The sequence below is a fragment of the Thiomicrorhabdus indica genome (genome assembly GCF_004293625.1).
Lineage (GTDB): Bacteria > Pseudomonadota > Gammaproteobacteria > Thiomicrospirales > Thiomicrospiraceae > Thiomicrorhabdus > Thiomicrorhabdus indica.
On the sequence record NZ_CP033040.1, the window covers coordinates 1268775 to 1384117 of the forward strand.

91 protein-coding genes, 3 tRNA genes, 1 other RNA gene and 1 pseudogene (2 of these 96 cut by a window edge) are annotated in these 115343 nt (G+C 40.8%); 65 read left to right on the plus strand and 31 right to left on the minus strand.

The window, feature by feature from the left end:
- The 4 genes in view from D9T12_RS05350 to D9T12_RS05365 are tightly spaced (at most 13 nt apart) and all read left to right on the plus strand, a layout consistent with a single transcriptional unit that may run on beyond the window.
- Positions 1 to 794: the 3' portion of an ABC transporter substrate-binding protein gene (locus D9T12_RS05350; protein ID WP_130537210.1), read on the plus strand. Its footprint begins 289 nt before the window's first position; only the last 794 of its 1083 coding nucleotides appear in the window; the start codon falls outside the window, past its left edge; it ends in the stop codon at positions 792 to 794.
- Entirely contained in the window at positions 791 to 1822 is a 1032-nt protein-coding gene (locus tag D9T12_RS05355; RefSeq protein WP_130537211.1) for an LLM class flavin-dependent oxidoreductase, read from the plus strand. The genes D9T12_RS05350 and D9T12_RS05355 overlap by 4 nt, the downstream gene beginning before the upstream one ends.
- Positions 1823 to 1833: 11 nt before the next feature.
- Positions 1834 to 2859 carry a FecCD family ABC transporter permease gene (locus D9T12_RS05360; protein ID WP_130537212.1) on the plus strand — a complete coding sequence of 342 codons (1026 nt, stop codon included), beginning with the start codon at positions 1834 to 1836 and terminating at the stop codon, positions 2857 to 2859.
- Positions 2860 to 2872: 13 nt separating this feature from the next.
- Complete coding sequence (locus tag D9T12_RS05365) at positions 2873 to 3631, plus strand: ABC transporter ATP-binding protein (protein ID WP_165395040.1); 759 nt, start codon at positions 2873 to 2875, stop codon at positions 3629 to 3631.
- Positions 3632 to 3833: 202 nt separating this feature from the next.
- Here D9T12_RS05365 and D9T12_RS05370 read toward each other — a convergent pair whose 3' ends face one another.
- From D9T12_RS05370 to smpB, 4 genes are all read right to left on the minus strand, one after another.
- On the minus strand, positions 3834 to 6533 hold the full coding sequence (locus D9T12_RS05370) for an ExeM/NucH family extracellular endonuclease (RefSeq protein ID WP_130537214.1): 2700 nt from the start codon (positions 6531 to 6533) through the stop codon (positions 3834 to 3836).
- A gap of 362 nt (positions 6534 to 6895) precedes the next feature.
- Positions 6896 to 7255: a transfer-messenger RNA gene (gene ssrA, locus D9T12_RS05375) on the minus strand.
- A 252-nt stretch (positions 7256 to 7507) separates the two neighbouring features.
- Positions 7508 to 8491 (minus strand): sensor domain-containing diguanylate cyclase, encoded by a 984-nt coding sequence (locus D9T12_RS05380; RefSeq protein WP_130537215.1) that lies wholly within the window; start codon positions 8489 to 8491, stop codon positions 7508 to 7510.
- Positions 8488 to 8967 (minus strand): SsrA-binding protein SmpB, encoded by a 480-nt coding sequence (smpB, locus tag D9T12_RS05385; protein WP_130537216.1) that lies wholly within the window; start codon positions 8965 to 8967, stop codon positions 8488 to 8490. Before smpB ends, D9T12_RS05380 begins: the two co-directional genes overlap by 4 nt.
- 329 nt (positions 8968 to 9296) lie before the next feature.
- On the opposite strand from smpB, the gene D9T12_RS05390 reads away from it, so the two are divergent.
- Complete coding sequence (locus D9T12_RS05390; RefSeq protein ID WP_130537217.1) at positions 9297 to 9725, plus strand: type II toxin-antitoxin system RatA family toxin; 429 nt, start codon at positions 9297 to 9299, stop codon at positions 9723 to 9725.
- Between the two features lie 21 nt (positions 9726 to 9746).
- A complete protein-coding gene (locus D9T12_RS05395) occupies positions 9747 to 10025 on the plus strand; it encodes an RnfH family protein (protein WP_130537218.1) in 279 nt (92 codons plus the stop codon).
- A gap of 145 nt (positions 10026 to 10170) precedes the next feature.
- Here D9T12_RS05395 and D9T12_RS05400 read toward each other — a convergent pair whose 3' ends face one another.
- A complete protein-coding gene (locus D9T12_RS05400) occupies positions 10171 to 10563 on the minus strand; it encodes an outer membrane protein assembly factor BamE (RefSeq protein ID WP_165395041.1) in 393 nt (130 codons plus the stop codon).
- Positions 10564 to 10784: 221 nt separating this feature from the next.
- Between D9T12_RS05400 and fur the strand changes: the two genes are divergently transcribed.
- Positions 10785 to 11189 carry a ferric iron uptake transcriptional regulator gene (gene fur / locus D9T12_RS05405; protein ID WP_130537220.1) on the plus strand — a complete coding sequence of 135 codons (405 nt, stop codon included), beginning with the start codon at positions 10785 to 10787 and terminating at the stop codon, positions 11187 to 11189.
- A gap of 85 nt (positions 11190 to 11274) precedes the next feature.
- Here fur and recN read toward each other — a convergent pair whose 3' ends face one another.
- Together recN and D9T12_RS05415 are read right to left on the minus strand one after the other, a co-directional pair.
- Positions 11275 to 12939, minus strand: coding sequence for a DNA repair protein RecN (gene recN / locus D9T12_RS05410; RefSeq protein ID WP_130537221.1), 1665 nt, complete (start codon positions 12937 to 12939; stop codon positions 11275 to 11277).
- A gap of 63 nt (positions 12940 to 13002) precedes the next feature.
- Positions 13003 to 13881, minus strand: coding sequence for an NAD(+) kinase (locus tag D9T12_RS05415; protein ID WP_130537222.1), 879 nt, complete (start codon positions 13879 to 13881; stop codon positions 13003 to 13005).
- 315 nt (positions 13882 to 14196) lie between these two features.
- On the opposite strand from D9T12_RS05415, the gene grpE reads away from it, so the two are divergent.
- The 12 genes from grpE (at position 14197) to D9T12_RS05475 (ending at position 27989) form a co-directional block, all read left to right on the plus strand.
- Positions 14197 to 14775, plus strand: a complete 579-nt coding sequence (gene grpE / locus D9T12_RS05420; protein WP_130537223.1) for a nucleotide exchange factor GrpE — start codon at positions 14197 to 14199, stop codon at positions 14773 to 14775.
- Positions 14776 to 14904: 129 nt separating this feature from the next.
- Complete coding sequence (gene dnaK, locus D9T12_RS05425) at positions 14905 to 16824, plus strand: molecular chaperone DnaK (protein WP_130537224.1); 1920 nt, start codon at positions 14905 to 14907, stop codon at positions 16822 to 16824.
- A gap of 338 nt (positions 16825 to 17162) precedes the next feature.
- Positions 17163 to 18335 carry a molecular chaperone DnaJ gene (gene dnaJ / locus D9T12_RS05430; protein WP_130537225.1) on the plus strand — a complete coding sequence of 391 codons (1173 nt, stop codon included), beginning with the start codon at positions 17163 to 17165 and terminating at the stop codon, positions 18333 to 18335.
- 12 nt (positions 18336 to 18347) lie between these two features.
- Positions 18348 to 19148, plus strand: a complete 801-nt coding sequence (gene dapB / locus D9T12_RS05435; protein WP_130537226.1) for a 4-hydroxy-tetrahydrodipicolinate reductase — start codon at positions 18348 to 18350, stop codon at positions 19146 to 19148.
- A gap of 170 nt (positions 19149 to 19318) precedes the next feature.
- Complete coding sequence (locus D9T12_RS05440) at positions 19319 to 19879, plus strand: C40 family peptidase (protein WP_130537227.1); 561 nt, start codon at positions 19319 to 19321, stop codon at positions 19877 to 19879.
- Between the two features lie 319 nt (positions 19880 to 20198).
- Entirely contained in the window at positions 20199 to 21332 is a 1134-nt protein-coding gene (carA, locus tag D9T12_RS05445; protein WP_130537228.1) for a glutamine-hydrolyzing carbamoyl-phosphate synthase small subunit, read from the plus strand.
- A gap of 24 nt (positions 21333 to 21356) precedes the next feature.
- The gene (gene carB, locus D9T12_RS05450; protein ID WP_130537229.1) at positions 21357 to 24572 is read left to right on the plus strand and encodes a carbamoyl-phosphate synthase large subunit; all 3216 of its coding nucleotides are present in this window, start codon (positions 21357 to 21359) and stop codon (positions 24570 to 24572) included.
- A 106-nt stretch (positions 24573 to 24678) separates the two neighbouring features.
- Positions 24679 to 25155, plus strand: a complete 477-nt coding sequence (gene greA, locus D9T12_RS05455) for a transcription elongation factor GreA (protein ID WP_130537230.1) — start codon at positions 24679 to 24681, stop codon at positions 25153 to 25155.
- A 169-nt stretch (positions 25156 to 25324) separates the two neighbouring features.
- Positions 25325 to 25678 (plus strand): hypothetical protein, encoded by a 354-nt coding sequence (locus tag D9T12_RS05460; RefSeq protein WP_130537231.1) that lies wholly within the window; start codon positions 25325 to 25327, stop codon positions 25676 to 25678.
- Between the two features lie 111 nt (positions 25679 to 25789).
- Complete coding sequence (locus D9T12_RS05465; protein ID WP_240693246.1) at positions 25790 to 26605, plus strand: ferritin-like domain-containing protein; 816 nt, start codon at positions 25790 to 25792, stop codon at positions 26603 to 26605.
- A 43-nt stretch (positions 26606 to 26648) separates the two neighbouring features.
- On the plus strand, positions 26649 to 27596 hold the full coding sequence (locus D9T12_RS05470) for an ROK family protein (protein ID WP_130537232.1): 948 nt from the start codon (positions 26649 to 26651) through the stop codon (positions 27594 to 27596).
- Positions 27597 to 27653: 57 nt separating this feature from the next.
- Positions 27654 to 27989 (plus strand): thioredoxin family protein, encoded by a 336-nt coding sequence (locus D9T12_RS05475; RefSeq protein ID WP_130537233.1) that lies wholly within the window; start codon positions 27654 to 27656, stop codon positions 27987 to 27989.
- Between the two features lie 42 nt (positions 27990 to 28031).
- Here the strand turns inward: D9T12_RS05475 and D9T12_RS05480 are convergent, their stop codons facing one another.
- The 3 genes from D9T12_RS05480 to D9T12_RS05490 all read right to left on the minus strand — a co-directional run bounded on the left by D9T12_RS05480 (position 28032) and on the right by D9T12_RS05490 (position 31001).
- A complete protein-coding gene (locus D9T12_RS05480) occupies positions 28032 to 28880 on the minus strand; it encodes an SDR family NAD(P)-dependent oxidoreductase (protein ID WP_130537234.1) in 849 nt (282 codons plus the stop codon).
- Positions 28881 to 29006: 126 nt separating this feature from the next.
- Positions 29007 to 29381: a thioredoxin gene (gene trxA / locus D9T12_RS05485; RefSeq protein ID WP_130537235.1), complete on the minus strand. Its 375-nt coding sequence runs from the start codon at positions 29379 to 29381 to the stop codon at positions 29007 to 29009.
- A gap of 228 nt (positions 29382 to 29609) precedes the next feature.
- A complete protein-coding gene (locus tag D9T12_RS05490; protein ID WP_130537236.1) occupies positions 29610 to 31001 on the minus strand; it encodes a class II fumarate hydratase in 1392 nt (463 codons plus the stop codon).
- Between the two features lie 322 nt (positions 31002 to 31323).
- Between D9T12_RS05490 and D9T12_RS05495 the strand changes: the two genes are divergently transcribed.
- Positions 31324 to 33864, plus strand: a complete 2541-nt coding sequence (locus D9T12_RS05495) for an ATP-binding protein (protein ID WP_165395042.1) — start codon at positions 31324 to 31326, stop codon at positions 33862 to 33864.
- Positions 33865 to 33951: 87 nt separating this feature from the next.
- Positions 33952 to 34599 (plus strand): response regulator, encoded by a 648-nt coding sequence (locus D9T12_RS05500; RefSeq protein WP_130537238.1) that lies wholly within the window; start codon positions 33952 to 33954, stop codon positions 34597 to 34599.
- A gap of 131 nt (positions 34600 to 34730) precedes the next feature.
- On the opposite strand, the gene D9T12_RS05505 is transcribed toward D9T12_RS05500, so the two are convergent.
- Positions 34731 to 35414, minus strand: a complete 684-nt coding sequence (locus tag D9T12_RS05505) for a DUF5610 domain-containing protein (RefSeq protein ID WP_130537239.1) — start codon at positions 35412 to 35414, stop codon at positions 34731 to 34733.
- Between the two features lie 187 nt (positions 35415 to 35601).
- On the opposite strand from D9T12_RS05505, the gene prfB reads away from it, so the two are divergent.
- The 3 genes from prfB (at position 35602) to D9T12_RS05520 (ending at position 41686) form a co-directional block, all read left to right on the plus strand.
- A protein-coding gene (prfB, locus tag D9T12_RS05510) for a peptide chain release factor 2 (protein ID WP_165395043.1) occupies positions 35602 to 36697 on the plus strand; the annotation gives its coding sequence in 2 pieces (ribosomal slippage) (positions 35602 to 35673 and positions 35675 to 36697; 1095 coding nt in all).
- Positions 36698 to 36981: 284 nt separating this feature from the next.
- Complete coding sequence (lysS, locus tag D9T12_RS05515) at positions 36982 to 38493, plus strand: lysine--tRNA ligase (RefSeq protein ID WP_130537241.1); 1512 nt, start codon at positions 36982 to 36984, stop codon at positions 38491 to 38493.
- Positions 38494 to 38779: 286 nt separating this feature from the next.
- Positions 38780 to 41686 carry a methyl-accepting chemotaxis protein gene (locus D9T12_RS05520; RefSeq protein ID WP_130537242.1) on the plus strand — a complete coding sequence of 969 codons (2907 nt, stop codon included), beginning with the start codon at positions 38780 to 38782 and terminating at the stop codon, positions 41684 to 41686.
- 118 nt (positions 41687 to 41804) lie between these two features.
- Here D9T12_RS05520 and ygfZ read toward each other — a convergent pair whose 3' ends face one another.
- Positions 41805 to 42890: a CAF17-like 4Fe-4S cluster assembly/insertion protein YgfZ gene (gene ygfZ, locus D9T12_RS05525; RefSeq protein WP_130537243.1), complete on the minus strand. Its 1086-nt coding sequence runs from the start codon at positions 42888 to 42890 to the stop codon at positions 41805 to 41807.
- A gap of 356 nt (positions 42891 to 43246) precedes the next feature.
- On the opposite strand from ygfZ, the gene D9T12_RS05530 reads away from it, so the two are divergent.
- Complete coding sequence (locus D9T12_RS05530; RefSeq protein ID WP_130537244.1) at positions 43247 to 43768, plus strand: chemotaxis protein CheW; 522 nt, start codon at positions 43247 to 43249, stop codon at positions 43766 to 43768.
- Between the two features lie 88 nt (positions 43769 to 43856).
- Here D9T12_RS05530 and nadB read toward each other — a convergent pair whose 3' ends face one another.
- Positions 43857 to 45488 (minus strand): L-aspartate oxidase, encoded by a 1632-nt coding sequence (nadB, locus tag D9T12_RS05535; RefSeq protein WP_130538540.1) that lies wholly within the window; start codon positions 45486 to 45488, stop codon positions 43857 to 43859.
- A 422-nt stretch (positions 45489 to 45910) separates the two neighbouring features.
- Between nadB and D9T12_RS05540 the strand changes: the two genes are divergently transcribed.
- From D9T12_RS05540 to D9T12_RS05595, 12 genes are all read left to right on the plus strand, one after another.
- Entirely contained in the window at positions 45911 to 46372 is a 462-nt protein-coding gene (locus D9T12_RS05540; RefSeq protein WP_130537245.1) for a SoxR reducing system RseC family protein, read from the plus strand.
- Between the two features lie 89 nt (positions 46373 to 46461).
- The gene (locus tag D9T12_RS05545) at positions 46462 to 47889 is read left to right on the plus strand and encodes a DegQ family serine endoprotease (RefSeq protein ID WP_130537246.1); all 1428 of its coding nucleotides are present in this window, start codon (positions 46462 to 46464) and stop codon (positions 47887 to 47889) included.
- 251 nt (positions 47890 to 48140) lie between these two features.
- Complete coding sequence (gene lepA / locus D9T12_RS05550) at positions 48141 to 49943, plus strand: translation elongation factor 4 (RefSeq protein ID WP_130537247.1); 1803 nt, start codon at positions 48141 to 48143, stop codon at positions 49941 to 49943.
- Positions 49943 to 50713: a signal peptidase I gene (gene lepB / locus D9T12_RS05555; RefSeq protein ID WP_130537248.1), complete on the plus strand. Its 771-nt coding sequence runs from the start codon at positions 49943 to 49945 to the stop codon at positions 50711 to 50713. Before lepA ends, lepB begins: the two co-directional genes overlap by 1 nt.
- Positions 50713 to 51432, plus strand: coding sequence for a ribonuclease III (rnc, locus tag D9T12_RS05560; RefSeq protein ID WP_240693247.1), 720 nt, complete (start codon positions 50713 to 50715; stop codon positions 51430 to 51432). Before lepB ends, rnc begins: the two co-directional genes overlap by 1 nt.
- 60 nt (positions 51433 to 51492) lie before the next feature.
- Positions 51493 to 52434 carry a GTPase Era gene (era, locus tag D9T12_RS05565; protein ID WP_130537249.1) on the plus strand — a complete coding sequence of 314 codons (942 nt, stop codon included), beginning with the start codon at positions 51493 to 51495 and terminating at the stop codon, positions 52432 to 52434.
- Positions 52435 to 52496: 62 nt separating this feature from the next.
- The gene (gene recO / locus D9T12_RS05570; RefSeq protein WP_130537250.1) at positions 52497 to 53198 is read left to right on the plus strand and encodes a DNA repair protein RecO; all 702 of its coding nucleotides are present in this window, start codon (positions 52497 to 52499) and stop codon (positions 53196 to 53198) included.
- A 109-nt stretch (positions 53199 to 53307) separates the two neighbouring features.
- On the plus strand, positions 53308 to 54057 hold the full coding sequence (pdxJ, locus tag D9T12_RS05575; RefSeq protein WP_130537251.1) for a pyridoxine 5'-phosphate synthase: 750 nt from the start codon (positions 53308 to 53310) through the stop codon (positions 54055 to 54057).
- A gap of 35 nt (positions 54058 to 54092) precedes the next feature.
- On the plus strand, positions 54093 to 54476 hold the full coding sequence (gene acpS / locus D9T12_RS05580; RefSeq protein WP_130537252.1) for a holo-ACP synthase: 384 nt from the start codon (positions 54093 to 54095) through the stop codon (positions 54474 to 54476).
- A 38-nt stretch (positions 54477 to 54514) separates the two neighbouring features.
- Positions 54515 to 54901, plus strand: a complete 387-nt coding sequence (locus D9T12_RS05585) for a hypothetical protein (protein ID WP_130537253.1) — start codon at positions 54515 to 54517, stop codon at positions 54899 to 54901.
- 168 nt (positions 54902 to 55069) lie between these two features.
- Complete coding sequence (locus tag D9T12_RS05590) at positions 55070 to 57286, plus strand: NADP-dependent isocitrate dehydrogenase (protein WP_130537254.1); 2217 nt, start codon at positions 55070 to 55072, stop codon at positions 57284 to 57286.
- 86 nt (positions 57287 to 57372) lie between these two features.
- Positions 57373 to 57720, plus strand: coding sequence for a hypothetical protein (locus tag D9T12_RS05595; protein ID WP_130537255.1), 348 nt, complete (start codon positions 57373 to 57375; stop codon positions 57718 to 57720).
- 20 nt (positions 57721 to 57740) lie between these two features.
- Here the strand turns inward: D9T12_RS05595 and D9T12_RS05600 are convergent, their stop codons facing one another.
- From D9T12_RS05600 to D9T12_RS05615, 4 genes are all read right to left on the minus strand, one after another.
- Positions 57741 to 59855 (minus strand): bifunctional diguanylate cyclase/phosphodiesterase, encoded by a 2115-nt coding sequence (locus tag D9T12_RS05600; protein WP_130537256.1) that lies wholly within the window; start codon positions 59853 to 59855, stop codon positions 57741 to 57743.
- A gap of 2 nt (positions 59856 to 59857) precedes the next feature.
- Complete coding sequence (locus D9T12_RS05605) at positions 59858 to 60751, minus strand: phosphate/phosphite/phosphonate ABC transporter substrate-binding protein (protein ID WP_130537257.1); 894 nt, start codon at positions 60749 to 60751, stop codon at positions 59858 to 59860.
- 147 nt (positions 60752 to 60898) lie between these two features.
- Positions 60899 to 61615 (minus strand): YebC/PmpR family DNA-binding transcriptional regulator, encoded by a 717-nt coding sequence (locus D9T12_RS05610; RefSeq protein WP_130537258.1) that lies wholly within the window; start codon positions 61613 to 61615, stop codon positions 60899 to 60901.
- A 61-nt stretch (positions 61616 to 61676) separates the two neighbouring features.
- Positions 61677 to 62243 carry a PhnA domain-containing protein gene (locus tag D9T12_RS05615; protein ID WP_130537259.1) on the minus strand — a complete coding sequence of 189 codons (567 nt, stop codon included), beginning with the start codon at positions 62241 to 62243 and terminating at the stop codon, positions 61677 to 61679.
- A 150-nt stretch (positions 62244 to 62393) separates the two neighbouring features.
- Between D9T12_RS05615 and D9T12_RS12535 the strand changes: the two genes are divergently transcribed.
- The 3 genes from D9T12_RS12535 (at position 62394) to clpA (ending at position 66103) form a co-directional block, all read left to right on the plus strand.
- Positions 62394 to 63425, plus strand: coding sequence for a DnaJ domain-containing protein (locus D9T12_RS12535; protein ID WP_420824242.1), 1032 nt, complete (start codon positions 62394 to 62396; stop codon positions 63423 to 63425).
- A 114-nt stretch (positions 63426 to 63539) separates the two neighbouring features.
- The gene (gene clpS, locus D9T12_RS05625) at positions 63540 to 63857 is read left to right on the plus strand and encodes an ATP-dependent Clp protease adapter ClpS (protein ID WP_130537261.1); all 318 of its coding nucleotides are present in this window, start codon (positions 63540 to 63542) and stop codon (positions 63855 to 63857) included.
- The gene (clpA, locus tag D9T12_RS05630) at positions 63857 to 66103 is read left to right on the plus strand and encodes an ATP-dependent Clp protease ATP-binding subunit ClpA (RefSeq protein WP_130537262.1); all 2247 of its coding nucleotides are present in this window, start codon (positions 63857 to 63859) and stop codon (positions 66101 to 66103) included. Before clpS ends, clpA begins: the two co-directional genes overlap by 1 nt.
- Before the next feature lie 147 nt (positions 66104 to 66250).
- On the opposite strand, the gene infA is transcribed toward clpA, so the two are convergent.
- Both infA and aat read right to left on the minus strand, forming a co-directional pair.
- Complete coding sequence (gene infA, locus D9T12_RS05635) at positions 66251 to 66469, minus strand: translation initiation factor IF-1 (RefSeq protein ID WP_130537263.1); 219 nt, start codon at positions 66467 to 66469, stop codon at positions 66251 to 66253.
- Positions 66470 to 66611: 142 nt separating this feature from the next.
- Positions 66612 to 67391, minus strand: a complete 780-nt coding sequence (aat, locus tag D9T12_RS05640) for a leucyl/phenylalanyl-tRNA--protein transferase (RefSeq protein WP_130537264.1) — start codon at positions 67389 to 67391, stop codon at positions 66612 to 66614.
- A 248-nt stretch (positions 67392 to 67639) separates the two neighbouring features.
- On the opposite strand from aat, the gene dnaE reads away from it, so the two are divergent.
- From dnaE to D9T12_RS05735, 19 genes and pseudogenes are all read left to right on the plus strand, one after another.
- Positions 67640 to 71128, plus strand: a complete 3489-nt coding sequence (gene dnaE / locus D9T12_RS05645; RefSeq protein WP_130537265.1) for a DNA polymerase III subunit alpha — start codon at positions 67640 to 67642, stop codon at positions 71126 to 71128.
- Positions 71129 to 71519: 391 nt separating this feature from the next.
- Positions 71520 to 73472, plus strand: coding sequence for an acetate--CoA ligase (gene acs, locus D9T12_RS05650; protein ID WP_130537266.1), 1953 nt, complete (start codon positions 71520 to 71522; stop codon positions 73470 to 73472).
- A gap of 303 nt (positions 73473 to 73775) precedes the next feature.
- Complete coding sequence (locus D9T12_RS05655; protein ID WP_130537267.1) at positions 73776 to 73994, plus strand: DUF485 domain-containing protein; 219 nt, start codon at positions 73776 to 73778, stop codon at positions 73992 to 73994.
- The gene (locus D9T12_RS05660; RefSeq protein ID WP_130537268.1) at positions 73994 to 75604 is read left to right on the plus strand and encodes a sodium/solute symporter; all 1611 of its coding nucleotides are present in this window, start codon (positions 73994 to 73996) and stop codon (positions 75602 to 75604) included. The genes D9T12_RS05655 and D9T12_RS05660 overlap by 1 nt, the downstream gene beginning before the upstream one ends.
- A 129-nt stretch (positions 75605 to 75733) precedes the next feature.
- Positions 75734 to 77584: a DUF294 nucleotidyltransferase-like domain-containing protein gene (locus D9T12_RS05665; protein WP_130537269.1), complete on the plus strand. Its 1851-nt coding sequence runs from the start codon at positions 75734 to 75736 to the stop codon at positions 77582 to 77584.
- The gene (locus tag D9T12_RS05670) at positions 77584 to 78255 is read left to right on the plus strand and encodes a 3'-5' exonuclease (RefSeq protein ID WP_130537270.1); all 672 of its coding nucleotides are present in this window, start codon (positions 77584 to 77586) and stop codon (positions 78253 to 78255) included. Before D9T12_RS05665 ends, D9T12_RS05670 begins: the two co-directional genes overlap by 1 nt.
- 194 nt (positions 78256 to 78449) lie before the next feature.
- A complete protein-coding gene (gene rimP / locus D9T12_RS05675) occupies positions 78450 to 78902 on the plus strand; it encodes a ribosome maturation factor RimP (RefSeq protein ID WP_130537271.1) in 453 nt (150 codons plus the stop codon).
- A gap of 25 nt (positions 78903 to 78927) precedes the next feature.
- A complete protein-coding gene (gene nusA / locus D9T12_RS05680; protein WP_130537272.1) occupies positions 78928 to 80418 on the plus strand; it encodes a transcription termination factor NusA in 1491 nt (496 codons plus the stop codon).
- 17 nt (positions 80419 to 80435) lie between these two features.
- Positions 80436 to 82904, plus strand: a complete 2469-nt coding sequence (gene infB / locus D9T12_RS05685) for a translation initiation factor IF-2 (protein ID WP_130537273.1) — start codon at positions 80436 to 80438, stop codon at positions 82902 to 82904.
- Between the two features lie 202 nt (positions 82905 to 83106).
- Positions 83107 to 83472 (plus strand): 30S ribosome-binding factor RbfA, encoded by a 366-nt coding sequence (gene rbfA, locus D9T12_RS05690; RefSeq protein WP_130537274.1) that lies wholly within the window; start codon positions 83107 to 83109, stop codon positions 83470 to 83472.
- A 160-nt stretch (positions 83473 to 83632) separates the two neighbouring features.
- Entirely contained in the window at positions 83633 to 84574 is a 942-nt protein-coding gene (truB, locus tag D9T12_RS05695) for a tRNA pseudouridine(55) synthase TruB (protein ID WP_130537275.1), read from the plus strand.
- Positions 84575 to 85441, plus strand: coding sequence for a class I SAM-dependent methyltransferase (locus tag D9T12_RS05700; protein ID WP_130537276.1), 867 nt, complete (start codon positions 84575 to 84577; stop codon positions 85439 to 85441).
- Positions 85442 to 85456: 15 nt separating this feature from the next.
- A complete protein-coding gene (locus D9T12_RS05705; protein WP_130537277.1) occupies positions 85457 to 85945 on the plus strand; it encodes a Crp/Fnr family transcriptional regulator in 489 nt (162 codons plus the stop codon).
- 222 nt (positions 85946 to 86167) lie between these two features.
- The gene (locus D9T12_RS05710) at positions 86168 to 89221 is read left to right on the plus strand and encodes a bifunctional diguanylate cyclase/phosphodiesterase (RefSeq protein WP_130537278.1); all 3054 of its coding nucleotides are present in this window, start codon (positions 86168 to 86170) and stop codon (positions 89219 to 89221) included.
- A 168-nt stretch (positions 89222 to 89389) separates the two neighbouring features.
- Positions 89390 to 89656 carry a 30S ribosomal protein S15 gene (gene rpsO, locus D9T12_RS05715; protein ID WP_130537279.1) on the plus strand — a complete coding sequence of 89 codons (267 nt, stop codon included), beginning with the start codon at positions 89390 to 89392 and terminating at the stop codon, positions 89654 to 89656.
- A 261-nt stretch (positions 89657 to 89917) separates the two neighbouring features.
- The gene (locus tag D9T12_RS05720) at positions 89918 to 90505 is read left to right on the plus strand and encodes a hypothetical protein (RefSeq protein ID WP_240693248.1); all 588 of its coding nucleotides are present in this window, start codon (positions 89918 to 89920) and stop codon (positions 90503 to 90505) included.
- Between the two features lie 340 nt (positions 90506 to 90845).
- Positions 90846 to 92936 carry a polyribonucleotide nucleotidyltransferase gene (gene pnp, locus D9T12_RS05725; protein WP_130537280.1) on the plus strand — a complete coding sequence of 697 codons (2091 nt, stop codon included), beginning with the start codon at positions 90846 to 90848 and terminating at the stop codon, positions 92934 to 92936.
- Positions 92937 to 93159: 223 nt separating this feature from the next.
- Positions 93160 to 96078, plus strand: coding sequence for an insulinase family protein (locus D9T12_RS05730; protein WP_130537281.1), 2919 nt, complete (start codon positions 93160 to 93162; stop codon positions 96076 to 96078).
- Between the two features lie 268 nt (positions 96079 to 96346).
- Positions 96347 to 97043: pseudogene (locus D9T12_RS05735) on the plus strand (EAL domain-containing protein).
- A 72-nt stretch (positions 97044 to 97115) separates the two neighbouring features.
- On the opposite strand, the gene D9T12_RS05740 reads toward D9T12_RS05735, so the two are convergent.
- From D9T12_RS05740 to D9T12_RS05750, 3 genes are all read right to left on the minus strand, one after another.
- Positions 97116 to 97979, minus strand: a complete 864-nt coding sequence (locus tag D9T12_RS05740; RefSeq protein WP_130537282.1) for a tetratricopeptide repeat protein — start codon at positions 97977 to 97979, stop codon at positions 97116 to 97118.
- 31 nt (positions 97980 to 98010) lie between these two features.
- Positions 98011 to 99180 carry a cupin domain-containing protein gene (locus tag D9T12_RS05745; RefSeq protein ID WP_130537283.1) on the minus strand — a complete coding sequence of 390 codons (1170 nt, stop codon included), beginning with the start codon at positions 99178 to 99180 and terminating at the stop codon, positions 98011 to 98013.
- A gap of 143 nt (positions 99181 to 99323) precedes the next feature.
- Positions 99324 to 99710, minus strand: coding sequence for a DUF6858 family protein (locus D9T12_RS05750; protein ID WP_130537284.1), 387 nt, complete (start codon positions 99708 to 99710; stop codon positions 99324 to 99326).
- Between the two features lie 236 nt (positions 99711 to 99946).
- On the opposite strand from D9T12_RS05750, the gene D9T12_RS05755 reads away from it, so the two are divergent.
- Positions 99947 to 101347: an HD-GYP domain-containing protein gene (locus D9T12_RS05755; protein ID WP_206199140.1), complete on the plus strand. Its 1401-nt coding sequence runs from the start codon at positions 99947 to 99949 to the stop codon at positions 101345 to 101347.
- 136 nt (positions 101348 to 101483) lie between these two features.
- Here D9T12_RS05755 and purB read toward each other — a convergent pair whose 3' ends face one another.
- Positions 101484 to 102884 (minus strand): adenylosuccinate lyase, encoded by a 1401-nt coding sequence (purB, locus tag D9T12_RS05760; RefSeq protein ID WP_130537285.1) that lies wholly within the window; start codon positions 102882 to 102884, stop codon positions 101484 to 101486.
- Between the two features lie 234 nt (positions 102885 to 103118).
- Here purB and D9T12_RS05765 point away from each other — a divergent pair, with 234 nt between their 5' ends.
- The gene (locus D9T12_RS05765; RefSeq protein ID WP_130537286.1) at positions 103119 to 105917 is read left to right on the plus strand and encodes a bifunctional aconitate hydratase 2/2-methylisocitrate dehydratase; all 2799 of its coding nucleotides are present in this window, start codon (positions 103119 to 103121) and stop codon (positions 105915 to 105917) included.
- Between the two features lie 145 nt (positions 105918 to 106062).
- Here D9T12_RS05765 and D9T12_RS05770 read toward each other — a convergent pair whose 3' ends face one another.
- Positions 106063 to 107016, minus strand: a complete 954-nt coding sequence (locus tag D9T12_RS05770) for a S49 family peptidase (protein ID WP_130537287.1) — start codon at positions 107014 to 107016, stop codon at positions 106063 to 106065.
- Between the two features lie 62 nt (positions 107017 to 107078).
- On the opposite strand from D9T12_RS05770, the gene uvrC reads away from it, so the two are divergent.
- Positions 107079 to 108995, plus strand: a complete 1917-nt coding sequence (gene uvrC, locus D9T12_RS05775) for an excinuclease ABC subunit UvrC (RefSeq protein ID WP_130537288.1) — start codon at positions 107079 to 107081, stop codon at positions 108993 to 108995.
- A gap of 214 nt (positions 108996 to 109209) precedes the next feature.
- Here the strand turns inward: uvrC and D9T12_RS05780 are convergent.
- The 7 genes from D9T12_RS05780 to D9T12_RS05810 form a co-directional block, all read right to left on the minus strand.
- A tRNA-Leu gene (locus D9T12_RS05780) sits at positions 109210 to 109296 on the minus strand.
- A 60-nt stretch (positions 109297 to 109356) separates the two neighbouring features.
- Positions 109357 to 109430, minus strand: a tRNA-Cys gene (locus D9T12_RS05785).
- Positions 109431 to 109437: 7 nt separating this feature from the next.
- Positions 109438 to 109513: transfer RNA gene (locus D9T12_RS05790), tRNA-Gly, on the minus strand.
- Positions 109514 to 109655: 142 nt separating this feature from the next.
- Positions 109656 to 110228, minus strand: coding sequence for a CDP-diacylglycerol--glycerol-3-phosphate 3-phosphatidyltransferase (gene pgsA, locus D9T12_RS05795; RefSeq protein WP_130537289.1), 573 nt, complete (start codon positions 110226 to 110228; stop codon positions 109656 to 109658).
- A gap of 107 nt (positions 110229 to 110335) precedes the next feature.
- A complete protein-coding gene (locus D9T12_RS05800; protein ID WP_130537290.1) occupies positions 110336 to 110596 on the minus strand; it encodes a FeoC-like transcriptional regulator in 261 nt (86 codons plus the stop codon).
- Positions 110593 to 112932 (minus strand): Fe(2+) transporter permease subunit FeoB, encoded by a 2340-nt coding sequence (gene feoB / locus D9T12_RS05805; RefSeq protein ID WP_130537291.1) that lies wholly within the window; start codon positions 112930 to 112932, stop codon positions 110593 to 110595. Before feoB ends, D9T12_RS05800 begins: the two co-directional genes overlap by 4 nt.
- Positions 112929 to 113159, minus strand: a complete 231-nt coding sequence (locus D9T12_RS05810) for a FeoA family protein (RefSeq protein WP_130537292.1) — start codon at positions 113157 to 113159, stop codon at positions 112929 to 112931. The genes feoB and D9T12_RS05810 overlap by 4 nt, the downstream gene beginning before the upstream one ends.
- Before the next feature lie 213 nt (positions 113160 to 113372).
- Here D9T12_RS05810 and D9T12_RS05815 point away from each other — a divergent pair, with 213 nt between their 5' ends.
- The 3 genes from D9T12_RS05815 to D9T12_RS05825 form a co-directional block, all read left to right on the plus strand.
- The gene (locus D9T12_RS05815) at positions 113373 to 113630 is read left to right on the plus strand and encodes a hypothetical protein (protein WP_130537293.1); all 258 of its coding nucleotides are present in this window, start codon (positions 113373 to 113375) and stop codon (positions 113628 to 113630) included.
- A gap of 109 nt (positions 113631 to 113739) precedes the next feature.
- Positions 113740 to 115116 (plus strand): 30S ribosomal protein S12 methylthiotransferase RimO, encoded by a 1377-nt coding sequence (gene rimO, locus D9T12_RS05820; RefSeq protein ID WP_130537294.1) that lies wholly within the window; start codon positions 113740 to 113742, stop codon positions 115114 to 115116.
- A gap of 66 nt (positions 115117 to 115182) precedes the next feature.
- A protein-coding gene (locus tag D9T12_RS05825; protein WP_130537295.1) for a DNA-deoxyinosine glycosylase crosses the window boundary here: on the plus strand, positions 115183 to 115343 show its beginning. It continues 355 nt past the right edge of the window; only the first 161 of its 516 coding nucleotides appear in the window; its start codon is at positions 115183 to 115185; the stop codon falls past the right edge of the window.

Here is a 115343-nt window from a genome sequence, read left to right on the forward strand (position 1 = left end):
GTTGGTTTGGACAAGGTCGAACGCCAAATATGGAAGTGTTGTTAGCCAATCATCCTGATTTGATTGTGATGTCTGGTGCAATGGTCAATCCAAAACGGCAGGAAATGCTTCAAAAACTGGGAGTACCGGTGTGTGATCTTAAGCTTGATACGTTGAATGATTACCCGAGTGATTTTCGTGACTTAGGTAATTGGTTAGGAAAGGCTGAGCGTGGTGAGCTTCTCGCCACAAAAATGGAGGCCCTTATTGCTCAACAAATGCAACTGAAAGAAGTGTTGGCTAAACGCAAGGTTTCACTTAAAACCGTGTATTACGCCCAAGACCCAAATGGTTTAGCGACAGAGTGTCGTGGCTCAATTCATGCGGAAACGATTCCTTGGGCTGGCGCTGTTAACCCTCATGTTTGTCCTGCCGATCAAGGAAAGTATTCACGTTATGGCAAGGTCGCAATCAATATTGAAACCTTACTTAAATACAATCCCGATGCGATTGTGACTCAGGAAAAGGCTTTTTATGAGAAGTTGGCGTCCTTGCCAAGCTGGCAAGCTTTAAAAGCGGTAAAGAACAATCAAGTTTTTTTTGCTCCGCAAACGCCATTTCGTTGGCTAGATCGTCCCCCATCTTTTATGCGGATTTTAGCTGCACAGTGGTTAATGCAAAAACTTTATCCTAATGTGCCTGAAATCGCTGCTTTAGACACGGTTAAAACGACGCAAGAATTTTTTCAGGACTTTTTTCAAGTTATTTTGAGCAAACAGCAAGCTGAACAGATTTTACAAGGAGGCACGCTATGACCACCAATCCGAAACTGGGTGCCATGTTGCATATCACGCCAGAACTAGGGCAAACACCAACGCAAACATATCAAAGTTTTACTCATCTGGTTAAAGAGCTTGATCAAATGGGCTTTGATAATGCTTGGGTCACGGAACATCATTTTAATGACATGAGCCTGACGCCTTCGCCTTTACATCTTATGGGGCATTTTTTAGCGAAAACCGAGCAGATTAGTATTGGATCAGCGGCACTTTTAGTAGGATTTCATAATCCTATTGAAGTGGCCGAAAGTTTGGCTGTTTTAGACGCTCTTTACCCTGAAAGGGTGTTTTGTGGATTTGCGAAAGGCGGTCCATTTGAATCACAAAACAGTGCCTTTAAAGCCGATAAAGATTTAAGCCGTGCACGTATGATTGAGGCTGTACCTGCAATGTTGGAGCTGTGGCAAGATCAGACTGAGTCAACGCATCATGGTGAGCATTATCAATGGAATAATGTCAATTTACAGCCTAATTGTGGGTTGCAAAACTCACGTTTATTTATTGCCTCAGGCGATGAACAGACAATTGAAATGGCGGTTAAAAATAACCTCGGTTTAATGGCGGCTCAATTCTGGGATATGGCCAAAATACATCAACAAATTTCGCATTATCAAAAAGTGGCACAAACGGTTTTTAAGCAGCCGAAAAAACCGAACATGATGGCGGCTCGCGGTCTGTTTGTTCACCAAAATTCAGCGGTGGCTAAACAAAGTGCATTGGAGCATATCCGTAGCTTTCGAGAACAAAAAGCGAAACATTGGGGCAAGACGCCAGGACCTATGGCAAATCTTGATCCAGAAGAAATGTTGTCCAGAATGCTTTGCGGAACCCCTGAAGAAGTGGCTGAAAAAGTGTACAGCCTTTTACAAAACGGCGTGACGCATTTGGCCTTAAACCCATTGACTCAAAACCATTCAGTGCGTTGTGATCAATTGCATTGGTTCTATGAGGAGGTTTGGGGGCAGTTTTTAAATAAAGATACCAAACAGAGACAATCCGCTTAATGTTTCGTTTCATGACAAATAGCTTATCGCTTTCTCCAAGCATTGTATTGGTGTTGCTGAGTTTCTTATTGGGCGCGAGTGCTCTTTTTTCATTAAGTCTCGGGCGTTTTGATTTTGCCCCTTTAGGTAGTATGCAAGAGCTGTTTATTCACTGGGGATGGCTTGAAGGTGAAACTAATCCAATGATGACCAGCATTTTATTGGATGTGCGCCTGCCCAGAATTCTGGCTGCTATTCTAATTGGGGCCGCTTTAGCCATCAGTGGTGCCGCTTTCCAAGCACTTTTTATGAACCCTTTAGTTTCTCCAGGAATTTTAGGGGTGTTATCAGGTGCTGCGTTTGGAGCTTCCTTAGGAATTTTGTTATCCGATGAAATTTGGGTTATGCAGCTGTTGACGTTTGTTTTTGGGCTTTTAGCTGTTGCGATTGCGTTGTTGTTGGCTAAGGGCGAACTCAAACAAAATATGATCATTTTAGTCTTGGGTGGAATGATAACCGGCGCTTTGTTTGGTGCTTTTTTATCAATCATTAAATATGTTGCTGATCCATACAGCAAACTGCCAGCGATTACCTATTGGCTAATGGGATCGCTTGCCAATGTGAATGGTGAACTGTTGTATTGGTTAGCGCCGTTTGTGCTGACCGGAATTGCCATCTTAACTATGCAAGGGCATGTCTTAAATGCATTGAGTTTAGGTGATGATGAGGCTAAAACACTGGGTATTTCGGTAGAGAAAAAAAGAATGCTGGTGATTGTGGTTGCCACATTTTTAAGTGCGGTGACGGTCACGCTTGGTGGAATGATTGGTTGGGTCGGGTTGGTGATTCCTCATATTGTTCGTCTGTTGTTTGGGGCTGATAACCGTTTGCTCCTACCTGCTTCGGCGCTATTAGGTGCAATTTATTTATTGTGGGTAGATAACCTTGCTCGCATGGTCACCAGTATTGAAATTCCAATTGGTATTCTTACCGCATTAATCGGTTTGCCGGTATTCGCTTGGGCACTTAAAAATGCCAAAAAAGGTTGGCATTCATAATTTGGGAAAAAATATGAACAAGACAGGTTTGCTAATGACGCAAGGCCTTGCTGCAAAGCATCAAAACACCATGATTTTTAGAGAGGTTGACTTACAGATTTTTTCTGGAGAGGTGATTGCTCTTTTGGGGCAGAATGGTTGTGGTAAAACGACATTATTACGCACGCTTTTGGGACTGCATCCAAAAGCAGCCGGCGAAGTTTATTTCGATCATATCTCAAGTTCTAAAGTTTCAACAAAAGAGCGAGCAAAGAGGGTCAGTTACGTTCCTCAGGTGCATAAAATGGCATTTGGTTTTCCGGTGATAGATATGGTGCTTATGGCAACTTATGGAGAGAGGGCTCCGTGGCTAAAAGCGAATGCTGAACATTTTGATATGGCTTGGGAAGCGCTGAAATGGATGGGAATTGCCGATTTAGCTCATCGGCCTTATACCGAACTTTCCGGTGGGCAAAGACAAATGGTACTAATTGCTCGTGCATTTGCACAAAATACCCCAATGATTTTCATGGATGAACCCACAAATGGCTTGGACTTTGGAAATCAGATCAAGCTTCTTGAAAAAATACATGCACTCAAAGCCTCTGGTAAAACGGTGTTATTTACTACGCATCATCCTGAGCATGCAATTCATACCGCTTGTCGTGCTTTGACAATGAAAAACGGCTCAATTCTTAGTCAAGGATGTCCGAAAGAAACTTTAGATAAGTCTATGATTCAGAACTTATATCAATTGAATGAACAACAACTCAAAAATCATCACTACGCATAAAACTAGATGTTCTGTGACTGAAAATCGGTATTCTTGGTTACCGTCTATTGAATTGTTAAAGCTTTAGTTGTGCGAATAGTTATTTCCTCTCGCCACACAGTAAAAAGCCGCAGTCGTAGCTGCGGCTTTTAAACAGTGAGAGCCAAAACTGATTTTTTACCATAGGTTCTACTATGGGTTTTAGCCGCTTACCGGTTTTATTTTAATGACGATTTGCCCATGGTACAAATTTTGAGAACCAAGAATCAGAACCGGGTTTTTCATTGACTTCAATAGATGTGACGCTGCTTTGGTCATCGAAGATTAAAACAGAGTGTTCAATACCATTAATGTCAAAAGCATAAGGTTCAGTCTTCTTGCGCGTTTCCAATGTTACTTCACAGATACCTTGATCATTGGTTGTACAAGACGCTTGAACTGCATCACGGCGCATTGACCATGAACCTTGAACATTCGCATTTTCAACGACTTCACCCAGATCATTTTCAATTTGGAATGTGACAGTAATGAGGCGTTTGCTAAAGCCAGGGCCTATCCATTCAACATCCGTTTCCATATTGGAAACGATAATATTTTTGGCAGAAGGTTCTAGATCTAAACCGATGATTACTGGATCATGGTCGGACGCACGATATGGATCTGAGTTATAAAAAGTAATGTCTTGATTGTCTGACTTATACTCTAAGTTGTAATCTAGAGCGCGAGGTTCGTCAGCATTGATATGCCATTCTGTGACACCGCTTACTTGAGACGTTAAGCTTTCAGAAGATAAGGCATGATCTAAATATCCAGCTTGTCCGTAAAAGACATAGGAGTAGTTCATGTCTGATGTTGACATGCTGTCAATCAAATCCTTATAACCAGCGCCTTTAATTGCTGAGATAGGGTCTTCTTTCGCATAAGCGTTTAAATCACCAATAATTAAAGTATCAGAATCACCACTTTGTGTTGGATCTGTCGATAACCAATCAGCCAATGCTTGAGCAGCTTTAGTACGAGTTTGGTTACAGTTTCCTTGTCCATCATTCATGTCTGGATCACCAAGGTTATCACAGCTTGAACCTTTCGATTTTAGGTGATTGACTGAAACTGTTACGATCCCATTAGTTGCTTTTTCTACAAATGTTTGGGCAAGTGCAGGACGGTTTTTATCATCAATAAATTCAGGGTTAACACTGCTATCCAAAATTGCAGATTTCCCACTCAATTCAACTTTATCAGTTCTATAGATAAAGCCTACCGCAATTTCATCTGTACCAATTTTAGAGACACCAGGATTTACGAAATCATAAACTTCGTCCATCATTTCGGCATTCAAAGCTTTTACAAGGCTTGCAATGGCACTGAACTCTCCGTAGCCATCATTTTCAATCTCCATTAGACCGATGATATCCACATCCATAGCAAGGATTGCTTTGACGATTTTTTCTTGTTGGCGTTCAAACTCTTCAAAATTGTCTGCGCCTCGGCTCGTAGGGAAGCCACCGCCTTGTCCATCACCGTTGAAGTAATTTAAGACATTGAAGCTGGCAATTTTTAAAGAGCCACCAATTGATTCTGGCTGGAGTGTTCGTAGATTCTGACTTTCAGTTTGAGGTGTCACAGTAGGTTGGATTTGATAATTTCCATAGCTGTAATTTACAACACCTTGAAGGCTTGTCACCATATCGCCGGAACGAAGTGTGTTGTAAGCAGATAATTCAGGAGATGGATAAATCACAGGGTCTGGGTTTTGACGACTATTGTTATCATCAACCAAAATACGATTTAAATCATTTGCTTGCTGCATAGCAAGTGCATCATTTCCAGGGCTGACAACATTGGTTGGTACTTGCAGACGACCACCAGAGGAAAGCCAGAATTGACCGTAACGTGCAAGGTCATAGTTTTCAGTAACAGTTAGATCCTGTGCAAAGCTGACCAGCATCCCTTCATATCTTTCCATGAAGTCAGTCGAAGCAAATGGTAAGGTAACCTCTGTAGGTGTTACCTCGTTTCCACCGTCAACAATGCTGATACTTTCTATATTTTTAAGTTGTGTCAGATCATAGTATTCAGCGACTTGAGCAGTCAGTTGAACTCTATCACCTATCTCCGGTAGTTCAGACAGGTTCGGTGCATACACAAAAATACCTTCTGAAGACAACTCCGAATCGTCGTAATCAAAAGCTTCTTCCTGAATATTAAAACCGTTCAGGTCATCCAAACGTGCTGTAACGATAGCTTCTACACTGACAGTCTGGCCACTTAGCGGAGAGTTGCTTCCTTCACCTTGAATCTCGTGAATTTTAACGAGTTGAGTAGGAGAAGGAGGGGGTTCATTATCGCCATCATTACTTGATCCAAAATTCCCTAGATCTGCAACAGTATCCTGGGCATAACCCGTCCACAGAAAAGGAGGATCAAACGCATCAAATGGATTTGTGTCAGCAATCAGTTGAGCACGTTGTAAGGTATTATCCTTGGTACTGGTATCACCTGTACCCCATTCAGAACCAGGATCAAAACCAACTTGACCAATGGAATCGATAACAATGCCATTGTTTGTTAAAACAATGGCATCATCACCATTAAAGTTAATTGAACTGGTTTCTAAATCTGTTTGAGCAAGAATGTCTGAGCTTGAACCTGGATTTGCCAAGACGAAAACGGCACCATTAGCCAAGCTACCGTTTAGGTCAATGCTGTAGCTCGGTGAATGACTTCCATTATGGTAAGCCTCGACTTTATAAGTCGACAAATCAATATCGATTCCTGTGTCGTTATAAATTTCGATAGCCTTGTTAAAGCTGCTACCTTCAATATATTCACTGAAAAGTAAATCTGGTACTGCCGAAGCAGTCGTGGATATTGCAGACAGACATAAGGTTGCCAACAATGTTTTCTTAAAATTCGGGTACATGAGGAGGGTCTCTCTTTATAGATAAAAACGTCAAACGTATCCCAACGTTTGAGCCGTAATAACTTAAAGAAGTAACGTGAAACCCTTATGAACCAAATATTAAGTGTGATTTAAATTTATATTAAACGAAGCAATTTAGTGGCTTATTTACGAATTCGTGGGAAGCTGAAGAGAGGTAGGCTGCTGTAGTGATTTCATTAAAAATGAAGCATAACGGCAACAGTCGTAGAATAAATACTCAAAAACATGTTGAAAAGTTCGCATATTTAACTGAATGAAACAGGTGAAAAATCTTAAAACCTGTTAAATATATTGTTTTTTGGCATAAAAAAACCGGTATGAAACCGGTTTAATTATGAAAGTGGTGGAGCTGGGGGGAGTCGAACCCCCGTCCGCAAAGCCGCCATCTAAAACTCTACATGTTTATTTGGTCTATTGGTTTAACCGAAATGCTGCCCGACCAGCAGGGATCACATCAGGCGAGTTTGTTAGCTTTAGTGACAACGTACCCAAACACGCACGCGCCACGATTCTGTGTAAATGATACAGCGTTAGGGGCCACAGACAGCTGAACCCTAGGCTGCACCAGCGGGATTAAGCCGCTAGAGCGTAGTTATCGTCGTTTGCAACTATAACAAAATTGAAATAAAGATTTACGTGCATCATTCAGGCACGACATGCATCTTAAACTTTGTACTCCCCGTCGAAACCAGTACAGCCCCAGATAGGTGATCCAATTGTTTTATTTCACAACTGTCAAAATTAAGAGAGTCGGATTATAAAGGATTTACCGGCCGGTTGGTATATATATAAGGGTAATTCTTAAGAATTCAATGTTTAAACTTCGGTTAGCTTTTCACTTTTTTCATTATTGACGTTTTGGAAGGGGGTGCTAAATCTTTGAGAATTTTAAAACAAGCTTAAGAACAAAGGTGAGTGAGACTAGTCGTTATTGATAATTAAAGAGAATGGCTTCAGTAAATTGAAATAATGGAGTTTTTCCCTTGTTTTTTTGCCGAGTACATCGCTTTATCTGCGCGTACGATTATGGAGTGCACAGTATCGTGTTTTTTGAATAGAGTCACGCCGATGCTTGAGGCTAATCTCGCAAAATCATTCGATTGTTTGGATGCGAGTTCTTTTTTTAAAGCTTGGGCCAGTGTCATCATTGCTTCAGGTGTGCTGTTGGGGATAATCAACAAAAATTCATCCCCTCCCCAGCGGCCGACGATGTCTGTTTTTCGAATAGATGCCTTTAAAATACTGGCGAATTCAATTAAAGCTCGATCGCCGATATGATGTCCGTTGGAATCGTTGATTTCTTTAAAGTTATCGATATCCATTAAGATCAAACCAAAACTATTGCCGTAACGTCTCGCTAATTCAAGCTGGTTTTCAAGTTCTTCATCTAGTTTGTAACGGTTGAAAACTTTGGTGAGCTTGTCGTATTTAGAAATTTTCTCCATTTCTTGAAGGGCAGTTGTGAGCTCTCTGGCTCTTTGTTCTATTTGTTGCTCAAGTTTTTCATTATAAGTGACAAGCTGCTGTTCAATACGTTTAAGCTTGGTTACATCTCGGGAAATACCAAAAATTCGCTCTTCTCCGGTATCAGAATCAATTACAGGTATAATTTTGGTTAGCCAGAACTGTGGTATGCCTGTTGAGTCAATAATATGAGACTCTTCGTAGTCTATCGGGATGTTTTTATCCAGACAGTCAGTGTATCGTGCAACAATGGCGTTATAAGCATCCGACGGCATGAGCTTTTTTAACGAGCAGCCTGTAGCTTGTTCTTCAGAAAAGTTAAAGAGATTGACCAAGGATGGATTCGTGCGTTCCGTAATAAAATCACCATCTTGTGTTTTTCGCACGACAAACAAATTATCTTCCGAATGATCCCACACGGCTCTGAAAAGTTTGAGTTCACCTTGGTCAATTATGGATTGCTTGTTGTTCATCGAGTCATTTTCATAATGCGTTGTTTATCACGATTCCAATCACGTTCTTTTTCAGTCGCACGTTTGTCGTGCATTTTTTTACCTTTTGCCAAACCAATTTTAAGTTTTACTCGACCTTTTGACCAATAAAGATTAAGTGGAATAACTGAGTAGCCTTTTTGATCGACTTGACCCATTAAGCGATCAATTTCCTTTCGGTGCATCAGTAACTTTCTCAGACGCAGTGAATCAGTTTTCGTGTGGGTTGATGTCTGAATAAGAGGAGTAATTAATGCCCCAAACAGCCAAGCTTCGTTATTCTTTAGCAGAATATAACTTTCATTGATTTGAACTTTCCCTTGGCGAAGACTTTTAACTTCCCAGCCCTCTAGTGCTAAACCAGCTTCAATTTCCTCTTCAATAAAATAATCGAATCGCGCTTTTTTGTTTTGTGCAATGTTATTAGCGGGCACTTTCTTTTTCGATTTTTTTGCCATTTTGGCCTCATAAAACTAATGGATTGGACAGTATTTTGTCGTTCTTGCCGGTTATTATAACGGCTGATACTCGCGTTTCGAGTTCGAATATTGAGTAAGCTCAGTTTGCAAGGCAATGAATGGCTCAAAATTGTCACAATTCTCCTGAACTTTGTCCAGAATCTTTCGATTATCTCGCTGTTCCCTGTAATTTTTGTTGTGACCAGCAAAGTTTTGACTAAGTTTTCAACTTATCTGTTAATCGTGCTTTTCCCCTTTGGGTGTAAAGCTCTCTGAGAGAATCTGTATAATGTGCCGCGAACCGTTTGAAATGGATTTTTGTTAATTTTATGAAAAAAATTACTCGTTCGGCATTATTGCCTTATTCCGCCAAGCAGATGTATGACCTAGTGAATGCAGTTGAGCGTTACCCAGATTTTTTGCCTTGGTGCGGGGGAGCCAACATTAGTGAATCGACAGAGAATTTTATGCGAGCGTCAGTGACGATTGCTAAAGCTGGCATTTCTCAGACTTTTACGACAGAAAATCACTTAACGCCCAACCAGCGTATTGAAATGACTTTGTTGGATGGACCTTTTAAAAGTCTGCACGGCGAGTGGCATTTTAAAGCCTTGGATGAAAATGCTTGCAAAATTTTATTTGAAGTCGAATTCGAGATGAAAAGCGGTTTGTTGAATATGGCGATTGGTCCCATTTTTGAACAAATTTCCAGTACCTTTGTGGATTCGTTTGTTGAACGTGCTAAGCATGTCTATTAATTAAAAAAACTAGGGTGAATCATGCAAATTGAAATCGCTTACGCGCTCTATGAAGAGCAGTTTTTAGATGTTGAAGATGTCAATGAGCCCTGCACGGTTGAACAGGCATTGGCGCAATCAAAAATGTTACAGCGCTTTCCTGATCTGAATACGGAAAAAGTTGGTATTTTTGGAAAAATGGTGAAGCATGATTACGTTTTAAGGGAAGGGGATCGAATTGAGATTTACCGACCTTTGAAAGCCGACCCGAAAGATCGTCGTCGAGAAAAGGTGGCAAAAGAGCGCCAGAGTCAAAGCTAAAAAGAGTTAATAGCTATAATCGCTAGTTATTAATTAGATGTTTAAACGATTGTTTACCGGCCGGTAGCTTTCTGTGCAATCTCTACCGGCCGGTCAAGAATTCAAGGCGAGTGAATCGATTTGTGATTAGGTTTTTTCGATTAATTTAGAAAATTCCTAAGAATTTATCTTCTTTTTTGTATTGAATCTCAATTGATTTTTTCTGCCAGCTTGTTAGCATTCCGTCATCACCAAATGTAATAACTAAGTGTTGGTCAACTTCCGATAGGTTGTCATTATCACCTGTAGTAAAAAACACATATTCCCAATGATTTGGATTAAAAGGATTTTCACCAAGCGGTGGCCCTATGAGTTGTCGAACTTGTCCTTTAGTTAGGCCTTCTTGCAATAAATCAACGCTTTCTTGAGTCAAAATGTTGCCTTGTGCAATCCCTGATTTATAAGGTTCAAGGTAAGAGCACCCAGTTTGTAAAACAGCTAAAGTTGAAAGGGAAAGGCTAATCGTGAGCGTTTTAATCAAACGTGAAGTCGATGACATAATGCGGTTCTTCTCTTGTCTGGTTTGGCAGGTTGTAATGATGAATTTCATTCAATTTGAATGAAATTTTCAGGTATTATACACGGTAAATTTTTTTTCAATAGCCGCCATTAAATTTTATGGAAGGATGTTGAAACTTTCGATCGATATTCAGCTTTCTTTGCTATGCCTGCATTACACGCCGGTATTCAGAGTTGATAAAAATAAAAATTGAGGTTTCCATGAGTGGAGCGGAACTTAAAAAAGTTGGTTTAAAGGTCACTTTGCCAAGACTTAAAATTCTTGAGATTCTTGAGCAAGCGGGCGAAGATCATCATCTCTCTGCAGAGGATGTTTACAAAATTCTGTTGGAGCAGGGGGAAGAAGTCGGACTTGCAACGGTTTATCGTGTTTTAACGCAATTCGAACAAGCGGGCATTGTTCGTCGTTTGAATTTTGAAAACAATATTTCAATTTTTGAGTTAGACACGGGTGACAATCATGACCATATTGTCTGTATGAAGAGTGGCCATGTTCGAGAATTTGTTGATCCAGTGATTGAAGAGCGTATTGTTGAGATCTCGAAAGAATTAGGCTATGAACTTTCGAGTCATAACCTCGTGATTTATGGAACTTACAAAGAGTAATTGTAAGTTTACGAGTTCAGTAACGTTTTAACCGGCCGGCCACAAACATAATGTGACCGGCCGGTTTTGTTTTGAGGTTCTGAAATTAAAGATGTGCTTGTTCAAGCATTTCGGAAGCATGTTGTAGGGTATTTTGAGTGACTTTCATGCCACCGAGCATACGAGCAATTTCTTCAACACGTTGCTGTGTTTGCAAGTTACTCACTTGGGTAAAGGTCAAATCATTTTCGGTGTATTTTTGAATTTGTAGATGTTGATGCCCGTGACTTGCGACTTGAGGCAAGTGAGTGATCGACAAAATTTGTTTATGTTTGCCTAGTGTTTGTAACTTTTTACCAACCATTTCAGCTACTGCGCCACCAATACCAACATCCACCTCGTCAAAAATCAATGTTGGCAGTTGCGTCACTTCAGCCGTTGCAACCTGAATGGCTAGGCTAATTCGTGACAATTCACCGCCAGATGCTACTTTTGACAATGCTTGAAGTGGCAGACCTTTATTAGCTGATACTAGAAACTCTACTTTGTCAACGCCTTCAGCAGACGCTTGAGTTTTTGGTGTTAGGTGAATTTGGAACTCACCGTTTGGCATTCCAAGTTCTTGCATGCCTTGAGTGATGGTTTTGGCAAGTTTTTTGGCTGAAGCTTTACGACTTTTACTGAGAGCTTCAGCCGCTTTTTGATAGTTTTTTTCGTTTTCTTCAACACGTTGTTCTAAGCTGGCCATTGACGTTTTAGGGTTGGTGATTTCATCAATACTTTGTTCAATTTCCTGCCATTTAAGATGGAGTGAATTCGGTTCGATTTGATACTTTTTTGCCAATGAGAAAAATTCTGATAATCGAACATCAACTCTTTCAAGTTCTTGTGGGTCAAGTTCTACTTGATTGGCTTGATTTTCAAGCTCAGATGCTGCTTCCTGAATATCAATCAATGAACTGTTAAGTTGTTCAAGCGTAGGTTGCAGTTTAGGGCGAACGGCCACGACATTTTCTAGCGCATGAATGGCCATTTGCAATTGATCACTTGTGCTACCTTCAGCATCCAATAATTGTGAGGCTTGATAGCAAGCATTTTGAATTTCATTGGCATGCGACAAAGTTTGCTGTTGTTCAGACAGAGTCTCATACTCATCAGCTGCTGGAGAAAGGTCGGCAAACTCTTTAGATTGAAATTGCAGAAGTTCCAAACGATGTTGACGTTCAGCTTGTTGGTTTTGTAATGCTTGTAGGTCTTTTAACGCCTGTTGCCATTCTTGAAATGTTTTACGTGTTTTAGAAACCAGTTTGGGGTGGTTTGCAAATGCGTCTAGGAGCTCAGGCTGTTTTTTTGCATGAACGAGGCTTTGATGTTCATGTTGGCCATGAATATCAATCAGTTGATTGCCAAGTTCTTTGAGCAGTGTGGCTGGGACTGGAATGCTGTTGATGTATGCTTTTGAACCACCTTTAGCATTGACGGTTCGACGCAAAAGACAGTGTTTTTCTTCGGTCTCTAATTCGTTCTGTTGCAACCAGTTTTCGATGTGAGGCAGGGAGCTTAAATCGAACGTTGCAGTGACATCGGCGCGACTTTTTCCATGGCGAACTAGGCTCGTATCTGAGCGTTCGCCTAAGCTGAGCCCTAATGCATCCAGAAGAATGGATTTACCCGCACCTGTTTCACCGGTCAAGCAGCTAAACCCTTGATGAAAGTTCAATCTAAGTTGTTCAATCAGAGCAAGGTTTTGAATAGAAAGTTCCAAAAGCATAGTAATGCCTCAAATAGTCCAGTTTGGAGAAAGAAAGGTTTGCATCATGTCTTTTATTCAAAATTAAGACAGTTTGTCACCCCAGCGTAGTTTGGCTCGTAACAGTTCAAAGTGATCGTGACCTTTAGGGTGTAACAATTTAATAAAATGCTTGTGGCGTGTTATGCAAGTTTGGTGATTTACGCCAATATGATGGGTGATTTGACCATCACAAATAATTTGCGCCAATCCATTGCAGTTTTCGTGAGGTTTAATCATGACTTTACTGTTTCCTGGAATGACATAAGGACGCGTGCTCATGGTGTGTGGATTGATTGAAACCAAACTCATTACATCCAAACGAGGATCTAAAATGGGACCACCTGCGGAGAGTGCATAAGCAGTTGAGCCTGTAGGGGTTGAGACAATCATGCCGTCGGAACGTTGTGAATTTAAAAAGCGCTCATCAACAAAGGTTTCAAATTCAATCATGCGAGGGGAGTCGGTTTTATGAATCACCACGTCGTTGAGAGCTAAGCCTTCAAATTCAATTTGGCCGTCTTTTTCGATGGTAACTTTAATCAGGTTTCGTTCTTCAAATTGGAAGTTATCCGCCATGACCTCATCAACGGTATTGAGCATTTCTTTTGGTGAAATATCGGTCAAAAATCCGAGACGGCCAAGGTTTACACCTAAAATTGGAATGTTTTGGTCAACAATCGAACGTGCAACATCCAAAAATGTACCATCACCACCGACGACTATCGCAATGTCAATGCATTCAGCCAAGCTATCTCGTTCAATGACTTCAACCCCATAGCGTTGATGGGGAAATTCAGCACAGGAAGCCGAATCTAAAAAAACTGTCTTTTTTTGTTGAATTAAATGTTGCAGCAAGGTGTCGATGGTTTCCCAACACTGAATACCATTGTATTTTCCAAAAATTCCGATGCGTTCAAACATAGTTTTTTCCTGATAATCACCAAATTAAAGCCAATACAGCTTGAACCAAAAATGGGTGAAACTTGAAAGCCGTTACAAAAATAATTTACCTCATTGTACGCCCAAATTATTCTTGGTCTAGTGTTTTATAACAGAAATATTTAAAACCTTACCCGAGAACAGAAATACCGGCCGGTAAGAAATGGCATGCTGTCCATGTATTCAAATAAAATAAAAAATATTAGGTTTTACACTTGAAAAAACTTTGCATGACTATAGTTATTAGCCAACTTCAAAATTTATGTCATAAATCTCAAAAATTTAAAGGAATGCATCGTGGCGGAGAAACAAAACAACGAAACCATTCAGAACGAAGAGTTGAATGAAGCGACACAACAAAATGAAGCGTCTCAGAATGAAGAAACTTTGCAAGACGCGCAAGATGCGGTTTCAGATGATATTGAAGCAATGTTAAAGGATGCCCAATCGGAAGCAGCCAAACATAAGGATTTGGCGTTACGTCTTCAAGCTGATATGGAAAACCTTCGTCGTCGTACACGTTTGGATTTAGAAGAGGCCCACAAGTTTGCACTGAAGAAATTTGTTGATGCACTGATTCCGGCAATGGATTCAATGGAAATGGGAATGGAAGCAGCCTCGAAAGAAGAAGCTACTAAAGAAAATATTCGTGAAGGTGTTGAAATGACATTTAAGCAAATGCTGGATGTCTTAGGTGAATTCAGTGTCGAGCGCTTAGATCCAAAAGGTGAAAAGTTCAATCCACAAGAGCATGAGGCGATGACGATGATTCCATCGCCAGAGCACGAATCGCAAACGGTAGTTGATGTTATTCAAAAGGGCTACAAGCTTAATGAACGTTTGGTGCGTCCTGCTCGTGTCATTGTTGCGCAATAATTTGAAAAAAAAGCATCCTGAGGGTTGAAAATTTATTCCTCACCCCTACATATGAATTAACAAATTATTAACCGTATTTAAATTTAAGAAATTAACTGCCTAAGGGCAGAAAAGAATGGGAGAAATTTCATGGGAAAAATTATCGGTATTGACTTGGGGACAACGAACTCTTGTGTTTCAGTCATGGAAGGTAAAGAGGTAAAAGTTATTCCAAACGCTGAAGGTGCGCGTACTACGCCATCGATTGTTGCTTACACGGATGACGAAATTTTGGTAGGTGATTCTGCAAAACGTCAGGCGGTGACAAATCCAGAGAACACGTTGTTTGCAATCAAACGTTTGATTGGTCGTCGTGCTGACGACAAGGTGGTTGCAAAAGATAAGGATATGGTTCCTTACGAAATCATTGCGGCCGATAACGGTGACGCTTGGGTTTCTGTGAAAGATAAAAAACTTTCACCACAAGAAGTTTCTGCGCGTACGCTAATGAAAATGAAAAAAACCGCTGAAGATTATCTAGGTCATGAAGTGACTGAGGCGGTAATCACGGTTCCTGCTTACTTTAACGATGCACAGCGTCAAGCAACCAAAGATGCCGGTAAAATCGCTGGTCTTGAAGTTAAGCGTATTATCAATGAGCCAACTGCCGCTGCACTTGCATATGGTATGGATAAAGTCAAAGATGATAGCAAAATTGCAGTTTACGATTTAGGTGGTGGTACTTTTGATATCTCTATTATTGAAGTAGCTGACTTAGACGGTGAAAAACAAGTAGAAGTACTGTCGACTAACGGTGATACATTCCTTGGTGGTGAAGATTTCGATAATGTGATTGTTGAGTACATCGCTGATGAGTTCAAAAAAGACCAAAACGTTGATCTAAAACTAGACAAACTAGCGTTGCAACGTGTGCGTGAAGCGGCTGAAAAAGCGAAAATCGAATTGTCTTCACGTGAGCAAACGGACATCAATTTGCCATACGTAACTGCGGATGCGACAGGTCCTAAGCACTTGAATATGAAAATTACGCGTGCCAAGTTTGAATCGCTAATTGACGATCTAGTTGCACGTTCAATCGAGCCTTGCCGTATTGCACTGAAAGATGCAGGTCTTTCTGCATCTGAAATTGATGACGTTATCCTAGTGGGTGGTTCAACACGTGTACCAATGGTTCAAGCGAAAGTAAAAGAGTTCTTCGGTAAAGAGCCTCGTAAAGACGTAAACCCTGATGAAGCGGTAGCAATGGGTGCAGCGATTCAAGGTGGTGTTCTTTCTGGTGATGTCAATGACGTTCTTCTTCTAGACGTTACGCCTCTATCTCTGGGTATTGAGACAATGGGTGGAGTGATGACCAAGCTGATTGAGAAAAATACCACGATTCCGACTCGTAAGTCGCAAGTGTTCTCTACAGCGGAAGACAATCAGTCTGCGGTAACGATCCACGTGCTTCAGGGTGAACGTGAAATTTCCACTGGCAACAAGTCTCTAGGACAATTCAACCTAGATGAAATTCCTGCGGCACCACGTGGTGTTCCACAAATCGAAGTAACTTTTGATATCGATGCTAACGGTATCTTGAATGTTTCTGCGAAAGATAAGAACACTGGTAAAGAGCAACACATCACTATCCAAGCGTCTTCAGGTTTGTCAGATGATGAAATTGAAGCGATGGTAAAAGATGCGGAAGCGCATGCTGAAGAAGATAAGAAAATGAAAGAGTTGGTTGAAGCTCGTAACCAAGCGGATGCGATGGTTCACGCAACCAATAAAATGATTAAAGATGGTGGTGACTCCATTACGGCTGAAGAAAAAGCACCGGTCGAAGAAGCAATCAAAGCGGTTGAAGATGCCATTAAAGGGGATGACAAAGCTGCCATTGAAGCATCTGTTCAGAAGCTAGCGGAAGCGAGCCAGGGTATTGCTCAAAAAGCGCAAGCACAACAGCAAGCCGGTGGTGCCGATGACGCAGCTCAAAAACAAGGCTCAAAAAACAATGACGATGATGACATTGTAGATGCTGAGTTTGAAGAAGTTGACGACAAAAAGTAATTTGATAACTTTCTAGCACCTTGCTGATTTGTGATTTCATTGTTGGTCAATGGTCAGCTACTAAATGTAGCCTCACATTGACCGCCTAGAAATCTCTCAATAATCAAGGCACTTTAAAGCATCAAATGACACAATTTAGCTTGTCACTTTGAATTTATACACATGGCACGAAGGTGTGATTTTTCAACTTCAGTTTGGAATTTTCGCGAACTTCGTGCTTTTGTGTTTAAATACCGCGCATTCAATTTAACCCTTTAAGTTAATAAACCTAAGCTGTTGCACAGTTTATATAATGGTTTAGGTTTATTAATTTCTATAAAAAACGAAACCATAAAACTATGTCGAAAAGAGATTATTACGAAGTTCTCGGTGTTTCAAAATCCGCTTCAGAAGGTGAAATTAAAAAAGCTTATCGTAAGTTGGCCATGAAATATCACCCGGATCGAAATCCTGATAACACAGAAGCCGAAGATAAATTTAAAGAAGCGTCTGAAGCCTATGAAGTACTATCAGATGCGCAGAAACGTGCAGCCTATGACCAGTTTGGTCACGCAGGTCTTGAGGGAGGCGGCGGTGGTCGCGGTGGATTCTCAGGTGGCGGATTTGGTGGCTTCGGAGACATCTTTGAAGATCTATTCGGCGGCGGTGGTGGATTTGGCGGTGGACGTCGTGGTCCACAACCCGGAAGTGATCTCCAATATGAGTTGAACATTACTTTAGAAGAAGCCGTTGCTGGCACAACCGTAGATATTCGCATTCCTACCAAAGAGGTGTGTGATGCCTGTGATGGAACTGGGGCGCAATCTTCAAGTGATATTGAAACTTGTGATACCTGTGGCGGTGTTGGTCAGGTTCGTATGCAACAAGGTTTCTTTGCTGTCAATACAACCTGCCCAACCTGTCATGGAACGGGTAAGAAAATCAAAAATCCTTGTAAGAAGTGTCATGGCGAAGGTTATGTGCATGACAACAAAACCCTATCCGTCAAGATACCGGCCGGTGTCGATACTGGCGATCGTATCCGTCTTCAGGGAGAAGGTGAAGCGGGTGAGCCCGGAGCACCAAAAGGTGACTTGTATGTTCGCGTACATGTTAAAGAGCATAAAGTTTTCCAGCGCGATGGAAATACCTTGTATTGTGAAGTCCCTTTAAGTTTTGCCAAAGCCGCACTGGGTGGTGAAATTGATGTGCCAACGCTTGGTGGTAAAGCAAGTTTGAAAATACCGGCCGGTACTCAGTCTGGGCAAAGATTTAAGTTGTCGGGTAAAGGTGTGAAGTCAGTTCGTTCGTCACAAACAGGCGATATGGTCGTTCGAGTTCATATTGAAACCCCTGTGAAATTAACCGGGCGTCAAAAAGAGCTGTTGGAAGAGTTTGAAGAAAGTTTGCAAGGCAAACACCATAAGCAACACTCGCCAAAAGAACATGGTTGGTTCGACTCAGTAAAATCTTTTTTCACAGGCGATGATGATAAAGATAGTAAAGATACTAAAGATGGTCCTTGGAATTAACGGAGTTAGTAAATGCGAGTTGCAATAATTGGTGCCTCTGGGCGCATGGGTAAAGCTTTAATTGACGCCGTTAATCAACGTGATGAGTTACAAGTCGCAGCGGCCATTGAACGTCCAGATAGTTCCCTGGTTGGTGCGGATGCCGGTGAGGTTGCAGGTATCGGAAAAATCGGTGTCACTGTGGTGGGTGCGATTGAAGAAGTGGTGAATGATTTTGATGTGTTGATTGATTTTACTACGCCTTCTACGACAATTCATAATTTAGATGTGTGCGTTGCCAATGGTAAAAAAATCATTATTGGAACCACAGGGTTTGATGATGCAGGTTTGGCGGCAATTGATAAAGCAGCAGAAAAGATTGCGGTGATTTTTGCAGCGAATTTTTCAGTGGGTGTGAACTTGTGTTTAAAACTTCTTGCGCAAGCCGCGGAAGTGTTAGACGAAGGCTATGACATTGAAGTGATTGAAGGACATCATCGCCATAAGGTGGATGCGCCGTCTGGTACAGCCTTGAGAATGGGGCAGGTAGTTGCCGACACTCTAGGTCGTGATTTAAAAGAGTGCGCGGTTTATGGTCGTGAGGGAATCACGGGAGAGCGTGACCCCAACACGATCGGCTTTGCGACAGTTCGTGCGGGTGATATTGTCGGAGATCACACTGTTCTCTTTGCAACCGAGGGTGAACGCGTCGAAATTACTCATAAAGCTTCTAGTCGTATGACGTTTGCTAAAGGTGCAGCGCGTTGTTGCAGTTGGATTACCGACAAACAACAAGGTTTATTTGATATGCAAGATGTTCTGAATTTGCGATAGATTTCTTAAATCACTTTATGAAGAAATAAACGCCTCCTTTTGGAGGTGTTTTTGTTTTAACTAGATTGAATTGATACCGGCCGGTAAGCTTCTGTTAAGTTTCAGTCCTCACTTGGCACGATGTTTGTTATTTACTCAGCAAGTTTGTCTATTTGTGCAGGTAAGTGTCAATGAATTGTCGGTTAAAAGCAGTAGTGATTTCGATCGGAGTAATTTTAGGTGCTCAATTAACAGGGTGCTCGGTTTCACCCAAAGACCCTAGAAGCCCTTATTACACAACACAAATCGGCAAGGATATTAAGCAAACATATTCTTCAAAATACGTATCTAAACGTCAATCACCGATTAGTAGCCTGGATGGGAGTTTAGAGTCTCGTTTATGGAAGCATTTTGAACATTGGCGTGGTACACCTTATGCATATGGTGGGACTGGCCGTAACGGGATTGATTGCTCTGCCTTTGTTAAGATAACGATGCAAAGTGTTGCAAACATCCCTTTACCTAGAACCACGCGAACACAAATTCATGTTGGCAATCCGATTTCTCGAAACCAGTTAAAACCAGGTGATGTCGTGTTTTTTCAAACAGGAGCAAACCAAATGCATAATGGCATCTACATGGGGCAGGGGAAATTCATGCATGCTTCAAGTAGTGTCGGTGTGACGGTTTCTGAATTGAATAACCCGTATTGGAATCCAAGATATTTAAAATCGATTCGTGTTTTGTCTTAGCTAAACTAATGAGCAATTGACGAAGTATTTAGTTTTAAAAATAAACAGCGTCAACGCCTGATTCAACAGAAAACTCTCATAGACATAAAACCGCAAATCAAGTAAAATCCGCCTAACAAAAATTTTGCGACAGAATTCGGTAGAGTTGCACTAATGGAGTATCAGGCGCTAATGGCATTTGATCATTAAAATTCTTAAAAACGGAGTGAGCTCTGATGGGGGCTGGCTCCGTTTTTTTATATGCGGATTTTATGAATGCTAAGTTTGAATTTCATTGTTGACGACAGAACGGATTCTTCTAATTGGGGTGGTAAATTAGATGACACAGGCGTTGCTTGCATTAGCCGATGGAACTCTCTTCTGGGGGACATCACTTGGAGCAGAAGGCGAAACTGTTGGGGAAGTAGTATTCAATACTTCGTTAACAGGCTATCAAGAAATCTTGACAGATCCTTCATATTACAAACAGATTGTAACTTTAACCTATCCGCATATCGGAAATGTTGGGGTTAATGATGAAGATGAAGAGTCATCAGCTATTATGGCGCAAGGCTTGATTGTTAAAGATTGCCCACCACGCATGAGTAACTTCCGTGCACAGAAAACTTTACCCGACTACCTGAAAGAACAGAATGTTGTTGCGATTGCTGATATCGACACTCGTAAACTGACGCGAATTTTGCGCGACAAGGGTGCGCAGGCCGGTGTGATTATTGCGGGTGAAAATATTGATTCAGAGCAAGCTGTTGCAAAAGCTCAAGCCTTTTCAGGTTTAAAAGGTCTGGATCTCGCCAAAGAAGTCACAACTGCTGAAACGTACACTTGGACAGAAGGTTCATGGCAGTTGGGTGTTGGGCATTCGGATAAAGCGGATGACGCTCAATTTCATGTTGTGGCTTATGATTATGGTGTTAAACGTAATATTTTACGTATGCTTGCTGATCGTGGTTGTAAGTTGACTGTCGTGCCAGCAAAAACACCGGCCGGTGAAGTTTTAGCAATGAATCCTGATGGTGTTTTCCTGTCCAATGGCCCAGGAGACCCAGAACCTTGTGATTATGCAATTGATGCAATTTCTGAAGTGTTAAAAACTGATATTCCTGTATTCGGTATTTGTTTAGGGCATCAATTATTGGCGCTGGCTTCGGGTGCGAAAACCATAAAAATGAAATTTGGTCATCACGGTGGTAACCACCCAGTTCAAGATTTGGACAGTTCTCAAGTGATGATTACCGCACAGAATCACGGTTTTGCAGTGGATGAGGCATCACTTCCAGACAACCTTAAAGCAACTCATAAATCATTGTTTGATGGGACGCTGCAAGGCATTTCTCGCACAGATTGTTCAGCGTTTAGTTTTCAGGGGCACCCTGAAGCTAGCCCTGGTCCGCATGATGTTGCGCCTTTATTTGATCAGTTTATTGAAAACATGCAACAAGCAAAAAACGCTTAATACGAAATAATAGGAAAGAAATCGATGCCAAAGAGAAGTGATTTACAAAGCATTATGATTATTGGTGCTGGACCTATTATTATCGGTCAAGCCTGCGAATTTGATTACTCGGGTGTTCAAGCCTGTAAAGCGCTGAAGGAAGAGGGTTATCGTGTTATTTTGGTGAACTCCAACCCAGCAACCATCATGACCGATCCAGATCTTGCGGATGCAACATACATTGAGCCAATTGAATGGCAAACCGTTGCTCGCATTATTGAAGAAGAAAAGCCTGATGCAATTTTGCCAACCATGGGTGGGCAAACCGCACTTAACTGTGCGCTTGAGTTGCATGAGAAGGGGGTGTTGCAAAAGCATGGTGTTGAACTGATTGGTGCAGATGCTGATGCCATTGATAAAGCAGAAAACCGTGATCGTTTCCGTCAAGCTATGGTAAAAATCGGTTTGGATATGCCGGTTTCTGATGTTGCACATAACATGGAAGAAGCTTGGGCGATTCAAGAAAAGGTGGGTTATCCAACGATTATTCGTCCATCTTTTACTCTTGGAGGCTCTGGTGGCGGTATTGCCTATAATAAAGCTGAATTTGAAGAGATTTGTAAGTTCGGTTTAGACCTTTCTCCAACCAAGGAACTGTTGATTGAAGAATCGATTGTCGGTTGGAAAGAATATGAAATGGAAGTTATCCGCGATAAAAAAGATAACGCCATTATCATCTGTTCGATTGAAAACTTAGACCCGATGGGTGTGCATACAGGGGATTCGATTACCGTAGCACCCGCGCAAACTTTGACCGATAAAGAATATCAAATTATGCGTAATGCCTCTTTGGCAGTCTTACGTGAAATCGGTGTTGAAACCGGTGGTTCAAACGTTCAGTTTTCAGTGAATCCTGATACTGGCCGAATGATTATTATCGAGATGAATCCACGTGTTTCTCGTTCATCGGCGTTAGCTTCCAAAGCAACGGGCTTCCCTATCGCCAAGGTTGCGGCAAAGCTTGCAGTGGGTTATACCCTAGATGAGTTGCAAAACGATATTACTGGTGGGGCGACTCCGGCTTCTTTTGAACCAACAATTGATTACGTTGTCACGAAGATTCCTCGTTTCACATTTGAGAAATTCCCTCAGGCACAACAACGTCTATCGACTCAAATGAAGTCGGTGGGTGAAGTTATGGCAATGGGGCGTAACTTCCAGGAGTCTTTGCAAAAAGCGCTTCGTGGTTTGGAAACTGATAAAGCCGGCTTTGATGAAATCCTCGATTTGGTGACAATGGATGAGCGAGAAGTTCGCGATACTCTGCGCCAAGAATTGCGTAACCCAGGCCCTGAGCGTATCTGGTATGTCGCAGATGCTTTCCGTGCAGGTTGGACACTTGAAGAAGTATTTGAAGCTTCAAAAATTGATCCATGGTTCCTAGCTCAAATTGAAGAGTTGATGGATCTTGAAGATGATTTAAAGCAACGCGGGTTAGATGCGTTGAATGAAACCTATTTGCGTGGACTTAAACGTAAAGGTTTCTCTGATGCACGCATTGCAAGCTTATTAGACACAGATGCGGCATTTATTCGTAAATTTCGTCATACGCTTAATATTCGTCCTGTGTTTAAACGTGTCGACACTTGTGCGGCCGAATTTGAAACTTCTACAGCTTATTTGTATTCGTCTTATGATGAAGAGTGTGAAGCGAAGCCGACAGATCGCGATAAGATCATTGTGTTAGGCGGTGGACCGAACCGTATCGGTCAGGGTATTGAGTTTGACTACTGTTGTGTTCACGCAGCAATGGCAATGCGTGAAGATGGTTATGAAGCCATTATGGTTAACTGTAACCCTGAAACGGTTTCGACAGATTACGACACATCTGATCGTCTATATTTTGAACCATTGACGCTTGAAGATGTACTTGAAATTGTTGAAGTTGAACAGCCAAAAGGGGTGATTGTTCAATATGGTGGTCAAACACCATTGAAATTAGCTGAAGATTTGGAAGAAGCGGGTGTGCCAATTATCGGTACATCTCCAGAGTCAATTGATTTAGCTGAAGACCGTGAGCGCTTCCAACAAATCTTAAACGAAGAAGGTTTGTTGCAACCACCTAACCGCACAGCAACTTCGACAGAGCAAGCCGTTATCTTAGCGAATGAAATCGGTTATCCATTGGTTGTTCGTCCATCTTATGTATTGGGTGGTCGTGGGATGGAAATCGTCTATGATGAAACCAATCTTCGTCGTTATATGACTGAAGCTGTTAAGGTTTCTAATGACTCACCTGTTTTGTTAGATCGCTTCTTGGATGATGCGGTTGAGCTAGATGTTGATGCAGTTTGTGACGGTGAAAATGTTGTAATTGGCGGTATTATGGAGCACATTGAGCAGGCAGGGATTCACTCAGGTGACTCAGCTTGTTCTATTCCTCCATATAGTATTTCGGATGAAATTCAGGACGAGATTCGTGTTCAGGTTGCCAAGATGGCGAAAGCGCTGGGCGTTGTCGGTTTAATGAATACCCAGTTTGCTGTTAAAGGCAATGATATCTATGTACTTGAGGTGAACCCGCGTGCATCTCGTACAGTACCTTTTGTCTCAAAAGCAATTGGACAACCTTTAGCGAAAATTGCTGCTCGATGTATGGTCGGACAGAAATTGAACGATCAAGGCTTTACAACTGAGATCAAACCGACACATTATTCGGTAAAAGAAGCAGTTTTCCCATTTATTAAGTTCTTGGGGGTTGACCCGATTCTTGGGCCGGAAATGAAGTCTACCGGTGAAGTTATGGGTATTGGTGAAAGCTTTGCACAGGCGTATTCTAAAGCGCAATTGGCTGCTGGTACCGTATTACCTCGTTCTGGAACCGCATTTTTAAGTGTGCGTAAAGCAGATCGTGAGCGTGTGTTAGATTTAGCGAAACAGCTAATTTCTCGTGATTTTAAAATCTTGGCAACACGTGGTACTGCTTCAGCCTTAACTGAAGCAGGGATTGCTTGCGAAACGGTGAATAAGGTCACGGAAGGTCGTCCAAACATTGTGGATTCAATTGTGAATGAAGAAGTAGATTTGATTGTTAATACTTCTGATGGTTCAACGAGTATCCAAGACTCATCGAGTATTCGTCGTGAAGCGTTAATGCACAAAACATGTTATACGACGACCATTGCAGGAGCTTTTGCAACGGTTGCGGCAATGGAATTCCTCGATGATCAGCCTGTGAATCGTTTACAAAATATTGTTTAAACTTTAAAAACTTAAGGTCATCCAGTAAATAGTTGGCCTTTCTACTAACGCTGGCGCTTTAGGGTGTCAGCGTTTTTGTTTTCAAAAGAGAAAAAAGGAAAGCAAAATGAATAAACACCCAATGACAAAAGAAGGTGCAGACGCGCTACAAGAAGAATTAAATCATTTAAAAAAAGTTGAGCGTCCACGTATTACTGATGCTATCGCAGAAGCTCGTGAGCATGGAGATTTGAAAGAAAATGCAGAGTATCACGCTGCGCGAGAACAACAGGGTTTGACAGAAGCCCGTATTAAACAGATTGAAGGTCTGTTATCGAATGCTCAAGTAATTGATGTCACCAAATTGCCTCAAACAGGTAAAGTTGTATTTGGTGTTACTGTTCAGTTATTGAATTTAGATACGGACGAAGAAGTTACTTATAAGATTGTGGGTAACGAAGAAGCGGATCTAAAACATAATAAAGTTTCTGTAAACTCTCCAATTGCGCGTGCGCTAATCGGTAAAGAAGCCGGGGAAGAGGTTGTAGTGCAAGCACCGAGTGGTAATATTGACTATGAAATCCTTGAGGTGGAATACCTGTAATTTTCGGGTAATTCGTTTCACTTTGTCACAGCTATTAAATTTCATGTAATTTGCATTAAAAAGCTTTATAAGTATTTGCTTATTTTCTCAGGTTTGTCAGTTGCAATTTTTGAAAAAACCGTTCAGAATGACCAACGTTTAAGCGAAACCTAAACCTCGGAGTTTATGAATGAAACACTTAACTTTAAAAGCATTGTTTGTTTCTGCAGTAGCAGCAATGTCTTTGAATGTACAAGCCGCTGATGTTTATTCACAGTGCTTGGCAGATGCAGAAAAAGTGATCACGACTGCTAAGGCAGAAGGTGGTCCAGCAGCTCGTGATATCGAGCAAGCAACAACTGTTGAACAGTGTTTTGCTGAGCTAAACGCGATCGAAGCGAAATATGGTGACAAAACTAAAGGTGTTAACCCATCTTCAGTAATGACTCCAGAAGATCGTAAAAAGTGGGCACAGTTATTCGAAGCAATTGATGCTAAGAAATTTACTGGTACTCGCTACAACATGGCTGCTTACTACCGTTAATTAGCCTTGTATCGCTTTTTTATCAGTCTCAAGTTAGGCGGGGTCTGATAGCAAAGTTTTCGGAAAACCGGCTTTATTGCCGGTTTTTTGTGTTTAAATTCCGAGAAAATTATGTCTGAAATTCAACACCACTCCAACCTTTTTCAACGGGTTTATGATTGTTTGATGCAATCAGATGTCGATCAAAAAATGCAACAACTTCAGTCGATTATTATTGATTGGACAGAGAGTAAACTTTCCCTCGATGTAAAGCCTGAAATTATTCAACGTGTTCCCGATCCTGGGCGACCTATAAAACCCGATTTGGTTCCACCACGAGAACTACCAAAACGTGGTTTGGGTTCCAAGGAAGGACATGCGGGGCTCATGCATGCCATTGCGCATATCGAATTCAATGCCGTGAACTTGGCTTTGGATGCTATTTATCGTTTCCAAGAGATGCCTCCTCAGTATTACGGCGATTGGTTAGGGGTTGCGACAGAGGAGTCTTATCACTTCCAAATGGTGCGCGAGCATTTAGAAAGTTTAGGTTTTGAGTATGGTGATTTTCCAGCACATGATGGTTTATGGATGACCACACATCAAACCGATCATGATCCATTGGTACGAATGGCCTTAGTGCCAAGAACACTTGAAGCGCGAGGATTGGATGTGACACCACCGATGATTCAAAAACTGCGGGCAATTGGCGACAAACGAGGGGTGGAAATTTTAAAGATTCTCTTACGTGATGAAATCGGTCATGTTGAAGTCGGCACGCGTTGGTTCCGCCACTTATGTGATCAGAGAAACTTGAATCCATTTAATAGCTTCCAGAAAATCATCGAAGAATATTTTCATGGCGATTTACGTGGTCCGTTTAACTATGAAGCGCGCGAACAAGCTGGGTTTAGTACTGAGGAAATTGCTTGGTTAAAAACCTTGTAAATAATTATTTACCGGCCGGTGGGAAATTAAAAAGATATCCGTTATGAACTATCGACTTGGAATTGATTTGGGTGGCACCAAAATTGAAATCATAGTGTTAGATGAGCAAGGTCAATCCGTTTTTAATCAACGTATTGCAACGCCAAAAGGGGATTATCAAGCCACATTAGATGCCATTGTTGCATTAGTCGAATTAGCTGAAAACTTCCTAAAAAAGCATGTTCTTGAGGGTTCTTTGCATACATCCAGTATTGGAATAGGGATTCCGGGGTCTATTTCTGCGAAAACTGGTTTGGTTCGAAATGCTAACTCAGTCGTCTTGATTGGTAAGGATTTAAAAGCAGACTTAGAAGAAAAACTTTACCGGCCGGTATTTATTGATAATGATGCGAACTGTTTCGCCTTGTCAGAAGCAGTGGACGGTGCAGCTCAGGATTACAAATCTGTATTTGGTGTGATTATCGGTACTGGTTGTGGTGGCGCGTTGGTTGTCAATAAATCCATTATTCAAGGTTCAAACGGGATTGCTGGAGAGTGGGGGCATAATCCATTGCCTTGGCTAAATTATGATGCAGAATCAACCGGCCGGTCATTTAAAAACCTTTCTTGTTATTGTGGTTTATCTGGCTGTCAGGAAACGTTTCTCTCTGGTTCAGGTATAGAACGACATTTTTTGGAAAGAACCGGACAAACACTCAGTGCTAGGCAGATTGTAGAACTCAGCAGACAAAATCATCATGAAGCAAAACAATTGATGCAGGACTATTATGTCTGGTTGGCTAAAGGTTTGGCTTCGATTATTAATATCTTTGATCCAGATGCCATTGTATTGGGTGGTGGCCTGTCGAATGTTGACGAAATTTATCAAGAAGTGCCAGCTATTTGGGATCAATGGATTTTTAATAATGAGAATGTGAATACTATTTTGACTCGACCAAAGTTTGGTGATTCAAGCGGTGTTCGAGGCGCTGCTTGGTTAGCGACTTCTTGAGAGCGCTGGGCGAAAATCCATTATTAATTAAGCAGTAAGTAAGTAAGAAGAGATAAGATGCAAACGATTTCAAGTTTAGAAGAACTCGACCAATTTAAACAAACCTCTGAGGCACTATTGGTGATGTATGGTGGAACGAACTGTGGTGTGTGCCATTCTATAAAACCAAAGCTGGAAGCGATGGTTGCTGAACAATTTCCTAAAATGCAGCAAGTATATGTCAATTGTCATGAAACAACCGACATCTGTTCGCAAAATCAAATCTTTACGTTGCCGGTTGTACAGGTATATTTTACCGGACAGAAATTTATTGAAGAGGTAAGAAGCTTTGGTTTATCCGTTTTAATGGATGAAATCCGTCGCCCTTATGGCATGTTGTTTTCGGAAGTATGATTTCAAATAACAACAAATTATTCACTTGATAAAGAAGCAATATTACCGTTTTCCATCCCCACCAGCTTTCATCAGTAATTTATCTAAAAGGCTTGTGGGTAATAAACGTTTTAAGATGGCAAACACTTTGGTTGGTGTGGTGATTCGATAACGAATTTTTGGTTTTTTGCGTTGAATAATATCAAAAACCGCATCGGTTACCGCTTCTGGACCCAAAGTAAAAGGTGCGCTAGGACCTTCTGTTTCAAGGCGTGCAATCATTGCCTGATACTGTGCGTGGTGCGCACTTGGTTTATCAGCGACCCAATATTTAAATTGTTCGAAGGCGTTTTTGCGGAAATTCGACAAAATCGGCCCTGGTTCAATCAAGCTGACATGAATCCCTTCTTTTTTGAGTTCTAGGCGTAAAGTATCGGCAAAACCTTCAATTGCAAACTTACTTGCATTGTAAGCGCCGCGGTATTGCATGGCTGCAAAGCCTAAAATTGAGCTGTTATAGATGATTTTTCCACAACCATTTTGGCGCATTACGGTAACCATTTTATTGGTTAGCTCTTGTGTGCCGAAAACATTGGTTTCAAATTGGAAACGCATCGCTTCACGACTTAAGTCCTCAACCGCTCCAGGTAGCCCAAACGCAGCGTTGTTAAACAGCACATCAATCTTGCCATTGCTCAGTTCAAGAGCCTTCTTCAGTCCTGTTTCAATAGAATTACTGCAACTTAAATCCAACTCAATTGATTGCAAGCCTTCGGATTGGAGACGTTCAACGTCTTCGGGTTTACGGCATGTTGTGATGACAGTAAATCCTTTTTGATGCAGAAAGTGCGCGCAGTGATAGCCTATTCCGGTTGAACAGCCAGTAATTAAAATCGATGTTTGCGAATGCATTTTGATACCTCAGACACAATAGCGTTGTTGAGAGGGAAAGCTTAGGGAAATGGGAGAAGAATTGGTTTGAATGTTGTGAGCACAAGCATTCAAACCTGTCTATGGCCGTTTTACCGGCCGGTAGATTTATGCGTTTTGTTCCGCTTGAGCGGCTTCAACGTCTTTACGAACTTGTTCCATGTCTAAGTCTTTTAGCTGTTTAATCCCTTCTTCAAGTGCGTTACCAGGAATGGCACCCGGGTTTGAGAAAACTACGATTTTTTCACGCATGAAAACTAATGTCGGAATTGAACGAACTTGGAACATTCCAGCTAATTGCTCTTCTTCTTCAACATTGACCTTGCAAAAGGCGATGTCAGGATGTTTTTCGGAAATTTCTTCAAAAACAGGTCCAAATTGTTTACAAGGTCCACACCATTCAGCCCAAAAATCAAAAATGACAATGTCATTGTTTTGAATGGTTTCTTCGAACTGCTCTGTTTTTAGATTGATAACCGACATAAAAAATCCTTCGGGGTTTGACAAAAAAATATTTTAAGTGCGCCATTGTAACAAGGCCAAACTTAACGTGGAAAAAACTTCCAGCCAAAGTGATTAGAATTGGTGGTGGAGTATAGAGGTCATGAGCACAATATAAAGGCGATTGAAAGCAAAGTTCTTAGGAATCTTCCGGCCGGTAAAGTTTACCGGCCGGTAGAAGAACTATTGACACTTAAATGTAGACATAATTTAAATGCTTGGGTTACCACCAAGAGTCAAAAGATGTGGGTCAAGGTATTTTTTTAGAGTGACTTCATCCATGTCAGTCATTTCTAAGGCAACCTCTAGTACTGGACGATTCGACGCATAGGCTTCTTTGGCAATGGCTGCACCTTTTTCATAACCAACAACTGTATTCAACGCGGTAACTAAGATTGGGTTTGCTTCCAACGCGCGTTTAAGATTCGCTTCATTCACAGTAAAACCTTCAATTGCTAAGTCTGCTAATTGCGTGCAAGCCGTTGCAGAAATTTCCAAACTTTGTAGTAGGTTGAGTGCAATCATTGGCAACATCACATTTAATTGGAAGTTACCTGCTTGAGCGCCGACTGTAATGGCTGTGTGATTTCCCATGATTTGAGCGGCAACCATGCAAACCGATTCAGGAATGACTGGGTTCACTTTTCCAGGCATAATTGAGCTGCCAGGCTGTAAGGCTGGCAACTGAATCTCACCCAGTCCGGCCAGTGGGCCTGAATTCATCCAGCGTAAATCGTTGGCAATCTTCATTAGACTTGCCGCCAAAACATTTAATTGACCACTCAGTTCAAGTGCAGAATCTTGGGCATTCAATCCCATAAATAGATTATCCATTGGTTCAAAATGCATAGCGGTAATGGTTGCTAAATTGGCGGTCGTTAGGCGCCCAAATTCTGGATCGGCATTGACGCCCGTGCCAACCGCTGTACCACCAATAACCAGTTTTTGAATACGTTTTTGAGTATCTTTTAAGCGTTCAATATTATCTTCGATTTGTGCACGCCATGCGCTGAGCTCTTGACTCATACGAACCGGCATGGCATCCATTAAGTGAGTGCGTCCAGTTTTAACGACGCTATCTAATTCCACTTCACGTTTCTGAATGGTTTGCGCCAATTTTTGCATAGCTGGAAGTAGTTTTTCTTCAAGTGCAATTGAGGCTGCTACGTGAATCGCAGTTGGTATCACATCATTCGAGCTTTGGCTCATGTTTAAATCATCGTTTGGATGAATATCGACACCGGTTAATTGATTTCCTAAAGTGGCCAGTACTTCATTGGCATTCATATTGGAACTGGTACCAGAACCTGTTTGGAAGACATCAATTGGAAAATGCTCATAATAGCCACCATCAATCACAGCTTTAGCGGCCGTTTGAATTGCATTTGCTTTCTCTTTACTCATCAATCCTAGCTCAAGGTTTGCTTCCGAGCAGGCGAACTTTACATAGCAGATTGCGTCAATAAAACTGTGAGGCATAGGAATGCCGCTGATAGGAAAATTATTAATTGCGCGTTGGGTCTGAGCGCCATAAAGTGCATTTTCAGGAACCTGTAAAGTTCCCATGCTGTCTTTAACGATACGAGTGTTTTCTGACTTCATAAGATTTTGCCTAAAATTTAAAAGTTTTGTTGAACAGTAGTTTATTGACCACCGTTAATTGAATTGCGACTATTTTACAAAGTTGTCAGAAAGTTTAAACAAATTCACAAAGATTCATTATGATAACTGGTTAAATTGACTAAGAATGTTTACTTAGTCTTTCTTGATTAGCCAATAAGAAGCTCTGTTAGTTATTCAAGGGTGACTGTTAAAATTCCAAAAGGCAGGTGAATTATTGTTATTGCGTCAATGATTAAATTTCAATTTTTGCATGAAATGTTTCAATCGTGTTTGAACTCAATAAAGGATGTCGTTAAATTTTATGAGAAAAAAGCAAAATAATACTCATAAAAATTCAATGAATTCTCGCGACGTAGAGGCTGAGGAGAGTTCAACTCGTCCAGAGAAAAACGCATCAGCACATTATAGCCCTATCGAATCTGCATTATTGGAACAGCTGCTTTGGTGGCAGCTAAAAGTCCCTATTGAAGTGGTGGAAATGCTTAGCGTTGCGCCAAGAGTCGTTCGCAGCGAAGACAGCAGCTCAAACCATCAATTACTTAAGTGGCTAACGAATCCTCAAAACTCCCAGAAAGTTGAATTATCAAGTGCTTGGAAGCAATGGTTTGATCAACCACCCAAGAGTTTCTTTGATCGAATAGACGGTAAGCAGCTGGTGGCATTGAGCGCCAAAGTTGAATCAGTTCTTATGACGCCCCAAGAAGTCATTGGCTTAACGCAAGAAATCAAAACTGATTTTGGGAAACGCAAATTTTATACGCAGCTTCATTGCTTAATTGAGCCAGATGAAATTAGAGTTTGGGCAAATTTAGTTGATGCAAATAGTTTTTTACCTAGCACCAGTGATTTGAATAAAGATAATAATTCGTTAGAGTTTTTCTATGAACGACAAGTATTGATGGAAGAACAGAACAAAGTCATTAAAAGCTCTTTTCAAAAACAATCCCGTTTTTTAGCCATGCTCAGCCATGAATTACGTTCACCATTGCTTGGCTTGCAAGCTATGGCAAAGCGTCTTGCACAAAAATATCATCAAGAAGAGGAGCTAAACAATAGCTTTGAATCCATGTCGAGTACCGTTGAGTATTTAAGTTACTTGATCAACGATATTCTAACCTACTCTCAAACTGAGTTTAATTCGGTTCAGCTTTACCCTCATGAGTTCGATTTGGAGTCGTTACTCAAGGATGTAGAAATGTTGACCAAAGACATTGCTAAACAGAAGAAGCTTGATGTCACAGTGGTCTACAAAGGTGAAAAACAGACGCTGTTTGGCGATAGGGTTCGTCTCAAACAAGTGTTTTTGAACCTAATCGTGAATGCTATCAAGTTTACGGAAACGGGTGGGGTGATTCTTGAAGCCGAGAAGATCAGACGACATGAATTTTTATTTAAAGTCAAAGATTCCGGCGAAGGGATTGCTGAAGATCGATTGAATCGAATTTTTGAACCTTTTATGCAGCTAGAATCAAGTCGAGCGAATAATCAATTTGGAGCGGTTTTAGGTTTATTTGTTGTTAAACAGTTAATTGAATTAATGGGAGGGACAATTGAGGTGACAAGTCAGCCAGGTGTTGGAACGGAATTTAGTTTCCGTTTAAACCTGTCTGAACATGCTTTCCAGTCTCAACAATTGTTGGGAGCAAATCGTTCCAAACGACAAAATGCTCCTTCAGTCAGTGTCAATAACAAAGAGAAATTGGCTTTTCAAAAGTCAAATCAAATCGATTCTAAGACTCGCCCAGATAATGAAAAAGATATTTTGGATTTTTTCGAAGACCATAAGATGGTTCCTTTCGATGAGACAACTTCACAAGTTCCAAAAGAAACTCGTCACGAAGTGAGTCAAACGCTCTCTAATGAATTGCTGGATGGTGACTCTAATCCAAGTGAATTAGATGAACTTGACGCATTAATGGAGACCTACTCGTCTATAGACGAACCATCACAATTTTCTAAACCATCAGAAATTCTGCCAGATGAAATTATTCACACAAAATCTAATAACACGACTTCTTACCGGCCGATCAATGTTTTGATTGCCGATGACTCCGATTTAAATTTGTGGGTATTGGCCGATTTACTGAAAGAGTTTGATTGTGTGGTAACTGAAACAGCAGATGGTGCAGAGGCTTGGGAAGCATTTCAAAAAGAAAAGTTTGATTTGGTTATCTTGGATATACAAATGCCATTTATGAGTGGTATTGAAGTGGCCCAAAATATCCGAGCTAGTGGGGAACAATCTGAAAAGCTTCCACCGATTGTTGCAGTTACTGCTGGAGGGGATGAATTTGTTTTTCAAAATGAACAGCGTTCTTTAGAAGGGGTTTTTGATGACTGGATACTGAAACCTATTGATCTAGCACTGATAAAAAAGATTTTAGAGCGCCATTTACTGCTGGTACCTGAATCTATAGATGAAAGCCATGATGAGCCGTTGATTCAACCGAGTGACAGCGCAGAAAAGATTGCTGGTCATGTTGAAAAAGACGCTTGCGAAAATGACTTGTCGAATATCAACGATTCTTATGACGAAATTCCAAAACACCTCATTGCTTTGTTTGACGATTTTGTTGCTCAAACCACTGAATTATTAGCTTTGATAGAGTCTTCTGTGGACGCTAAAAATTGGGAAGATGCTGCAGGACATGCTCATAAGTTAAAAGGAAATATGATGCTATTTCAGCTAAATGACGCAGTGGTTGCTCTAAAAAACTTAGAGCTTACGGTGAAATCCGGTGAAAATCCTGATCTTAAACAAGAAAATTGTCATCAAATATGTCAAACTTTGCGCACTTTGTTAAAAGCGCTTGAGAAGTCTCATTCAATCAAAGATAATTAATACATATTTTTACGTAAGCTGTATATTCAGTGCTTGAATGGTTTATAAAGCATTCCAATGTCGGCAAAAACATAAGGTTGGTTTAAAATGTCAGAAAAAATTACAGTCGTTCTTGCTGAAGACCATGCACTCGTTCGAGCTGGTTTTAAGGCAATTATTAATGCTACCGAAGATATTGAAGTTGTTGGTGAAGCTGAAGATGGTTTGGAATGTCTTGAATTGATTCGTAGTTTGTCTCCACAAATTTTACTACTAGATTTGTCCATGCCTAAGTTGAGTGGTGTTAATGTCATCGGTCATATCAACAAACGTTATTCCGATACCAAAGTTATTGTTTTAACCGCTGCAGAAACCTTAAGTGTTTGGCGTGAGGTTTTAGATTTGGGTGTGCAAGGTCTGGCCATGAAATCAATTCATCCAAAAGAGCTAAATAATGGAATTCGTTCTGTATTAAAAGGTGAGCAGTTTATTCATTCTGAAATATTGCCAACGATTGAAGCGTCAGAAGGTTTGAAAAATAAATCGCTTTCTGTTCGTGAAAAGCAAGTGGTTAAACTGGTTGCAGAGGGATATAAGACAAAAGAAATTGCTGAAGCTTTGGAAATTTCTGATCGAACCGTCTCTAAACATCGTGAAAACCTCATGACCAAGATGGGAGTGACTTCGACGGCTGAGTTGACGAATTATGCAAATCAATCAGGTTTGACGAAAGTTGGTTTAGAAGAAATAGAATAAGTTTCTCTAAACGTTACAAAAAACCGGCTGAATGGCCGGTTTTTTATTGTAAATATCATGTTAATCGCTGATTACTTAAACGGCATTAGTTTCTTAATTAAACACCGGCCGGTAAGAATTAACAATCTCAACTACTCAGCCTTTTCTGAGTCCGTTGCAGGTGCCTCATCAACAATGCCTAAGAAATCTTTACGAAACTGTTCCATTCCTTTTTGAACTAAGTCAAATGTTGCGTTGTAGTTTTCTTCCACGGTATCTTCAAAGACATTCAAATCGCCAAGAAATCCTTTGGCTTGTTCAAACCCTTGAATCAGCCCACCACCGACTACGTCCATGAATTTATCCATTAAAGCTTCGCCTTCAAGTTCAGGGTGAGCATTTTGAAACCCAGATAAAAACCCGGTTGCACCATCGACAATACGTTTGGCCGTATTTTCAGATGACCAATATTCCATGCCACCTTGTTCTTCAAGTTTTTGCTGGCTCACTGGATCTGCAGCTTCACTGTCAAGACCTAAATCAATGCGCAATTTCTCATTGATTGCTTCAATAGCCGACTGATAGCTGACTTTCATTGAGAAAAGTTCAATGTCTTGTTTTGAACCTTGATTGAAAAGGTGAGTGATAACACTGGCATTTTGTTGCAGTTTTGCCGAGTGGAAGGTTTTGTCAACGGCCATTTGTGCAATAGGAGAGGCATTATCTGGCAAATCAGGTCGGTTTTTCAAAGCGGCTTGTTTATCAGAAGCAACTTCCATTTTCATTGAGTTTTGGTAACTTTGGATTGAACTAAGAGTTTTCATATCGACAGCCATTAGAGTCTCCTTTTTTCAAATCTTATCCTAGTGATAGTTTATAACGGCCAGTAATAAAAAACCTTGAATTTTATTTTGTTGGTTTTCAAGGTGTTATGGAGTTGTTAAATGAGATGTCTTTGCTTTTTTTAATCGGAAACTGGTATCATTCCGGCAATTTTTCAATGCGTGTCCCGAGGCTCGAATCATGGAATTGAATCCAATCTATAACCGAATCAATGATTATCAAGAACGTACCCAAGTGCTTAGGGGGTATCTTTGACTATGATGTCAAAGCGGAACGTTTAGAAGAGGTCAACCGTGAATTGGAAGACCCTAATGTTTGGAATGATCCTGAAAAAGCACAATCGTTGGGTAGAGAAAAGTCGCAGCTAGAGAATATCGTTGCGACGATTCAAGACTTAGAGGGCGGGTGTGAAAGCGCCAATGAATTATTGGAATTGGCGGAAATGGATGGCGATGAAGAGATGGTCTCGGAAGTTGAAACCGAATGTGACCGACTAGGTGAACTCATCGATAAGCTGGAGTTCCAACGAATGTTCTCAGGTGAGATGGATGTCAATAATTGTTATCTAGAAATTCAATCTGGGTCAGGTGGAACTGAAGCGCAAGACTGGGCAAATATGATTTTGCGTATGTATCTGCGTTGGGCAGATTCCCACGGTTTTAAGTCAGAAATTGTTGAAATCACCGATGGGGACGTCGCTGGTATAAAAGGTGCAACGGTTCATATTCAAGGGGATTATGCTTATGGTTGGGCGCGAACCGAAACTGGTGTTCACCGTTTAGTCCGCAAATCACCCTTTGATTCCAATGCCAAACGTCATACCTCGTTTGCATCCGTGTTCGTGTCACCAGAAATTGATGACAGTTTTGAAATTGAAATCAATCCTGCTGATTTGCGAATTGATGTGTATCGAGCTTCGGGTGCCGGTGGTCAGCACGTCAACAAAACTGAATCTGCAGTACGTATTACCCATTTGCCGACCAATACGGTAACTCAATGTCAAAATGGCCGATCACAGCATCAAAATAAGGCAGAAGCCATGAAGCAGCTGCGTGCAAAATTGTACGAATTGGAAATGCAAGAACGTAATTCTGAGAAGCAGGCGCTGGAGGATTCAAAGTCTGATATTGGATGGGGAAGCCAGATTCGTTCCTATGTTCTTGATTCAGGTCGAATTAAAGATTTACGAACCAGTGTGGAAACAGGGAATTGTAATGCGGTGTTGGATGGAGCTCTTGATCAGTTTATTGAGGCCAGTTTGAAAGCTGGGATTTAATGTTGATCGCGCATTGCCAGTTGTGTGTTTTAAAAAGACGCTACCAGTTCATCCTGAAGGCTCTCACTGCACATCTTGTGCTGTGAAGCTTTTGAAAACAACAACTGCCATGCTTTTAAACTTTGTGAAGTAAAGCATTCGCACTATATTTCTAATAGATGCTCTAAAACAACTCTACCGGCCGGTAGAGTTTAGGCGTTAAACAACGTAAAATACCGCACAATTATAAATTCTACCGGCCGGTAAAGCTTTTGGCCGACTTAATAACTTAAGTGAGTAAACCGATGTCAGATAACCAAAATAATGTCCCTGAAGTTGATGAGAATAAAATCATTGCGGAACGTCGTGCAAAATTAAATGCATTGCGAGAGGCAGGGCATTCTTACCCAAATCATTTCCGCCGCGACCATGCTGCTGCAGATTTGCAGGCGCAATATGGTGAAATGGAAAAGGAAGAGATGGCGGAAGCCGAGCCTGTAAGAGTCAAAATCGCAGGCCGAATGATGTTGCGTCGTATTATGGGTAAGGCAAGTTTTGCGACCATTCAAGATCATTCTGGTCGTATTCAGTTATATGTCACGCGTGACGAGTTGCCTGAAGGTTTTTACAATACTCAATTTAAGAAATGGGATTTGGGCGATATTGTCGGCGCGGAAGGCTATTTGTTCAAAACCAATACCGGTGAGTTATCAATTCATGTAGAGCATATTGAGTTAATCACCAAATCACTACGTCCGTTGCCGGATAAGTTTCATGGTTTACAAGATCAAGAAATGCGCTATCGTCAGCGTTATGTGGACTTGATTGTGAACCAAGAATCCCGTGAAACGTTCCAGCTGCGTTCGAAAATTGTACAACATGTACGTGATTTCTTAATCCGTAAGAATTTTATGGAAGTGGAAACGCCAATGATGCACGTGATTCCAGGCGGAGCAACGGCTAAACCATTCCATACTCATCATAATGCGTTGGATATGCCTTTATTCTTGCGTATTGCACCAGAGCTTTACTTGAAACGTTTGGTTGTGGGCGGTTTTGAACGTGTGTTTGAAATTAACCGTTCTTTCCGCAATGAAGGTCTTTCAACGCGGCATAACCCAGAGTTTACTATGGTGGAGTTTTATGCGGCTTATACGGACTATCATCAACTGATGGATTACACCGAAGAGTTGTTAAAAGAACTCGCTGAGTTGGCGGTTGGCTCGACCAAAGTACCTTATCAAGGAGATGAGTATGACTTTGGTAAACCGTTTGCACGTTTGACATTGAAAGATGCAATCCTTAAATATAATAACGGTGTTACAGCGGAACAATTGGAAGATTTTGATTCGGCAAAAGCCTTGGCTGAATCTCTCAATATCCGCATCGAGCCGGGTTATGGTCTTGGAAAAATCATTACAGAGATTTTTGAAGAAACGGCGGAACATAAACTTATGGATCCAACTTTCATTACAGAATATCCTGCTGAGGTTTCCCCTTTGGCGCGCCGAAATGATGAAGATCCATTTATTACTGACCGCTTCGAGTTGTTTATCGGAGGTCGAGAATTGGCAAATGGATTCAATGAGTTGAATGATGCGGAAGATCAGGCGGAACGTTTCAAGGCACAAGTTGAAGCTAAAGATGCGGGTGATGATGAAGCCATGCATTTTGATGAGGATTACATTAACGCCCTTGAGCACGGTATGCCACCAACAGCAGGTGAAGGGATTGGTATTGATCGATTAGTTATGCTCTTTACTGATAAGCCTTCTATTAGAGACGTGCTTTTGTTCCCGCATATGCGCCAGCAATAGTTAGGAAAAAAGTTTGAACCTTTTTGAAAACCGCTTTGAGAACATCTCAAAGCGGTTTTTTACTATTTAGCTTTAATAAATTCAAAAAATAGGTTTTGGTTTTACTTTTGCTTTGTTCTTTGTTTGCAGGTATGTGACCAATTTCATTGCCATGCCTTGAGAATTTTTTCTTGCTAGTTCGATAATATACGTAAAAAAATAACCATGATAAATTTGATGGAGTTATTAATTTCATATATAGTTTGCGAATAGTAGCAAAGTTAGTTTTATCGTTTTGGAGAACATTATGTCCAATCAAAATCAAGTTCGCTTGGCCGCCAATGTGGATGCAGAAGGCACAATTACCTATATTAACCAAGACTATATGAACTGGTTAGGGTACGAAGAAAAAGAAATTTTGGGGCAGAAAACAGATATTTTGCGTTCGGATGAGACTCCCTCAATCATTCAAGAAACGATTCGTGAACAGATGCTCAAAAATCAGCCTGTACAATTTCCTATCCATGAAAAGAAGAAGAATGGAGAAAAGTATTGGGCTGATATGACTATTCAACCCATTTGGGAAAATAATCAGTATAAGGGATACACATCCATTAAAAAAATCGTGACTGATTCTCAGAGGATTGCGAGTCATGAAACCTTGTACCGGGAAGTTAGGGAAGGCAAGAAGGTTTATACCAATGGGATTTGGGTGTCGAAAGGCTTTCATAATTGGATGACTCGTCTAGGTTTGCAGAAAGCTTCTTTAATGACTAAAACACTGCTTACGATTGTTTCTGTCTCTTTATTGATTATTGTGGGTGAAGGGGTCTTCACTCTCAATAAAATGTCAGATATTGAAGAGTCTTCCGCAGCAGACCGCTCTAAACTTTTAAACATGCAGGTTCAAGATAAGCTAATCAAGAAGGAAGAGATTGGGATTACCAACGCAATTGGGATTACGTTCTCGGAACAGGTTTCAGAGCTCATTGCAAGCGAGAATCAGAAAGCACTGCATGAATTATTATCTTCGGCTGGTAAAAGTTACGCAAAAAGTTCAGATCTACGCAATGTAAAATTGCACTTTGTCAATGAAAAAGGGATTTCTTACTTGAAGTCATGGAAATCACTTGAAACACAGCAACTATCTGATTTATCAGCTCGAAGCTATATCAAAAAAATTTCTAAAGACCACAAGCCAATTGTTGCAAATGCATTAAGTTCGGTGGGCTATAACATCAAATCAATTGTTCCAGTTTTCTACAAAGGGAAATATGAAGGGTTTGTAGAATTTATTCAAGGTGTTGGCTCTTTACGACGAGATTTTGATAAAGACGGTAAATTCTATGTAGCCGCTATGTCTGTTGATTATGCATTGAAAGGTGATCAATTTCGACAAAAGAACGCCAAGAACAAACCGGTCTCTGCAGATGGTAAATGGGTTGTTGGGAATGATAAACACTTTTCGAGTGACAACAGTGAAAAGCAAATTGCTCTATTGAAACAAATTGATATTGATAAGTTATTTGCTCAAGGCTATTTGGTTTCAGGAGATTATTTCCACTCAGTGCTACCTATTAAGACGCTATCTGGAGAGTTAATGGGTTACCACATTTTAAGTGAGCCTATTGCTGAATTGGAGGTTTATGTTTCAGAGAAACAAGATATTGCGATTGGTGCATTTATTAATGTTGTTGTAACGGTAGTGATTCTTTCATTACTAATTATGCTTTTGCTCTGGTTATTCATTTTAAAACCAATGCGTAAAGTGCAAGAAGTAATGGAACAAGCAACCTTAACAAGCGACTTGTTTGCTCGTGTACGCTATTACGCAAAGGATGAAATTGGGCAGCTTGGAACAGCTTATAACCGTCAAGCGATGTTATCGCAATGCATTATTGCTGAAGCAAATGCAGCCATGGAAGAGCTTGAGAAAGGGCGTTTGGACTATCGCATCCTTACGCCATTTGATTCGGACTACAATATGCTTAAAGGTCGAATTAACAATACGTGTAGTGTATTGTCGGACACATTCGACTCATTAAAAGATGTCATGGAAAATTTACAAAAAGGTAATTTCCAGAAACAAACTGAACACCAGTTTGTGGGTGAATATGCTGAAATTATCGATGCGGGTCAGACGGCTATGGCAAATTTAGCCGAGGTGTTTGCTGAGATTAATGGTGTTATGGGTTACACCGCTCGTGGTAAGTTAGATGAGCGAATTGTTAATTTCCAAGAAGGTGATATTGCAAATCTTCAGCAGAGCATTAATAAGTCTCTGGAATTGATTGAAACTGGCTTTCAAGATGTCATTAAGGCTAGCGAACGTATGGCAGAAGGCGATTTTACCCAAGCTATTACAAACAACTATGAATTCTCATTAGATGTCGCCAAGCAAGCAGTGAATGCGAGTATGGATCGTCTAACTGAAACTATGATGACCCTTCGTCAAACTGCTCATGAAGTTTATGAAAACACGGAAAATGTGGTGGAAGGGACACAAAGTTTGAATGAACGTACTCAAAACCAGGCGGCTTCACTGGAAGAAACGTCAGCGGCAATGGAGCAAACAACGGCTCAAATCCGTAGCAACCTAGAGAATACAATTGAAGCCTCGAAAATGTCTTTGGAACAAAGCGAAAGCCTTAAACAAGCCAATGGTTTGATGCTGGAAACTAAAGGCTCTATGCACAACATTCAGGAGGCTTCGCAAAAAATTAAAGACATCACTTCTTTGATTGACTCTATTGCCTTTCAAACAAATTTGCTTGCCTTGAATGCCGCGGTTGAAGCTGCTCGAGCAGGTGAGCATGGTCGTGGGTTTGCGGTTGTTGCCGGTGAAGTTCGTAGCTTGGCAGGAAAATCGGCAGATGCAGCTAAGGAAATCGAGAAATTAATTCTTGAATCAACCAGTGCAATTGACGTAGGGGTGAGTCAAGTTGAGCGAGTGGCTGAGTCTTTGAATACGGTGACTGAAATGACCACAAAAATGCAGAGCATTATTTCAGAAGTCGAAACGGCTTCAAAAGACCAATCTATTGGAGTGGAAGAGGTTAATAAATCAATCACACATATTGACAGCATTACACAGCAAAATGCGGCTTTGGTGGAAGAAACCACTGCAACGACAGAAAGTTTGAAGCATTCAGCAGATTCAATGCAGGGAATTATTCAAGGCTTCAAATTAAAAGCCGGATTACCAAATCGATAATAATCCAGGACAGTGTTTCAAAAAAAGGCCAGCATCATTGCTGGCCTTTTTGTTTTTAACCGATAGAAATAAGCTCTAACGACTGTTATAGGATAAGAACTATCTTTTGTGAGGAAGTTTATTCCTCTTCTGTAATTTTATAGGGCAGAGGTTCAATGCTGACAACCTCTCCATTTTCAGTTTTTAAATCGCCTTGAGCGGCATCTAAAGAGCGCAAGGTTGCAACTGCATTGAGAATACTGCCTTGTAGAATGTCTTTGCCACAAGCAATCGTTATTAGCTTATGAGATTTTCCTGTTTCATCAATTAGAGAAAATTCTTCACCCGATTCCAGTTCAACGACTGAATCGGTGCGAAGGCGTAGCATTCGTTTGGTAATTTTGCCACGATAGTGGATACGAGCAATAATCTCTTGGCCAGGAAAACAACCTTTTTTAAAATTAATTGCATCAAATTTGTCTAGGTTTAAGAATTGTGCGGTGAACTTGCCGGTAGTTTTGATATTAACAGTCGGTACTGCTGCGGCTATATTCAAAAGCTTCCAATCTTCTGCATTTGTCACGTCACTGTTAATACGAATCTCTTGCCAAGCTTGAATGATTTGCTCTGCTGGTCCGAAAATTTCATAACGATGATAAGGTCCTGGTACTTTCACCATCAGCACGTCGGCCATCTCTGCATTGTCTACATAACCACATTCAAACACTTCTTTGATTTTTGTATCCAAACGACGTTGAACGTCTAAATCACCAAATTCACCGGCAAAGCCAATGTGAACGATTTCTTGGCGCATGTCGGTTAAGGTGACATCAGATCGCATAATAAACATTTGTAAGCGTTTTTGAATAGTCTCTGCTAAGGAGAAATCAAAGCTTAGAAAATAGTCTTGCTTGTATTTAAAGACTAAAAATAGGGCAAGTACATTGCCTTGAGGGTCGCAATAAGCAGAGAACTGGGCATGTGTTTCTGTTACATCTTTTAAATCAGCGGTAAGTTGGCCTTGTAAAAAATCAAATGCCTCACTACCAGACACCTTTAATAATGCTTGGTGGTTTTGCGAAGTGACAACTGGACCATGCTTTATTAAATAGTGTTCAATTTCAGGTGCGCCAAACGTTTTGACTTGGCCAATCTCATCAAGCTGTGCATTTTGTGAGTCTAGGAATTCAATCCAACTGGGAGATAGGTGCGTCATGTTTTCCATAATTAATTATCGTTCTCTTTTTATTTATAGTTTTGAAACAATTGACGGAAGAATTCAACCGTCGATATGGGATGAATAGTAAACAAACCCTGTAGCCTTTTTTGATATTTGAAAATGATACCGAACAAAACTAAAAGCACAAGTCACTATCGCCTTTAAGACAAGTGGCGGTTGAAGAGAGTGTACTGGCAGCTGCGGTCGAGTTAATCTAATGCGAACCTATCATTTTTGTCTATGAATAGGGTTTTGTTGAATCTTAATTGATTTTGATAAAGTGAATTTTATTGTGTCAATTCGGTGTTTTAGCTAAGATGAAACAATCTATGTAGTGTGTGTTCTAAACTTGGAGCTAAAACGTGTCAAACCAACAAGAGTTTCTAACCTTTAAATTAGGTAAAGAAGAGTATGCCGTCGAAATCATGAGAGTTCAGGAGATTCGAGGGTGGCAAGAGCCAAGTCCTTTACCGCAGGTTCCACCTTTTGTAAAAGGTGTTGTGGATCTTCGTGGCTCGATTGTTCCAATTATTGATCTGCGCCAACGGTTCAACTTACCTCAATCCTACGATGGCACGACGGTGGTCATTGTTGTGAATGTAAAAACACGAATCGGCGATCGAGTGATTGGTTTAGTCGTCGATGCGGTCTCAGATGTTAAAACTTTGGATTTGGATAATCTACAGCCACCACCAGATATTTCAGATTCAATTGATTCCCAGTTTATTCGTGGATTGACGACGGTTTTTGATCAATTAAGCCCGACATCTGGCCAGACTGACGAACAGAAGAAAAATAAAAAAGGGCGTATGGTTGTTATTTTGGATATCGATTTAATTGCGAGTGATGGTTTGATTGAGGAAATCACTCAGCAACAAGCATAAAAAAATTTTAAAGCATACCGGCCGGTATGTTCCTTGTAGCAGAATGTATTTCACCGGCCGGTTACTTAATTATTCAAAAGTGAATAATTTAGTGACGAGTTTTCTTACAAGGTTTTGGGGCTTTAAACAATTTTTTAGGGTCTAAAATTGTGGGCTTGGCTCTCTTTGAAAGCTTTGGATAATCTAGGTTGTAATGCAACCCACGACTTTCTTTCCTTTTCTGCGCGCTTAAAATCATCAGCTCGGCAACCATTGCCAAATTCCGTAGCTCGAGCAGGTCACTGGTCAAAGTGTGTTGGCAGTAATATTCATAAATCTCTTTTTGTAGATTTCGAATTCGTTGCAAAGCACGTTTCAAACGTTTATCTGTACGGACGATTCCCACATAATCCCACATGACTCGACGTAGTTCATCCCAGTCGTGACTGACTAGAATTTTTTCTTTTGCATCTGTAATTCGACTTGTGTCCCAGGGTTTTGGTTGGAAGTTCTGATCAAATGGCTTGTTTTGGGCAAATGCTTTTTCAATACTGCAATGCGCAATTTTGGCAAATACTAAACCTTCAGCCAAAGAGTTGCTAGCCAATCTGTTGGCGCCATGCAGTCCGGTGTAAGCTGTTTCGCCGATAGCATAGAGTCGTGTAATATCTGTTTTTGCATCTAAGTTTGTGTGGATACCTCCACAAGTGTAGTGTGCAGCTGGAACCACTGGAATCGTTTCTTTGGTGATGTCGATGCCTACCGCGAGGCAGCGTTTATAAATGGTCGGAAAGTGGTTTTTCACGTAATCAGGGTCTTTGTGAGAAATATCTAAGTAGACGCAGTCAATTCCATGTTTTTTCATTTCTTGGTCAATGGCTCTGGCAACAATATCTCTTGGTGCTAAATCAGCACGTTTGTCATAGTCCTGCATAAAAGCATAGCCATTTGGTAGACGTAAAATTCCACCTTCGCCGCGTACTGCTTCACTGATTAAAAATGATCGATCCCTTGGATGATATAAACAGGTTGGATGGAATTGGTTGAATTCCATATTGGTGATGCGACAGCCTGCACGCCAAGCCATGGCAATTCCATCGCCAGTCGAAGTATCGGGATTACTTGTGTATAGGTAGGCCTTACTCGCCCCACCCGTTGCCAAAACGGTGAACTGTGCTTTGATTGAATAAACTTGGCTTTCTAATTTGTTCAATACGTAAGCGCCCATGCATTCTTTCGATTTTGGATGCAAAATTAAATCAATGCTGATATGTTCCGGCAGAATTTGAATATTCGGGTGATGCTTGACAGTTTTAATTAAAGTGTCGGCAACGGACTTACCTGTGTGATCGGCGGCATGGATGACTCGTCGATGGCTGTGGCCACCTTCTTTTGTCAGGTGAAATGGAAATTCCGAGTTTTGAGCGTTTTGATTTTGCTCTTTACTGAATGGAACACCTAACTGAATCAATTCTTGAATTGTTTCTCCCGCATGTGTTGCGACAACAGCGACTGCTTTAGGGTCGCACAAACCTGCACCAGCGGTTAATGTATCGTTAACATGGGCTTCAATGCTATCAAAAGGATCAAGAACACCAGCAATTCCACCTTGAGCATAGGACGTTGAGCCTTCATTGATGGCACTTTTCGATAAAACAGTAACTTTGTGATTTATGGCTAATTTCAGAGCGAGTGATAGGCCTGCAATACCGCTGCCAATAATTAAGACATCGGTTTCAATGTGAAAGTTTTCATGTGTGATTTGGTTCGTTGTTTTATTGCTTGTGCTGCTCACTGAGGCGACCCGAAAAGTTAGCTGACTTGAAATTTAAAGTCATTGGTAAAAGGTATACTAATTCCCAAATTATAAGGGGTGAAGAAGCTTATATGTGGTCAATTCTTATGGGTTTTGGTAAAAGTCAGATTTTTGTCAAACATAAATAAAATAAGTTCTGCGTATAGTTGTAAATTTAATTCTCAAAAAAGTCTGGCAACAGTTTGAATTGTTCATTCAATACTTGAAAATCTGCACAAGTGATACCAATATAGGCTAATAGATTGAAATTTTCGTATAAGTCAGGCTATTGGAGTTTGACAAGTTTTCGTTATAAAGCTCTATTGCTCGTTAGGCTTTTTTTATTCAACATAGGAAAGAAAATAGCAATGCAGTCAAACAGCTATAGTCAAAATTTAAACGAAACAGGACGAGTGGTTGATGTTTCAGATGAGTATGTCTGGGTTGAAACGCAAAGAAAATCGGCGTGTGGAAGTTGCCAAAACTCTTCAGGATGTGGGACGGGAAGTTTGTCTAAGTTATTTGTTAATGACAAGCCTGCCTTGTTAAAAGTGCCAAAAACGTTTGAAGTGAAGGTTGGAGACCATGTTCATTTGAGTATTGATAAGCAATTTTTTATACAACAGATTTTTCTCGCTTATGGGTTGCCGCTTATCGGCTTTTTTGCAGGTGCTGTTATTTTTGAAGGCTTAACGGCATCGTTTTTAATTCAGGGAGAGTTACTTACGATTGTAGGTGGAATTATTGGCTTGTTTGGTGGCTGGTGGGGTTCAAAAAAACTTTACCGGCCGGTACTTCCTAAAATAGTTAAAGTTGAAAACTTTAATTAATTCAATTTTTAAAATTTTAATTTAGAGAGCTTTATACCTGCTAGGGTGCAAAACTCTCATGTAGTTTGTAGTAAGAAGGGTCATTAATTATGAGACAGAGAATATCGCCATCATTGATTGTCGCTCTAGTGATGAGTTTGGTTATGCTCGGCTTTACGTCACAAAGTTTCGCTAAGACGAATGCTTACGGGTTGCCTGATTTCACACAATTGGTTGAAGAGAATAACCAAGCGGTTGTTAATATCAGCACCACCCAAAAAGTTAAACGCCAAGCAATGCCACAATTTCATGGTATCCCAGATGAGATGTTAAGACGTTTCTTTGGGTTTCCACCGGGCATGTTTCCTCAGCCACAACCAAGAGGTGATGAACAAAAAGAGCAGGCGCATTCTCTAGGGTCTGGGTTCATCATTAGTGAGGATGGCTACATTTTGACGAATAATCATGTCATTGAAGATGCGGATGAAATTATCGTTCGTATGCGTGACAGAAAGGAGTTGGTTGCAGAAGTCATTGGTTCTGATCCTAGAACAGATATTGCACTTTTGAAAATCGAAGCGGAAGATTTACCGACAGTAAAAATTGGCAAGAGTTCTGACTTAAAAGTGGGTCAATGGGTGATTGCAATTGGCGAACCGTTTGGGTTGGACTACACCGTTACGCATGGAATTGTTTCAGCATTAGGGCGTTCTTTACCAGATGATACGTACGTTCCCTTTATTCAAACGGATGTCTCCATTAATCCGGGTAACTCTGGTGGGCCTTTATTCAACCTAGATGGGGAAGTTGTGGGAATTAACTCGCAAATCTACTCTAAAAGTGGTGGTTCGATGGGGCTTTCTTTCTCAATCCCGATTGATATTGCTATGAATATCACTCAGCAGTTACGTGAAAATGGAGAGGTAAACCGTGGATTTTTAGGTGTTCAAGTTCAAGAAGTTACCAGTGAGCTGTCTGAGTCATTTGGCTTAGAAAAGCCAATTGGAGCACTTATTGGTGAAGTTTACCCAGATACCCCAGCTGAAAAGGCAAAACTTGAAGCGGGTGATGTTATCTTGGAGTTTAATGGAAAATCCATTATCAAGTCTGCAGATTTGCCTCCAATTGTTGGGGTTTCACCGATTAATAAACCTCTAAAAATTAAAATTTTGCGTCAAGGGAAAGTGCTTTACAAAACGGTTTATTTGCAGTCGCTTGAAAAGTCAAAGCAAATGGCATCGGCAAAACAAAAACGTTTAACTGCCAATCGATTAGGAGCAGAAGTGGCAGAAATTTCAAAAGAGGAAATGGAAGAACTTGAAATTAAATATGGCGTGAGAATTATTGATGTTGAAAAAGGCCCAGCGAAAAAAGCTGGGATTCGTAAAGGAGATGTTTTGCAGACAATTGATTTTAAACGGGTTATGAATGTATCCCAGTTAAATAAAATTTTAAAGGATCTGCCGGAAAATCGTTCTGTTCCAGTTCGTTTGCTTCGAAATGGTCAATCGGTGTTTTTACCGCTTAAATTAGATTAGACGTGAATCTTGGATAAGTTTTTATAACTACTGCGAAATCGTTTTAATTAGCGTAAAATAGCGGCAATTTTCAATCAGACAGGCTCTATGCCAAAATCTGTACGTAATTGCCTTGTGAGTCAAGCGGTTTGCAGAATAGTGGGTTTTAATCTTGTCTGAAAATGAAAAGGGGCTTTTGCCCCTTTTTTATTGTTGGTGTAAATGTCATATCAATGCACCAACAAAATTAAAAATTTCGTTTTGGAGTTTCAATGTCTAGCGACTTAAAGCATATTCGTAACTTTTCAATCATTGCTCATATTGACCATGGTAAATCTACTATTGCGGATCGTTTCATCCATCATTGTGGTGGTTTGACCGATCGCGAAATGGACGCTCAAGTTTTAGATTCAATGGATATTGAACGTGAGCGCGGCATAACAATTAAGTCGCAAAGTGTTACCTTGAATTACGAAGCACAAGATGGACAGATCTATCAGTTAAATTTTATTGATACGCCAGGACATGTGGATTTTTCTTATGAGGTTTCAAGATCATTATCTGCCTGTGAGGGAGCCTTGCTGGTGGTCGATGCCTCTCAAGGTGTTGAGGCTCAAACGGTCGCGAACTGTTACACAGCAGTTGAACAAGGGCTTGAGGTTTTGGCGGTACTCAACAAAATTGACTTACCTGCAGCAGACCCAGAACGTGTGATTGAAGAAATTGAGGAAATCGTTGGCATTGAAGCTGTAGACGCTGTTCGAGCGAGTGCAAAAGCTGGCATTGGAATTGTTGAAACGCTTGAGGATATTGTTAAAAAAATTCCTCCTCCGCAAGGGGATCAAAAGGCACCTTTAAAAGCATTGATTATCGATTCTTGGTTTGACAATTATCTTGGAGTCGTCTCATTAGTTAGAGTGATTGACGGCAAAATTGGTAAGAAAACCAAAATGAAAGTTATGTCAACGAAAGAAGAATATTCCGTTGATCAAGTGGGGATTTTTACACCTAAACGCACACCTAAAGATTATTTAAGCGCAGGTGAAGTTGGTTATGTCGTTGCGGGAATTAAGGACATTGATGGGGCGCCTGTTGGGGATACATTAGCTGAATCGGGGCGTGAGATTGAAGCACTTCCTGGATTTAAGCCTGCACAACCGCGAGTATTTGCTGGTTTATTCCCTGTCACCTCTGAGCAATATGAAGACCTACGCGAATCCTTGCGAAAATTGCGCTTGAATGATGCATCGTTATTCTTTGAACCTGAGACATCTCAGGCACTAGGATTTGGTTTCCGTTGCGGGTTCCTTGGAATGTTGCACATGGAAATCATCCAAGAACGCTTGGAGCGTGAGTACAATCTGGATTTGATTAGTACTGCGCCTACAGTTGTTTATGAGGTTTTAACTAAGCAAGGTGAAACGTTAAAGGTAGATAACCCATCGGAGTTACCAGAACCAAGCATTATTGATGAGATTCGCGAGCCAATCATCAATGCAAATATTTTGGTGCCGAATGAATTTGTTGGTGCGGTTATGAAGCTTTGTATTGAAAAGCGTGGTATCCAGAAAGATATGCAGTATTCCGGTGGTCAAGTCTCTATTAACTATGAACTGCCTTTGAACGAAGTGGTTTTGGACTTCTTTGACCGTTTAAAATCATGCAGTCGAGGTTATGCGTCGATGGACTATGATTTTAAGCGTTTTCAAGCAGATGATTTGGTTAGAATGGATTTCTTGATTAATGGCGAAAAAGTGGATGCATTGGCTGTGATTGTTCATAAAAGCTTTGCGGTACAACGCGGTAAAGTTATCATCGAAAAACTTCGTCAGGTGATTCCTCGTCAAATGTTTGATGTTGCCATTCAGGCTGCTATTGGTGCAAAAGTAATCGGCCGTACTAACGTGAAAGCATTACGTAAAAACGTTACGGCAAAATGTTATGGCGGCGACGTTTCTCGTAAGAAAAAGCTGTTACAAAAACAAAAAGAAGGTAAGAAACGCATGAAGGCTATCGGTTCAGTGGAAATACCACAAGAAGCCTTTCTTGCGATTCTTGATACAGGAGACTCCTAATGAATTTTGAACTAATTTTGGTTCTAGTAACGGTCATTACCGGTGTTATCGTGTTTATTGACCGTTTGGCGTTCAAACCAAAGCGTGAGAATACAACGATTGAACGCAAGGAACCGATTCTTGTGGAATATGCGCGATCTTTGTTTCCTGTATTTTTAATTGTTTTGGTTTTGCGCTCATTCATTATTGAGCCTTTTAGAATTCCGTCTGGTTCCATGTACCCAACTCTAGAAATCGGTGACTTCATTGTCGTAAATAAGTTTTCATATGGTGTCAAATTACCAGTGACACAGACAACGATCATCCCTATCTCAAAACCGGAACGAGGAGATGTTGTGGTTTTCAAATACCCAAAGGACCCAGATGTTGATTACATTAAGCGAGTCGTAGGCTTGCCAGGCGATGAAATCGCTTATTTAAACCGCACGATTTATGTGAATGGACAGCCGGTAGATAAAAAATATATTGGTGAATACCGAGGCACTGAATCCGGAAAGATTATGGATGGTGCCGAGATTCATCGTGAAACATTTGCCAATGGTAAGAGCCATGAAGTGCTTATTGATGCGGATAAAAGTAGCTATGACATGCAGCCCAAAACTGTGCCTGAAGGACATTATTTTATGGTTGGAGACAACCGTGATCACAGTAATGATAGCCGTTTTTGGGGCTTTGTTCCTGAAGAAAACTTGAAAGGGCGTGCCTTTGCTATCTGGATGAATTGGGATAATGGCGTACACTTTAATCGAATCGGAAAAGGAGTGGAGTAATGCCCACACCGCAGCAGCCAGTTATGGAGATCGAAAGAGAACGTAAATTGATTCAGTTATCTAAAAAACTTGGTTATGAGTTTCAGGATTTAAACTTTTTACAACGTGCGTTGACCCACCGAAGTGCCGGTTCTAAAAACAATGAAAGACTTGAGTTTTTGGGCGATAGTTTGGTGAATTTTATGGTGGCAGACGTTCTGTTTCATCAGTTTACTAAACTTGCTGAGGGAGATATGAGTCGTATCAGAGCTCATTTGGTAAAAGGGGATACCTTAGCGATTATCGGTAAAGAATATGATTTGAGTGATTATCTGATTCTTGGACCGGGTGAATTGAAAAGTGGTGGCTATCGCCGTGAATCGATTATTGCGGATTCCGTGGAGGCGATTATTGCTGCGGTCTATGAGGATGGCGGCTTGGACGCCTGTCGTGCTATGGTGATGAGACTCTATCAGAAGCGTTTGGAAAACCTTGATCCCAAAAAAATGGGGAAAGATCCTAAAACACGTTTACAAGAGTTTTTGCAATCACGAAACCAATCATTGCCCGAGTACAGTATTATCAGTGTGAATGGTGCCGCGCATGCACAAGAATTTACCGTATGCTGTTATGTTGAAATGTTGAATACCAAATTTGAAGCCAGTGCTTCAAGCCGACGTAAAGCGGAACAAAAAGCCGCAGAAATCGCTTTAGATGAAATTGAAAGCCGGAACATTTAATGGCTTCTTTCACCTTTAGCATCACTTCACCGCCCAACTTTAAAAAATAGCGAGTTCATTATGTCTAATCAAGTTGATACACCTGAGTCACCCGAGTCGGATGAATCGTTTCAATGTGGCTTTGCTGCGGTAATTGGTCGGCCAAATGTTGGTAAATCGACAATCATGAATGAGCTTTTGGGTCAAAAACTTAGCATTACTTCGCACAAGCCTCAAACCACACGCCATAGAATTCATGGTATTCACACGACCGATGCCTTTCAGATTGTTTTTGTCGATACTCCTGGGATGCATTTGGGAGGAAAGAAATCGATTAACGATTATATGAATCGTACCGCAACCAGTGCTTTTGCTGATGTAGATGTAGTGATGTTTGTAGTTGAAGCTGGGCGTTGGACGGAAGAAGATAAGGTGGTTGCACGCAAGCTTAAGCATTTGCAGATGCCAATTATTTTAGTAGTCAATAAGATTGATAAACTCAATGATAAAACCGAACTTTACCCTTATGTTGAACAAATTCAACAAGAGGTTACGTTTGATGCCTTGTTACCTATTTCAGCGTATAAAAAAATCAATCTACCTGCATTGGAAACCGAAGTTTTAAAGTTTATTCCCAAGCAACCTGCGATTTTTCCAGAAGATTCTATTACAGATCGCTCGATGCGTTTTTTAGCAGCTGAAATGATTCGTGAAAAACTTATGCGTAGCCTTGGAGATGAAGTCCCTTATGGTGCGACAGTTGAAATCGAGCAGTTTGAATTTGATGACGAAGAGGGGCGTTGGGTCATTCATGGATTGATTTTGGTTGAACGCGCGGGCCAAAAGAAAATTGTGATTGGTCACAAAGGTTCCGTTATTAAAGACATTGGTATGAAAGCGCGTAAAGATTTAATCGCCATGCTTGATGCACGCGTGCATCTAGAGTTGTGGGTTAAGGTGAAAGAAAACTGGTCGGATGATGCGCGTGCTTTGGCAAGCTTGGGCTATAACGATAATATATAAAATTTTTGGATTACTTACCGGCCGGTAAACTTTCTCAGCTACCTTGATGAACTAAGATTCGCATGCCAAACTTTGAACAACATTGTGCCTATGTACTCCATAGTCGGCCTTATCGTGAAACCTCGGCTCTGGTGACATTTATTGCTCCGCAAAAAGGTAAATTTAATGCGATTGTTCGTGGGGTTAAAGGCCCAAAAGCCAAGAACAAATCTGCTCTTATCCAACCGTTTCAAAAACTGGAGCTTCGTTGGAAACCCAATGAACGTTCCGAACTTGTCTCACTTCAGTCTTTAGAATTTGCTCAGCTGAGTTTTCCGCTCCAAGCGACCGCAAATATTTGCGGGCTTTATGCCAATGAATTGTTATATCGTTTGATGTTTCCTCAGATTGAAGCGCAAACGATTTTTCATGTTTATGAACAGTTATTGTATTCGTTAGTAAAAACTCAAACGTTGGATAAGGCGGATCAACAAGCACAAATTGAATGGGGTTTGAGGTTGTTTGAGTATCAAATACTCAGTGAGTGGTTAGAAGGTTTTTCATTAGAAAATATCGAAAATTTATCGCAAGAATTTCGTTATGAGTTTATTCCAGATTGGGGCTGGAAACACCATCCGCAAGGGATTTGTGGCAGAGACCTATTAAGTTTGCAGAATCAAGAGTTTGTACAGGCCTCTTTGCCGGCTTTGAAAAGGCTCATGCGGTATCAGATTTCCAGTCTGTTAGGAAATAAGCCTTTAAATACTCGTAAGCTTTTCTCTTAGCGCAGGATTCTTTAACATTTATTTGTGAAAAAGCTTTAGAATTTCCAACTTTAGTCAGCTTGCATTTTTAGCGGCGGTTTAAGCAAACGTCTAACTATAAGGTACCTCTATGAATCCCATTTATCTCGGTTTGAATATTGATCATGTTGCCACACTTCGTCAAGCACGAGGTACGCGTTATCCTGATCCAATTAAAGCGGCATTGGATGCGGAAATGGCCGGAGCGGATTCTATAACACTGCATTTGCGTGAGGATCGTCGCCATATTCAAGATGAAGATGTTTTGCGAATTGCACAAGTTCGACAAACGAAAGTGAATTTGGAAATGGCAGCGACAGAGGAAATGGTTCAAATTGCCTGTGCTGTCAAACCCGAAGATATTTGCTTAGTGCCTGAAAAACGTGAAGAATTAACCACGGAAGGCGGCTTGGATGTTGCAGGTCAAAAACCTTGGCTAACAAAAGTGTGTGCTCGTTTAGCGGATGCAGGTTGCCGTGTCTCGTTATTTATTGATCCTGATGAATCGCAAATTTTGGCTGCGAAAGAAGTCGGTGCCCCAGTCATTGAACTACATACTGGCACTTATGCAGAACTTGAAAAAACTGAAGACGTTGCAGCGGAATTAGAGCGAATCAGGCAGGCCACATCTTTTGCGGTCGAGAATGGTTTGATTGTGAATGCAGGGCACGGGTTGCATTATCATAATGTACAACCGATTGCTGCCATTAAAGAGATTGAAGAGTTGAATATTGGCCATGCAATTATTGCGCAAGCAATCTATTCGGGCTTACCTGAGGCCGTAAAAGAGATGAAACGCTTAATGGTAGAAGCTCGTCAAAATGCTTATTTAGTCGATTAATTCAGAGCTTTCAAAACGTAACCGGCCGGTATAAAATGATTATAGGGATTGGGACTGATATTGTAGAAATCGCTCGCATTGAAAAAATGCTGGCGAATCATCCCCAATCGTTTCCAGAACGGTTATTGACTGAATTTGAACTAAAAGACTTTGCGACTAAAAAATTTCCTGAAAAATTTTTAGCGAAACGTTGGGCGATTAAAGAAGCCATTTCAAAAGCCTTGGGAACAGGGATTGCAAAGGGCGTTAGCTTCACTGATATGGAAGTTTCTCATACCGAATTAGGCGCACCAGTCCTTCGTTTAACCGGCCGGTCAAAAAAACGAGCCGATGAATTGGGGATTCAAAACTGGCAAATCAGCGTCAGTGATGAACAGCATTATTGCGTTGCCTTTGCGCTTGCCCAAGACTCGTTCTAAAGGTTCGTGTCCAAAGTTGGTTGGAGCCAATGATTTCTATGCAATTAACATTTCATTCAGACGAATTTTCCAATCTACCACTCGATGATCAATGTCAGCAGTTAAAAAACTTTTTTGAATCTCAAATCGACCGAATTGACCGCCAATTAGTTCGTGATTTAAGTTTTATTTCACAGCTTGCTCATTACAAAGAAGGAATGAAAATCATTCGGGTTGAATCGATACCGGCCGGTAAAAACTTGGATCGTTTTTATCTATACTTTGAATACGAATGGCATATTTTTCAAGGGTGTATGGCAATGGAAGACAGCGGCATAATGAAGGATAAAGTCAAATTCTCCATCGACTCTTCAAGTATACCCTTGCACAGCATCATACTGGATTTAACCCCTTTCCAAACCCTTTCTACCGCAGATGAACTCTAACGAGTTTTTCCAGAAACATTCCATCAAATCCTAGAAAAGTTTTTCAGCTTGATAAGCCCATTTCTCGCCAACTCAAAAGCAGCTAAGGTAGAATATTACGCAGTTTGAATTGTTAAATGGTGGCTTGGTTCGGAAGGATTAAGGTCACCTCTGAATTAAGGATCGAATATGAGCAAAATTCTCTACACACTGACTGATGAAGCGCCAATGCTGGCAACTTACTCTTTTTTGCCAATTGTGCAGGCCTTTACTAAGGCGGCAGGCGTTGAAGTGGAAACACGTGATATTTCATTAGCTGGGCGTATTCTTGCGAATTTTCCAGATAGACTCAACCCCGAACAGCGCATAGGTGATGCTTTAACGGAATTGGGTGAAATGGCAAAAACGCCGGAAGCGAACATTATCAAGTTGCCAAACATTTCGGCTTCGATTCCTCAGTTAACCGCAGCAATTAAAGAGTTGCAATCGAAAGGTTATGATGTTCCTGATTATCCAGCGAATCCTGCTAATACTGAAGAAGAAAACATTAAAGCGACTTATGCAAAAGTTTTAGGTTCTGCTGTTAACCCAGTTTTGCGTGAAGGGAATTCTGACCGTCGTGCGCCAGCGTCTGTGAAAAACTACGCTAAACAAAATCCTCATTCCATGGGCGCTTGGAGCGAAGATTCTCAAACACGAGTTGCACATATGGAGTCCGGCGATTTTTACGGTTCAGAAAAATCGACCACATTGAGTGAAGAGTCTAGTTTCAAAATTGAATTTGTTGCTGAAGATGGAACTGTCAAAGAATTGAAAGCCGCCGCACCTCTGAAAAAAGGTGAAGTCTTGGATGCATCAGTCATGTCACAGTCGGCATTGCGTGCATTTTTAAAAGAAGCGATTGCAGAAGCGAAAGAAAAGGGTGTTCTGTTTTCACTTCACATGAAAGCGACTATGATGAAGGTTTCTGACCCGATTATTTTCGGTCAAGCGGTTACTGTATTTTTTGAGGACGTGTTTACAAAGCACGCAAAAACGTTTGAAGAAATTGGGGTCAATGTTAATAACGGTTTGGGTGATGTATTTGCCAAGATTGCAAATTTGGATGATGCGAAGCGGACTGAAATCGAAGCTGATTTGACTGCGGTAATGGAAAGTGGCCCAGAGCTTGCCATGGTCGATTCCGATAAAGGTATTACCAACTTGCATGTTCCGTCAGATGTGATTATTGACGCTTCAATGCCTGCTATGATTCGTAATTCTGGAAAAATGTGGGATAAAGCCGGTAAAACTCAGGACACGATTGCCGTGATTCCTGATCGCTGTTATGCATCAGTTTATGAAGAAACCGTTCGTTTCTGTAAGCACTATGGTGCTTTTGATCCAACGACAATGGGGACGGTTCCAAATGTTGGTTTAATGGCGCAGAAAGCCGAAGAATACGGTTCACATGATAAGACTTTCCAAGCAGAAAGTTCTGGGGTTATCCGTGCTGTTGACGCTAAGGGTGAAGTGCTGTTGGAGCAGAATGTTGAGGCTGGTGATGTTTTCCGCATGTGTCAAACCAAAGATGCGCCAATACAAGACTGGGTAAAATTAGCGGTATCTCGTGCTCGTGCAACGGGTTGGCCAGCCGTTTTCTGGTTGGATGCAGAGCGTGCACATGATCATGAAATCATTAACAAGGTAAATGAATACCTTGCTCATCATGATGTATCCGGTTTAGAAATTCACATCATGACACCTGCCGAAGCGACTCGTTTTACATTGCGCCATGTAAAAGATGGTAAGAATGTGATTTCGGTGACGGGGAACGTTTTACGTGATTACCTAACGGATTTATTCCCGATTTTAGAGCTTGGAACTTCTGCAAAAATGCTTTCAATCGTGCCATTGATGAATGGTGGTGGATTGTTTGAAACTGGCGCAGGTGGCTCTGCACCAAAACACGTTCAACAATTAGTGTCAGAAAACCACTTACGTTGGGATTCATTGGGTGAGTTTTTGGCTCTAGCGGTATCGCTTGAACATTTGTCTCAAAACTTCAATAACCCAAAAGCACAAGTTTTAGCGGATACTTTGGATAAAGCCACTGGAAGCTTTTTGAATGAAAACAAATCGCCATCCCGTAAGGTTGGAGAGCTGGATAACCGTGGATCACATTTCTATTTAGCGATGTATTGGGCACAAGAGCTTGCTGCACAAAATGATGATTCAGAACTGAAAGCACTCTTTGCTCCGATCGCTGAAAAAATGCTTGAAAGTGAGTCAGCTATTCTTTCTGAACTTAATGGTGTTCAAGGACAATCTGTCGAATTAGAGGGTTATTACAAACCGGATGCCAAGAAAGCATCATTCGCAATGCGTCCGAGCACAACGTTCAACGCTATTATTGATTCTATTTAATGATTTATTACCGGCCGGTAGACTTTCTTTAGGGCATAAATAGACCCAAAGGTTAAGTTCTATCGCGGGTTCGAAAGGAGAATCGAATGAAAGATAAGTTTATTAAAAAACCGCAATTTTTGGCAGCGAGTCTTTTAATCATGCTGACCATTGGTATTGCAGGTGACAATTTTACGTTCCTACAAACCATTATTGGTTTAATGGCTTGGTTCATGATTTGGCCAATGAAAGACTTACCAACAAGCTATTATGGTCAATGGTTTATTGCTGGTATGTTTGGTGGTGCTGCGCTGTTAGTGTTTGGTGTTTTCTTACAGCTTTTTGGCATGGCTTATGCCGCAGGTATCGGTTATCTGATTTTCTGGGCAATGGCGGCCGCAACGGTGTATTTCTTAGTGTTAAACCCAAGAAATATTGTTGAAGAAAGAGAATGAGGCTCTTTGATTATTTAGATTTAAGTTGTTTGATCTCTTATTAATTTCTCAAACTCTTTCCTGGGAACTGGGCAACTGAAATAGTATCCCTGCCCGTAATCACACTTCATTGCTTTAAGCATCTCAAGTTGTTGCTGAGTTTCAATTCCTTCGGCGACAACTTTCATTTGAAAACTATGTGCCATGGCAATTGTTGCCCTAACCAGCCCAAGATCTGATGGGTCATCGGTTATATCACTAATAAAACTTTTATCGATTTTTAAAGCTGTAAAGGGATAATTTCGCAGATAGCTTAAAGAGGAATATCCTGTTCCAAAGTCATCCATATATATATTTAACTTCATATCACAAAGCTCTTGAAGCGCTTCTTCAACGTGTGAATACCCAGTAATTAGTGTTCCTTCGGTTATTTCTAAATTTATAGTCGAATTTTTCAATTGATGTTTCTGTAGCAGTCCTTGAATGTTGTTGACAAGCTCCATTGAACGAAATTGAAGTGGGGATAGGTTGACTGATAGGGTAAATTCACTTAAATAGTTCTCTTGCCAATATTTTGCTTGTGAAAAGGAGTGAGAGAGAACAAAGTGGCCAATTTCATTAATCACTCCTAATTGTTCTGCAATCGGAATGAATTCTTCAGGGGAGACTTGGCCAAATTCTGAACTGTTCCAACGAAGTAAAGCTTCTGCTCCAGTAATCTTGTCGTTTTTTAAGGAGACAATCGGTTGGTAGTAAATTTCTAACTCATGTTTTTTTAGGGCATTGTGTAATTGTTCTTCTATGTTTAATCGACGAGTTACTTTTTCGTTGAGTTCCTTAGTAAAAAAGGAATAGGTGTTTCTACCAAGTTCTTTAGCTCGATACATAGCTGTATCTGCATTTTGAAGAATAGTTTGTGGGTCCTCCCCATCATTGGGGTAGAGGGCAACGCCAATACTGGTTGTCAGTAGTAGTTCTCGGTTTTCAATTGGTAAAGGACTGCGAAACTGTTCAAGTAATTTTTCTGCGATTAATTGCGCTTCAATCATTGATGGTAAATCTGCTAAAAGGATAATGAATTCATCGCCTCCAAGACGACCAACAGTATCACCTAGTCGGGTAACTTGGATGAGTCGATTGGCGACTTCTATCAGCAGTTTGTCACCAACATCGTGACCTAGTGTATCGTTAACTTTTTTAAAGTCGTCTAGGTCAAAAAACATGACGGCAATGATCTCATCCTTGCGTTTGGCTTCATCGATCGATTGTTTTAGTCGATCCATAGATAGAAAGCGATTGGGTAGGCCGGTTAAATGATCAAAATGTGCCTGCTGTTGAATTTGATTTTTGGCAATGGATATATCATTTGCCATCTGCTTAAGAGAAGCTGACAGTTGGTCTACTTCATTTCTAGCCTGTACTTTTGCCGGAATTTGATAGTTCAAATTTCCAGCAGCAAATTCCTTTGCAGCTTTAGTCATTTCAGCAATGGGTTTTGAAAAGGACTTTCTTGCTTTTACTCCGAGCAAAACACTGACAATGAGAATAACAAAAAGGCCAATTGCTCCAACAATTATGAGTGCTTGATGAAACTTAGTAATGCTAGAATTAACATCATCTTGTAGCCTTGCGACTAATATTTGGTCTTTTTCTTGGGAGAATACAATTCGGATATAGCCAACCGGTTTATGTTCAATCCCAATTTTTGCAAAGATAACTCTTTGACCTTGATCATTGTGAGTTAGGTAACTTTGCTTGTCTTTTAAAGGCTCGGGAATAACAATGCTTTTTCCATAGTTTCTATTAGCTTCAGTCCCATCTGTAATAATTGTGCCAGTAAGGTCGGTAATTAGAATTGATTTAGGTTTTAGCCAGCCTTTTAATTGATAAAGTTCGTCATTGAGTAGTGATATATCAAATTCATAAATAGGGTTAAAAAGTCTCAGGTTGATATAACGAAGATTACTTTTCAGTATCGCTTCGGAATCATTTAAGTAAGTTTCCGAAAAAGAAGCTGTTAGCTCGTTTTGTAGCTTTTGGGTTCTGTCCAATATAAGAAATGCAACTAATCCTAAAACGAAAATCACTAAAGTGCTTGCCGTCAACGCAAATGAAAAAACGAATTGAGTACTTAATTTATTAAAAAACTTTGGCATGGCTAATGGTGAAGTAAATTATCCCAATATTTAAGGTTTTCTTGGTCTTCGCTACTGAGGTGTTCGATTTTTTTGATATTGGCAGCCGCTTTTAAAGCTTTTTGACCTTCTTCTGAAAGGTGAGCATCAACCAAAATCTGATTGACACTATTCTTTATTCGGTTTGAAGTGGATGACGTGAAAGAAAACAGCCATCTTAAAATCGGTCTGGTTTGCCCAATAATTTTTAGATCTTTTTTTATAACCGTTGGAATACGCTCCCAATCGCCATTATTAAACGCGCCAACTTGTGCCTTTCTATTGTGGACCCAGTATGCTTGATTTGATTCAGAGCCAGAAAAAACATAGGGGATTGTTTTGCTTGTATTCGTAGCTTGTCCGAATTCCATCAATTGATAGCCTAAGGATTCTAAAGTGATTTTTGGAATAAAGTAAGCTGAAGTTGAGCGTGGTGCTTCAAAGGCCATTAAGTGACCAGAAAGGTTTTCAAGTGAGTTGAGTTTATTTTTTCTGTGTGTAAAAAAGACAGAGTGATATTGCCGTTGACCTTTGCGCCAGATAAGCAATTCTGGGTGTAGCTTTTGAGTACGTTTTTTAAGTATTAAACTTGGAATGACACCTTCAAAAATTGCATCGACTTTTCCATTCTCAATGAGGATAGCAAGCTCTTCAATACTTTCGACTACAACAAGAGGAGCGACCTGAATATTTAGCTCAGATAGTTTTTGTTTTAAATAGTTATTTAAGGGTAAGTACTGTTTTAAAGCATGATCAGAACGGTCAGGACGTTCATTGACGACTGCCAGTTGGAAGTCATCTTGTGCAAATATTGGAAAAGAAAGCGACAAGACAATTAAGGCCAATACCTTAAATCTCCATTTATGTAAGTAAATCATTTGCCAATCCAGCGGTGATCTTTTAAATCAACTATATAACAGAGTGATGTTCAATAAATGAAGATTTATGACAAAGGCAATACATTATATCTTGCCTTTCTTAACGGTGTTTATGGTAGTTTTGCTTCGCTCAACTGCCGGTGATATCTATAATTCGATATCAAAGTAAACGTTTTGTACATCATCTACGTTTTCAAGCGCTGCAATGAACTTTTCAAAGTTTTCTAAATCTTCGCCTTCAAGTTTTTTGGTGAGGTTAGGTACAAATTGAATCTCATCTACATCAAATTCAATTCCCTCAAATGCTTCCATCAACGCCGTTTTTGCTTTGTTATATTCTGTATTTGGCACAAATACAGTCGCTTTAGCATCCTCAACTTCTACGTCAGTGACATCCACATCAGCCATCAACAAAGCTTCAAGAATTTCTTCGTCATCTTCCGCTGAAAAAACAAAGATTGCTGCGTGATCGAACATGTGAGCGACAGATCCAGGTGTTCCAATTTTTGCATTGGCTTTGTTAAAAACGCCACGTAAATCACCAAATGTACGATTAGGGTTGTCAGTTAAACAATCGATAATTACCATTGAGCTTCCTGGGCCATAGCCTTCGTAGCGAGCAACAGAAAAATCTTCGCCGCCTCCACCGGTGGCTTTATCAAGGGCTTTTTCAATTACGTGTGCTGGCACTTGCTCTTTTTTTGCGCGTTCAATCAAACCGGCCAAAGCAAGGTTTCCAGAGGTTTCTGCACCACCGCTTTTTGCACACATATAGATTTCTTTCGAAAATTTACTGTAAACCTTAGCTTTTTGATCCGAGGTTTTCGCCATCGATTCTTTACGGTTTTGGTAAGCTCTTCCCATACTAATCTCCGTGGGTAATCATTAAGTCGTTATTATTAAATTTCTGTGAATTGAATTGGTTTTAGAGTTTTTTCAAGTAAGCTGCGACCAATACAATTTGCGTGCCGTTTACTTTACCTTCAACATGCAAAGGGTTATCACTCATTCGAATACCTTTAACAGTGGTCCCACGCTTCGCAGTAAAGTTCGCACCTTTAACAACAAGGTCTTTGATTAAGGTTACATCGTCACCTTCTTTAAGAGGGGTGCCGTTCGAATCGACCGTGTTGGAGATTTCTTCTTCTTGAGCAATACCGGCTTTCGCCCACTCTAGCACATCGTCTTCAAGGTACATCATATCCAAAAGGTCTTGAGGCCAGCCTTCAGCGCGAAGACGGTCAAGCATACGGTAAGCCACAACTTGAACGGCTGTTACAGGCGACCACATTGAATCATTCAAGCAGCGCCAATGATTAGCATCCATTGGAGACACTTCGGTGATTTGATTACGACAGGTTTCGCAAGCAAATACGCTTTGTTCTGCTGTCCCATCAGAAGGGTCAACACTCAATACCTGAACATTTTCGGTACTTCCACATAGTTCACATTTATGGCCACTGCGTTCAATGAGTGCTTGTTCAACTGACATCTTAAGAATCTCCTAAATTTCAAAACGCATATTATGCCCGAAATGAATCGATTTTTGACTATTGCATGAAAAGTTTCGTGAAAGCCGAAGATAAAAACTTTAGAATTAAGTTTTTACTTTAATGCCTAACTTTTTCTTTGGATGATTAATTTGCCATTTGACTTATCAATAGACTATTTTGCGGTTCTTGGAGTGCATTATGGTGCCAGTACCGACCAGGTCAAAAAAGCATATCGAAAAATGGCGCGACGTTATCATCCAGACGTTTCCAAAATTCGCGATGCAAAGGAAAAATTCCAAGAAATTTCCGAGGCGTATGAGATTCTTCGTAAATATCGGGAAGATTACTGTCGCCAATATAGTCGTAAGTTAGAAGAAAAAAGGACACAGTCACGTTATCAACAGGCTCGAAGTGCTCAAGCAGCATCTACAAGTCCGAATCGTTCAGCGAGAGAGGCTAAAAACCATACCCGTGCAAAGGATCCAAAATGGCAGGATCAACGCAAACATGATAAGCAGCAAGACTATGGTTTTCAATCTGACTCTAGAGCTAAATCTGATAAAAACCAGCATTCGGAACACAGTAAGCAACAGGAGTTTCAATGGGAATTCCAGTCGCGTTATGAAGGCGTTCATAGACCGATTCATGGAAAAGACCGAATCATCGAGTATCCGCTTACCCTACGGTATGCAATTCGTCAGTTACGAATTGGACGTTTTTATGTGCCGGGGCTAAAGGTCAGCATGAAGTTTACCCGTCAGGCATTTGAGGGAAAAACGTTCCGTATTGCTGGTAAAGGATATCGTGGACTGTTTGGAGGGCGGGATGGTGACTTTTTGGTGAGGTTTCAGATTCGATTGGATGAAGAACGATTTGAGCTTAAAGACGGTGATCTTTATGCAAAATACTTTGTTGCACCTTCTCTGCTGCATCCTGGTCGGACTATTATGCTTGATACCCCCGGAGGGCGCGTCGATTTGGTTTTACCTGAAAACTTTGCCAAACAGGAATACTTTAAAGTCCCCAAAATGGGGTTGCCAGAAGACGAATTTCACCGGCCGGGAGATTTATTTGTGAAAATTTTGCCGCGTGAAACTGAGAAAACCAAACCTCAACAAAAAACACAGTCCTCTTCCACATCAAAGCAAACGAGAGGCTTTGAAGTAAAAAACTCGCAATAATCGGTTTAAATATTTAAATCCTGTTGCACAGGGCTTGAAATTTAACGCTTAATCCATACAAATAAGTCAGATTAATGACTAAATCTTAACCAGTTACATATTGGATAAACACAAATGCCGCATTCCCACGATTATGATGATGGAAATCTCTTGCTGGAAACAGCTAAGCCTAAGTTGAAACCACCTCGCCGTTATCAAGTGGTGTTGATGAATGATGATTTCACGCCGATGGATTTTGTAGTGGAAGTCTTGCAGGAGTTTTTTGGAATGGATTTAGAAAAAGCCAATAGTGTCATGATGCAAGTTCATCGCAATGGCAAAGGCGTGTGTGGTGTATACAGTCGAGAAGTCGCTGAAATGAAAGTTAACCAGGTGAATCGTTATTCTCGAGAAAACGGCCACCCACTAATGTGTCAATTGGAGATGCTTTAATGCTAAGCAAAGGGCTACAAATGAACTTGAGTAATGCGTTTGGCATTGCTCATAAATACGAGCATGAATTTGTGACACTTGAGCACTTATTACTTGAATTGCTAAACGAAGAATCGGTTCAAGAGGTTGTTGCTGCTTGTGGTGCCGATGTAGATGCCATTGAAACAGGGTTGATAGATTACCTTGAATCTGAAGAAGCCGCACCAAATGTAGCCGAGCTGCAACCGACCATGAGTTTTCAACGAGTCATTGAGCGTGCAATCTATTTCGTGCAAGGTCACGGCTACCCTGAAGTTTCAGCGGTACATGTCTTTGTTTCGTTATTTGGAGAAGAGGAATCGCACGCAGTCTATTTGCTTGAAGTGCATGGCGTAGATCGCTTGAAAGTTCAGCAGTTTCTATCACATGGCGTGGCGTCAGAATCTGAAGATCATTTGCCGATTCAATCGGAAAACAGCGAATCTGAAACATCACCGGCCGGTGAGAAAGGTGAAGCTGATCCCTTAAGCTCTTATACAACTGATCTCAATGCAGAAGTTGAAGCAGATCGTATTGACCCGATTATTGGCCGAGCATGGGAGTTAGAGCGGACGCAAGAAGTGCTCAGTCGTCGCCGGAAAAATAATCCCTTGCTAGTGGGTGAGCCCGGAGTTGGAAAAACGGCCGTTGCAGAAGGTTTAGCCTACAAAATTGTTAAAGGCGAAGTGCCTGAGAGCTTGAAAGAGGCACGTGTTTATACTCTAGATATGGGTGCTTTGTTGGCGGGGACACGTTATCGCGGTGATTTTGAAAAGCGATTTAAAGCGCTGCTTAAAGCTTTGCAAGAGCATGAAGACTCGATTTTATTTATTGATGAGATTCATACGGTCATTGGAGCTGGAGCGGTTCAGGGAGGTGCAATGGATGCCTCAAATTTAATGAAACCTGCTTTGTCATCTGGAAAACTGCGTTGTATTGGTGCGACCACATATGAGGAGTTTCGTGGAATTTTTGAAAAAGATCGTGCATTAGCTCGACGTTTTCAAAAGGTGGATATTAATGAGCCGACACAGGCCGAATGTGTGCAGATTTTAAAAGGGTTAAAAACACAATATGAATCTCATCATAATGTGAAATATACGCTTCCAGCGATTAAAGAAGCTGTTGCTTTATCTGCACGATATATTACTGAGCGTCATTTGCCGGATAAAGCGATTGATGTGATTGATGAAGCGGGTGCGAAGCAAGCCTTGGCTGTGCCTTCTAAGCGAAAAAAACAGATTGGTGTGCACGAGATTCAACAAATTGTTGCTTCAATTGCCAGAATTCCAGTAACCCAAATTACCCAAAAAGAGCGCGATAAACTACATGACTTAGAACCGAGTTTAAAACGTGTGATTTTTGGGCAAGACAATGCGGTTGAGCAAGTGGTTTCAGCGATTAAACTTGCTCGTTCTGGATTGGCTGACCCAAATAAGCCAACGGCTTCTTTTCTGTTTGCAGGGCCTACTGGTGTCGGAAAAACTGAATTGACACAGCAGTTAGCAAATCACTTGGGTGTTGAAATGATTCGTTTTGATATGTCGGAATACATGGAGCGTCATACGGTTTCTCGTCTGATTGGGGCACCACCGGGTTATGTTGGCTTTGATCAAGGTGGGTTGTTGACTGAAGCAGTGAATAGGCAGCCGCACGCAATTGTCTTGTTGGATGAAATCGAAAAAGCGCATCCAGACGTATTTAATATTCTGTTACAAGTGATGGATCATGGAACTCTAACCGATAATAACGGGCGTAAAGCAGACTTTCGTAATGTGACGTTGATTATGACTTCTAATGTAGGGGCGGAGCAAATGGCTCGTGCAAGCATTGGCTTCACTATGCAAGATCACAGTCAAGATTTCGATGGCGAGCTGAAAAAAGTTTTCACCCCAGAGTTTCGAAACCGCTTGGATGGCGTGATTCAGTTTAATCGATTATCACAAGATTCGATGGAATCTGTAGTCAATAAGTTTATCTATCAGTTAGAAAGTTTGTTGCTTGAGAAAAAAGTTTCAATAAAACTTACGCAGTCAGCAAGAAGTTGGTTAGCAAAACATGGGTATGATCCATTAATGGGGGCAAGACCAATGGCACGATTAGTCAAAGAAAAATTGAAACAACCTATTTCTGAGATGTTGCTATTCGGGGATTTGAAAAATGGTGGAAAGGTTACGGTTGACTGTGAAGAAGATCGTTTGAAATTTAAAGAAGAGGCGGGTGCATAAATTGATTGTTGCTACCGAGAACTGAATTGTTTAGGGAATAAACAAAGGGAATAAACAAAGGGAATAAACAAAAAAACCTCCAAGGAAGCGATCCAAAGAGGTTTTTTTTAAGGGTAGAGATTTATTAGTTTTAAACTTACTTAGCGCTTATTTGCCGCGATAAGTAATACGACCTTTTGTTAAATCGTAAGGCGTTAGTTCAACTTTTACTGAATCACCAGCAAGAATTCGGATGTAGTTTTTGCGCATACGTCCAGAGATGTGCGCCAATACTTGATGACCATTCTCTAGTTCTACTTTAAACATGGTGTTTGGAAGTGTTTCTAGTACAACACCATCGAATTCAATTACGTCTTGCTTGCCCATAAGTCTGTTATTACCCTTATTTAGAAAAAAATTTGGCGCGAATTATAACAGAAATTTTTTTATGTATTTAATTATTTACACATAAGCCTTATGGATAACAGCGTTGCCTTTATTAAGTTGTCTATAAGGATTAAATAGTCGACTAAATAAAACGACTTTGCGAGTAATGCTGTTGAGCAAGGGAAAACCAGTCATCCGTAAAATGCCAAGTTTTATTCTCGAAAGATTGGTTAATTAAACCTGACAAATCCCGTTCAAATTCCGCTCGTGGAATTTGCACTGCACCCATACTATTCAAGTGATCTGTTTCCACTTGAGTGTCAATCATTGAAAAACCCCAAGCTTGGAGTTGCATACTCAGGGCGACAAGAGCAATTTTAGAGGCATCTGCATGTTTGGCGAACATTGATTCGCCAAAAAACATTTTGCCAATGGCTACACCATAAAGCCCGCCAACTAGTTCGCCTTGTTGCCAAATCTCAACAGAATGTGCATGTCCTAGTTGGTGAAGTTTTTGGTAGGATATCAGCATATCATTCGTTATCCATGTTCCAGACTGGCCGCCTCTTGGAACTTCAGAACAATTTCTCATAACCTCTGTAAATGATTGATCTAAAGTGATTTTAAATTCTGGATCTTGCATTTTTTGTTTAATTCTTTTCCAAAGACTGCGGCGTATTTTGATGGCATCAACGGGTAAAACACTTCGTGGGTTCGGGGTCCACCAAAGAATTGGTTCTCCAGGATTAAACCATGGAAACAGTCCAACACTGTAAGCATGCAATAACCATTCTGGTGTTAAATCCCCCCCAATTGCCAGCAGGCCATCTGGCTCATTCATTGCAAGACTTGTTGGAGGGAAATAAACAGGTTCTCTATCAAGCCAAAAAGGTGCTTGAGTTGCAGGCTTGAAATGGCTCATGAGCGATATTCCTTAGCTTTGGATTAGAATTATTTACTTTCGTACCCTGTTTTTCAGTATGTAGAGGATAAGATGATTTTTAACTACTTGATTCTATTAACAAGGTATTAACATTAAAAAAGTTAACGGCCATTTTATAGAAAATTTAAGTCACTGGGGATTGCTGTAACCGTTAAAATGGGTGGCAAATTTTATCAATGTTTAAAAATTTAAACCAAACTTAGCCGTTTGTCGGCTGTCTGCGATTTATGACTGATCTTACCCGTAATAATTTTGTACACCTTCATGTCCACTCTGAATATTCAGTTGTCGATGGAACACTTAGAGTTAAGGATTTAATTTCGAAAGCCTCCGCATTTGAACAACCAGCGGTTGCTCTGACAGATCAGTCGAACCTTTACGCTCTTGTTAAATTTTATAGCAGCGCAATAGGGGCCGGTATAAAACCAATAGTGGGTTCTGAAATCTGGTTGGAAGATGAACAGACATCAGAAGTTTTTCGAGTAGTTTTGCTTTGCCAAAATTCACAGGGCTATTTGAACTTATCTCATTTATTGTCGATGGGCTTTCTGAAGAACCAGCAGATTCATCAATCACAGCAAGTGCCGCTGATTAAGCGTGCTTGGTTAGCGGAGTACAGTGACGGGTTAATTGCTCTCTCTGCTGGGCGAGAAGGTGATGTCGGTGTTGCACTTCTTGCACAAAACCAAGCCTTAGTCGCTCAGCGTGTCCAATGGTGGCAAAAACATTTTCCTAACCGCTATTATCTGGAACTGATTCGTACCGGCCGGGAGAATGAGGAAACTTATCTTCAGTTAGCTCTGTTATTGTCTGAGCAGTATTCTTTACCGGTTGTAGCAACCAATGATGTGCGATTCATGACGCCCGAAGATTTTGAGGCGCATGAAGTTCGTACTTGTATTCATGATGGCTATATTTTAATTGACCAAAACCGCCCTAAGCGTTATTCGGAACAGCAGTATCTGCGTTCAACCGATGAAATGTTGGCGTTATTTTCTGATATCCCCGAAGCTCTGCAAAACTCGTTTGAAATCGCCAAACGCTGTTCGTTGGATTTAACCCTTGGCACTTATTTCTTACCCGACTTCCCAATTACTGAAGGCATGACGATGGATGAATTTTTTGTCCAAGAGAGTCATCAAGGTCTGGATGAGCGTTTAGAGTTTTTGTTTGGCCAAGAGACACCTGATGTTCAAGCGAAAAAAAGAGCGGAATATTACGATCGTATTAAGTTTGAGCTCGATATTATTTTGCAAATGGGGTTTCCAGGTTACTTCTTAATTGTTGCCGATTTTATTCAGTGGGCAAAAAATCACCAAATTCCGGTTGGTCCAGGGCGTGGGTCAGGTGCTGGTTCATTGGTAGCGTACGCGCTAAAAATTACCGATTTGGATCCGATTAAATATGACCTGCTATTTGAACGTTTTCTAAACCCAGAACGTGTTTCCATGCCTGACTTTGATGTTGATTTTTGTATGGATCGACGTGATGAAGTGATTGATTATGTTTCACGACATTATGGGCGAGACCATGTGTCGCAAATTGTGACCTTCGGAACCATGGCTGCCAAGGCCGTTGTGCGTGACGTTGGGCGTGTTTTGGGAATGGGTTATGGTGCCGTGGATAGCATTGCCAAACTGATTCCAAACGAGTTGGGAATTAAACTCAAAGATGCAGTTGAAGAAGAGGAAATGAAAGCGCGTCGAGAGTCGGATGAAGATGCGGACCAGTTGCTTGAACTGGCATTAAAGCTTGAGGGGACTGTTCGAAATACCGGTAAACACGCAGGGGGTGTAGTTATCGGTCCCAAACCTCTAGATCATTTTTGTCCTGTTCAGTCAGAAGCAGATGGTTCTTCTGTAGTGACACAATTGGATAAAAATGATGTTGAAACTGCTGGATTAGTGAAATTTGACTTCTTAGGTCTTCGAACTCTAACCATCATTGATTGGGCGTTGCAGTCTATTAATGGCAATAAAACGCCTAATGATGAGGGTTTTTTGGATATTGCGCGAATTCCGTTAGATGATGGGCAAACGTTTGAGTTAATTAAAACGGGTAAAACTACCGGGATTTTCCAGCTAGAGTCGTCTGGTATGCAAAACTTGATTGTTAAACTGCGTCCGGACTGTTTTGAAGACATTATCGCTTTGGTTGCATTATTTCGTCCTGGTCCGCTTGAATCCGGAATGGTTGATAACTTTATCAATCGAAAACATGGTCGCGAAAAAGTTTCGTATCCAGATCCGCAATTTCAGCATGACAGTCTGCAACCGATTCTAGAGCCCACGTATGGAGTCATTCTTTACCAAGAGCAAGTTATGCAGATTGCACAGGTTTTAGCCGGTTATACACTCGGTGGCGCTGATTTGCTCCGACGAGCAATGGGTAAAAAGAAACCTGAAGAAATGGCCAAACAGCGCTCAGTCTTTAAAGATGGTGCTGTAGGAATTGGGGTCGACGGTGATTTGGCCATGAAAATATTCGACTTGGTTGAAAAATTTGCCGGTTATGGTTTTAACAAATCTCACTCGGCAGCTTATGCATTGGTTTCTTATCAGGCCGCTTGGCTGAAAACGCATTATCCAGCTGAATTTATGTCCGCGCAGATTTCTTCTGACATGGATAACACAGAAAAAGTCGTTCATATGATCAATGAGTGTTATGCGATGGGCTTGACGGTTAACCCTCCTAATATTAATTTGGGACAAATTCATTTTAAACCGGCCGGTGACAATGCGGTTAATTATGGTTTGGGTGCAATTAAAGGTGTCGGTGAATCTGCTTTAGAAGGAGTCATTGCTGAAAGGAGTGCAAATGGAGCCTTCACGGATTTATTTGATTTTGCGTTACGTGTTGGTAAAAAACTGAATAAACGAGTGATTGAATCATTGATTCGTTCTGGGGCTTTGGATTGTTTGCATGATAATCGTAATGCAATGTTGCAAAGCATTCCAATGGCTTTGAAACAGGCTGAGCAACAGATTAAAAATGAAGCCGCTGGGCAAAGTGATCTGTTTGGAGAAATGCTGAGTGTTGATCACGCAGGTGAAAATAAGCTTATTGAGGTGAGTGAGCTTGCACAAAAGCAAAAATTGGCGTTTGAAAAAGATACTTTGGGTCTTTATATGACAGGGCACCCAATTGATACTTACGAGCAAGAGCTAAAACAGTTGATAAATCGCTCCTTAATTAATTTGCGTCCAGATAAATGGGAAAAAGTTTGGGTGGCTGGATTAGTCATGGCTATGCGAGCAAAATTTACTAAATCGGGCTCCAAAATGGGCTTTTTAACATTGGATGATAAAACCGCTCGTGTTGATGTTGCCTGTCGACCAGCAGTATTTGAGGCGATCGTTGAAGATATTCAGCCAGATATGGTAGTCATGGTCTATGGCAAGGTAGCAGAAGATACCTTTAATGGTGGAATAAAGGTTGATGCAGAGCAAGTTGTGAGTTTGGCAGAAGCTCGCGTTGAACGTGCTCGCGCATTGAAATTATTTATGAATTCTGAAAAATTGCACTTTGATGATGTGGGTTTGATTGTGGATATTTTTGATGCTTATCAATCTGAAAATGGCTTGCCGTTAGTTGTTGAATATGAAAATAGTGTTGGACGAGTACAGTTGAAAAGCCAGAAAAAATATTCTCCAGAAGATGATTTGTTAGAAATGCTGGATGCAAAAGGTTTTCGTCCAGAAGTTGTGCTCAATTAATTGATAAAACTCTTTTCATATTTAGGCTGTGCTTGGAGTTGGTCTGCTTGCCTATTAATTGTGATTAACTTTCGTAAAAAAAGTCAGAGGTTGATTGTTTTCGGGGTGCGATTTTTTCAGTCAACTGGTAAACTTCCACTAAATTTTTACCCGTAAGGGATAGATTAACCGGCCGGTAGAGATTCATTGGTAAAATGAAGGCTCTATCGGCGATTTAGATTAGATCGCTTGCAAAACTCGCTTAGGGCTTAGCGAAAAATATTTTTATTTGAACATACTGAAGTGCTTACAAGTTCTAGTACGACAGTGGTGTGCTAAAAAAATATTTTGCGGTACGGCATAGTGCGGTTTGCAGGACGAAAATTGAATACTCAGACGCTTAGGAGTAACCATGTCAAACATTGAATCGGTGCTTTCCGAAACACGTGTTTTTGAATTAGATGATAACGCAAAAGCGCAATTTGCGATTAGCCAAGAAAAATTGGATCAAATGCGAGCGAAAGCAGCTTCTGACCATGTTGGTTTTTGGTCAGATTTAGCGCGTGAAAAACTCTCTTGGTCAAAACCCTTTACGGTTGGTTTAGACGAATCAAAAGCGCCGCATTATGAATGGTTTACGGATGGTGAGTTAAATGTTTCTTACAACTGTATTGATCGTCATCTAGAAAATAAAGCCGATAAAACAGCGATTATTTTTGAAGGCGATCAAGGTGATATCGAAAGATACACTTATAAAGAGCTTCATGATCAAGTTTGTCGTTTTGCTAACACCTTAACTGCGCAAGGTATCGAAAAAGGTGATCGTGTCATTATTTATATGCCAATGATTCCACAAGCAGTTATAGCCATGCAGGCGTGTGCACGTATTGGCGCAATCCACTCTATTGTGTTTGGTGGCTTCTCTGCAGAAGCATTGCGCGATCGAGTTGAAGATGCGGGTGCGAAAATGGTGATTACGACGAACGGTTCTCGTCGTGGTGGTAAGACAATCCCTCTTAAAGGCGCGGTTGATACGGCACTTGAGAAAGGGTGCAGAAGTATTGAGAAAGTCATCGTTTATCGTCGTACAGATGATGTGGTTGCTATGAAAGATGGCCGTGATATTGATTGGATGGAAGCTGAAGCAGGCATGAGTAATTACCATGAACCTGTTGCAGTAAATTCTGAACATCCGCTGTTTTTGCTTTACACCTCCGGCTCAACAGGAAAACCAAAAGGGGTTCAGCATTCGTCGGGTGGTTATTTATTAAATGCTCAGTTAACAAATGAGTGGATGTTTGATTTAAATGATGATGATGTATTCTGGTGTACTGCAGATGTGGGTTGGATTACAGGTCACTCGTATGTCGCTTACGGACCTCTTTCTGTCGGTGCAACAATCGTCATGTTTGAAGGTGTTCCGACTTATCCAGATGCAGGTCGTTTTTGGCAAGTCTGTCAAGACCATAGTGTGACTGTGTTTTACACTGCACCTACCGCTATTCGCGCTTTAATGAAATTTGGTGCTGATTTACCACAGAAATATGATTTAAGTAAGTTACGTCTGCTTGGAACGGTTGGTGAACCTATTAACCCTGAAGCATGGATGTGGTATTACGAAGTAATTGGACAAAGCCGTTGCCCAATTATTGATACGTGGTGGCAAACTGAAACCGGTGCTCACATGATTGCACCTTTCCCTGTAACGCCACTAAAACCTGGTTCTTGTACGCAGCCACTTCCTGGAATTGATGCGGCAATTTTGGATGAAGAGGGTAATGAACTTGGTCGAGGTGAAGGTGGATTATTAGTTATCAAAAAACCTTGGCCGTCAATGATTCGAAATGTTTGGGGACAGCCTGAGCGTTATCAAACCACTTACTTCCCTCTTGAAGGCCAAAATTATTACGTAGTTGGAGACTCGGCTTATCAAGATGATGATGGATATTTCTGGATTCTAGGGCGCGTCGATGATGTTCTTAACGTCTCGGGTCACCGACTAGGAACGATGGAAATTGAATCGGCATTGGTTTCGCATGAAAAAGTGGCTGAAGCGGCAGTAGTGGGTCGTCCTCATGATGTTAAGGGCGAGGCAGTTGCTGCGTTTGTGGTTCTTAATGTGGACATGCCAGAAGGTGAAGAGCGAGAAGCCTTGATTCAAGAATTGCGTAATTGGGTTGCGGCTGAAATTGGGCCAATTGCTAAACCTGATGATATTCGTTTTGGAACGAACCTTCCAAAAACACGTTCAGGAAAAATTATGCGACGCTTACTTCGAACGATAGCGAAGGGAGAAGAAATCACGCAAGATACTTCAACGCTTGAAGATCCATCAATTTTGGATCAATTTCAGAAAAATGTGTAAGTTTTAACCTTAGAATTTTAGGCTAACGCTTAATGAACCGGAGTTTGGTAAGTACTGAATTCCGGTTTTTTTATACCTTAAAAAAATGTAAATTGTATTTTTTATAAAGTCAGCTTGTTTAATCAGATGACCTTATAAATATGAGCGCTTACTAATATAAAGTTTTTGGATTGCAGTATTTATGAATTCGGGTTTTTTTTGTTTTTGCATTGCGTCATAATACCCACCGAATTTATGGGTTTCATAAACCTATAGCATAAGCCTGTTTTAGGCAAAAACTACTAAAACCAACTAGGGGACTTTATGGGAAATAAAGTTAAATTTTCTGCTATTTTGTTGGCAGTTTATACCGTCCTGTACTTTGGTGTTGCACTAATGGTTAGTGCAAGCTTCAAAGACCTTGCGGCGACTGAAATTGCGGGTGCACCACTGGCAATCTGGGGTGGATTGGTTGTAATTATCACTGGCGTGATCATTACCCGTCTGTATTTGAAAAAAATGGATTCCGAGGAAACTAACTAATGGAAAATTTAGTTGCATTAATTATCGTTGGTCTCGGGATTGCATTGTCAATCGCGATTAGTTTTTACCACTCCAAATCGACCAGTAGTACTGCGAACTTCTATGTTGCAGGTGGAGGTCTGTCACCAAAAGTAAACGGTCTAGCAATGTTAGGTGATTACGCTTCTGCAGCAAGTTTCTTGGGGGTCGCTGGAGCGGTTGCCTTACTTGGTGTTGATGGTTGGTGGCTTGCAATTGGTTTCTTTGCTGCATGGATTGTGGTTTTGATTGCGATTTCTAGCCCATTGAAAAACGTTGGTAAGTTTACTGTGGCAGATGTATTAAATGCCCGCTTTACAGAAAACTCGACTAAAATTCGTACGGTTGCAATGGCATCGACGCTTGTACTTTGTGTCATGTATTTGGTTCCACAGATCGTAGGTGCTGGACATCTGTTTGGTTTGTTATTGGGTTGGGACTATCTTCCAACCGTTTTGGTGACTGGATCTTTGATGGCACTGTTTGTCATTATTGGCGGTATGAAAGGAACGTCTTATAACCAAGCCATCCAAGGTGCGATTCTGTTTGGTGCGATGTTATTCTTGCTGGTATTCGGTGTGATTCACTTATTCGGTGGTAACCCTGCTGGAGTGATTGAAGCATCAGAGCAAATGGTTCCAGCAAAACTTGCCGCTGAAAATGCAGCAGCTGTTGCAGCGGCTCAAGCGGCTGGATCTCCTGGTGAAGCTGTCGATGCAGTTCGTGCATTGATGCCTGAAGCGGCTTCTGCTGTGACGCCGGGAGTTGGACTTCGTGACTTTGCAAACCAAGCATCTCTCGTTATTGCTTTGTTTTTAGGTGTTCTTGGTCTTCCTCATATCCTTATTAAGTTCTATACAGTTTCTAATGCATCTGATGCTCGTAAATCTGCAGAAATCACGATTTGGGGTCTGGCGGTATTCTATGCAGCAATCTTCTTTGTTGGTTTGATTGCAATGTATGCATTGTATCCTGAGCTGTTGAAGCTGATTGCGGATGGTAAAGTGGGTGTTGCGAAAAACATGACTATGCCAATGTTAGGTGACATGTTAGGTGGTCAAATCCTGATGGGTGTGATTGCAGCTGGTGCGATGGCAGCAATGCTTTCAACGTCTGCTGGTTTATTGATTTCTGCCACGTCTTCACTTTCTCATGACCTTTATAAAGGTGTGATTAACCCGAACTCCACAGATGAGCAAGAACTTCGTTTTGCGAAAATCGGTGCTTTCTTCCTAGCAGTTGTTGCAATTGCAATGTCTGTATGGCTTAAAGAAGAAAACGTCGCAATGCTTGTAGGTATGTGTTTCGGTATTGCAGCTTCAACTTTTGCACCTGCGCTTGTATTCGCTGTTTGGTGGAAAGGTTTGACTAGTCAAGCAGTTATCTGGGGTATGGCAACGGGTCTAGTGCTTTCATTGCTATTCACCTTTTCAAAATTCTTCGGTGCGAAAACAATGTTGGGTCTAGATGTTCTAGTGAACCCAGCACTTTATTCTGTACCTGTTGCGATTATCGTAACGCTTGTGGTTGCCAAAATGACAAGTGACAAAGGTAACGTTGAAGAGTTTATGGAAAAAGCACACGGCAAATAAGCTTTACGTTTTTTCTAGTCTTAAAAAAGGGAGCTAAACAGTCGTTTAGCTCCCTTTTTTGTGCTCAATCATCTTAAATAATATTCGCTTGCAGTATGATTGAAATAGTTTCCATTAGGATTGTTAACTATGGCTTTGATACAGCAACGAGAATTTCTTTCTAAAATCACACCGTTTACCGAACTGCCTAACGATTTGTTAAATCAACTCGCTGATAGCATGGATATTGTCTACTTGCCCGAACGGACTGAAATCACTTTTCAAAACGAATTGGCGCTACTTTATATTTTGATTAAAGGAAAAGTTACGGAGTACCGTGATGAAGAAGTGACTTCTCATTACAGTGTGAGAGGTTTCTTTGGGGACAGCGCGATTCTTGAAAAGTCTCAAAGCCACGTCAAGTTCGTGGTGGATGAAGAGGCGATTGCCTATAAGTTACCGGCCGGTAAGTTTCTGCACGCTTTTAACGAGCACGAAGCTTTTGCAGATTTTTTTAATGCATCCATTGTTGAAAAACTTAATCGAATTCATGAAACCCAACAGACGGCCACTTCGACAGAAGTGATGATGGATACAGTAATCAGTGCGCCTATTCAGAAACTGGTTTCAGTTACTCAAAAGGCCAGTATTTTAGAAGCTACTCAGGCGATGACTGATGCGCGTTCAGATGCTTGTTTAGTTGAGTTTTCTGAAGGAGAGAGTGGAATTATTACTTCAACTGATATTTTGAAATTCGTCGCACTGGGTGAAACCGATAGAATTAATGCACCTAGTGGGGTGCAATCTATTTGTAACCGGCCGGTCTATTCTGTGCATGAATTTGATTATCTTTTTAACGCATTACTTAAAATGACTCGCTTTCAAATTGACCGTTTAGCGGTTCGTAGTGATTTAGGGTTTGTTGGTTTTTTGCATCAGAAGGATTTAATGAGTCTGTTTGCTAACCAATCCGGTTTGGTGTTAACAAAAGTCGAAAAATCAACCACGGTTGAGGATTTGATTGGTATTGGTGAGCAAGTTGATGCGATGGTGCATAATCTGAATCGTAAAGGGATTAAAACCCATTACATTGCCAAACTTGTCAATGAACTTCATCGAAAAATGATTGCCAAATTGGTTGAATTTATCCTACCTGAAACATTGCAGGAGAAAGTCTGTCTATTTGTTATGGGTTCAGAAGGCCGTTCAGAGCAAGTTATTCGTACCGATCAAGATAATGCGCTGATCTATGACAATGAGTTAAATGCTGAGCAATTGACGCAATTGCATGCGTTTACAAAAGCGTTTACGGAAAATCTCATGAAAATGGGATTTCCTCCCTGTCCGGGAAACATCATGCTCTCAAACCCTGAATGGTGCCAGAGTCAGGCCAGTTTTTCACAAACGGTAGAAGGATGGTTTGATGAAAGTACGGAAGGAAGCTTTATGAATGCAGCGATTTTATTTGATGCAGAGTTTGTCTTTGGTGAGTCGCACTGGTTAAATGACATAAAGCGTTTATTGATCCATCTAAATATTAAACATTCCAATTTCTTACGCCACTTTGCCATACAGTCTCTAAAGTTTAATACCCCTGTTGGCTTTTTTGGCGGCTTGATTGCTGATTCGGAATCAGGAATTGAAGTGATTGATATTAAAAAAGGTGGAATTTTTAGTATTGTGCATGGAATTCGATGTTACGCCCTCGAACTTGGGATTAAGGCGACTAATACACATTGGCGAATTAAAGCCTTAATGGATGCTGGGGTTTTCGAGCAAGAATTTGGTATCGAATTAGGGGAAACACTTAACTTTTTAAATACTCTTAGATTGGAGTCCATGTTGCATCAATTGGATTCAGGGGTTGAATTGCCCGACAATAAAATTCGTTTGGCGGAGTTAAGCCATATGCAACAAGACTTACTTAAACAAAGTTTTAATGTGGTTGATGTTTTTAAAAAACGACTTTCACATCATTTTGGTTTGAATGGAATGTTGTAATGAGTCTGATTGAACGAGGAATTACTTTTTTTCAAAAAAACCGTTTAAGCAAACAAAAACAAAAACTTAAGGGTGAAAGTTATGAATACTTATTTAATGTAATTCCTGATGAATTTGTCTGTTTTGATTGTGAAACCACAGGGCTTAATACGAAGAAAGACAAAATCATTACTCTCAGTGCCATTAAAGTTGTTGGTCACGAAGTGTTGACGAGCCAAAGTTTAAACTTAGTGATTAAACAAGAACGGAAAATCTCGGCTGACAGTATTGCAATTCATCAGATACGTAATTTGGATGTTGCCAATAGTTCGTTTATCTATTTAGATGAGTTTAGTGCAATTCAAGACTTTTTGGCTTTTATACAGGGACGCACACTCGTCGGATATTATTTGGATTTCGATGTGTCAATGGTTAATCGGGTGATTAAACCTGTGTTAGGGATTGATTTACCAAATCCACGCATCGAAACTTCGGCCATGTTTCATGAGTACACTCGACAAAAATATAAGCGTTCTTGTATTGAGCCAAATATCGACTTGTCTTTTTCGCATATATTGAAAACGTTGCAAATCCCGAACATGGGTCAACATGATGCCTATAATGATGCTTTGATGACCGCTTTTATCTTTGTAAAGTTAAAAAGGCTGTTAGCAGAGGGAAATAAACCTTAGAAATATGGCTGTTGCCTTGACAAAATGGCTTTTTTTCTTATAATTCAAGCCAGATTTTTTAAACATTCTTGAGATTTGTTAAATATCTAAATATTTAACGGGTGCTCAAATTTTAAAAAACCCCGTTTTTACGGGGTTTTTTGTTATTTAAATCCACAAAAATTTTCCACAAAATATTCGTTTGGATAGCGTCAGTGAGATTAGAAGAAAAACTTGAACAGCTTTTAGCGCCCACGATTGAGTCTATGGGCTTTGAATTGTGGGGTATTGAATATATACCGGCCGGTAAACATTCAACACTTCGTATTTATATTGAAAAAGAAGGCGGCGTAAATGTTGATGATTGCAGTGATGTAAGTCGTCAGGTAAGTGCCATTATGGATGTAGAAGACCCGATCAGCAGTGCCTACAACCTAGAAGTTTCCTCGCCTGGTATGGATCGTCAGCTATTCAAACCTGAGCAATTTATCCGCTACAAAGGTGAGCAGGTACAAATTCGCACCAGTATTGCCGTTTTAGGACGCAAGCGTTTCAAAGGACCAATGCTGACAGTCACAGAAGACGGTATCGAAGTGGAAGTGGATGCTGAACTTTACGAAATTCCATTTGATTTAATTGAAAAAGCCAACCTTGTGGCTGTGTTTTAGTCGATTTTAAAAGGCGTACAGAGAAATGAGTAGAAAGGATGTATTAGCGGTCGTTGAAATCATGGCCAATGAGAAAGGCGTTGATAAAGAAATTATTTTCGATGCTATTGAGACCGCACTGGCCACTGCAACTCGACGCAGTCATGATGACGAAATCGATGCGCGTGTAGAAATTAACCGTATTTCTGGTGATTACAAAACTTATCGTCGCTGGGAAGTTATTGAAGACGATGTTTATATTGAAGACAATGTTGGTTGGTATATTCGCCACATGGATGCAGTCGATGAAAAACCTGGTTCTGAGGTAGGTGAGTTCATCGAAGAAGAAATTGAATCGATTGATTTCGGACGTATTGGTGCCCAAACGGCCAAGCAAGTCATTATCCAAAAGGTTCGTGAAGCGGAACGTAAGAAAGTCGTAGAAGTTTATGAGAAGCGCATTGGTGAAATTCTTACAGGGCAAGTCAAGCGTGTCGATCGTGGAGATGTAATCCTCGATTTAGGTGATAACGTTGATGCCTTAATTCCACGTAATCAACTTGTTGGACGAGAAAATTTCCGTATGGGTGATCGTGTTCGCGCTTACTTACAAGAAGTTTCTTTCCGTCCACGTGGGCCTTTATTAACCATGTCACGTGCTTGTAACGAAATGTTGATAGAGTTATTTAAAATCGAAGTGCCTGAAATTTCAGATGATTTGATTGATGTGATGTCAGCTGCTCGCGATGTTGGTTTCCGTGCAAAAATCGCGGTTCGTGCAAATGACCCACGCTTAGACCCAATCGGTGCCTGTGTTGGTATGCGCGGTGGTCGTGTTCAAGCGGTGACTAATGAACTTAACGGTGAACGTATCGATATCATTATGTGGGATGCCAACGATGCACAATTTGTCATCAATGCAATGGCACCGGCAGAAGTAACAAACATCATGGTCGATGAAGATTCTCATACCATGGATATTGCTGTGGAAGATGAGCAATTGTCGCAAGCGATTGGTAAGAACGGGCAAAACGTTCGCCTTGCCTCTGAATTGACCGGTTGGGAACTCAATGTGATGACTCAATCAGATATGTCGGAAAAGCATGAATTAGAATCGCGTGACCAAATCAATATCTTCGTTAACGCATTGGATATTGATGATGAATTTGCTGAAGTCCTAGTTGGCGAAGGTTTTACAACCCTAGAAGAAGTGGCTTATGTTCCAGCTGCTGAAATGCTAGAAATTGACGGGTTTGATGAAGATCTTGTCACAGAATTAAAGCAACGTGCTAAGGATGCGTTATTAACGCAAGCGATTGCTGAAGAAGAAAAGGCGGCTCTAGCTGAGCCGGCTGAAGATTTGCTGAACCTTGAGGGCATGAATCCTGAAATGGCAAAAACTTTGGCGCAAAGTGGTGTGATAACTCAAGAAGATTTGGCCGAACTCGGCACTGATGAGTTATTAGAGCTTGTGGAGTTGGATGAAGCTGCTGCCGCAGAATTGATTTTGAAAGCACGCGCACCATGGTTTGAATAACATAAGGGAGAGGTTTAATGGCTCAAGTCACAATCAAAAAATTTGCAGAAACACTCAACCTTTCTGTTGAAAAACTTTTAACCCAATTGGATGAATCTGGGGTTAAAGGGAAAAAGTCGGATGATTCTATTACAGAAGATGAAAAATTAACCTTGTTGGGTTATTTGAAAAGTTTACATGGTGAGTCTGCTGAAGCACCGAAAAAAGTTACTTTACGTCGTAAACAAACACAAACACTGTCGACTGGTAAACGAAAAGTAAACGTTGAAGTGCGTAAAAAGCGTACTTACGTTAAGAAAGAAGAGCAAGTTGAACCCGAGGAGGTTCCGACAGAAGAACCTACCGAAGCACCAACTCCTGCTCCAACAACAGCACCTTCAGTAGATGCGAAAAAAGATGAAGTCATTGATGAGTCTTTGTTGAAACCGCATAATCAAGGTGAGAAACATGAAAAGCCTAAGGCTGATAAAGAACCGGTAGCAAAATCACCAGTAGATGTTGCTCCGCTTCCTCCAAAAGAGGATCACTCTAAGGCCGCTAAGAAATCGAAAGATAAAAAACATCAAGACAACCGTGAGCTGTCGGAACGTAAAGACAAGCCTAAAGGTAAAGCTGCGAAGAAATCTAAAGGCAGTTTTTTGGATGAAGGTCGCAATCGTATGCGTGGTAAAAACCGCCATAAGCCTGCAGCAAAAAATGATCATGCTTTCCAAAAACCAACCGCTCCTGTCATTAAGGAAGTTAAAGTTCCTGAAAGTATGACGCTTGCGGCATTAGCCGATGCAATGTCTGTGAAATCCGGTGAAATCATTAAATACATGATGATGGAATTGGGCACTATGGCGACGATCAATCAGGTTCTTGACCAAGAAACAGCTATTCTGATTGTCGAAGAAATGGGGCATAAAGCGGTTGCATTCACCGAAAAAACCATTGAAGACGAAGTCATGGATCAAGATTATGACGGTGCAACGATTAAACGTTCACCTGTCGTCACGATTATGGGGCACGTTGATCATGGTAAAACGTCTTTGCTTGACTACATTCGAAAAGCGAAGGTTGCGTCAGGAGAAGCCGGTGGTATCACTCAGCATATTGGTGCTTATCATGTCGATACAGACATGGGTGGTTTAACATTTATTGATACTCCTGGACACGCGGCCTTTACTGCAATGCGTGCTCGTGGTGCTGAAGTCACTGATGTTGTCGTTATTGTTGTTGCTGCGGATGATGGTGTCATGCCACAAACCAAAGAGGCGATTCAACATGCGAAAGCATCTGGAGTTGGTATTGTTGTTGCCGTAAACAAAATGGATAAGGAAACTGCTAACCCTGAACGTGTTAAGCAAGAGTTGGTGGCTGAAGAAGTTGTGCCGGAAGAATGGGGTGGTGATGTTCAGTTCATTCCAGTTTCTGCAAAAACTGGTATGGGTGTTGATGAACTTCTTGATGCTATTTCGCTTCAAGCAGAGATTCTAGAACTTGAAGCTCCGACAGAGGGGCCGGTAAAAGGTGTGGTAATTGAATCACGTCTTGATAAAGGTCGTGGTCCAGTTGCAACCGTTTTGGTACAGCAAGGAACTTTGAAAAAAGGTGATATTGCTCTGTGTGGTATGGAATACGGTCGTGTCCGTGCTCTGATTTCTGATACTGGCGAAACCATCACCGAAGCAGGCCCTTCAATTCCAGTTGAATTGCTAGGGATGTCTGGAGTGCCTGTGGCGGGTGACGAAATGATTACGGTTGAGAATGAGCGTAAAGCCCGTGAAGCAGCCATGTATCGTCAAGCGAAGAATAAAGAATTGAAGATTGCTCGTCAGCAAAAATCGAAACTGGACAACATGTTCAATAAGATGGCTGAAGGGGATATCCAAAACGTTAATATTATTCTAAAAGCGGACGTTCAAGGTTCGATTGAAGCGATTACAGATGCTTTGGTCAAGCTGTCAACAGAAGAAGTCAAAGTAAATGTTATTTCTTCTGCGGTAGGTGGAATCACAGAAACTGATGCTAACTTAGCCTTAGCTTCCGATGCGATTTTGGTAGGTTTCAATGTTCGTGCTGATGCTTCTGCAAAACGATTGATTGATTCTGAATCAATCGCGCTGAAATACTACAGCGTTATTTACGAGATTGTGGATGAAGTCAAACGCGCTATGGAAGGTAAAATGGCTCCAGACTTCCGTGAAGATATCGTGGGTGTTGCCGATGTACGTGATGTGTTTAAGGCACCTAAGATTGGCGCAATCGCTGGTTGTATGGTGACCGAAGGTACCGTGAAACGTAACAATCCAATCCGTGTTCTTCGTGAAAATGTTGTTATTTATGAAGGGACTTTAGAGTCGCTACGTCGCTTCAAAGACGATGTCAACGAAGTGCAGAAAGGTATGGAGTGTGGTATCGGGGTTAAGGATTACAACGATGTTCGAGTTGGTGATCAAATCGAGTGTTATGAACGTGTTGAAGTTAAGCGTACGCTAGATTAATCATACCTCTTACAAAACTCTACTATGGCGGGCTGTAAAGAATATTTTTCGCTTTGCCCTAGCGAGTTTTGTTTCAGTTAAGAGTTTAATCCTTAAATTAAGTACACCGTTACTTTATAATGCCTCATCAATTCGATGGGGCATTTTTGTTTTATAAGTGTTGTCCCAGAGTCGTCCTTTGAGGATACATACGAGGTAGTAAATGGCAAATTCTCCAATTAGTCGCCCAACTCGCGTGGCGCAAGAAGTTCGCAGAACACTCGCGCAACTTCTGGTTCAAGAAGCAAAAGACCCGCGTTTTCAAAAAATCACGATTACAGAGTGTCAGATTTCAAAAGATTTAAGTGTGGCTAAAGTTCACTTTTCATTGATGGGTCATAGCTCGGAAGATCCAGAGGTTGAATCGACTTTACAGGCACTAGAAAAAGCCCAAGGGTATTTTCGTTCTGAAATCGGTAAACGTTTAAATCTTCGTATTGTGCCGCAGATTCGTTTTTATTTTGATACCGTGCCTGAAAATGTTCAGCACATCGAAGATTTAATCAATAAGGCATTGAATAAAAACTAAATATTTCAGCCGTTCTAATGAATCACCAATCTTTTTGAAAAGACCGTGTAACCTCATCTATAAAGGTAAGGCACAGTCCATCCTTTGGACTGCACCACTTGTCAAACAGATTGATACTTCTTCTTTATTGGATTATTTGTAGCCTGACAATAGGAACCTTATGGCACAGTATCGCAACCCACCCAAACAAGATATTCATGGCATTGTCCTGTTAAATAAACCGGCCGGTGTTTCTTCCAATGGGATCTTACAAAAAGTGCGCCGTCTGTTTAATGCCAAAAAAGCTGGACATACAGGAGCTCTAGATCCTTTTGCCACAGGACTTCTACCGATTTGCTTAGGAGAGGCGACTAAAGTTTCCGGATTGCTTTTGGATTCGGATAAAGGCTATCGAGCGACTTTAAACCTAGGCGAGCAATCGGATACTGGAGACACTGAAGGTGAAATTATTTCCACACAGTTAGTGCCTGAATTAAGCGTTGAAAAAATAGAAGCAACCTTGGCCGATTTTATTGGAGATATTCAACAAATTCCGCCTATGTATTCGGCTTTGAAACACAACGGCAAACCGCTTTATTGGTATGCTCGACAAGGAATCGAAATTGACCGGCCGGCGAGAAATATTCATATCTTTTCATTAAAGCTTGTTTCATTTTCTCAAGAATCGAAAGGTACTGCGCAAATCGTATTTGATGTTTTGTGTTCAAAAGGCACATATGTTCGAACATTAGGCGAAGATATTGCTAAAGCAATCGGCACAGTTGGCCATTTAACCGCTTTACACCGAATTCAAAGTGGGTCTTTGCGTGCTGAACAAATGTTGACGATTGAACAAATTGAAGAAGCAATCACTTCAGGCAAGGGTGATGATATTCTTTGGCCGGTGGATTTGCCGCTAGAGCATTTGCAAAGAATTGATTTGGTTGAGGATCAAGCAAAGTGGTTACGAAATGGGGGGCAACTTCGGTTACCGAAACCAGAAACGGAGTTAGTTCGCTTTTATAATCCAGATGGGATTTGTTTGGGGGTCGGAGAATGGATGCCTGAACATGAACGTATTAAGCCAAAACGTTTGTTTAATCTTCCAGAGTTGGATAAATAAATGTCAGAAAAACTATACCAAAAAGCCGATGGAATTCTGGATTTAAGAAGCCGAGAGAGTTTTCTTTCCGGCCACTTAGTTGATTCGACCTGGATGGGTTTTGAGATGCTAGCGGAAAGTTTAAATCAATTACCTGCTGCGCCCGCGGTGTTATTTTTAGTGGGCGATAAACCTGAAATTGAAGAGGCGAGTATCTTTTTGGATGCCAAAGGCTATGAAGTGAATGGCTCTTTGGTAATCAATGAAAATACATTGGTTTTTTGGCAAAGGTCTTTGCAACAGGACTGGACTGAAGGAAAAGAGTCAAAGCAATTATGGCAGCCATCAAGAATTGTATTGGATTGGTTAGAAAATTATCGTAACGATTTAGATATTGAGCGTCCAACCGTATTAGATTTAGGATGCGGTGGAGGTCGTGATGCAGTGTTCTTGGCAAAACAAAAAATGTCGGTGACAGCCATCGACAATAAAGGCAATGTTCTTAAGCGTGCCAAGCAATTAGCACAAAGCTCAGGGGCTCAGGTGACATTTAAATGCTGTGATTTATCAAAGACAGTAAAAACTGAGAATGATGAATGTTTACCGGCCGGTAAGTTTGATGTGATTTTAGGCGTTCGTTTTTTAAATCGAGCCTTGCTTTCACAATTGAGCAATAAACTGTCACCCAATGGTTTTTTGCTGTGGGAAACCTTTGTTGATAATGGTGAATTTCTAGAATCCCCAAAAAACCCAAATTTTATTTTAAAAACAGGTGAGTTAGCCGAAGTTTTTAAAGACCTTAATATTATTACTGATAAAATACAAAAAATCTCGGATGGTCGCCCTGTGAACGCATTTATCGCACGGAAACCGGCCGGTAAAATTTAATAATTAGGAGTTCTTATGTTATCCATGAAACCCAAAGAGTTATTTGCTTTTTTCCAAGAGCATTCGATTTGTGAGTCATTGACTTTGAATGAAGTTGAAAAATTAATGCCGTATTTGCAGGAAAAAAACTACTCACAAAATGAAATTATTTCAGATATTGGTGAAGTGGGTGATGCGCTAGGTTTTATTTTGGAAGGTAAGGTGCAACTATTTGGCCCAGAAGATGATGTGGTTGTAGGTTCGCAAAAAGAAGGAACCTTAATCGGTGAAATGTCTTTCTTTGATCGTCAACCTCGCAATTTACGTATGCAAGCTTGCTGTAAAAAAGGCGTAAAATTCTTTATGTTAACGCGTCCTATGTACGACCGTCTTAAGGTTGAAGAGCCATTTATTGCGGTAAATATTTTAGAAAACGCGATTGTGAGCTTGGATAACTTAGTGCGCAATATGGGAGCCGATATTACTGCGCTAGAGCATTACATGCATGGTTATGGCCGCCAATAAAATTAAACGCATAAAAAACATTTATTCCTCTAAAACGTAAGCCTTGGTGATAAAAACAATCACCAGGGCTTTTTCATAGTTTTAAACCGGTTCTCTTGCACTTTATTTGTTCTAAGTTGGGTATTATTTTTGTATTCATGCTCGTTTTGTCTTGTGTAAGAATGTTAGTATGTATTTTTTTCGCTTTATTCAACCCCGTGAAGAATTGTAAAGAGAGTTTTTATGAAACCTCAAGATATTGAGTACAACGCACTGCTCGAGGCACTTAATGATGATTTTGCGATTGCAATTATTGATAAACATGGCAGGTTCATAAAAACCAACAGGCTGTTCAGTGAACTCTCAGAATATCCATCAGAAGAGTTGGCGGGTCAACACATCACGGTTATGTGTGAAGACGATAAATCAGCGAGTAAATGTCATCAAGAATATCAATACATTTTGGAAAAAGTACTTAGTGGCGAAGCGGTTACTAAAAACATAAAGCGAAAGACAAAAAACGGAAGCACCATTTATTTAAAGGTCAGCTATGAACCAATTAAAAATAGCCAGAGTGACGTTGTCAAGGTTCTGAAATTAGCGCAGGACATTACCCAGCAACATCAAAAAGACTTAGATACGAAAGGAAAACTTGAGGCTATTAATCAATCTCAAGCTGTTATTGAGTTTGATTTGAATGGAAATGTACTTCATGCAAACGAAAATTTTCTGGAATTAATGGGGTACGAACTCATTGAAATTGTCGGTCGACACCACAGTATTTTTATCATGGATGACTATAAAAATACACTTGATTATGCCGAGTTTTGGGACAAGTTGCGATCCGGGAAGTTTGTTTCCGGTGATTTTTTAAGAATCAATCGTGATAAAAAAATTGTGTGGATTCACGCTTCATACAATCCTATTTATGATGTTTCCGGTAATGTTGTGAAAATTTTAGAATTTGCTCATGATATTACGGACTCCAAAAGGCTTAATGACGAAAATAATGCCAAACTTCAGGCGATTGATAAGTCATTATTAACGATTGAATTTTCTCCGACTGGAATTATTCTGGATGCGAATAAAAATTTTTTGACAGCTACAGGTTACCAACGTGCCGAAGTTGTTGGTCAGCATCATCAAATGTTTGTATCGAAAGAGGAGGCTTTATCTCAAAAATATAGGGTTTTTTGGGATAAATTGCGCCAAGGTATTTTCCATTCAGGTGAATACACTCGCTATACAAAAGAAGGTCAAAAGGTTTGGTTGCGAGCTTCATATAACCCTGTGCTGGATTTTAATGGCAAAATTATTAAGATTGTTAAGTACGCCCAAAACGTCACCAATGAGCGTATTTCTACCTCTTATTTCCAAGAACAAATCACAGCAATCGACAAAAGTATTGCAATCATTGAATTCAACACCAGCGGCATCATTATCAATGCAAATCAAAATTTCTTGGAATTGGTCGATTATAAAAAATCTGAAATTATGGGTCGCCATCACAGCATATTCGTTGAAAGTGACTACGAAGGGAGTGCAGATTACCAAAATTTTTGGAAAAAACTCCGTTCGGGAGAATTTGATTCAGGAGAGTATTTACGAGTTGCTAAAAATGGTCGTCGAGTTTGGATTCAAGCCTCTTACAATCCAATTTATGATGCCGATGGTAAGATTTCAAAAATCATTAAATTTGCGCAAGATGTTACTAAGCAGAAACTTAACAGTCTTTATAGTTCAGAACAGCTGAATGCAATTAATAAAACACAAGGTGTTGTCGAATTTGATCTTAATGGAATTATCTTACAATCGAACTCGATTTTTTTAAAATCTATGGGGTATTCCGAAGCGGAAATTATTGGCAAACATCATAGTATTTTTGTTGATGACGATTATGCAACGTCTGATGAATATGAAGAGTTTTGGCAAACTCTGAGAGCCGGGAAGCATCTTTCGGGAAAATATTTACGTTACGGCAAAAACCATGAAAAAGTATGGATTCAAGCCGCTTATACACCGATTTTAGATTTAGATGGATTGCCGATAAAAATTGTTAAGTTTGCACAAGATATCACCGGATTCGAATCTGTAGTTGTGGATCAAGCAACAAATCTCTATAACCGAGAAAAATTATTACTCGATTTACAACCAAGTGAAACAAATAATTTAGCGTTGTTACAGCTCAGTAACTTCCACTCATTTCAAAGTTTTTATGGGAATGCGGATGCGACTAGGTTGCTAAAACTTTTTGCAACTCGCATTACCGATTTAATCGGCACTGACTTTGATTTGTATCGCACTTCGGAAAACACCTTCGCTATCATGAACAACTCATTAACCCAAGAGCAGTTTGTTGGTTATATCAAAAACCTAATTAACAGTTGCGAAAAAGGTAAAGCGATTAAGCTTAATGAGATTGAAGTCTTTCCTAATTTAACCTCTGCAGTCAGCTTTTCTAAAGAACCCTTAAAAAGCAGTGAGCTTACACTGAAATATTTAAAAAAGCAGAATAAGAGTTTTGAAATTTATTCAAAAGATCTCGGCATAGAGAAGCAGTTCGAAAATAATTTAGTATGGTTCAGTAAAATTAAAAAAGCCTTACAAGAAGATCGAATTCAGCCGTTTTATCAAGCTATTGTGAATAACAAAACAGGTAAAACCGAAAAATATGAATCTTTGGTTCGTTTGATTGAAGAAGACGGTACCGTCATTTCACCTTTCTATTTTTTGGGTATTGCGAAAGAGTCCAATCAGTACTCTGATATTACTAAACGTGTGATTAATAAAAGTTTTGCCTATTTTCAAAATACGGATTATGAGTTCTCCATTAATCTAGCGATTCAGGATATATTTAACGATGATGTCGTTGATTATTTATTCACTCAAATGCAGACTTATGGGATTGCAGACAGATTAGTCATTGAACTCGTCGAATCAGAAAAAATTGTTTCCTATGAACCGGTATTTGAGTTCATCACGAAACTCAAGCAGCAAGGAGCTAAAATTGCAATCGATGATTTCGGCTCAGGTTATAGCAATTTTGAATACATTGTTCAGATTCAGGCTGATTACGTTAAGATTGATGGCTCTATTGTAAAAAATATTTTGCACAGCGAAAGCTCAATGGCTGTCATGAAATCTATACTGGATTTTAGCCAAAAACTAGGGTTTAAAACCATTGCAGAATTTATTGCCGATGAAGCCTTGTATCAAAAAGTACAAGAGTTAGAGGTTGATTATTCTCAGGGTTTCCATTTGGGGATGCCAGTTCGATCACCGTTAGAAAACCAATAAAGAATAATTACAAAAGATTTAAACGAATACTCCCAGAGGTTTTAAACTCGATTGGTCAAACCTAAAGTGTTTGATTTTTTTAAATTAATCACTAAAATACGCCTTTCGTTTCTGTCATCGGTTGCGGAGACGAAAATTTTTATCAAAACCGATATTTGGAGATAAACCATGTTTAATGCTGAAGTAAAAGCAAAAATCGTTGCTGAATACGCGACTTGTGAAAACGATACTGGTTCACCAGAAGTTCAAGTAGCGCTTCTTACTCACCGTATCAAGTACCTAACTGAGCACTTCAAAGAGCACAAGCAAGATAACCATTCTCGTACTGGTCTTCTTCGTTTGGTTAGCCGTCGTCGTAAGCTTCTTGATTACCTTCACAAGAAAGATGGTGAACGTTATCTATCTTTGATCAAGCGCCTAGGTCTACGTAAGTAATCTAAACTTACGAAGCTTTAATGCTTGATTGGCCAGTTTAACTGGCAATGAAACCCGCAAAGTTTTGCTTTCGCGGGTTTTTTTATTTCTGAAAAACAAGGGTTGAATGAACGTAATAAAGTAGGGTAAGTAAATGTTCTTAAACTAGAGTCTCTGTATGACGTTGTCATAAAACTGTCATTAGCTTGTGACATTTTTGTTAAGCCGCAAGCTTAATATCACGGACGTTTATTTTTTTGATTACTTAAAGGAATTAATCTCATGCGTTCTATTTTTATGGCAGGTTTTGCTCTAGCTGGTGCTCTTACTCTTTCTGCTTGTGACTCTATGCCATCGACTAAAGCTGATGCAAAAGAAGCGAAATCAACTGCTGCAGCGAACGTTGCAGCTCAAGCAGCAGAAACTCAAATTTTTGAAGTTTTTCATGATGGTCGTATCAACCAATTCTACGATTACAAAACTTATCAATCATTTTTGAATGTAGGTGAAACTGCATATCGCCTTACACGCATTGGTGGTGGTCCAAAAGGAGAAACGCTGGTTTTCGGTCTAACTAAAGCAGACAAGAAAAAAGGCCTAAATACACCTGCGGCGATGATTTGGGATGGAAAATCAGAAGCATCTGAAAACTTCTACGGTGAAATGCATAAACACGGCCGTATTTATGTGTTTGATACTATGGCAGACATGAAACATGTTCGTGAACTAGGTCACCCTAATTTCATGTTTACTGAAATCGGTATGGGGCCAAAAGGTGAAACGGTCGTATTTGTACTAAACAAAGCCAACAAAAAGAAAAAGCCTGTTGCTCAAATTGCAAAATACAAAGCACTGAATGGTATGAAGTAAGTTTTACTTAAAAGAAAATTATGCTTTTTAAAACCCAGCCTAAGCGCTGGGTTTTTTCGTTTTATGATGTTCAATCTCACCCTTTAAAATGCCCATTCGTGCAAAAATCTCTATTGAATGCAGAAATTGTTATTTTGCTACTAGCCAATTTTTATGTAACCGGTAGAATGGCAGTCGGTTTAGTGATTAGACAGTAACCCTAATGGTCTTTTTAAGCCTGAATCCCTAAATTTATTTGCTTGTGTAAATTAAATGATACCGGCCGGTTAAGTTTAGGGATTCAGGTTTCTGTCTAGATGACAAATCACGCTATGAAAGAAATCTGAATAAAGGAAAAACTATGTCAAAGATTACTTCTTCATTCCAATATGGAAAACATACTGTCACCCTAGAAACGGGTGAAATTGCGCGCCAAGCAGATGGTGCAGTGATGGTTGGAATGGGAAAAACTCGCGTTTTAGTGACGGTTGTCGGAGCTAAGACAGCTAATGAAGGGCAGGACTTTTTCCCTTTAACTGTCAATTATCAAGAAAAAGCCTATGCGGCTGGAAAAATTCCAGGTGGTTTCTTAAAGCGAGAAGGTCGTCCATCCGAAAAAGAAACCTTAACATCTCGTCTGATTGACCGTCCAATTCGTCCTTTATTTCCAAAAGGGTTTTATAACGAAGTTCAAATTATTGCGACAGTTGTCGCACTTGACCCAGAAGTAGGAACTGAAGTACCTGCAATGCTTGGGACTTCAGCAGCACTTGCAATTTCTGGCATTCCTTTCAATGGACCAATTGGGGCTGCAATTGTTGGTTTTAATGATGGTGAATATCTGTTGAATCCAAGTGCAGATGAACTTGAAGCCTCTGACCTCGAATTGTCAGTTGCGGGTACAAAAGATGCAGTGCTGATGGTTGAATCCGAAGCAGCAGAACTAAGTGAAGAAGAAATGCTAGGTGCAGTTGTTTTCGGCCATTCACAAATGAAAACGGCCATTGAAGCGATTGAAGCATTTGCCAAAGAAGCTGGAAAACCAAAATGGGACTGGCAACCTGCGCAAGAAAATACCGCATTAAAAGACGCTGTATTTGGTTTGATTGAAAAAGATGTTGCGGATGCATATTTAATCTCTGACAAGATGGATCGATATGCGGCGTTGGATGCCGCTAAGACGAAAGCACTTGACGCTTTGGCTGAGTCGGAAGAAAACCCTGACGGTTTTAATGCTAAAGAAATCGAGGGTATGTTTGGTAAAGTGCAAAAGTCAGTTGTTCGTGGACGTGTTATTGCAGGTGAGCCTCGTATTGATGGCCGTGACACAAAAACGGTTCGTGCCATTAACTGCCAAGTGGGTGTTCTTCCACAAGTGCATGGTTCTGCTTTGTTTACACGAGGAGAAACACAGGCGTTGGTTGTAACCACTCTAGGTACTGAAAAAGATGCAAAAATTGTTGATGAACTAACCGGTTCTTACCACGACCGCTTTATGTTGCACTACAACTTCCCTCCTTTTTCTGTAGGTGAGTGTGGCCGAACAGGTTCCCCAGGTCGTCGTGAAATTGGTCATGGTATGTTGGCTCGCCGTGGTGTAGCAGCCATGCTACCAACTGCAGAAGAATTCCCATATACAATTCGTGTTGTTTCTGAGATTACTGAATCCAATGGTTCAAGTTCTATGGCATCGGTTTGCGGTACCTCAATGTCGCTCATGCATGCAGGTGTTCCAATTGAAGCACCTGTGGCTGGAATCGCGATGGGACTCATCAAAGAAGACTCAGGTTTTGCAGTACTTTCGGACATTCTGGGTGATGAAGATCATCTGGGCGATATGGACTTTAAGGTGGCAGGGACTGAAGAAGGTATCACTGCGCTGCAAATGGATATCAAAATCAACGGTATCACCGAAGAGATTATGCAAATCGCTTTAGAGCAAGCAAAAGCTGGACGTCTACACATTTTGGGTGAAATGGCGAACGCGATTACACATTCGAACCAAGAAGTTGCAACGACAGCGCCGCGTTTCTTTATCATGAAAGTCAAACCACAAAAAGTGCGTGAAATCATTGGTAAAGGGGGCGCAACGATTCGTTCTATCACAGAAGAGTCAGGTTGTACGATTGAGTTGGATGACGATGGAAATGTTAAAATCGCTGCAACGGATAGTGACGCTGCGCAAGTAGCAATCGATAAGATCAATGAAATCATTGCAGAGCCTGAAATTGGCGTGGTATATGACGCAGTGGTTAAGAAAATCGTTGATTTTGGTGCCTTTGTTGCCTACATGCCTGGCCGTGAAGGGTTGGTTCATGTTTCTCAAATTGCTAAAGAACGTGTCGAAGACGTCAATGATTACCTAAAAGAAGGTCAAGCGATTCGCGTCAAGCTAACGGATATCGATAAACAAGGTCGTGTGAAGTTGTCTATGACAGCGGTTGAAGAGTGATTCTTTAACGCAACCTTTTAAAAAAGCCATTCTATTGAATGGCTTTTTTGTATAAGTCATTTATAAAAAGCAATGATTTTACAAATTCAGTTACGTGCAATAAAACTTTCACTGGTAATAAAACTCTGCAAAGTTCTTATAGATGATCTTGTAGCGTCTTTTTTATCTCACTGACTGACTTTGTTACTAGCTAAATTGTTGTCGTGTAAAAAGAGAAATAAAAATGAAAAAACAACATCCAGCATTTGAATTGTTAGGCGAAACACCAATTGAAACCTTAAAACTTACGGTAGAGCACTATCGACATAAAGTCACAGGTGCAGAACATTATCATTTGAGTGCGGACGATCCGCAAAATGTGTTTATGGTCGCATTACGTACCGTGCCAATGGACTCTACCGGTGTTGCCCATATTTTGGAACATACCGTATTGTGTGGGTCTGAAAAATATCCAGTCCGTGATCCATTTTTTATGATGATTCGTCGTTCATTGAATACTTTTATGAATGCGTTTACATCGAGTGATTGGACGGCTTATCCATTTGCTACAGAAAATCGCAAGGATTTTCAAAACTTATTGCAGGTCTATATGGATGCCGTGTTTTTTCCAAACATTGATCCTCTGGATTTTGCTCAGGAAGGGCACCGTTTTGAGTTTGAAGAGATGGATAACCCTGAGTCAAAACTGACGTATAAAGGTGTTGTCTTCAATGAAATGAAAGGTGCGATGAGCTCACCAGTTTCGACGCTGTGGCAAACCTTAACGACTGAGTTGTATCCGACATCAACGTATCACTATAACTCGGGTGGTGAACCTGAGGATATTCCCAATTTAACTTATCAACAATTAAAAGATTTCCATAGTCTTCACTATCATCCGTCCAATTCTGTGTTTATGACTTATGGCGATATTTCGGCATTAGAACATCAAACGCAATTTGAAGAGTTGGCATTGGTACGATTCAATGACAAGGTTGAAAAAATTACTGTTAATACTGAGCAAAGATTCTCAGTTCCTAAAACAGTCAAACGCAATTATGCCCTAGATGAAGCAGAGACAAAGCAAAAAACTTATATCAATATTGCTTGGTTACTGGGTGAAAACAAAGATCCATTGGAAGTCCTTAAAGGCCATTTGTTGTCTGCAGTCTTGCTAGATAATTCCTCATGCCCCATGCGCAAGCTATTAGAAGATACAGAACTTGCACAAGCGCCATCTCCACTATGTGGCTTTGAAGAATCGAATAAAGAAATGGCATTTGTGTTGGGCGTGCAAGGTTCAGAAGCTGAGCATACAGAAGAATTCGAAAAACTGGTATTGGACGAATTGCATCGCATTGCGAATGAAGGGGTTGATCCTGAGTTACTTGAAGCGATGTTACATCAATTGGAGCTTTCCCAGCGTGAAGTGGGGGGAGATTCTTACCCTTACGGTTTGCAAATGATTTTGCACTCTTTGGCAGGAGCTATGCACGATGGCGACCCAATAGCACTACTAGATGTGGATGCGGCTCTAAAACAACTTGAAGGTGAAATTAAAGATCCGAAATTTATTCCGAATTTAATTCAATCATGGTTGCTAGATAATCCTCATCGTTTGACATTGACTATGGTGCCAGATAAAGAGCTTTCTGCGAAGAAAGAACAAGCAGAAATTCAAAAATTAGCCAAGATTCAATCGGAATTAACCTTTGAACAGAAGCAACAGATTGTTGATCAAGCCTTGGCTTTGGCAAAGCGTCAGGAGCAGATGGATGACCCTAGTCTTTTACCAGAGGTAACTAAAGAAGACATTCCTGTAGATATTAAAAATCCAGAGGGTGAACATCGTCAAATGGGTTCATTGCCGGTGACTGATTATGTATGTGGTTCTAATGGCATTAGCTACCAACAAATGGTAATGCAAATGCCTGAATTAACCAACGATCAGCAAGCATTGATGCCGTTATTCAGTAGTTCACTGACTGAGATGGGCTCAGGAGAGCGTGATTATTTGCAAACGCAAGCACTGCAAGCTGCAGTAACAGGTGGAATGGGGGCGCGTACAGCATTGCGTGATAATTTGAATGATTCTCAAAACCCTCACAGTCACTATGTATTGAGTGCCAAAGCATTGAATCGAAATGTTCAACCTATGAGTGAAATTTTGCACGATACACTGCATGCACCGAACTTTTTAGAACATCAACGTTTAAATGATCTGTTTTCTCAAATTCGTGCTGGAATTGATCAGGGTATTACGGGTTCTGGACATATGCATGCCATGATGACAGCAGTCCAAAACTTTACGCCAATTTCCAAATGGAAGTTTGATCGCAGTGGTTTTGCTGGTATCCGAGCGATTAAAGATTTATATGAATCAGTTCAGACTGCACCAGAGAAGATTGAAGAAATCGCAGAGAGTTTGACTACGATCGCACAAAAAATTTCTCAATCGCCAAAACAGGCTTTGGTTGTGTCTGATGAACAAGGAATTGAAGAGGCATTACATGCTGTAGATTCAGTTTGGGGGCAAGAATCCGAGTATGCAGGACAAAAAGAATTTAGCCTTCAGGCCTCAAACTTGCCAGTCAAACAAGCTTGGATTACATCAACACAAGTGAACTTCTGCGCTATGGCTTATCCTGCCGTGCCAAGCGGTCATCCAGATGCTCCGAAACTGGCTGTTTTAGGTGCTTGTTTACGAAATGGTTTCTTACATACCGCAGTTCGTGAAAAAGGTGGTGCATACGGCGGAGGCGCAAGTTTTAATTCAGAAGCGGCTGGGTTTGTATTTTATTCTTATCGTGATCCTCGATTGATGGAAACCTTTGATGACTTTGCTCAAGCAAAAGATTGGTTAATGTCTTCGGAAGCGACTCAAGCTAAAGTGGATGAAGCGATTTTGAACGTGATTTCAGCGATGGATAAACCGGGTTCACCGGCCGGTGAAATGAAAAAAGCGTTTTTTCAGCAACTTTATGGGCGCACTTATGATGTTCGGATGGCATACCGACAAGGAGTCATTTCGACCACTATTGATGAATTGCGTGCCTTAGCAGAAAAATACTTTAATCCTGAAAAAGCTTCCTACGCTGTGCTCACTCATAAAGGCACAATTGAAGCGCTTCAAGATCAGGGATTTGAGAGCTTCACTCTTTAAGTTCTTTATGATTTTGATGACTCTTTCAAAAAAGCCAATAATTTAATTGGCTTTTTTCGTTTAGAATGAATGACTTTCTAAGTATCTTATATAAATTGGGCAGAAAACGTTGTTGATAACGCCTTATGTTAGAGTAGTTCTTGGACATAGAATAATAGCAGGTTTTACGCAAGTGACTTCACAAACTCAGCCAAATATTTTAGACAAAATTGAATACAGAGATCAGTCTGGCCGCGAATATTCACTGGATTGCCGCCGTTGTGCATCCATGATAAATTTTGATTTTAGTTATGCGTTTCAACCGATTATTAATGCCGATCTAAAGCAGATATTTGGTTATGAAGCGTTGGTTAGAGGACCTAATAGTGAATCTGCATGGAGCGTTATTTCGAAAGTTAATGATGATAACCGATATGCATTCGATCAAATCTGTCGTCAAAAAGCGATTCGTATGGCGGCTGAGCTGAATGTTCAGTCTATGCTCAGTATCAATTTTCTTCCTAATGCTGTATACGAGCCGGAACACTGCATTCAAAGTACCTTAAAAGCTGCACATGAAGTGAATTTTCCCGTTGAGAAGATTATGTTTGAAGTTACAGAATCTGAAAAAGTCTTAGATCGCAAACATCTCACTAACATCTTCCAGTATTACCATTCTCAAGGTTTTACTGTGGCATTGGATGATTTTGGTGCTGGGCACGCAGGGTTGAATATGTTGTCGAGTTTTGTTCCGGATATACTCAAAATTGATATGGAATTATGATCAAGATAAGGTGAAACAGATTATAGCCAGAAACCTTGTTAAGATGTGTCAAGAGCTTAAGGTAACAGTACTGGCTGAAGGAATTGAAACCCAAGAAGAATATCAATTCTATCGTGATTTGGGTGTGAACTTATTTCAAGGTTATCTTTTCGCTAAACCCGGTTTTGAGTGTCTGCCCGAAATCGACTGGTCGGTTGCTTAAGGTATCAAGTGAAAACTGCAAGAAGAACGTCTTTTTATTTAATAAGACGCTCATCAAATGTTCACCGGCCGGTTAAAATAATAATGCCTGAAACTTTCGACGGTATTCATTTACCAACTCAGGGTGAGAGCTCTTTAGGTTTTCAAACTGTTCTAATAGCGTCTTTCGTGCATATCCATCCGAAAAATTTCTATCGACCTGAAATAATATCATTAAATTTTGAAAAGCTTCTTCGTACTGTTGATGAGCGAGGTGAAGCTTGCTTTTTGCTTGTAATAATTCAGGATTCTTTGGCTTTGATATCAGTTGCTGTTCTATCTCATCTAAACTTGGCGCCCCTTGAAGTTCATAAGCAAGCGTGATTTGTTGCTGTGAAGATTTACCGGCCGGTGAAGTTTGAACCTCGTCTGGCAGCTGTTCAAATAGAGATTTTGCTTCAGACAATTTTTCTTGAAGAAGAAACACTTCTATTAAATCGAAATGTATACCAAAGTTATGAGGGTTTTGTTGGCTCGCTTGTGCCAGTACTTCAAGTGCCTCATCGAATTTACCTTCTTTTTTTAAGACATTCGCTTGGGAGCGCAGTTCTTCGGTCTCATCTGCCGGCATGTATTTTTCGAGTAATTTTTTGAATTCGGAAATGGGTTGAGCACCTTGCATCTCTTCAACGATTTTGCCATCCACTACGACTTTAAAGCTTGGAATGCTTTGAATTGAAAAATGGCTTGAAAGTTCTTGTTGCTCTTCGGTATTCACTTTTGCTAAAAAGAACTGGCCGGCATATTCTTGAGTGAGAGCTTCCAACATTGGCATAACTTGTTTACAAGGTCCGCACCAAGGCGCCCAGAAATCTAAAAGTACGGGGATTTTTTCCGACATCTCAATAACAGAGGTTTGAAAGTTTTCTGGGGTAATATCTGCAATCATATTTGCCATGAGGTTTCCTTGTTCAACGCTCAGTAATAAACTATTCGATAAAAATTAAATACTGCAATTTCCACAAATCAAACAGCAATTCACTGACACCTGGTTTGTCGAGTTCTGCGAGTATCATTTCTTGAGTAAAGAAGTTATGGTTTGCGAGCATTTGTAAAAACACATCGGGTGCATCAAAGGTTTCCCATATGGCACCATTGATATAAAGCTGAGTATGACCGTCAATGTCCGTGTAGGCAAAACGGCACACCGCGTCTTTAATCAATCCATATTCAGAGTGTAAGGCCGTTACAAATTCAGATAATTCTGGCGTTTCGTCTTCTGTTAAGGGTTCTGGGAGCTGTTGTGCAGCACCTTGGTCCAGTTGTGTCGCAAAACGCGCAAACCATGATTGCAGTAATTTAGGGTCTTGTAGCTTTTTTTCAAGCAGCTGTTTCGCTTGCATCGCCGAATCAATAGAAACTTCTCCGGGGTTTAAGTGTTCTGACATTTTCGGGTCGAAATAGAGTTCTTTGAAAAGAGCGTGTTCTGAAAGGTGATCACCCAAAGAGTCCCAAAGCTCCTGACCTCGATAAGAGCGATAACCGACTGAGAAAGTCATGCATTCATTGTCGAGGGCAATACCATGATGTCCGACTTTTGGGGGCAAATAAAGAATATCTCCGGGATTTAAAACAAAGGATTCTTCCACCTCAAAAGTTTTCATTAAGCGTAAATCCACGCCTTGAATATAGTTGCTTTCTAAGCAGTCCTTTGCAGTGATTTGCCAATTTCGCTGACCTGCCGCTTGTAATAAAAACACATCATAATGGTCAAAGTGAGGGCCGACATTACCGCCTTGCGTCGCGTAAGAAATCATAATGTCATCGATTCGCCAGCGTGGAAGAAAATCAAAATCATTGAGAATGTCTGCTACTTCTGGCAAGAGTCGATCACAGCCCTGAACCAACAAGGTCCAGTTTTCATCCGGAAGTTCACCGTAAATGGATTCCTCAAATGGGCCACGCTTAAGTTCATAGTCTTGCTCACCATGTTGAATCACCATACGGCTTTCAACCTCTTCCTCTAATGATAGGCCGGCAAGTTCTTCTGCAGTAATGGGGGCCTCAAAATCAGGCAAGGCATTTCGCAAAAGGATAGGTTTTTTCTGCCAGTACTCATTTAAAAAAGTGGCAAGGTCGATGGTATCGAAGTGAATCATGCTTTGTTCTCTGAAAATGTTAGTCGCACCATTATAGAGAAGTTTGTTGCAGATGTTAGCTAGAGAAGTTGATAGATTGGTTAACTTACCGGCCGGTAGGAAATTCTTCTTAATGCCCGGTAAGCAAATTTGAGTCAAAGCTATTATTTCACCAAGGATTTAACCCAATTTTCCATTGTATCATTGGCAATCGGGTTAGGCGCTTCCATGAAGTTGACCACAAATTCATCACCCAAATCCGTAACACCAATTGAGCGCGGTCGAACGGCAACCGGATCCGGTGAGGGTAGCTGCATGCCAAAACAAAGAATAATATTTTGGGCATCTTTGATATTGTCAGCGATTTCACCATTGCGTTCTTTGGTATGAGTGTAGTGGTCAAAACGTGCAATAAAACCGGCTTTTGGATGCGCATCGACTTGTTCTTGTAGAAAGTCCAAAATTGCAGGGACGGAATCAAATTTTGATTCTTCTTTTGTGAAACGAAGTTCAAAAATTGGGTATTTCTCTTTAAATATTTTTTGTTGCATGGTTTTCACCCTTCTATTAACGAAATATTTTTTAAGGTTTTTAGTCAAGAAAATAATATAAATTATAAAAATAACTTATGAATTATAGTAATTTCTTATGGGTGAATTGATTAAATGTTTTTATAGATTTGATTAAAGAGCCTTAAGCTATTTTCTGCATTATGCTGCCCTAATAATTCAATTTTTTGGGGTTAAATGTTGTAATGTGGATAGCCTATCGAGCTTGTGGGATTACTATGATGCAAATAAATACTCGCCATGAACCTACTGAAACCACGGATTTGAATTTTTTCGACGAACAGAATTTAAGCCTATCCGAGGTGATTAGTGCTTTGAGTTATGCACTGGATTTAACCGAGGGGCAGCCGGCTGGTCACAGTATCCGTTGTTGTTGGATTGGGATGCATATTGGCAAAATCATTGGGTTAAAACCTGCGGATTTATGGGATTTGTACTATACGCTGCTGCTCAAAGATGCTGGTTGTAGCAGCAATGCCGCACGACTCTATGAGCTTTATGGCAGTGATGATCGACAAACAAAAAGGGATTTTAAATTAATTAATAATGACAGTTCTAAGCAGGTGGTTGATTTTGTTCTGAAACATACCTCTGTGGGTGGGAGTCTAATTTCCAAGGCAAAGCGCCTGATTAATTTAGCCAAGCATGGAGAGCAAGAAACGGTTGAGCTGTTTACGACTCGTTGTGAACGCGGCGCTGAAATTGCACAAAGATTAGGGTTTAATGAGATTATTGCGAATGGTATTCGTTATTTAGATGAGCACTGGAATGGCAATGGCAAACCTTATGGCATCAGTGGGACGAGTATTCCTGTTCACTCACAAATTGCTTTACTGGCTCAGGTGACGGACGTCTTTTTTCAAGCGGGTGGCAAGTTTTCAGTCTTAAATGAAGTCCGCCGCCGAAAAGGGACTTGGTTTAATCCTGAGTTAGTTGATGCGCTTTGCAGTATTGAAGGAAATAATGCATTTTGGGAAAGCCTTTCAAAAAAAGAGCTGGAAGAAGAGATTCGTCAGCTTGAACCACAACAGGAAAAAGTACCTCTTAGTGAAAATAAGCTTGACGATATTACCTTTGCCTTTGCAATGATTGTTGATGCCAAAAGCCCATTTACTCATGATCACAGTTCACGAGTAGCAGATTACACCATTCGGCTAAGCCAAGTTTTCGGATTTTCGCTCGAACAACAACGAGAGTTGAACCGCTGCGCACTGTTGCATGATATTGGCAAACTCGGTGTTAGCAATCATATTTTAGATAAGCCAGGCAAACTAACCGATAAAGAATTTGATCAGATTAAATTGCATCCGCTTTACTCGGAGCAAATTTTGCAAAGAATTAAACCTTTCTCCAGAATAGCGAAAATTTGTGGGGCGCATCATGAGAAGCTGAATGGTGGTGGTTATCCGTACGGCTTGAAAAATGAGCAGATTTTATTTGAAACCAAGATGATTACAGTGGCTGACATTTTTGATGCTTTGACTGCTCAGCGTCCGTATCGCGACGCAATGCCATTGGAAAAGGCTTTGCAAATTATGAAAAGCGAATGTGGAACATCCATTGATCCTGAAATATTTGAAGCTATGTTACAAATTGCTCCAGACTTGGAGTTGGTTTAGAAAAAGTATTATGTATTATTCACTGAAAAACAAAAAGCCATTCACAGATCTGTGCTTAAGGAACCTCAGATTCAATCAGAAGTTCCTGAATGGCTTTCAATGAATAATGCAATTTTAAGATAAGGACTATCTACAATTATCGACCTTTAAGAATGGTCGTTGCTAATTCAATATTTTTTGCTTGTTGTGCTGCATTACCAATATAAGTTGCTGGCGTTAGGTTGCGAAGATACTCTTTTGCATCGGCCGGCAAACCTTCCAAGCTATCAATAAAGTTTTGCATAATTTCTTGGTTCACTTTTTGACCACGAGTTAAGTCTTTCAGTTTCTCATAAGGCTTCTCAAAACCATGACGACGCATGACAGTTTGGATCGCTTCAGCTAGAACTTCCCAGTTATTATTTAGATCACGCGCCATTGCATCGGCATCGACTTCAAGTTTACTTAGACCTTTCATAGTGGCTTGCAAAGAAATCATGGTGTGAGCAACACCAACTCCAAGATTACGCAAAACAGTCGAATCTGTCAGATCACGCTGCCAACGTGAAATTGGTAGTTTTTGACCAAGGTGGTCGAAAATCGCATTGGCAATTCCTAAGTTTCCTTCAGAGTTTTCAAAATCAATTGGGTTAACTTTATGCGGCATAGCTGAAGAACCGATTTCACCGGCAATGGTTTTTTGCTTAAAGAAACCGTTAGAAATATAAGCCCAAACATCACGGTCAAAATCAATCAGGATTGTGTTGAAACGCTGAATGACATGGAAATATTCAGCAATGTAATCGTGCGGTTCAATTTGAATAGTGTATGGGTTCCACATTAAACCAAGGCTGTTTACAAACTGTTCTGAAAGGTCATACCAGTTCACATCTGGATAAGCTGCAAGGTGAGCGTTGTAATTACCTGTCGCACCATTGATTTTCCCCATGATACGGACGTCCATAAGCTGTTTCGCTTGACGTTGTAAACGATAAGAAACGTTGGCGAATTCTTTACCAGCTGTCGTTGGTGAAGCTGGTTGGCCGTGAGTACGCGATAACATTGGGATATCAGCCATGTCCTGAGCCATTTCAGAGATTTTAGCAATCACTTCATCCATGGCCGGAATGATTTGGTACTCACGCGCATCTTTTAGCATTAGCGCATAAGCAAGGTTGTTGATATCTTCTGAGGTACAGGCAAAGTGAACAAACTCTGAAACCGCCATTAACTCTTCATTATCTGCGAAATGTTCTTTAATCAGATACTCTACGGCTTTAACGTCATGGTTGGTGGTTTTTTCAATCTCTTTCACACGTTGCGCCATTTCCAATGAGAAATCATCAACTAATTGCATTAGGTGTGAAGTGGCTTGTGCACTTAATTCTGAAACTTCTGGAATCCCAGGATGGTTGGACAGCATTTTTAGCCAAAATACTTCGACTTTTACGCGATTCTTAATCAAACCGAATTCACTAAAAATTGCTTTTAAATCGCCAAGACGTCCGCCATAACGACCATCAACAGGGGAAATTGCAGTTAATGCAGAAAGTTCCATTTGCCAATCCTTTAAATATTGCTTTTTAAAAACGGCATATTATAGAGGAATTATGAATAGAAAACTTAAAAAAGAGGGCTCTGCAAAGAGGTTAGCACCTCCTTAAAACCAATTGTTTTTTTTAAGAATCTCCGTATTAGAAGGTATTCTTGAGCGAGTTATCTAAACGACAATTTTTTGTGCTAAATAGCGTATTCCTTTATACTTCACCAAAATTTATTGAAAGGTGTGACTATGAGCTTATATTCTGAATACATGGAAGAAATCGCAACACGTAAAAACGAATTGGGATTACATGCAAAACCCATCGATAGCGCGGAACTACTTGCTGAGATTATTGAGCAAATCAAGGATACTGCAAACGTCAATCGCGAAGATTCTATTCAGTTTTTTATCTACAACACGCTGCCAGGTACAACACCTGCTGCGGGTGTTAAGGCTAAATTCCTAAAAGAAATTATTTTAGGGCAAGAGCAAGTTGCGGAGATTTCAACAGAATTTGCATTTGAATTGCTGTCGCATATGAAAGGTGGCCCATCTATTGAAGTGCTTTTAGATTTAGCTCTTTCAGATGATTCTTCGGTTGCTCTTCCTGCTGCTGAAGTACTGAAAACTCAAGTGTTTTTATATGAAGCGGACACGGCTCGTTTAGAAGCTGCAGTTAAAGCTGGTAATACGATTGCCAAAGAGCTGTTAGAAAGCTATGCGCAAGCAGAGTTTTTTACCAAGCTTCCTGAGTTACCTGAAGAAATCAAAGTTGTGACTTATGTTGCAGCAGAAGGGGATATCTCAACAGATCTTCTGTCACCGGGTAACCAAGCTCACTCTCGTTCTGACCGCGAATTACACGGTCAATGTATGATCACACCTGAAGCTCAAGAAAAAATCAAAGAATTGCAAGCAGCTAACCCAGATGCAAAAGTGATGTTGGTTGCTGAAAAAGGGACTATGGGTGTTGGTTCTTCACGTATGTCTGGGGTGAATAACGTAGCACTTTGGACAGGCGAACCTGTCAGTCCTTATGTCCCATTCGTTAACAAGGCACCGATTGTAGCTGGAACAAACGGTATCTCGCCAATTTTCCTAACGACAGTGGATGTGACTGGTGGTATTGGAATTGACCTTAAAAACTGGGTCAAAAAGACGGACGCAGATGGCTCGGTTGTCAAAGATGATAGCGGCGAGCCAATTCTTGAACAGGTTTATTCAGTCGATACAGGTTCAGTATTGACCATCAATACCAAACAGAAAAAGCTGTATAACGGTGACAAAGAACTTGCAGATATTTCAGCATCTTTCACGCCAGCTAAAGTTGAATTTATGCGTGCTGGTGGTTCTTATGCTGTGGTCTTCGGTAAAAAGCTGCAAACATTTGCCGCTGAAACTTTGGGGGTTGAAGCACCGTCAGTGTTTGCACCTGCGAAAGAAATTTCTCATAAAGGCCAAGGGTTAACAGCGGTTGAGAAAATCTTTAACCGAAATGCTTTAGGTGTCAAATCTTCAACGCCATTGCATACAGGTTCCGACATTCGCGTAAAAGTGAACATTGTTGGTTCTCAAGATACAACGGGCTTGATGACGGCTCAAGAATTAGAAGCGATGGCGGCGACGGTGATTTCTCCATCGGTTGATGGTGCTTATCAATCGGGTTGCCACACTGCTTCGGTTTGGGACTCAAAGGCGCAAGCAAACATTCCAAAGCTTATGAGTTTTATGCACAATTTTGGCATGATCACCGGTCGTGATCCGAAGGGTGTTTACTATCCGATGACAGACGTAATTCATAAGGTTTTGAATGACATTACTGTTGATGATCGTGACATTATTATTGGTGGTGATTCGCACACCCGTATGTCAAAAGGTGTCGCGTTTGGTGCGGATTCTGGAACGGTTGCTCTGGCGCTGGCAACAGGTGAAGCTTCTATGCCAATTCCAGATTCGGTGAAAGTCACGTTTAAAGGTCAGATGAAGAGCTACATGGATTTCCGTGATGTAGTGCATGCCACACAGATGCAAATGCTGAAAGAGTTTGGTGAGAACGTTTTCCAAGGTCGTATTATCGAAGTGCATATTGGTACTTTATTAGCTGACCAAGCATTTACCTTTACCGATTGGACTGCAGAAATGAAAGCCAAGGCATCCATCAATATCTCTGAAGATGAGACGTTGATTGAGTCGCTTGAAATCGCGAAAAGTCGAATCCAAATCATGATTGATAAAGGAATGGATAACGACAAGCAAATGCTGCAAGGTCTTGTGGATAAAGCCAGCAAGCGTATTGCAGATATTAAATCGGGTGCAGAGCCTGCGTTGCGTCCAGATGCAAATGCGAAATACTATGCGGAATTAGTGGTTGATTTGGACCAAATCGATGAGCCTATGATTGCCGATCCAGATGTGAATAACCCTGATCCTTCGAAACGTTATACGCATGACTCGATTCGCGGGCTGTCTTATTACGGTGGCACCAAACAAGTGGATTTAGGATTTGTTGGTTCATGTATGGTGCATAAAGGCGATATGCAAATTATTGCGCAAATGTTCCGTAACTTAGAACAACAAAATGGTTCGGTTGAATTTAAAGCGCCACTGGTTGTTGCTCCACCAACGTACAATATCGTGGATGAGCTTAAAGCCGAAGGTGATTGGGAAATTTTACAGAAATACGCTGGATTCGAATTTGATGATTCGGCACCCAAAGATACCGCTCGTACCAAGTACGAAAACATTATGTATCTTGAGCGACCAGGTTGTAACCTATGTATGGGTAACCAAGAAAAAGCTGAGAAGGGTGATACGGTTATGGCCACTTCAACGCGTCTTTTCGAAGGTCGTGTCGTGCAGGATTCAGATGAGAAGAAAGGTGAGTCACTATTGGCCTCAACGCCTGCCGTTGTACTTTCGACTATCTTAGGTCGTACACCAACTTTGGATGAGTACAAAGCTGCAGTAGAAGGGATTCACTTAACTGACTTTGCACCGCCAGCGAAAGAGTTAAATACAGGACCTGCTACGATTGAGTTCAATATCTAAAGTTACTGTTTAGATTGATTCACAAAAAAACCGGGTAACGTGTTAGCGTTATCCGGTTTTTTTATGCTTGGAAATTTATATAAAAAAATACCGGCGAGTAAATCGTTACCGGCCGGTATTCTTTATAGGATTAAAGCTGAGTTGCTTACTTCATGGTATTCATCATGACACTCAATCTTGCAGCGGTTTCAGCGCTGATGTCACCCATTAGTTGTTCAATAAAGCTACGCTCCACTTCATAAAAACGTACATGATTATTACCAATAACTTCTCGAGCAACATAACCTATATCACCTAGACCATCGATCATGCCATTTTCAACCGCTTTGTCGCCCAACCAGACTAAGCCAGTATAAGTGTTTTCATCTTCCTTGATTCGGTCACCGCGTCCTGCTCGTACCGTATCAATAAATTGCTGATGAGTGCGCTCCAATACTTCTTTTTGGAAAAATGCACGGCCTTCTTGATCTGCCGGGCTGAAAGGGTCAATAAAGGTTTTGTGCTCGCCAGCGTGCATGGAACGATTTTCGACACCAATTTTATCCATTAACCCTGTGAGACCAAAGGTATCCATACGAACACCAATCGAGCCGATCATCGACCCTTTGTTGGCATAAATTTCATCGGCAGCGACGGCTACGTAATAGCAACCAGACGCACAAAGATCTTCAACGACTGCATACACAGGTTTGTTGTATTGTTTTTTCAAGCGCATTATTTCATCATTAATCAAAGCCGACTGCACTGGGCTGCCACCTGGAGAATTAGCTTTGATAATGACGGCTTCACTTTTCGGGTTTCGGAACGCGCGCTTTAAAATGTCGTTAATCACTTCAGCACTGACATGACTACCGGGCATAATCGCGCCTTCAAGGCGAACCACAGCAACATGCTTGTCACTGGTGCTGACACTTTCCATTACTTCTTTAGGTTGCAGGTTATCTACGGCGACATAGATAAAAAACACAATATATGCGGCAATCGCTAATTTGAGTAAATTGCCAAAACGGCGCGTCCAACGTTCTTGTTTTACGAGGCTTTCAACAGCAATTGCTAAGCGATCGAAACCACCGTTGTTTTTTTGAGGCTCTTGTTCCATCAAGCGGTCCTTCCTTTATAATAAAGCTTTAAAATCCAAAGCATTCTACCGTTTTCAAGATCATGACCCAAGAAAATCCATCCAATTCAATTGATGACTCAAAACAAACTCAATCGTCTAACAAGTCAAGTGGCGCCAATGAAGAACTAAACCGGCCGGTAGAATTCGATATCAAAGGATTTCTGAAGCAGTTGAGTGAACGTCCCGGTGTTTACCGTATGCTGGATGCTAAAGGTGACATTATTTATGTGGGCAAGGCGAAAAATTTAAAGCGTCGTGTCAGTAGCTACTTCTTAAAATCGCAGAAAGAGATAAAAACTGAAGCTATGGTGGCACAAGTGGCGTCGATAGAGGTCACGATTACCGACACAGAAGCCGAAGCGTTGATTCTTGAAAATACCCTTATAAAACGCCACAAACCCAAATATAACATTCTTTTTAGAGATGATAAGTCTTATCCGTATATCTATGTTTCAACGCAAAAAGCATTTCCTTCGCTCAGCTTTTTTCGCGGTGCGAAGCGCAAAAAAGGCGACTATTTTGGGCCTTTTCCTAATGCTTCGGCCGTGCATCAAACGATGGATGTTTTGCAAAAAATTTTCCCTGTTCGACAATGCCCAGAAAGCGTGTTTCGTCACCGTTCACGACCTTGTTTGCAATATCAAATTAAACGCTGTTCAGGCCCTTGTGTCGAAGGGTTGGTTTCAAAAGAAGCCTATGCACAAGATGTCCGACACACTTTGATGTTTTTGCAAGGTAAAAGCTTTGATGTGATCGAAGAACTTGGTCAACAGATGGAACAAGCGTCAATGGCACTGGAATTTGAAGAAGCGGGGATTTTGCGTGATCGAATTTCGGCACTGAGAACGGTTCAGAGTCAACACATTATCAACCAGCCGGGTGATAAAGACATGGATGTGTTGGCGATTTACGAGCAAGCCGGAGTGTTTGCTTTATGTTTGATGATGTATAGAGGTGGCAACCTTTGGGGAAGTGAAGTTTTTTATCCCAAAGTACCGGCAGATTTACCGGCCGGTGAAATTTTTAGTGCATTTATTTCTCAGCATTACAGTTTGCATCCGTTACCGAAGCTCATTATCTTGGAAGAAGATTTTGAAGAGCGCGATACCATACAGAAAGCCTTATCCGAACAGGTAAAAAACCCAGTCAGATTGCGGGTGGCGAATACGCATAATGACAAGGGTTTGATTAATCTTGCCCAAACTAATGCGCAAGCGGCTTTAAAGCAGCATTTGTCGCAAAAAGCCTCTCAGTTTGAACGGGTCACGGCATTGCAAGAGGTTTTAGGATTAAAAACACCGCCGAATTACATGGAGTGTTTTGATATCAGTCACACTCAGGGTGCGCAGACCATAGCCAGCTGCGTTGTGTTTAAAGAGGGAATTCCTAGTACGCAGCATTATCGAAAATTTAATATTGAAGGCATTCAAGGTGGCGATGATTATGCCGCTATGCATCAAGTGTTAACCCGGCGTTATCAGCGCTTAAAAAATGAATCGGTGAAACTGCCTGATTTGGTGATTGTTGATGGTGGAAAAGGGCAATTGAATCAAGCCATTGATGTATTAAAAGATTTAGAGCTTGAAAGTTTACCTTTAGTTTCTGTTGCAAAAGGCGAAGGCCGAAAAGCCGGACTGGAAATTTTATACACACCGCACAACAAACAAGGCATTGATTTGCAACCTGATGATCGAGCGCTACATCTAATCAATCACATTCGTGATGAGGCACACCGTTTTGCGATTACCAGTCACCGCAAAAAACGCCAAGCAACGTTTTCACAATCTCGATTGGAAGATATTGAAGGCATTGGTCCAAAAACACGAAAAAAACTCCTGATGCATTTTGGTGGCCTGACGGAAGTTAAAAACGCTGCTGTTTCAGAGCTGCAAAAAGTTAATGGCATTAGTGAGGCGAAGGCTCAACAAATCTACGATTATTTTCATGGCGAAGCTTGATCCAAAAACGGTAGATGAAGCGATTCAATTTAATTCAATTGCGTGATTGGTTTCATCAAAACCTGAATTGACGTGAGAACAAAAACATACCATTAATAAGAAGTAAGAAGGGCAGTACAAATAAAATGAGTGAGTAGTAGTTTTATTGAAGAAAAACGATTTAAGGGTTTTTGAAATTGATAGGGGATTATATATTGATATAGAGCAATAAAGATGGTGCCCAGGGCCGGAGTCGAACCGGCACAGTATTTCTACCGGGGGATTTTAAGTCCCCTGCGTCTACCAATTTCGCCACCTGGGCAGGTGTTTAGCATGTTGCTAAATAATGCGACTAAACAATTGTTTGTTTAGTATAAGAAAATGGAGGCGGAACCCGGAGTCGAACCGAGGTCCACGGATTTGCAATCCGCTGCATAGCCACTCTGCCATTCCGCCATATTCTTGGAGCGGGAAACGAGGTTCGAACTCGCGACCTCAACCTTGGCAAGGTTGCGCTCTACCAGCTGAGCTATTCCCGCTTGAATGGGGCGTATTATAGGGGCTGGTAAGCAAAGGTCAAGCAGTTTTTATCAAGTTTTTGCACATTCTTTGAAATGTTTACCGGCCGGTGTTTTGTAATGAATTGTAAAAAAGATACCGGCCGGGAAAGTCTTTAGTTAACTATTCTTTTGTCGATGCAATAATTTGCGGTAGGGCAGCTTTGGTGTATTGAACCCAAGTGATGACGGTTAAAGTTGCTGCAAAGTAAAGCATTGGGAACCCAAGTTCGCCCCAGTTTACTCCCCAAAGTTCTCCGCCATAGAGTAGCCATGTTAATGCAGCTAATTGTGAAGCAGTTTTGATTTTTCCAAGATAGGAAACTGCAACGACTTCACGAGCGTTATTTTCAGCCATCCATTCTCGCAATGCAGAAATGGCGACCTCACGCATCATAATAACAATCGCGGACAAGATAACGAGAAGGTTTTCATGGTACTCTGCTGTGACAACAATCAGTGCTGCTGCGACGATTAATTTGTCGGCGACGGGATCTAGAAACGCCCCAAGTTTGCTAGAAGAACCAAGCTTGCGTGCTAGGAAGCCATCAAACCAGTCTGTGATCGCGGCAATCATAAATGCAAGCCCAGCCCAGAATCGAGCGTCTTCGATAGGGGCGTAATAACAAACAATGAATACTGGTATTAAAATTACCCTTGACCACGTCATCATCATTGGAAGCGATTGTAAATTCATATCGGATACTTTTATGTGTCTTGAAATGGTGGAATAGTACCACAAGGATTTGAATCCGTGTCTGGCAGTTTTCAGACAATTCATTGCAAATTCAATGTCACATCACGTTATCGAATGTCTAAATTCAAATTTAGAGGGACATATTTTTTTTCTAACCAAATAAACCAGTCTTGCTGCTGCTGGCAGTGACTATGGCAACCACCAGTTGAACAGTTTTGGCCGGTGAGTTTTTGAATATTCCCTTGACGTATTAGCCGTTGCAAAATTCCTTCAGCGGCAGAGGTGTTTAAGTCAAAATGATGACAAATGTCATCAAAAGTGACTTTTTCATGCTGCTTAATGTAGCGTTTCACTTCAAGTAGAATCATACAGTTTGCTGAGTTTTAGAAGAATTCGCGATACGCTTTAAGCTTATAAATAAAGCGATAAAAATAAGTGAAAAAGCCAAGAGCCAGAGGCTACTGGTTGTTGGGTGTCGCTCAAAAATCATAATTTGGTAAAAACTTACTGCAACCGCATAGCCCAAGAATAAACTCCAGCCTGCACTAAACAGTGCCCATTTTGAGCCGAGTTCTTGCTTTAAGGCACCAAAAGTCGCCACACAAGGGAAATAAAGCAAGATTAATAACAGATAAGCAAACGCGCCGACCTGCCCATCAAAATAGTTTGCCATTTTGTCTAGGGTACTTAACTCAAACCCTTGTTCATCAGCTATTAGAGATTTATCTTCAATTGATTGAATACTACTTAATCCTAGTGGGTCGGCTAAATCTGCAAATAAATTTTGTAGGTTGTCTCCAATCGTTGCACTGGCTTCGGTTAAGGCGGGGATTAAGGCGTAGGAATCTTCCGAAGCACTAATTGGAGTTTTTTGTTGGTAAAGTGCATCAAGCGAGCCAACAACCACTTCTTTAGCCAAGATTCCGGTAAACAATCCAACGGTTGCCGGCCAGTTCTCTTCAGTAATGCCTAGAGGCGCAACAATTGGGGTTGCAGCTTTGGCAATTTTACTTAGAACAGAATCAGATTGATTTTCATGCCCAAAAGATCCGTCACTGCCTAAACTGTTTAGAACATTTAGAACCATCACAACAATAACAATGACTTTCCCTGCGTCGATAATAAAGCTCTTAAGTTTATTGCGAGCATTCAGTAAAACATTCAGGGCAGTGGGTTTATGGTAAATTGGTAATTCCATAAGCAACGGTGAAACCTTACCTTGCAGCAGTGTGTATTTTAAAAGCAGTGCCGTCAGCACAGCAGCCAGAATGCCGACAAGATACAGTGTGAAGACAATTAAAGCGGCATTATCTGGAAAGAAAGCGGTTGCAAACATTACGTAGACAGTCAGGCGTGCGCTACAGGACATAAAAGGTGTCATTAGGGCGGTTTTGATACGGTCTTTTGAGTCTGGCAAAGTTCGTGTTGCCAATACGGCTGGTATATTGCAACCAAACCCTACCACGAGTGGTACGAATGCTTGGCCGGATAGGCCGAGCTTGCGCATCAGGTTGTCAACCACAAGAGCTGCACGTTGCATATAGCCGGTATCTTCAAGAATGGAAAGCAAAATAAACAAAGCACCAATGACAGGAATAAATGTCGCAACCACTTGAATGCCGCCGCCAATCCCATTCGCCAGAACGGTGATTAACCACTCTGGGGCATTGATTTGCTGGAGCAGATAGCTTGGCGTATCAACAAAAAGTGCTTGTGCACCTAAATCGAAAAAATCGATAAAGACATTCCCAAAGGCAATAGACGTTGCGAAAAGTAGATACATCACCAATAAGAAAATCGGCATTCCTAAAATCGGGTGTAAAACCCAGTGGTCAATAACATCGGTAGTATTACGGGTAAATTGGTCTGTGCGGGTTTCACTGGCATGAGCAGAATCATGAGCAAACTGAAAGTATAAATCTGCACTGATAAGTTCAAGATCTTCTGAGTAAGTTTTCTCAAGTTGTTGTTTTTCTTGCTGACAAAAGGTTCTTACATTTTCAGGAGCACTTTGTGGGTTCACTAACATCTGTAATGATTTCCAACAAGAACGCTTCTCTTTTATTTCAACATGTCCTTCCATCATAAGCTGCAGTTTCCCTAAACTGATAGCGAGCTCTTCTGGGAGTTCAAAGCTTATTGACGTTTTTTGGTTTAAATATTCAGGCAGTTTCTGTTTTAGCTCATCAATACCTTTGTTGTGATAAGCAGAAATAGGAATAACAGGACAGCCTAATGCATTGGAAAGTTTTTCAATATCAATGTGTAGATTGTAATCTTTAAGCAAATCCATGCGATTCAAGACAACGACCACTGGAAGACCCATATGAAGAAGTTGCGCTGTTAAAAACAATTGGCGTTCTAAGTTTGTGGCATCTATGACATTAATGATTAAATCAGCCGGTTGGCATTGCAAAAAATTACAGGCAACGCGTTCATCTAAACCACAGTGCTGAGATTGTTCAAGGCTGTAAACCCCTGGCAAATCTATTAGATGAAACGGTGTTTGATTGATTTTAAAATGCCCAGATTTTTGTTCAACTGTCACTCCAGGCCAATTTCCTGTTGTTTGTTGTGCGCCTGTTAAGCGATTGAATAGGGTGGTTTTCCCACAGTTAGGATTACCAATCAATGCAATTTGATAGTGATGTTGGGCACTATACCGGCCGGTATGGTTTTCAGTGTTTTTGGGAATGACTGTCATGATAATAGTTCAACTTCAATGAATTTTGCGTAGGTTTTATCAATTGCAAATCGACTGCCATCGACATTAATAACGAAGTTTTGTCCGCGAGTCATAAGAAGTTGAATAATGCTGTGTGTGTGAAAACCTAAGTTAACCAGACGCATTTTTAAATCGACATTCCCTTTCAATCGAAGAAGTTGGCAGTGTTGCCCTGTTTTACATTGGTCTAAAGTCATGTTTTTCATCGTATATTTTGTCAGCCTAAAATACTAGGTCTGAAAATAAATAGTCGCTTTTGAATGGCGCATTGTTAATTCAAATGAACTGTTCAATGGGATCAAATAATGGAATCAATCAAGGATACCTATTTTCTAAAGGTAAATTTTACTTGAAAAGTTGAAAGTTAATGATAATAATTACCATTAATAAATTTTATTCAGAGCTATTCAGGAGGCGTAATGAATCATTCAAACTCAATCATGCCGACAAATTTATCCACGTCAATCAAGGTTGCTGATGTTGATCAGGGTGAAATGGCTTTGGCGATTTCTCAGCACGCACTTGAAAAATTATTAAAGTCCGGTGTCTTAAATGCAAGTGACCTCCGACCACTGACGACGCAAACCAAAAATACAATCCAAAAACAGTGTCTTAAAGGTTGTCAAGGCCACTCTTGTACGCAGTGTATTTTTCAAAAAGTTTGTGAATTTTCCTAATTCATTACGACTGTTGTCTTAAGTCTGGTATAACCGAAAGGTATTTTCTATCAAGTTTGTCAAACTGTTAAAATGTCCGCAATTTTAACAGTGATAGAGAGTCAGCATCATGTCTAAGCAAAATCCTACCGTTGGTGTCATCAGTCTTGGTTGCCCGAAGGCGACTGTGGATACAGAGCGAATTTTGACTCAGCTTAGAACGGAAGGTTATCACCTCACTAACAGCTATGAAGATGCGGATACGGTGATCGTTAATACCTGTGGATTCATTGATAGTGCGGTTCAAGAGTCATTGGACACCATCGGTGAAGCACTGGAAGAAAACGGCAAGGTCATTGTCACAGGCTGTTTGGGAGCAAAAGACGATGTTGTTAAGGATGTTCACCCTAAAGTTCTCGCAGTGTCTGGGCCGGCCGCTTATCAGGAAGTGGTTCAGGCCGTTCATGATGTTGTCCCTCCACCGCAGCATAATCCATTTGTTGATTTGGTGCCGCCTCAAGGGATCAAACTCACCCCTAAACATTTTGCATATCTGAAAATCTCTGAAGGTTGTAATCATCGCTGTACTTTCTGCATTATTCCATCAATGCGTGGTGACTTAGTTAGCCGGCCGGTAGCGGATGTTCTGGCCGAAGCGAAACGCTTGAAAGAAGCAGGTGTTCGTGAGTTATTGGTGGTTTCACAAGATACCGCTGCTTATGGTGTCGATGTGAAATATAAAACTGATTTTGCAGATGGTCGTCCAACAAAAACCTCGATGGTTGGTTTGTGTGAGGCCTTGGGTGAAATGGGCGGTGTGGATGATTTTTGGGTACGTTTACACTATGTTTACCCCTATCCGAACGTTGAAGAAGTGATTCCTCTTATGGCTGCTGGAAAAATTCTGCCCTATTTGGATATGCCTCTACAGCATGCCAATCCACGGGTTTTGAAAGCGATGAAACGTCCTGGAAATGTGGAAAAAACCTTAGAGCGTATTCAGAACTGGCGCAAACAAGTACCGGATTTAGTCATTCGTTCAACCTTCATTGTTGGTTTTCCAGGTGAAACTGAAGAAGAATTCCAAGACTTGCTCGATTTCTTGGAAGCCGCTCAATTAGACCGTGTGGGATGCTTCCAATATTCTCCGGTTGAAGGTGCTGTGGCAAACGAAATTGCTGAACCTGTTCCTGATGAGGTAAAACAAGATCGTTGGGAGCGCTTTATGGAGACACAGCAACGAATTTCTGCAAACAAAATGCAGGCAAAAGTCGGGCGTCAGATGAAAGTTCTAGTGGATGAAATTGATGAGCAAGGCGCGATTGCTCGTTCTATGGCAGATGCACCTGAGATTGATGGTCTTGTTTTTATTGAAGGTGGGCATCATTTAATGCCAGGACAGTTGATTGAAGTTAAAATCGTTGCAGCAGATGCTTATGATTTATGGGCAGAAGTTGTCGAAGAGTTTGAAGCGGATAAAGAAACGTCCTATATTGAACTTGGCTAAGGAACCTCTGTTTGAATCAATTTGATTCAAACAGAGGTTCCCTGAGTCTGTAAATTATTCAAAAATATGAGCAACCTACAGAATTCAACCATCCAAGGATTTAGACCGATTATTCCAAAGCAACCTAAAATCTTGGTTCTTGGAAGCATGCCAAGTGTCAAATCCTTAGAGGATGAATTTTATTACGCACATTCTCGAAATGCCTTTTGGCCGATTATTGAGAACTT

Excerpts from the sequence above, each read along its gene's own strand:
- clpA (WP_130537262.1), top strand. The coding sequence starts at position 63,857 with ATGCTAAGCAAAGGGCTACAAATGAACTTGAGTAATGCGTTTGGCATT.
- D9T12_RS05815 (WP_130537293.1), top strand. The coding sequence starts at position 113,373 with ATGAATCATTCAAACTCAATCATGCCGACAAATTTATCCACGTCAATC.
- dnaE (WP_130537265.1), top strand. The coding sequence starts at position 67,640 with ATGACTGATCTTACCCGTAATAATTTTGTACACCTTCATGTCCACTCT.
- trxA (WP_130537235.1), bottom strand. The coding sequence starts at position 29,381 with ATGTCGGTTATCAATCTAAAAACAGAGCAGTTCGAAGAAACCATTCAA.
- D9T12_RS05670 (WP_130537270.1), top strand. The coding sequence starts at position 77,584 with ATGAGTCTGATTGAACGAGGAATTACTTTTTTTCAAAAAAACCGTTTA.
- D9T12_RS05475 (WP_130537233.1), top strand. The coding sequence starts at position 27,654 with ATGCAAACGATTTCAAGTTTAGAAGAACTCGACCAATTTAAACAAACC.
- D9T12_RS05585 (WP_130537253.1), top strand. The coding sequence starts at position 54,515 with ATGCAATTAACATTTCATTCAGACGAATTTTCCAATCTACCACTCGAT.
- rnc (WP_240693247.1), top strand. The coding sequence starts at position 50,713 with ATGCCCACACCGCAGCAGCCAGTTATGGAGATCGAAAGAGAACGTAAA.
- D9T12_RS05740 (WP_130537282.1), bottom strand. The coding sequence starts at position 97,979 with ATGGCAAATATGATTGCAGATATTACCCCAGAAAACTTTCAAACCTCT.
- fur (WP_130537220.1), top strand. The coding sequence starts at position 10,785 with ATGAGTGGAGCGGAACTTAAAAAAGTTGGTTTAAAGGTCACTTTGCCA.
- smpB (WP_130537216.1), bottom strand. The coding sequence starts at position 8,967 with ATGGCAAAAAAATCGAAAAAGAAAGTGCCCGCTAATAACATTGCACAA.
- recO (WP_130537250.1), top strand. The coding sequence starts at position 52,497 with ATGCCAAACTTTGAACAACATTGTGCCTATGTACTCCATAGTCGGCCT.
- aat (WP_130537264.1), bottom strand. The coding sequence starts at position 67,391 with ATGAGCCATTTCAAGCCTGCAACTCAAGCACCTTTTTGGCTTGATAGA.
- D9T12_RS05465 (WP_240693246.1), top strand. The coding sequence starts at position 25,790 with ATGTCTGAAATTCAACACCACTCCAACCTTTTTCAACGGGTTTATGAT.
- acpS (WP_130537252.1), top strand. The coding sequence starts at position 54,093 with ATGATTATAGGGATTGGGACTGATATTGTAGAAATCGCTCGCATTGAA.
- D9T12_RS05355 (WP_130537211.1), top strand. The coding sequence starts at position 791 with ATGACCACCAATCCGAAACTGGGTGCCATGTTGCATATCACGCCAGAA.
- D9T12_RS05390 (WP_130537217.1), top strand. The coding sequence starts at position 9,297 with ATGAAAAAAATTACTCGTTCGGCATTATTGCCTTATTCCGCCAAGCAG.
- feoB (WP_130537291.1), bottom strand. The coding sequence starts at position 112,932 with ATGACAGTCATTCCCAAAAACACTGAAAACCATACCGGCCGGTATAGT.
- D9T12_RS05800 (WP_130537290.1), bottom strand. The coding sequence starts at position 110,596 with ATGATTCTACTTGAAGTGAAACGCTACATTAAGCAGCATGAAAAAGTC.
- D9T12_RS05370 (WP_130537214.1), bottom strand. The coding sequence starts at position 6,533 with ATGTACCCGAATTTTAAGAAAACATTGTTGGCAACCTTATGTCTGTCT.
- recN (WP_130537221.1), bottom strand. The coding sequence starts at position 12,939 with ATGCTTTTGGAACTTTCTATTCAAAACCTTGCTCTGATTGAACAACTT.
- D9T12_RS05470 (WP_130537232.1), top strand. The coding sequence starts at position 26,649 with ATGAACTATCGACTTGGAATTGATTTGGGTGGCACCAAAATTGAAATC.
- truB (WP_130537275.1), top strand. The coding sequence starts at position 83,633 with ATGGCACAGTATCGCAACCCACCCAAACAAGATATTCATGGCATTGTC.
- D9T12_RS05665 (WP_130537269.1), top strand. The coding sequence starts at position 75,734 with ATGGCTTTGATACAGCAACGAGAATTTCTTTCTAAAATCACACCGTTT.
- pgsA (WP_130537289.1), bottom strand. The coding sequence starts at position 110,228 with ATGAATTTACAATCGCTTCCAATGATGATGACGTGGTCAAGGGTAATT.
- uvrC (WP_130537288.1), top strand. The coding sequence starts at position 107,079 with ATGACCCAAGAAAATCCATCCAATTCAATTGATGACTCAAAACAAACT.
- D9T12_RS05600 (WP_130537256.1), bottom strand. The coding sequence starts at position 59,855 with ATGCCAAAGTTTTTTAATAAATTAAGTACTCAATTCGTTTTTTCATTT.
- D9T12_RS05700 (WP_130537276.1), top strand. The coding sequence starts at position 84,575 with ATGTCAGAAAAACTATACCAAAAAGCCGATGGAATTCTGGATTTAAGA.
- D9T12_RS05495 (WP_165395042.1), top strand. The coding sequence starts at position 31,324 with ATGAGAAAAAAGCAAAATAATACTCATAAAAATTCAATGAATTCTCGC.
- D9T12_RS05750 (WP_130537284.1), bottom strand. The coding sequence starts at position 99,710 with ATGCAACAAAAAATATTTAAAGAGAAATACCCAATTTTTGAACTTCGT.
- D9T12_RS05720 (WP_240693248.1), top strand. The coding sequence starts at position 89,918 with ATGCGTTCTATTTTTATGGCAGGTTTTGCTCTAGCTGGTGCTCTTACT.
- carA (WP_130537228.1), top strand. The coding sequence starts at position 20,199 with ATGACACAGGCGTTGCTTGCATTAGCCGATGGAACTCTCTTCTGGGGG.
- infB (WP_130537273.1), top strand. The coding sequence starts at position 80,436 with ATGGCTCAAGTCACAATCAAAAAATTTGCAGAAACACTCAACCTTTCT.
- pdxJ (WP_130537251.1), top strand. The coding sequence starts at position 53,308 with ATGAATCCCATTTATCTCGGTTTGAATATTGATCATGTTGCCACACTT.
- acs (WP_130537266.1), top strand. The coding sequence starts at position 71,520 with ATGTCAAACATTGAATCGGTGCTTTCCGAAACACGTGTTTTTGAATTA.
- D9T12_RS05610 (WP_130537258.1), bottom strand. The coding sequence starts at position 61,615 with ATGGGAAGAGCTTACCAAAACCGTAAAGAATCGATGGCGAAAACCTCG.
- D9T12_RS05490 (WP_130537236.1), bottom strand. The coding sequence starts at position 31,001 with ATGAAGTCAGAAAACACTCGTATCGTTAAAGACAGCATGGGAACTTTA.
- dnaJ (WP_130537225.1), top strand. The coding sequence starts at position 17,163 with ATGTCGAAAAGAGATTATTACGAAGTTCTCGGTGTTTCAAAATCCGCT.
- dapB (WP_130537226.1), top strand. The coding sequence starts at position 18,348 with ATGCGAGTTGCAATAATTGGTGCCTCTGGGCGCATGGGTAAAGCTTTA.
- D9T12_RS05655 (WP_130537267.1), top strand. The coding sequence starts at position 73,776 with ATGGGAAATAAAGTTAAATTTTCTGCTATTTTGTTGGCAGTTTATACC.
- rimO (WP_130537294.1), top strand. The coding sequence starts at position 113,740 with ATGTCTAAGCAAAATCCTACCGTTGGTGTCATCAGTCTTGGTTGCCCG.
- D9T12_RS05770 (WP_130537287.1), bottom strand. The coding sequence starts at position 107,016 with ATGGAACAAGAGCCTCAAAAAAACAACGGTGGTTTCGATCGCTTAGCA.
- D9T12_RS05745 (WP_130537283.1), bottom strand. The coding sequence starts at position 99,180 with ATGATTCACTTCGATACCATCGACCTTGCCACTTTTTTAAATGAGTAC.
- D9T12_RS05705 (WP_130537277.1), top strand. The coding sequence starts at position 85,457 with ATGTTATCCATGAAACCCAAAGAGTTATTTGCTTTTTTCCAAGAGCAT.
- lysS (WP_130537241.1), top strand. The coding sequence starts at position 36,982 with ATGTCAGATAACCAAAATAATGTCCCTGAAGTTGATGAGAATAAAATC.
- D9T12_RS05415 (WP_130537222.1), bottom strand. The coding sequence starts at position 13,881 with ATGTTTGAACGCATCGGAATTTTTGGAAAATACAATGGTATTCAGTGT.
- ygfZ (WP_130537243.1), bottom strand. The coding sequence starts at position 42,890 with ATGGAAAACATGACGCACCTATCTCCCAGTTGGATTGAATTCCTAGAC.
- era (WP_130537249.1), top strand. The coding sequence starts at position 51,493 with ATGTCTAATCAAGTTGATACACCTGAGTCACCCGAGTCGGATGAATCG.
- D9T12_RS05710 (WP_130537278.1), top strand. The coding sequence starts at position 86,168 with ATGAAACCTCAAGATATTGAGTACAACGCACTGCTCGAGGCACTTAAT.
- rpsO (WP_130537279.1), top strand. The coding sequence starts at position 89,390 with ATGTTTAATGCTGAAGTAAAAGCAAAAATCGTTGCTGAATACGCGACT.
- D9T12_RS05365 (WP_165395040.1), top strand. The coding sequence starts at position 2,873 with ATGAACAAGACAGGTTTGCTAATGACGCAAGGCCTTGCTGCAAAGCAT.
- D9T12_RS05520 (WP_130537242.1), top strand. The coding sequence starts at position 38,780 with ATGTCCAATCAAAATCAAGTTCGCTTGGCCGCCAATGTGGATGCAGAA.
- lepA (WP_130537247.1), top strand. The coding sequence starts at position 48,141 with ATGTCTAGCGACTTAAAGCATATTCGTAACTTTTCAATCATTGCTCAT.
- clpS (WP_130537261.1), top strand. The coding sequence starts at position 63,540 with ATGCCGCATTCCCACGATTATGATGATGGAAATCTCTTGCTGGAAACA.
- D9T12_RS05395 (WP_130537218.1), top strand. The coding sequence starts at position 9,747 with ATGCAAATTGAAATCGCTTACGCGCTCTATGAAGAGCAGTTTTTAGAT.
- rbfA (WP_130537274.1), top strand. The coding sequence starts at position 83,107 with ATGGCAAATTCTCCAATTAGTCGCCCAACTCGCGTGGCGCAAGAAGTT.
- dnaK (WP_130537224.1), top strand. The coding sequence starts at position 14,905 with ATGGGAAAAATTATCGGTATTGACTTGGGGACAACGAACTCTTGTGTT.
- D9T12_RS05590 (WP_130537254.1), top strand. The coding sequence starts at position 55,070 with ATGAGCAAAATTCTCTACACACTGACTGATGAAGCGCCAATGCTGGCA.
- D9T12_RS05730 (WP_130537281.1), top strand. The coding sequence starts at position 93,160 with ATGAAAAAACAACATCCAGCATTTGAATTGTTAGGCGAAACACCAATT.
- D9T12_RS05755 (WP_206199140.1), top strand. The coding sequence starts at position 99,947 with ATGATGCAAATAAATACTCGCCATGAACCTACTGAAACCACGGATTTG.
- D9T12_RS05400 (WP_165395041.1), bottom strand. The coding sequence starts at position 10,563 with ATGTCATCGACTTCACGTTTGATTAAAACGCTCACGATTAGCCTTTCC.
- D9T12_RS05380 (WP_130537215.1), bottom strand. The coding sequence starts at position 8,491 with ATGAACAACAAGCAATCCATAATTGACCAAGGTGAACTCAAACTTTTC.
- D9T12_RS05360 (WP_130537212.1), top strand. The coding sequence starts at position 1,834 with ATGACAAATAGCTTATCGCTTTCTCCAAGCATTGTATTGGTGTTGCTG.
- purB (WP_130537285.1), bottom strand. The coding sequence starts at position 102,884 with ATGGAACTTTCTGCATTAACTGCAATTTCCCCTGTTGATGGTCGTTAT.
- greA (WP_130537230.1), top strand. The coding sequence starts at position 24,679 with ATGAATAAACACCCAATGACAAAAGAAGGTGCAGACGCGCTACAAGAA.
- D9T12_RS05660 (WP_130537268.1), top strand. The coding sequence starts at position 73,994 with ATGGAAAATTTAGTTGCATTAATTATCGTTGGTCTCGGGATTGCATTG.
- D9T12_RS05595 (WP_130537255.1), top strand. The coding sequence starts at position 57,373 with ATGAAAGATAAGTTTATTAAAAAACCGCAATTTTTGGCAGCGAGTCTT.
- D9T12_RS05545 (WP_130537246.1), top strand. The coding sequence starts at position 46,462 with ATGAGACAGAGAATATCGCCATCATTGATTGTCGCTCTAGTGATGAGT.
- pnp (WP_130537280.1), top strand. The coding sequence starts at position 90,846 with ATGTCAAAGATTACTTCTTCATTCCAATATGGAAAACATACTGTCACC.
- D9T12_RS05540 (WP_130537245.1), top strand. The coding sequence starts at position 45,911 with ATGCAGTCAAACAGCTATAGTCAAAATTTAAACGAAACAGGACGAGTG.
- D9T12_RS05500 (WP_130537238.1), top strand. The coding sequence starts at position 33,952 with ATGTCAGAAAAAATTACAGTCGTTCTTGCTGAAGACCATGCACTCGTT.
- lepB (WP_130537248.1), top strand. The coding sequence starts at position 49,943 with ATGAATTTTGAACTAATTTTGGTTCTAGTAACGGTCATTACCGGTGTT.
- D9T12_RS05480 (WP_130537234.1), bottom strand. The coding sequence starts at position 28,880 with ATGCATTCGCAAACATCGATTTTAATTACTGGCTGTTCAACCGGAATA.
- D9T12_RS05460 (WP_130537231.1), top strand. The coding sequence starts at position 25,325 with ATGAAACACTTAACTTTAAAAGCATTGTTTGTTTCTGCAGTAGCAGCA.
- D9T12_RS05615 (WP_130537259.1), bottom strand. The coding sequence starts at position 62,243 with ATGTCAGTTGAACAAGCACTCATTGAACGCAGTGGCCATAAATGTGAA.
- D9T12_RS05605 (WP_130537257.1), bottom strand. The coding sequence starts at position 60,751 with ATGATTTACTTACATAAATGGAGATTTAAGGTATTGGCCTTAATTGTC.
- D9T12_RS05765 (WP_130537286.1), top strand. The coding sequence starts at position 103,119 with ATGAGCTTATATTCTGAATACATGGAAGAAATCGCAACACGTAAAAAC.
- D9T12_RS05810 (WP_130537292.1), bottom strand. The coding sequence starts at position 113,159 with ATGAAAAACATGACTTTAGACCAATGTAAAACAGGGCAACACTGCCAA.
- D9T12_RS05440 (WP_130537227.1), top strand. The coding sequence starts at position 19,319 with ATGAATTGTCGGTTAAAAGCAGTAGTGATTTCGATCGGAGTAATTTTA.
- D9T12_RS05505 (WP_130537239.1), bottom strand. The coding sequence starts at position 35,414 with ATGGCTGTCGATATGAAAACTCTTAGTTCAATCCAAAGTTACCAAAAC.
- carB (WP_130537229.1), top strand. The coding sequence starts at position 21,357 with ATGCCAAAGAGAAGTGATTTACAAAGCATTATGATTATTGGTGCTGGA.
- infA (WP_130537263.1), bottom strand. The coding sequence starts at position 66,469 with ATGGGCAAGCAAGACGTAATTGAATTCGATGGTGTTGTACTAGAAACA.
- nusA (WP_130537272.1), top strand. The coding sequence starts at position 78,928 with ATGAGTAGAAAGGATGTATTAGCGGTCGTTGAAATCATGGCCAATGAG.